Source organism: Pseudarthrobacter sp. Pseusp20 (genome assembly GCF_059492155.1).
This window is the reverse complement of record NZ_CP168521.1, coordinates 2,549,048-2,664,390: the sequence shown is the minus strand read 5'-3', so window position 1 is coordinate 2,664,390 and position 115,343 is coordinate 2,549,048. Positions and strand designations below refer to the sequence as shown.

General features: G+C 65.6%; 101 protein-coding genes and 1 tRNA gene (2 of these 102 running past the window's edge). 51 read left to right on the top strand and 51 right to left on the bottom strand.

The window, feature by feature from the left end; genetic code table 11:
• The 9 genes from carA to ACEN9K_RS12195 form a co-directional block, all read left to right on the top strand.
• Nucleotides 1-568, top strand: the final stretch of a protein-coding gene (carA, locus tag ACEN9K_RS12235) for a glutamine-hydrolyzing carbamoyl-phosphate synthase small subunit (protein WP_488314587.1). 731 nt of this gene lie to the left of the window's left edge; only the last 568 of its 1,299 coding nucleotides appear in the window; its start codon lies beyond the left edge, outside the window; its stop codon occupies nucleotides 566-568.
• A complete protein-coding gene (gene carB / locus ACEN9K_RS12230; RefSeq protein WP_134164710.1) occupies nucleotides 568-3,882 on the top strand; it encodes a carbamoyl-phosphate synthase large subunit in 3,315 nt (1,104 codons plus the stop codon). The genes carA and carB overlap by 1 nt, the downstream gene beginning before the upstream one ends.
• Nucleotides 3,875-4,753 (top strand): orotidine-5'-phosphate decarboxylase, encoded by an 879-nt coding sequence (gene pyrF / locus ACEN9K_RS12225; RefSeq protein ID WP_018769304.1) that lies wholly within the window; start codon nucleotides 3,875-3,877, stop codon nucleotides 4,751-4,753. Before carB ends, pyrF begins: the two co-directional genes overlap by 8 nt.
• Before the next feature lie 110 nt (nucleotides 4,754-4,863).
• Entirely contained in the window at nucleotides 4,864-5,181 is a 318-nt protein-coding gene (gene mihF, locus ACEN9K_RS12220) for an integration host factor, actinobacterial type (protein ID WP_026265771.1), read from the top strand.
• A gap of 45 nt (nucleotides 5,182-5,226) precedes the next feature.
• Nucleotides 5,227-5,820: a guanylate kinase gene (gene gmk / locus ACEN9K_RS12215; RefSeq protein WP_018769302.1), complete on the top strand. Its 594-nt coding sequence runs from the start codon at nucleotides 5,227-5,229 to the stop codon at nucleotides 5,818-5,820.
• 15 nt (nucleotides 5,821-5,835) lie between these two features.
• Nucleotides 5,836-6,096, top strand: a complete 261-nt coding sequence (rpoZ, locus tag ACEN9K_RS12210) for a DNA-directed RNA polymerase subunit omega (protein ID WP_003800778.1) — start codon at nucleotides 5,836-5,838, stop codon at nucleotides 6,094-6,096.
• Nucleotides 6,097-6,134: 38 nt separating this feature from the next.
• A complete protein-coding gene (gene coaBC / locus ACEN9K_RS12205; RefSeq protein WP_056390447.1) occupies nucleotides 6,135-7,370 on the top strand; it encodes a bifunctional phosphopantothenoylcysteine decarboxylase/phosphopantothenate--cysteine ligase CoaBC in 1,236 nt (411 codons plus the stop codon).
• A 110-nt stretch (nucleotides 7,371-7,480) separates the two neighbouring features.
• Entirely contained in the window at nucleotides 7,481-8,716 is a 1,236-nt protein-coding gene (gene metK / locus ACEN9K_RS12200) for a methionine adenosyltransferase (protein WP_018769300.1), read from the top strand.
• 90 nt (nucleotides 8,717-8,806) lie between these two features.
• Complete coding sequence (locus ACEN9K_RS12195; protein WP_018769298.1) at nucleotides 8,807-10,891, top strand: primosomal protein N'; 2,085 nt, start codon at nucleotides 8,807-8,809, stop codon at nucleotides 10,889-10,891.
• A gap of 49 nt (nucleotides 10,892-10,940) precedes the next feature.
• Here the strand turns inward: ACEN9K_RS12195 and ACEN9K_RS12190 are convergent, their stop codons facing one another.
• The 4 genes from ACEN9K_RS12190 to ACEN9K_RS12175 are packed head-to-tail and all read right to left on the bottom strand — an operon-like array spanning nucleotide 10,941 to nucleotide 14,806.
• Nucleotides 10,941-12,017 carry a glycosyltransferase family 4 protein gene (locus tag ACEN9K_RS12190; RefSeq protein WP_018769297.1) on the bottom strand — a complete coding sequence of 359 codons (1,077 nt, stop codon included), beginning with the start codon at nucleotides 12,015-12,017 and terminating at the stop codon, nucleotides 10,941-10,943.
• On the bottom strand, nucleotides 12,014-12,943 hold the full coding sequence (locus ACEN9K_RS12185) for an alpha/beta fold hydrolase (RefSeq protein ID WP_495634470.1): 930 nt from the start codon (nucleotides 12,941-12,943) through the stop codon (nucleotides 12,014-12,016). The genes ACEN9K_RS12190 and ACEN9K_RS12185 overlap by 4 nt, the downstream gene beginning before the upstream one ends.
• 8 nt (nucleotides 12,944-12,951) lie before the next feature.
• A complete protein-coding gene (locus tag ACEN9K_RS12180) occupies nucleotides 12,952-13,821 on the bottom strand; it encodes an aldo/keto reductase (RefSeq protein ID WP_495634469.1) in 870 nt (289 codons plus the stop codon).
• Nucleotides 13,822-13,840: 19 nt separating this feature from the next.
• Nucleotides 13,841-14,806 (bottom strand): sugar-binding transcriptional regulator, encoded by a 966-nt coding sequence (locus ACEN9K_RS12175; protein ID WP_018769294.1) that lies wholly within the window; start codon nucleotides 14,804-14,806, stop codon nucleotides 13,841-13,843.
• A 166-nt stretch (nucleotides 14,807-14,972) separates the two neighbouring features.
• Here ACEN9K_RS12175 and ACEN9K_RS12170 point away from each other — a divergent pair, with 166 nt between their 5' ends.
• The 3 genes from ACEN9K_RS12170 (at nucleotide 14,973) to glpK (ending at nucleotide 19,156) form a co-directional block, all read left to right on the top strand.
• Complete coding sequence (locus tag ACEN9K_RS12170) at nucleotides 14,973-16,757, top strand: glycerol-3-phosphate dehydrogenase/oxidase (protein ID WP_056390442.1); 1,785 nt, start codon at nucleotides 14,973-14,975, stop codon at nucleotides 16,755-16,757.
• 93 nt (nucleotides 16,758-16,850) lie between these two features.
• Nucleotides 16,851-17,600 carry an MIP/aquaporin family protein gene (locus ACEN9K_RS12165; protein ID WP_026265770.1) on the top strand — a complete coding sequence of 250 codons (750 nt, stop codon included), beginning with the start codon at nucleotides 16,851-16,853 and terminating at the stop codon, nucleotides 17,598-17,600.
• 41 nt (nucleotides 17,601-17,641) lie between these two features.
• Complete coding sequence (gene glpK / locus ACEN9K_RS12160) at nucleotides 17,642-19,156, top strand: glycerol kinase GlpK (RefSeq protein WP_018769291.1); 1,515 nt, start codon at nucleotides 17,642-17,644, stop codon at nucleotides 19,154-19,156.
• A 140-nt stretch (nucleotides 19,157-19,296) separates the two neighbouring features.
• On the opposite strand, the gene ACEN9K_RS12155 is transcribed toward glpK, so the two are convergent.
• The 4 genes from ACEN9K_RS12155 to ACEN9K_RS12140 are packed head-to-tail and all read right to left on the bottom strand — an operon-like array spanning nucleotide 19,297 to nucleotide 26,993.
• Nucleotides 19,297-20,196 (bottom strand): hypothetical protein, encoded by a 900-nt coding sequence (locus ACEN9K_RS12155; protein ID WP_056390439.1) that lies wholly within the window; start codon nucleotides 20,194-20,196, stop codon nucleotides 19,297-19,299.
• A 41-nt stretch (nucleotides 20,197-20,237) separates the two neighbouring features.
• Nucleotides 20,238-23,381, bottom strand: a complete 3,144-nt coding sequence (locus ACEN9K_RS12150; protein WP_495634468.1) for an efflux RND transporter permease subunit — start codon at nucleotides 23,379-23,381, stop codon at nucleotides 20,238-20,240.
• A gap of 1 nt (nucleotide 23,382) precedes the next feature.
• Nucleotides 23,383-23,835: an efflux RND transporter periplasmic adaptor subunit gene (locus tag ACEN9K_RS12145; protein ID WP_018769288.1), complete on the bottom strand. Its 453-nt coding sequence runs from the start codon at nucleotides 23,833-23,835 to the stop codon at nucleotides 23,383-23,385.
• A complete protein-coding gene (locus ACEN9K_RS12140) occupies nucleotides 23,835-26,993 on the bottom strand; it encodes an efflux RND transporter permease subunit (RefSeq protein WP_495634467.1) in 3,159 nt (1,052 codons plus the stop codon). The genes ACEN9K_RS12145 and ACEN9K_RS12140 overlap by 1 nt, the downstream gene beginning before the upstream one ends.
• 531 nt (nucleotides 26,994-27,524) lie before the next feature.
• Here ACEN9K_RS12140 and leuS point away from each other — a divergent pair.
• The 5 genes from leuS (at nucleotide 27,525) to holA (ending at nucleotide 35,181) form a co-directional block, all read left to right on the top strand.
• Nucleotides 27,525-30,050, top strand: a complete 2,526-nt coding sequence (gene leuS / locus ACEN9K_RS12135; protein ID WP_056390433.1) for a leucine--tRNA ligase — start codon at nucleotides 27,525-27,527, stop codon at nucleotides 30,048-30,050.
• 87 nt (nucleotides 30,051-30,137) lie between these two features.
• Nucleotides 30,138-31,157, top strand: coding sequence for a DegV family protein (locus tag ACEN9K_RS12130; RefSeq protein WP_478223345.1), 1,020 nt, complete (start codon nucleotides 30,138-30,140; stop codon nucleotides 31,155-31,157).
• A 48-nt stretch (nucleotides 31,158-31,205) separates the two neighbouring features.
• Nucleotides 31,206-32,117, top strand: a complete 912-nt coding sequence (locus tag ACEN9K_RS12125; RefSeq protein ID WP_495634466.1) for a ComEA family DNA-binding protein — start codon at nucleotides 31,206-31,208, stop codon at nucleotides 32,115-32,117.
• Nucleotides 32,118-32,347: 230 nt separating this feature from the next.
• A complete protein-coding gene (locus tag ACEN9K_RS12120; RefSeq protein ID WP_495634465.1) occupies nucleotides 32,348-34,231 on the top strand; it encodes a ComEC/Rec2 family competence protein in 1,884 nt (627 codons plus the stop codon).
• Entirely contained in the window at nucleotides 34,165-35,181 is a 1,017-nt protein-coding gene (holA, locus tag ACEN9K_RS12115) for a DNA polymerase III subunit delta (protein WP_478223348.1), read from the top strand. The genes ACEN9K_RS12120 and holA overlap by 67 nt, the downstream gene beginning before the upstream one ends.
• Nucleotides 35,182-35,256: 75 nt before the next feature.
• On the opposite strand, the gene rpsT is transcribed toward holA, so the two are convergent.
• A complete protein-coding gene (gene rpsT, locus ACEN9K_RS12110; protein ID WP_018769282.1) occupies nucleotides 35,257-35,517 on the bottom strand; it encodes a 30S ribosomal protein S20 in 261 nt (86 codons plus the stop codon).
• Nucleotides 35,518-35,686: 169 nt separating this feature from the next.
• Nucleotides 35,687-36,238, bottom strand: coding sequence for a type II toxin-antitoxin system PemK/MazF family toxin (locus tag ACEN9K_RS12105; RefSeq protein WP_495634464.1), 552 nt, complete (start codon nucleotides 36,236-36,238; stop codon nucleotides 35,687-35,689).
• A 176-nt stretch (nucleotides 36,239-36,414) separates the two neighbouring features.
• Between ACEN9K_RS12105 and lepA the strand changes: the two genes are divergently transcribed.
• Both lepA and hemW read left to right on the top strand, forming a co-directional pair.
• The gene (lepA, locus tag ACEN9K_RS12100) at nucleotides 36,415-38,271 is read left to right on the top strand and encodes a translation elongation factor 4 (RefSeq protein ID WP_026265766.1); all 1,857 of its coding nucleotides are present in this window, start codon (nucleotides 36,415-36,417) and stop codon (nucleotides 38,269-38,271) included.
• A 25-nt stretch (nucleotides 38,272-38,296) separates the two neighbouring features.
• Nucleotides 38,297-39,526, top strand: coding sequence for a radical SAM family heme chaperone HemW (gene hemW / locus ACEN9K_RS12095; RefSeq protein ID WP_495634463.1), 1,230 nt, complete (start codon nucleotides 38,297-38,299; stop codon nucleotides 39,524-39,526).
• Nucleotides 39,527-39,549: 23 nt separating this feature from the next.
• Here hemW and ACEN9K_RS12090 read toward each other — a convergent pair whose 3' ends face one another.
• On the bottom strand, nucleotides 39,550-39,960 hold the full coding sequence (locus tag ACEN9K_RS12090) for a DUF4870 domain-containing protein (RefSeq protein WP_018769278.1): 411 nt from the start codon (nucleotides 39,958-39,960) through the stop codon (nucleotides 39,550-39,552).
• Nucleotides 39,961-40,079: 119 nt separating this feature from the next.
• Nucleotides 40,080-40,931 carry a DUF3097 domain-containing protein gene (locus ACEN9K_RS12085; protein WP_056390420.1) on the bottom strand — a complete coding sequence of 284 codons (852 nt, stop codon included), beginning with the start codon at nucleotides 40,929-40,931 and terminating at the stop codon, nucleotides 40,080-40,082.
• A 171-nt stretch (nucleotides 40,932-41,102) separates the two neighbouring features.
• Between ACEN9K_RS12085 and hrcA the strand changes: the two genes are divergently transcribed.
• From hrcA to ACEN9K_RS12070, 3 genes are all read left to right on the top strand, one after another.
• Nucleotides 41,103-42,116 carry a heat-inducible transcriptional repressor HrcA gene (hrcA, locus tag ACEN9K_RS12080; RefSeq protein WP_018769276.1) on the top strand — a complete coding sequence of 338 codons (1,014 nt, stop codon included), beginning with the start codon at nucleotides 41,103-41,105 and terminating at the stop codon, nucleotides 42,114-42,116.
• 87 nt (nucleotides 42,117-42,203) lie between these two features.
• The gene (gene dnaJ, locus ACEN9K_RS12075; protein WP_018769275.1) at nucleotides 42,204-43,331 is read left to right on the top strand and encodes a molecular chaperone DnaJ; all 1,128 of its coding nucleotides are present in this window, start codon (nucleotides 42,204-42,206) and stop codon (nucleotides 43,329-43,331) included.
• A gap of 2 nt (nucleotides 43,332-43,333) precedes the next feature.
• A complete protein-coding gene (locus ACEN9K_RS12070; RefSeq protein WP_144599756.1) occupies nucleotides 43,334-44,113 on the top strand; it encodes a 16S rRNA (uracil(1498)-N(3))-methyltransferase in 780 nt (259 codons plus the stop codon).
• Here ACEN9K_RS12070 and ACEN9K_RS12065 read toward each other — a convergent pair.
• Nucleotides 44,100-45,017, bottom strand: coding sequence for a GerMN domain-containing protein (locus ACEN9K_RS12065; protein ID WP_018769273.1), 918 nt, complete (start codon nucleotides 45,015-45,017; stop codon nucleotides 44,100-44,102). The two genes, ACEN9K_RS12070 and ACEN9K_RS12065, sit on opposite strands and share 14 nt — an antisense overlap.
• Before the next feature lie 406 nt (nucleotides 45,018-45,423).
• Here ACEN9K_RS12065 and ACEN9K_RS12060 point away from each other — a divergent pair, with 406 nt between their 5' ends.
• The 5 genes from ACEN9K_RS12060 to ACEN9K_RS12040 all read left to right on the top strand — a co-directional run bounded on the left by ACEN9K_RS12060 (nucleotide 45,424) and on the right by ACEN9K_RS12040 (nucleotide 50,937).
• Nucleotides 45,424-46,512 (top strand): PhoH family protein, encoded by a 1,089-nt coding sequence (locus ACEN9K_RS12060; RefSeq protein WP_144599755.1) that lies wholly within the window; start codon nucleotides 45,424-45,426, stop codon nucleotides 46,510-46,512.
• Complete coding sequence (gene ybeY, locus ACEN9K_RS12055; RefSeq protein WP_488314598.1) at nucleotides 46,509-46,982, top strand: rRNA maturation RNase YbeY; 474 nt, start codon at nucleotides 46,509-46,511, stop codon at nucleotides 46,980-46,982. Before ACEN9K_RS12060 ends, ybeY begins: the two co-directional genes overlap by 4 nt.
• Nucleotides 46,979-48,310 carry a hemolysin family protein gene (locus ACEN9K_RS12050; protein WP_495634462.1) on the top strand — a complete coding sequence of 444 codons (1,332 nt, stop codon included), beginning with the start codon at nucleotides 46,979-46,981 and terminating at the stop codon, nucleotides 48,308-48,310. Before ybeY ends, ACEN9K_RS12050 begins: the two co-directional genes overlap by 4 nt.
• Complete coding sequence (gene era / locus ACEN9K_RS12045) at nucleotides 48,294-49,253, top strand: GTPase Era (RefSeq protein ID WP_018769269.1); 960 nt, start codon at nucleotides 48,294-48,296, stop codon at nucleotides 49,251-49,253. The genes ACEN9K_RS12050 and era overlap by 17 nt, the downstream gene beginning before the upstream one ends.
• Nucleotides 49,254-49,350: 97 nt before the next feature.
• Nucleotides 49,351-50,937 carry an LCP family protein gene (locus ACEN9K_RS12040; protein WP_142072833.1) on the top strand — a complete coding sequence of 529 codons (1,587 nt, stop codon included), beginning with the start codon at nucleotides 49,351-49,353 and terminating at the stop codon, nucleotides 50,935-50,937.
• Nucleotides 50,938-51,037: 100 nt separating this feature from the next.
• Here the strand turns inward: ACEN9K_RS12040 and ACEN9K_RS12035 are convergent, their stop codons facing one another.
• Entirely contained in the window at nucleotides 51,038-52,990 is a 1,953-nt protein-coding gene (locus ACEN9K_RS12035; RefSeq protein WP_495634461.1) for a M13 family metallopeptidase, read from the bottom strand.
• A 252-nt stretch (nucleotides 52,991-53,242) separates the two neighbouring features.
• Between ACEN9K_RS12035 and leuA the strand changes: the two genes are divergently transcribed.
• The 3 genes from leuA to ACEN9K_RS12020 all read left to right on the top strand — a co-directional run bounded on the left by leuA (nucleotide 53,243) and on the right by ACEN9K_RS12020 (nucleotide 56,668).
• Nucleotides 53,243-54,982 carry a 2-isopropylmalate synthase gene (leuA, locus tag ACEN9K_RS12030; protein WP_018769266.1) on the top strand — a complete coding sequence of 580 codons (1,740 nt, stop codon included), beginning with the start codon at nucleotides 53,243-53,245 and terminating at the stop codon, nucleotides 54,980-54,982.
• Between the two features lie 85 nt (nucleotides 54,983-55,067).
• A complete protein-coding gene (gene recO / locus ACEN9K_RS12025) occupies nucleotides 55,068-55,820 on the top strand; it encodes a DNA repair protein RecO (RefSeq protein ID WP_018769265.1) in 753 nt (250 codons plus the stop codon).
• A 2-nt stretch (nucleotides 55,821-55,822) separates the two neighbouring features.
• Nucleotides 55,823-56,668, top strand: coding sequence for an isoprenyl transferase (locus ACEN9K_RS12020; protein ID WP_056390408.1), 846 nt, complete (start codon nucleotides 55,823-55,825; stop codon nucleotides 56,666-56,668).
• A gap of 2 nt (nucleotides 56,669-56,670) precedes the next feature.
• Here ACEN9K_RS12020 and ACEN9K_RS12015 read toward each other — a convergent pair whose 3' ends face one another.
• Complete coding sequence (locus ACEN9K_RS12015) at nucleotides 56,671-57,630, bottom strand: alpha/beta hydrolase (protein WP_495634460.1); 960 nt, start codon at nucleotides 57,628-57,630, stop codon at nucleotides 56,671-56,673.
• Between the two features lie 136 nt (nucleotides 57,631-57,766).
• Between ACEN9K_RS12015 and ACEN9K_RS12010 the strand changes: the two genes are divergently transcribed.
• Nucleotides 57,767-58,837: a quinone-dependent dihydroorotate dehydrogenase gene (locus ACEN9K_RS12010; protein ID WP_018769262.1), complete on the top strand. Its 1,071-nt coding sequence runs from the start codon at nucleotides 57,767-57,769 to the stop codon at nucleotides 58,835-58,837.
• A 97-nt stretch (nucleotides 58,838-58,934) separates the two neighbouring features.
• Here the strand turns inward: ACEN9K_RS12010 and ACEN9K_RS12005 are convergent, their stop codons facing one another.
• Complete coding sequence (locus tag ACEN9K_RS12005) at nucleotides 58,935-59,537, bottom strand: DUF3043 domain-containing protein (RefSeq protein ID WP_018771080.1); 603 nt, start codon at nucleotides 59,535-59,537, stop codon at nucleotides 58,935-58,937.
• A gap of 92 nt (nucleotides 59,538-59,629) precedes the next feature.
• Between ACEN9K_RS12005 and ACEN9K_RS12000 the strand changes: the two genes are divergently transcribed.
• From ACEN9K_RS12000 to ACEN9K_RS11980, 5 genes are all read left to right on the top strand, one after another.
• Complete coding sequence (locus tag ACEN9K_RS12000; RefSeq protein WP_134164722.1) at nucleotides 59,630-61,084, top strand: dipeptidase; 1,455 nt, start codon at nucleotides 59,630-59,632, stop codon at nucleotides 61,082-61,084.
• A 185-nt stretch (nucleotides 61,085-61,269) separates the two neighbouring features.
• Complete coding sequence (locus tag ACEN9K_RS11995) at nucleotides 61,270-61,659, top strand: HesB/IscA family protein (RefSeq protein WP_018771082.1); 390 nt, start codon at nucleotides 61,270-61,272, stop codon at nucleotides 61,657-61,659.
• A 185-nt stretch (nucleotides 61,660-61,844) separates the two neighbouring features.
• Entirely contained in the window at nucleotides 61,845-62,717 is an 873-nt protein-coding gene (gene ctaC, locus ACEN9K_RS11990; protein ID WP_026266044.1) for an aa3-type cytochrome oxidase subunit II, read from the top strand.
• Nucleotides 62,718-62,727: 10 nt separating this feature from the next.
• Nucleotides 62,728-64,455: an aa3-type cytochrome oxidase subunit I gene (gene ctaD, locus ACEN9K_RS11985; RefSeq protein ID WP_018771084.1), complete on the top strand. Its 1,728-nt coding sequence runs from the start codon at nucleotides 62,728-62,730 to the stop codon at nucleotides 64,453-64,455.
• Nucleotides 64,452-64,853, top strand: a complete 402-nt coding sequence (locus ACEN9K_RS11980; protein WP_018771085.1) for a cytochrome c oxidase subunit 4 — start codon at nucleotides 64,452-64,454, stop codon at nucleotides 64,851-64,853. Before ctaD ends, ACEN9K_RS11980 begins: the two co-directional genes overlap by 4 nt.
• Nucleotides 64,854-64,928: 75 nt before the next feature.
• Here ACEN9K_RS11980 and ACEN9K_RS11975 read toward each other — a convergent pair whose 3' ends face one another.
• The gene (locus ACEN9K_RS11975) at nucleotides 64,929-65,222 is read right to left on the bottom strand and encodes an HPr family phosphocarrier protein (RefSeq protein WP_082581715.1); all 294 of its coding nucleotides are present in this window, start codon (nucleotides 65,220-65,222) and stop codon (nucleotides 64,929-64,931) included.
• A gap of 160 nt (nucleotides 65,223-65,382) precedes the next feature.
• On the opposite strand from ACEN9K_RS11975, the gene ACEN9K_RS11970 reads away from it, so the two are divergent.
• Nucleotides 65,383-66,153, top strand: coding sequence for a GntR family transcriptional regulator (locus ACEN9K_RS11970; protein ID WP_018771087.1), 771 nt, complete (start codon nucleotides 65,383-65,385; stop codon nucleotides 66,151-66,153).
• A gap of 107 nt (nucleotides 66,154-66,260) precedes the next feature.
• Here ACEN9K_RS11970 and qcrB read toward each other — a convergent pair whose 3' ends face one another.
• The 4 genes from qcrB to ctaE all read right to left on the bottom strand — a co-directional run bounded on the left by qcrB (nucleotide 66,261) and on the right by ctaE (nucleotide 70,594).
• Nucleotides 66,261-67,931 (bottom strand): cytochrome bc1 complex cytochrome b subunit, encoded by a 1,671-nt coding sequence (gene qcrB, locus ACEN9K_RS11965; protein WP_018771091.1) that lies wholly within the window; start codon nucleotides 67,929-67,931, stop codon nucleotides 66,261-66,263.
• On the bottom strand, nucleotides 67,909-68,979 hold the full coding sequence (gene qcrA / locus ACEN9K_RS11960) for a cytochrome bc1 complex Rieske iron-sulfur subunit (RefSeq protein ID WP_026266047.1): 1,071 nt from the start codon (nucleotides 68,977-68,979) through the stop codon (nucleotides 67,909-67,911). Before qcrA ends, qcrB begins: the two co-directional genes overlap by 23 nt.
• Before the next feature lie 101 nt (nucleotides 68,980-69,080).
• Nucleotides 69,081-69,869 carry a cytochrome bc1 complex diheme cytochrome c subunit gene (gene qcrC, locus ACEN9K_RS11955; protein WP_056390383.1) on the bottom strand — a complete coding sequence of 263 codons (789 nt, stop codon included), beginning with the start codon at nucleotides 69,867-69,869 and terminating at the stop codon, nucleotides 69,081-69,083.
• 86 nt (nucleotides 69,870-69,955) lie between these two features.
• Nucleotides 69,956-70,594 (bottom strand): aa3-type cytochrome oxidase subunit III, encoded by a 639-nt coding sequence (gene ctaE / locus ACEN9K_RS11950; protein ID WP_186447714.1) that lies wholly within the window; start codon nucleotides 70,592-70,594, stop codon nucleotides 69,956-69,958.
• A gap of 148 nt (nucleotides 70,595-70,742) precedes the next feature.
• On the opposite strand from ctaE, the gene trpD reads away from it, so the two are divergent.
• Complete coding sequence (gene trpD, locus ACEN9K_RS11945; protein WP_018771095.1) at nucleotides 70,743-71,798, top strand: anthranilate phosphoribosyltransferase; 1,056 nt, start codon at nucleotides 70,743-70,745, stop codon at nucleotides 71,796-71,798.
• 15 nt (nucleotides 71,799-71,813) lie between these two features.
• Here trpD and ACEN9K_RS11940 read toward each other — a convergent pair whose 3' ends face one another.
• Nucleotides 71,814-72,095 carry an Lrp/AsnC family transcriptional regulator gene (locus tag ACEN9K_RS11940; RefSeq protein ID WP_043456257.1) on the bottom strand — a complete coding sequence of 94 codons (282 nt, stop codon included), beginning with the start codon at nucleotides 72,093-72,095 and terminating at the stop codon, nucleotides 71,814-71,816.
• Nucleotides 72,096-72,210: 115 nt separating this feature from the next.
• On the bottom strand, nucleotides 72,211-72,612 hold the full coding sequence (locus ACEN9K_RS11935; RefSeq protein ID WP_043425344.1) for a DUF3054 domain-containing protein: 402 nt from the start codon (nucleotides 72,610-72,612) through the stop codon (nucleotides 72,211-72,213).
• Between the two features lie 517 nt (nucleotides 72,613-73,129).
• Between ACEN9K_RS11935 and ACEN9K_RS11930 the strand changes: the two genes are divergently transcribed.
• Nucleotides 73,130-75,304 carry a S8 family serine peptidase gene (locus ACEN9K_RS11930; protein ID WP_495634459.1) on the top strand — a complete coding sequence of 725 codons (2,175 nt, stop codon included), beginning with the start codon at nucleotides 73,130-73,132 and terminating at the stop codon, nucleotides 75,302-75,304.
• A gap of 471 nt (nucleotides 75,305-75,775) precedes the next feature.
• Here the strand turns inward: ACEN9K_RS11930 and ACEN9K_RS11925 are convergent, their stop codons facing one another.
• The 3 genes from ACEN9K_RS11925 to ACEN9K_RS11915 form a co-directional block, all read right to left on the bottom strand.
• The gene (locus ACEN9K_RS11925; RefSeq protein ID WP_495634458.1) at nucleotides 75,776-77,125 is read right to left on the bottom strand and encodes a site-specific integrase; all 1,350 of its coding nucleotides are present in this window, start codon (nucleotides 77,123-77,125) and stop codon (nucleotides 75,776-75,778) included.
• A gap of 181 nt (nucleotides 77,126-77,306) precedes the next feature.
• Nucleotides 77,307-77,639 carry a helix-turn-helix domain-containing protein gene (locus tag ACEN9K_RS11920; RefSeq protein WP_495634457.1) on the bottom strand — a complete coding sequence of 111 codons (333 nt, stop codon included), beginning with the start codon at nucleotides 77,637-77,639 and terminating at the stop codon, nucleotides 77,307-77,309.
• Between the two features lie 5 nt (nucleotides 77,640-77,644).
• The gene (locus ACEN9K_RS11915) at nucleotides 77,645-78,742 is read right to left on the bottom strand and encodes a tyrosine-type recombinase/integrase (protein ID WP_495634456.1); all 1,098 of its coding nucleotides are present in this window, start codon (nucleotides 78,740-78,742) and stop codon (nucleotides 77,645-77,647) included.
• A 412-nt stretch (nucleotides 78,743-79,154) separates the two neighbouring features.
• Here ACEN9K_RS11915 and ACEN9K_RS11910 point away from each other — a divergent pair, with 412 nt between their 5' ends.
• The 3 genes from ACEN9K_RS11910 to ACEN9K_RS11900 are packed head-to-tail and all read left to right on the top strand — an operon-like array spanning nucleotide 79,155 to nucleotide 82,264.
• Nucleotides 79,155-80,387: a type III polyketide synthase gene (locus ACEN9K_RS11910; RefSeq protein ID WP_495634455.1), complete on the top strand. Its 1,233-nt coding sequence runs from the start codon at nucleotides 79,155-79,157 to the stop codon at nucleotides 80,385-80,387.
• Between the two features lie 14 nt (nucleotides 80,388-80,401).
• Nucleotides 80,402-81,097 carry a class I SAM-dependent methyltransferase gene (locus tag ACEN9K_RS11905; RefSeq protein WP_144599744.1) on the top strand — a complete coding sequence of 232 codons (696 nt, stop codon included), beginning with the start codon at nucleotides 80,402-80,404 and terminating at the stop codon, nucleotides 81,095-81,097.
• 3 nt (nucleotides 81,098-81,100) lie between these two features.
• Complete coding sequence (locus ACEN9K_RS11900) at nucleotides 81,101-82,264, top strand: FAD-dependent oxidoreductase (protein WP_056390373.1); 1,164 nt, start codon at nucleotides 81,101-81,103, stop codon at nucleotides 82,262-82,264.
• A gap of 34 nt (nucleotides 82,265-82,298) precedes the next feature.
• On the opposite strand, the gene ACEN9K_RS11895 is transcribed toward ACEN9K_RS11900, so the two are convergent.
• Nucleotides 82,299-82,712, bottom strand: coding sequence for a nuclear transport factor 2 family protein (locus tag ACEN9K_RS11895; protein WP_495634454.1), 414 nt, complete (start codon nucleotides 82,710-82,712; stop codon nucleotides 82,299-82,301).
• A 53-nt stretch (nucleotides 82,713-82,765) separates the two neighbouring features.
• Between ACEN9K_RS11895 and ACEN9K_RS11890 the strand changes: the two genes are divergently transcribed.
• The 5 genes from ACEN9K_RS11890 to ACEN9K_RS11870 all read left to right on the top strand — a co-directional run bounded on the left by ACEN9K_RS11890 (nucleotide 82,766) and on the right by ACEN9K_RS11870 (nucleotide 86,554).
• Nucleotides 82,766-83,446 carry a peptide deformylase gene (locus tag ACEN9K_RS11890; RefSeq protein WP_142072879.1) on the top strand — a complete coding sequence of 227 codons (681 nt, stop codon included), beginning with the start codon at nucleotides 82,766-82,768 and terminating at the stop codon, nucleotides 83,444-83,446.
• 68 nt (nucleotides 83,447-83,514) lie between these two features.
• The gene (locus ACEN9K_RS11885; protein WP_018771104.1) at nucleotides 83,515-84,396 is read left to right on the top strand and encodes a putative RNA methyltransferase; all 882 of its coding nucleotides are present in this window, start codon (nucleotides 83,515-83,517) and stop codon (nucleotides 84,394-84,396) included.
• A gap of 129 nt (nucleotides 84,397-84,525) precedes the next feature.
• Nucleotides 84,526-84,999, top strand: coding sequence for an NfeD family protein (locus tag ACEN9K_RS11880; RefSeq protein ID WP_018771105.1), 474 nt, complete (start codon nucleotides 84,526-84,528; stop codon nucleotides 84,997-84,999).
• A gap of 22 nt (nucleotides 85,000-85,021) precedes the next feature.
• A complete protein-coding gene (locus ACEN9K_RS11875; protein ID WP_018771106.1) occupies nucleotides 85,022-85,963 on the top strand; it encodes an SPFH domain-containing protein in 942 nt (313 codons plus the stop codon).
• A 243-nt stretch (nucleotides 85,964-86,206) separates the two neighbouring features.
• Nucleotides 86,207-86,554 carry an RNA polymerase-binding protein RbpA gene (locus tag ACEN9K_RS11870; RefSeq protein ID WP_026266052.1) on the top strand — a complete coding sequence of 116 codons (348 nt, stop codon included), beginning with the start codon at nucleotides 86,207-86,209 and terminating at the stop codon, nucleotides 86,552-86,554.
• A 99-nt stretch (nucleotides 86,555-86,653) separates the two neighbouring features.
• Here the strand turns inward: ACEN9K_RS11870 and ACEN9K_RS11865 are convergent, their stop codons facing one another.
• The 18 genes from ACEN9K_RS11865 to ACEN9K_RS11780 all read right to left on the bottom strand — a co-directional run bounded on the left by ACEN9K_RS11865 (nucleotide 86,654) and on the right by ACEN9K_RS11780 (nucleotide 107,172).
• Nucleotides 86,654-87,397: a polyprenol monophosphomannose synthase gene (locus ACEN9K_RS11865; protein ID WP_018771108.1), complete on the bottom strand. Its 744-nt coding sequence runs from the start codon at nucleotides 87,395-87,397 to the stop codon at nucleotides 86,654-86,656.
• 94 nt (nucleotides 87,398-87,491) lie between these two features.
• Entirely contained in the window at nucleotides 87,492-89,159 is a 1,668-nt protein-coding gene (locus tag ACEN9K_RS11860) for an amidohydrolase (RefSeq protein WP_495634453.1), read from the bottom strand.
• Nucleotides 89,160-89,217: 58 nt separating this feature from the next.
• On the bottom strand, nucleotides 89,218-92,142 hold the full coding sequence (locus ACEN9K_RS11855) for a DEAD/DEAH box helicase (protein WP_495634452.1): 2,925 nt from the start codon (nucleotides 92,140-92,142) through the stop codon (nucleotides 89,218-89,220).
• A gap of 20 nt (nucleotides 92,143-92,162) precedes the next feature.
• Nucleotides 92,163-92,957, bottom strand: a complete 795-nt coding sequence (gene tatC / locus ACEN9K_RS11850) for a twin-arginine translocase subunit TatC (RefSeq protein ID WP_495634451.1) — start codon at nucleotides 92,955-92,957, stop codon at nucleotides 92,163-92,165.
• A gap of 48 nt (nucleotides 92,958-93,005) precedes the next feature.
• The gene (gene tatA / locus ACEN9K_RS11845; protein ID WP_018771112.1) at nucleotides 93,006-93,278 is read right to left on the bottom strand and encodes a Sec-independent protein translocase subunit TatA; all 273 of its coding nucleotides are present in this window, start codon (nucleotides 93,276-93,278) and stop codon (nucleotides 93,006-93,008) included.
• 32 nt (nucleotides 93,279-93,310) lie between these two features.
• Nucleotides 93,311-93,658: a hypothetical protein gene (locus ACEN9K_RS11840; RefSeq protein WP_026266053.1), complete on the bottom strand. Its 348-nt coding sequence runs from the start codon at nucleotides 93,656-93,658 to the stop codon at nucleotides 93,311-93,313.
• 10 nt (nucleotides 93,659-93,668) lie between these two features.
• Nucleotides 93,669-95,654: a helix-turn-helix transcriptional regulator gene (locus ACEN9K_RS11835; protein WP_495634450.1), complete on the bottom strand. Its 1,986-nt coding sequence runs from the start codon at nucleotides 95,652-95,654 to the stop codon at nucleotides 93,669-93,671.
• 103 nt (nucleotides 95,655-95,757) lie between these two features.
• Complete coding sequence (locus ACEN9K_RS11830; RefSeq protein WP_018771115.1) at nucleotides 95,758-96,153, bottom strand: FKBP-type peptidyl-prolyl cis-trans isomerase; 396 nt, start codon at nucleotides 96,151-96,153, stop codon at nucleotides 95,758-95,760.
• Between the two features lie 64 nt (nucleotides 96,154-96,217).
• Entirely contained in the window at nucleotides 96,218-97,186 is a 969-nt protein-coding gene (locus tag ACEN9K_RS11825; protein ID WP_134164732.1) for an FKBP-type peptidyl-prolyl cis-trans isomerase, read from the bottom strand.
• A 115-nt stretch (nucleotides 97,187-97,301) separates the two neighbouring features.
• A complete protein-coding gene (gene pafA / locus ACEN9K_RS11820) occupies nucleotides 97,302-98,666 on the bottom strand; it encodes a Pup--protein ligase (RefSeq protein WP_056390354.1) in 1,365 nt (454 codons plus the stop codon).
• A gap of 9 nt (nucleotides 98,667-98,675) precedes the next feature.
• The gene (gene prcA, locus ACEN9K_RS11815) at nucleotides 98,676-99,386 is read right to left on the bottom strand and encodes a proteasome subunit alpha (protein ID WP_018771118.1); all 711 of its coding nucleotides are present in this window, start codon (nucleotides 99,384-99,386) and stop codon (nucleotides 98,676-98,678) included.
• A gap of 1 nt (nucleotide 99,387) precedes the next feature.
• A complete protein-coding gene (gene prcB / locus ACEN9K_RS11810; protein WP_018771119.1) occupies nucleotides 99,388-100,209 on the bottom strand; it encodes a proteasome subunit beta in 822 nt (273 codons plus the stop codon).
• Between the two features lie 80 nt (nucleotides 100,210-100,289).
• The gene (locus ACEN9K_RS11805) at nucleotides 100,290-100,493 is read right to left on the bottom strand and encodes a ubiquitin-like protein Pup (RefSeq protein WP_018761343.1); all 204 of its coding nucleotides are present in this window, start codon (nucleotides 100,491-100,493) and stop codon (nucleotides 100,290-100,292) included.
• Between the two features lie 84 nt (nucleotides 100,494-100,577).
• Nucleotides 100,578-102,251: a depupylase/deamidase Dop gene (gene dop / locus ACEN9K_RS11800; RefSeq protein ID WP_018771120.1), complete on the bottom strand. Its 1,674-nt coding sequence runs from the start codon at nucleotides 102,249-102,251 to the stop codon at nucleotides 100,578-100,580.
• Entirely contained in the window at nucleotides 102,248-103,999 is a 1,752-nt protein-coding gene (arc, locus tag ACEN9K_RS11795; protein ID WP_018771121.1) for a proteasome ATPase, read from the bottom strand. The genes dop and arc overlap by 4 nt, the downstream gene beginning before the upstream one ends.
• A gap of 82 nt (nucleotides 104,000-104,081) precedes the next feature.
• The gene (locus ACEN9K_RS11790; RefSeq protein WP_018771122.1) at nucleotides 104,082-105,146 is read right to left on the bottom strand and encodes a tRNA (adenine-N1)-methyltransferase; all 1,065 of its coding nucleotides are present in this window, start codon (nucleotides 105,144-105,146) and stop codon (nucleotides 104,082-104,084) included.
• Nucleotides 105,147-105,242: 96 nt separating this feature from the next.
• The gene (locus ACEN9K_RS11785; protein WP_018771123.1) at nucleotides 105,243-106,448 is read right to left on the bottom strand and encodes a site-2 protease family protein; all 1,206 of its coding nucleotides are present in this window, start codon (nucleotides 106,446-106,448) and stop codon (nucleotides 105,243-105,245) included.
• Entirely contained in the window at nucleotides 106,441-107,172 is a 732-nt protein-coding gene (locus tag ACEN9K_RS11780) for an HAD family hydrolase (RefSeq protein WP_026266054.1), read from the bottom strand. The genes ACEN9K_RS11785 and ACEN9K_RS11780 overlap by 8 nt, the downstream gene beginning before the upstream one ends.
• A 151-nt stretch (nucleotides 107,173-107,323) precedes the next feature.
• On the opposite strand from ACEN9K_RS11780, the gene ACEN9K_RS11775 reads away from it, so the two are divergent.
• Complete coding sequence (locus ACEN9K_RS11775) at nucleotides 107,324-108,229, top strand: PAC2 family protein (protein ID WP_495634449.1); 906 nt, start codon at nucleotides 107,324-107,326, stop codon at nucleotides 108,227-108,229.
• A gap of 76 nt (nucleotides 108,230-108,305) precedes the next feature.
• On the opposite strand, the gene mshC is transcribed toward ACEN9K_RS11775, so the two are convergent.
• Complete coding sequence (gene mshC / locus ACEN9K_RS11770) at nucleotides 108,306-109,583, bottom strand: cysteine--1-D-myo-inosityl 2-amino-2-deoxy-alpha-D-glucopyranoside ligase (RefSeq protein ID WP_056390347.1); 1,278 nt, start codon at nucleotides 109,581-109,583, stop codon at nucleotides 108,306-108,308.
• A 15-nt stretch (nucleotides 109,584-109,598) separates the two neighbouring features.
• A complete protein-coding gene (locus ACEN9K_RS11765; protein ID WP_018771127.1) occupies nucleotides 109,599-110,432 on the bottom strand; it encodes an undecaprenyl-diphosphate phosphatase in 834 nt (277 codons plus the stop codon).
• Between the two features lie 51 nt (nucleotides 110,433-110,483).
• On the opposite strand from ACEN9K_RS11765, the gene ACEN9K_RS11760 reads away from it, so the two are divergent.
• A complete protein-coding gene (locus ACEN9K_RS11760; RefSeq protein WP_018771128.1) occupies nucleotides 110,484-111,419 on the top strand; it encodes an aldo/keto reductase in 936 nt (311 codons plus the stop codon).
• An 18-nt stretch (nucleotides 111,420-111,437) separates the two neighbouring features.
• On the opposite strand, the gene ACEN9K_RS11755 is transcribed toward ACEN9K_RS11760, so the two are convergent.
• Nucleotides 111,438-111,704 carry a hypothetical protein gene (locus ACEN9K_RS11755; RefSeq protein WP_018771129.1) on the bottom strand — a complete coding sequence of 89 codons (267 nt, stop codon included), beginning with the start codon at nucleotides 111,702-111,704 and terminating at the stop codon, nucleotides 111,438-111,440.
• Between the two features lie 40 nt (nucleotides 111,705-111,744).
• Between ACEN9K_RS11755 and ACEN9K_RS11750 the strand changes: the two genes are divergently transcribed.
• Nucleotides 111,745-111,978, top strand: coding sequence for a DUF5703 family protein (locus ACEN9K_RS11750; protein ID WP_018771130.1), 234 nt, complete (start codon nucleotides 111,745-111,747; stop codon nucleotides 111,976-111,978).
• Between the two features lie 24 nt (nucleotides 111,979-112,002).
• On the opposite strand, the gene ACEN9K_RS11745 is transcribed toward ACEN9K_RS11750, so the two are convergent.
• Both ACEN9K_RS11745 and ACEN9K_RS11740 read right to left on the bottom strand, forming a co-directional pair.
• A complete protein-coding gene (locus tag ACEN9K_RS11745; protein WP_056390344.1) occupies nucleotides 112,003-113,163 on the bottom strand; it encodes an acyl-CoA dehydrogenase family protein in 1,161 nt (386 codons plus the stop codon).
• Between the two features lie 11 nt (nucleotides 113,164-113,174).
• On the bottom strand, nucleotides 113,175-114,479 hold the full coding sequence (locus ACEN9K_RS11740; protein ID WP_377204820.1) for a M20/M25/M40 family metallo-hydrolase: 1,305 nt from the start codon (nucleotides 114,477-114,479) through the stop codon (nucleotides 113,175-113,177).
• 169 nt (nucleotides 114,480-114,648) lie between these two features.
• On the opposite strand from ACEN9K_RS11740, the gene ACEN9K_RS11735 reads away from it, so the two are divergent.
• A tRNA-Leu gene (locus ACEN9K_RS11735) sits at nucleotides 114,649-114,731 on the top strand.
• Between the two features lie 427 nt (nucleotides 114,732-115,158).
• On the opposite strand, the gene ACEN9K_RS11730 is transcribed toward ACEN9K_RS11735, so the two are convergent.
• Nucleotides 115,159-115,343 carry the 3' portion of a GatB/YqeY domain-containing protein gene (locus ACEN9K_RS11730; RefSeq protein WP_056390337.1) on the bottom strand. 277 nt of this gene lie beyond the right edge of the window, so 185 of the gene's 462 nt are visible here — the last part of the coding sequence; its start codon lies off the right edge, out of view; its stop codon occupies nucleotides 115,159-115,161.

Genomic DNA, 115,343 nt, shown 5'->3' with positions numbered 1-115,343 from the left:
CAACCCGGACGGCTTCTTCATGTCCAACGGCCCCGGCGACCCCGCCACCGCCGACGCCCAGGTCAAGCTGCTCCGCTCGGTCCTGGACGAAAAGCTGCCCTACTTCGGCATCTGCTTCGGCAACCAGATCCTGGGCCGCGCCCTGGGCTTTGGCACCTACAAGCTCCGCTACGGCCACCGCGGCATCAACCAGCCCGTGATGGACCGGCGCACCGGCAAGGTGGAGATCACCTCCCAGAACCACGGCTTTGCCGTGGACGCCCCCCTCGACGGCGCCACGCAGGCCCCGGAGGCACGCTACGGGCGGGTGGAAGTGAGCCACATCAGCCTGAACGACGACGTCGTGGAAGGCCTCGCCTGCCTGGACATCCCGGCGTTCTCCGTGCAGTACCACCCGGAAGCCGCGGCAGGACCGCACGATGCCGCCTACCTGTTCGACCGCTTCATCGAGCTCATGGAAGGCACACGGGACGGCCGGAACGCCAACGCGTCCAAGGACCCCGTGGACGCGGCCCACCCCGCAGGCGCTGACCACAAAAACGACAACAAGACTGAGGACAAGAAGTAATGCCGAAACGTACAGATCTCAAGAGCGTCCTCGTCATTGGTTCCGGCCCGATCGTCATCGGCCAGGCCGCCGAATTCGACTACTCCGGCACGCAGGCACTGCGTGTCCTCAAGGAGGAAGGCCTGCGCGTCATCCTCGTGAACTCCAACCCGGCCACCATCATGACCGACCCCGAGTTCGCCGACGCCACCTACGTTGAGCCCATCACCCCCGAGGTGGTGGAGAAGATCATCGCCAAGGAACGTCCGGACGCCGTCCTGCCCACCCTGGGCGGGCAGACCGCGCTGAACACCGCCATCGCCCTGGACAAGAACGGCGTACTGGAGAAGTACAACGTCGAGCTGATCGGCGCCAACATTGCCGCGATCGAGCTGGGCGAGGACCGTGAAAAGTTCAAGGGCGTGGTGGAACGCTGTGGCGCGGAATCCGCCCGCAGCCACATCATCCACAGCATGGATGAGGCCCTCACGGCGGCCGAAGATTTGGGCTACCCCATGGTGGTGCGCCCGTCCTTCACCATGGGCGGGCTGGGTTCCGGCCTGGCCTACAACGAACAGGACCTGCGCCGCATCGTCGGACAGGGCCTGCAGTACAGCCCCACCAGCGAGGTGCTGCTCGAAGAGAGCATCCTGGGCTGGAAGGAATACGAGCTCGAAATGATGCGGGACAAGAACGACAACGTGGTTGTCGTCTGCTCCATCGAGAACTTCGACCCCGTAGGCGTGCACACCGGCGACTCCATCACCGTGGCACCGGCGCTGACCCTCACCGACCGCGAATACCAGAAGCTGCGCGACGTCGCCATCGCCGTCATCCGCGAGGTGGGCGTGGACACCGGCGGCTGCAACATCCAGTTCGCCATCGATCCCAAGACCGGCCGCGTGGTGGTCATCGAGATGAACCCCCGCGTTTCCCGCTCCTCGGCACTGGCATCCAAGGCCACCGGCTTCGCCATTGCCAAGATCGCCACCAAGCTCTCGCTCGGCTACACCCTGGACGAGATCCCCAACGACATCACGCAGAAGACCCCCGCGTCCTTCGAACCCACCCTGGACTACGTGGTGGTCAAGGTCCCGCGGTTCGCCTTCGAAAAGTTCCCGGCAGCGGACAACACCCTCACCACCACCATGAAGTCGGTGGGCGAGGCCATGGCCATGGGCCGGAACTTCACCGAAGCCCTGCAGAAGGCCCTGCGCTCCCTGGAACAGAAGGGCTCGCAGCTGGACTTCAGCTCCGTCCCGGAATGGGAAGTGCCGGAGCTCATCGAAAAGGCCAAGCGCCCCACCACCGAGCGCCTGCACCAGGTCCAGCGCGCCCTCCTGGGCGGCGCCACCGTGGAACAGCTCTTCGAAGCCACCAAGATCGACCCGTGGTTCCTTGACCAGCTGGAGCTGCTCAACGAAATCTCCCGCGAAATCCGCCAGGCCGGCGCCCTGACCGCCGACATGCTCAAGCGCGCCAAGCGCCACGGTTTCTCCGACGAACAGATCGGCGCCCTGACGCACAACCCCGAGGCCGTGGTCCGCGGCGTACGCCAGGCGCTGGGCATCCGTCCCGTCTACAAGACCGTGGACACCTGCGCCGCCGAATTCGCCGCCTACACGCCGTACCACTACTCGGCATATGACGAGGAGGACGAGGTTGCGCTGCACTCCAAGCCGTCCATCCTGATCCTCGGCTCAGGGCCCAACCGCATCGGCCAGGGCATCGAGTTCGACTACTCCTGCGTCCACGCCTCCATGGCGCTGCGCAAGGCCGGCTACGAGACCGTCATGGTCAACTGCAACCCGGAAACCGTCTCCACCGACTACGACGTCTCCACTCGCCTGTACTTCGAGCCGCTGACGCTCGAGGACGTGCTGGAGGTCATCGCGGCCGAGGAACGCACCGGCGGCGTCATGGGCGTGTTCGTCCAGCTCGGGGGCCAGACCCCGCTGAAGCTGGCCCAGCAGCTGGCCGACGCAGGTGTCCCCATCCTGGGAACGTCCCCGGAGGCCATCGACCTCGCCGAGCACCGCGGCGCCTTCTCCCGGGTGCTGGACAAGGCCGGCCTGGTATCGCCCAAGAACGGCACCGCCGTCTCCTTCGAGGACGCCAAGAAGATCGCGGACGAGATCGGCTACCCCGTCCTGGTCCGTCCGTCCTACGTGCTGGGCGGCCGCGGCATGGAAATCGTCTATGACGAGCCCAACCTCTCCCGCTACATCGCCAACGCCACCGAAATCACCCCGGACCACCCCGTGCTGATTGACCGGTTCCTTGAGGACGCCGTCGAAATCGACGTCGACGCCCTCTACGACGGCACCGACATGTACCTGGGCGGCATCATGGAACACATCGAGGAAGCCGGCATCCACTCCGGCGACTCCGCCTGCGTCCTGCCGCCGATCACCCTGGGGAGCAACGTCGTCGAACGCGTCCGCACCGCCACCCGCGCCATCGCTGAAGGCGTGGGCGTCCGCGGCCTGATCAACATCCAGTTCGCGCTGGCCTCGGACGTCCTGTACGTCCTGGAAGCCAACCCCCGCGCGTCCCGGACCGTGCCGTTCGTGTCCAAGGCCACCGGCGTCCAGATGGCCAAGGCCGCGGCCCTCATCGGCACCGGCGTGACCATCAACCAGCTCCGCAGCGCCTACAAGATGCTGCCCGAAACCGGTGACGGCTCCACCCTGCCACTGGACGCCCCCGTCGCCGTCAAGGAAGCCGTCCTGCCGTTCAGCCGGTTCCGGACCCTTGAAGGCAAGGTGGTGGACTCCCTGCTCGGTCCCGAGATGCGTTCCACCGGCGAGGTCATGGGAATCGACAAGCATTTCGACACCGCCTTCGCCAAGAGCCAGGCGGCCGCCAACAACGCGCTGCCCACCGAGGGCAAGGTGTTTGTCTCCGTAGCCAACCGGGACAAGCGCTCGGTGATCATGGGCGTCAAGCGGCTCTCGGACCTCGGCTTCGAGATCGTCTCTACCGGCGGCACCGCCGACGTGCTGCGCCGCAACGGCATCCAGGCCACCCCGGTCCGCAAGGTCGCCGAGGGCAGCAGCGCCGAGGGTGAAGGCACCATCGCGGACCTCATTGTGGCCGGCGAGATCGACATGGTCTTCAACACCCCCTCCGGCGGCGAAGCCCGCAGCGACGGCTACGAACTGCGCGCAGCGGCGACGTCCATCGGCATTCCGTGCATCACCACGGTGGCCGAGTTCAACGCCGCGGTCCAGGCCATCGAAGCCCTGCGCACCTACGAGTGGTCCGTCACCAGCCTGCAGGAGCACGCCGCCGCGCTTGCGGAATCACAGAAGGCTGCGCTGCAGCATGCCTGAGCAGGTACCAGGCAGCAGGCCGGTATCCGCCGCCGGCCGGGAGTCCTTCGGCTCCCGGCTCGGCGCGGCCATGGCCGCCCGCGGCCCGCTCTGCGTGGGCATCGACCCGCATCCGGCACTGCTGAAGAGCTGGGGACTGGACGACGACGCCGCCGGGCTGAGGCGTTTTTCCCTCACCGTCCTGGAGGCGGTGGCTTCGCTCGCTGCCGCGGTAAAGCCCCAGGTGGCGCTCTACGAACGGCACGGATCGGCCGGTATGGCGGTCCTGGAGGAAGTCCTGGCCACCGCCCGGGACGAGTCCGTCCTGAGCATCGCCGACGCCAAGCGCGGCGACATCGGGTCCACCATGGCCGCCTATGCCGACGCCTGGCTCCGGGACGGGTCCCCGCTGGCGGCGGACTCCGTCACGCTGAGCCCCTACCTCGGCTTCGAGTCGCTGCGCCCCGCGCTGGACCTCGCGGCCGAAACCGGGCGCGGTGTCTTCGTGCTGGCGCTGACGTCCAACCCTGAAGGCGCTTCCGTCCAGCATGTTGGCGGTAAGGACTCGGTGGCCCGCAGGATCACGGCCGCCGCAGCGGCCGAAAATGCCCGGTACGGGGGCAGCCTGGGTTCCGTGGGCCTGGTGGTTGGCGCCACCGTTGGCAGTGCCCTGAAAGACCTTGAACTCGACCTCGCTGCCGTCCGCGGGCCCATCCTCGCCCCCGGCCTGGGGGCGCAGGGGGCAACGCCGGCCGACCTCCGCTCCACCTTCGGCGACGCCTACCCGCTGGTCCTGGGAACCTCCAGCCGCGACATCCTTTCGGCAGGCCCGCACCTGGGTGGCCTGCGGGAGGCGGCCCTGCGGACGCTGGACGGGCTGCGGGGACAATAGGCTGCAATTGCCCGGATGCATTGATTCGGGCTGCACCAAAGGGTAGTTTCAGGACAGGTCCAAGGGCGGCCGCCCTTGGATGAAATCCGCCGAATCCGGGGGTGTCCGTGATGGTCCTGCGACCTTTATCCGCATCTGAACGGGCCGACGCCCTGGGCAAGGCAGCGGCAGCCAGGGCCACCCGTGCGGCCGCCAAGGAAAGCCTTCGGAACGGCGACAGGTCCGCGGCGGACATTATCAGCTCCGCCCTGGAAGACGACGCACTGGCCAGGATGAAGGTCTCGGAACTGCTTGAGGCCCTTCCCGGCATCGGGAAGGTGCGGGCCGCCGCCATCATGCAGCAGCTGGGCATCGCGGCGTCCCGCAGGGTCCGGGGCCTGGGCGTCCACCAGCGCCGGGCGCTGGTAGATTTTATTGACGAGCATTGAGGCAGGCGGCGCCTGTCTTTCCCCCAACTGCGGCAAAAGGAATACGTGAGCAAGAAACCTGGACTGACAGTCCTCGCAGGTCCGACGGCTGTTGGCAAAGGCACCGTGTCCACCTACATCCGTGACAACTACCCCGAAGTGTGGCTTTCCGTTTCAGCCACCACCCGGGCGCCCCGGCCCGGGGAAGTTGACGGCGTCCACTACTTCTTCAAGACCAAGGATGAGTTCGAGCGGCTCATCGCCGAAGGTGAACTCCTGGAATGGGCCGTCGTCCATGGACAAAACACCTACGGCACCCTGAAGAGCACTGTGAACCAGGCCATCGCGGAGGGCCGCTCCGTGCTGCTGGAGATCGACCTGCAGGGTGCGCGCCAGGTCAAGGCAGCCGTCCCGGACGCCCAGTTCGTCTTCCTGGCCCCGCCCACCTGGGACGAGATGGTCCGCCGGCTGGTGGGCCGGGGCACCGAAACACCGGAAGAACAGCAGCGACGCCTGGAAACCGCTAAACTGGAACTTGCTGCTGAACCGGAGTTCGACCACACCGTCATCAACGACGACGTCCGCCGGGCAGCGGACGAGCTAGTTTCACTCATGGGGCTGACACCGCATCCACACCTGCCGGAACCGTCAGCCCGCTAGGAATTTGGAGAATTCGTGTCCACGAACCTTGAAGGCATCATCAACCCGCCGATCGACTCGCTGCTTGAGGCAGCCGACTCCAAGTACGGCCTGGTGATCTTCGGTGCCAAGCGTGCTCGTCAGATCAACGCCTACTACGCCCAGCTGCACGAGGGCCTCTTCGAGTATGTCGGACCCCTGGTCGACACCAAGCTGAACGAAAAGTCGCTGTCGATCGCACTGCGCGAAATCAACGAAGGCAAGCTGGTTTCCACGCCGATCGAAGCCGCAGAGTAATCCTGCCGCTGAACTGACTTGCTGTTGACGGAGGTCACGTGCGCATAGTCCTCGGAGTCGGGGGAGGGATCGCCGCCTACAAGGTGGTATCGCTCCTCCGGCTTTTTACTGAAGCCGGCCATGACGTCACGGTGATTCCCACGGAGGCGTCCACCCGCTTCATCGGTACCGCCACCTGGGAGGCGCTGTCCGGAAACCCGGTCAGCAACAGTGTCTTTGATGACGTGCACCTGGTGAACCACGTCCGCCTTGGCCATGAGGCGGACCTCGTGGTGGTGGCACCTGCCACAGCGGACCTCCTGGCGAAGGCTGCCACCGGCCAGGCCGGGGACCTGCTCACCAACACCCTGCTGATGGCCCACGGCCCGGTGCTGTTCGCCCCCGCGATGCACACGGAAATGTGGCAGCATCCGGCCACCCGGGCCAACGTTGAGACGCTCCGCGGCCGGGGCGCAGCCGTCCTGGAACCCGCCTCCGGCAGGTTGACCGGGGCAGACTCAGGTCCCGGCAGGCTTCCGGAACCCCAGGTGATCTTCGACGCAGCCATGGCCCTGGTCCAGGGACGCAGTGATTACCAGTTGCCCCTTGCCGGCCGCACCGTCACCATCAGCGCCGGCGGCACCCGCGAACCGCTGGACCCCGTTCGCTTCCTTGGCAACCGGTCATCCGGCAAGCAGGGAGTGGCCCTTGCGGTCGCAGCGCGGAACGCCGGGGCTACCGTGCGCCTGCTGGCAGCCCACATGGACGTTCCGCCGCCCGCCGGCGTGGAGGTGGTCCGCGTGGAGACCGCCCTGCAACTTCGGGAAGCCGCACTGGAAGCCGCCGCCGTGTCCGACGTCGTCATCATGTCCGCGGCCGTGGCCGATTTCCGCCCGGCGGAAGTCTCGGACACCAAGATCAAGAAACGGGACGACACCGCCGATCCCGTCATCACCCTGGTCCGCAACCCGGACATCCTGCAGGAGCTCGTGGAGCAGCGCAACGCGGGTGCCGGCGAGGCCGGGCAGCTCATCGTCGGATTCGCCGCCGAAACCGGGGACAGCCAGGGCGACGTCCTGGCATATGCGGAAGCAAAGCTCCAGCGGAAAGGCTGCGACCTGCTGGTGGTGAACCACGTAGGAGCGGACAAGGTCTTTGGCCACGACTCCAACTCGGTGGTCATCCTGTCGCGCTCCGGCTCCGAACCACAGGAAGCTTCGGGAACCAAGACAGAGGTTTCGGAAGCCATCGTCCGCCGCATCAGCTTTGAACTGAACCGTGTTTCGTCCACTTGAACCTGTTTCGCCCCTCGCCTGAAGTGTTTCCGGCCACCTTTGCTTAGCACGGGGACATCTACCGACTTCTCCCTGACGGGAGTGCCACCACCAACCAGTAAGGTAGTTGAGTGACTTTACCGCTGCACCTTCCCCACACCCATGGGGCCACGCCCTCCGCGCTCCGGCTTTTCACGTCCGAATCGGTCACCGAAGGCCATCCGGACAAGATCTGCGACCAGATCAGTGACGCCATCCTGGACGCGCTGCTGGCCGCGGACCCCGAATCCCGCGTGGCTGTGGAAACGATGGCCACCACGGGCCTGGTGCACGTGGCAGGCGAAGTCACCACCGACGCGTACGTCGAAATCCCGCAGATCGTCCGGGAGACCATCCTGGGCATCGGCTACGACTCCTCAGCCAACGGCTTCGACGGCGCCCGCTGCGGCGTGTCCGTCTCCATCGGCCAGCAGTCCAACGACATCGCCGGCGGCGTGTTCAACTCCCTTGAGGCACGCGAAGGCCGCCAGGAGGACGACTATGACCTCCAGGGTGCCGGCGACCAGGGCCTGATGTTCGGCTACGCCAGCGATGAAACCCCTTCCTACATGCCCACGCCCATCTGGCTGGCCCACCGGCTGTCCGAGCGGCTCACCGAAGTCCGCAAGACCGGCCAGCTGCCGTATCTTCGCCCCGACGGCAAGACCCAGGTGACGGTCGGCTACGACAAAGACGTGCCCGTTTCCGTGGAAACCGTAGTGATTTCGAGCCAGCACGCGGAGGGGGCAAGCCTGGAGCAGTTGCGCGCCGACCTTGCCGCCGTCGTCATTGAACCCGTCCTCGCGGGCGCCAACCTGGACATCTCACGGACGGCGAATATCCTCAATCCTGCCGGCGAGTTCGTCATCGGCGGCCCGGTGGGCGACGCCGGCCTCACCGGCCGCAAGATCATTGTGGACACCTACGGCGGTATGGCCCGCCACGGCGGCGGCGCCTTCTCGGGGAAGGACCCGTCCAAGGTGGACCGCTCCGCCGCGTACGCCATGCGCTGGGTTGCCAAGAACGTGGTGGCCGCTGGACTGGCCAAGCGCGCGGAGATCCAGATCGCGTACGCCATCGGCCAGGCCCGGCCGGTGGGAACCTACGTGGAGACGTTCGGCACCGAGACGGTGGATCCGGCCCGGATCAGCGCAGCAATCGCGGAAATCTTCGACCTCCGTCCGCGCGCCATCATCGATGCCCTGGATCTGAAGCGCCCCATCTACGCCAAGACCGCCGCCCACGGGCACTTCGGCCGGGATGAGCCCGACTTCACCTGGGAGCGCCTGGACCGGGTGGACGACCTGAAGGCATTCTTCAACGCCTAGCCGGCTTCGGCCGGCTGCCGGACGTCCAATGTCAGTGCCCGGTGCTTGGCTGATCCTGTCCAACCCGTCAGCTGAACGGAGGTGACCGCCATGGTTGCTGGCAGTTCCGTCCAGCCGTCCCTGCTCCAGGGCTTCCCTGCACGTCCCGTGCAAGGCGGCGTCACCGTGGCGGAGCAGCTTCCGGTGGCGCGGGTGCTCATTGAGTCCTCGCTGCCTCACCTGGACCGCCCATTCGACTATGCCGTCCCGGCCGCGCTTGACCAGGCAGCCCAGCCTGGGGTCCGGGTCAAGGTCAAGTTCAACGGCCAGGACCTCAGTGGATTCGTCCTGGAACGCGTGGCACAGTCCGACGCCGGACACACCCTTGTACCCCTGGCAAAAGTTGTGTCCCCGGTCCAGGTCCTTACGCCGGCCGTCCGGGACCTCGCCACGGCGGTCGCTGCACGGTATGCGGGGACGGTCAGCGATGTCCTGCGCCTAGCCGTTCCACCCCGGGTTGCCAGGCTGGAAAAGGACTTTCCGGACTCGTTGGACATCCCCGACGCCGAAGCCGTGCAGGACGTCCAGGGCAGCCCCGGATCTTCAGCCTGGGGCACACTCCGCACAGGTGCCGCTTTCCTGCGGCACCTGGCCGCCGGTGGATCTCCGCGGGCCGCCGTCAATCCGCTGCAGGGCTACGGGACTGCCGGCTGGCCGGCCATGCTTGCCCAGGCCGCCGCTGCAGCGCATTCCTCCGGAAGGGGCGCCCTGCTGGTGGTGCCTGACTACCGGGACCTGGACCGCCTGGAGCAGGCACTCAAGGACCTGGTGCCGGACGCTGCCGTAGCCAGGCTGACCGCCGACGACGGGCCCACGCCCCGGTACCGGAACTTCCTGCGCCTGCTCGCGGGCAAGGCCACCATCGCCATCGGGACACGCTCGGCCGCCTTCGCCCCGGTGCAGGACCTGGGGCTCGTGGCGTGCTGGGACGACGGCGACGACCTCCATATCGAGCAGCGCGCACCGTACGCCCACGCACGGGAGGTCATGCTCCTTCGCGCCGAGCAGGAGGGCACGGCCTGCCTCCTTGCCGGGCACGCGCGCAGCACCGAGGTCCAGCGTCTGGTGGAAGCCGGCTGGGCCGTCCCGGTTCACACCGAGCGTGCCACCGTCCGCAGGACGGTTCCCCGCGTGGTCAGCACGGCAGACAGCTTCGAGCAGGGGCGGGACCCACTGGCCACCATCGCGCGCCTGCCGCACGCTGCCTGGCAGGCCGCCAAGGAAGGTCTTGAGCGTGGCCCTGTCCTGGTCCAGGTTGCCAGGGCAGGGTACGCGCCGTCACTGGTGTGTGAAACCTGCCGGGAGCCGGCCCGCTGCGGGAACTGCCAGGGGCCCCTTGCGCTGGCCGGCACCTCCGCGCTTCCCCAATGCCGCTGGTGTTCCACGCCGGCGCCGGACTGGAAGTGCTCTCACTGCGGCGCCCGGCGGCTGCGGAAAGGTTCCACCGGAGTCCTCCGTACAGCCGAGGAGCTTGGCCGGGCCTTTCCCGGCACAACGGTCATCACATCGTCCGGCGACCAAGTGAAAGCCACGGTGGGGGCGGGAAAGTCGCTGGTGGTGGCGACCGTGGGGGCCGAACCGGTGGCGGAGGCCGGGTATGCTGCCGCCCTGCTGCTGGACGGCGATTCCCTGCTGCGCCGGGAGACTCTCCGGGCGGGCGAAGACACGGTACGCCGCTGGTTCAACGCCGCTGCCCTCGTCCGTCCCGCCCCGGACGGCGGGCTGGTGGTGGTCACCGCCACGGACACAGCAGCCACCGGCGCGCTGCTGCGCTGGGACCCGGCCGGCTATGCCCAGCGGGAACTGTCCCTGCGCGTGGAACTGCAGCTTCCCCCAGCGGTGCGCATCGCCTCGGTCACCGGGCCGCGCGCCGCCGTCGAACACTACACAGGTGCCGTGGCAGCGGACCTCGCCGGCGCGGGGATAACTATCCGCACCGCCGGTCCGGCGCCGCTGGTGCTCACCGCACCGCCTTCCGGCCGGCGCTCGGCCGAGGACGTCCGGACCCTGCTGTTCTTCCCCTATGGCCAGGCCGCCGCCGTCGTCCGTGTCCTGCGGGTGACCCGCGCAGCCGTGGCCGCCAAACGGGCCACGGACCCTGTGCAGCTGCGCCTGGACGGTGTTGACGTCCTCTAGGCTGGGGACGTTCTGTGACGGCCAGGGCAATGGTGCCTTGGGGACGTCCTCAGCGGCGCCTTTTCGCCACGACCTCGTGTGCCGCTTCCACCAGTTGGCGGGCCGATTCATCCCAGCTGAACTCCCGCGCCCGGGCCAGGGAGCGGCGCGACATGTCCTGCCAGTGCGCGTCGTCCTGCAGCTGCGCAACCGCGTCCGCGAACTGCCCGGGTGACTCCGGGTCCACGTAGGTGGCGGCGTCCGCGCCGACTTCCCGGAAGATGGGAATGTCGCTGGCGATCACCGGGGTACCCACGGCCATGGCCTCGACCAGGGGAAGGCCGTATCCCTCGGCCCGGGACAGGCTCACCAGCGCCGTCGCCCGGCGCAGCAGGCCGTCATACTCTGCGTCCGTCACGCCGTTGTGGAACACCACGGAGGCGCCCGGCGGGATGAGGCTTTCCAGCTCCGCCCGCCGCTCCGGCGTGATCCGGCTCAGCAGGTGCAGCGTGTATTTGGGCAGTCCGGCCATGCCGGCCACCATGGTTTCCACGTTCTTGTAGGGCATGAACGAACCCATGTAAATGATGGTCTTGTCCGCGCCGTCGCCAGGCTGGCGGGGTTCCTGCGCCGGTTGGGGAGCGTTGGCGATGATGCGGACGGGCCGGCGCGTCAGCCGGTACTTGGCCATCAGCGCCTCCGTGGTCCTGCTGATGGTGGCCACGGTGTCGGCCCGGTTGAGGAGCAGCCGCTGCGGCCAGAACGCTTTGTGGTAGAGGCGCCAGAGCAGCCGGACGGGGGCCGGCAGGAAGCCCGGGGGAGCGGGGTGCTCATAGTAGATGAGGTCGTGCAGCGTGAGGATCAGCCCGTACTTCCGGCCCCAGGTACCCATGGTCTGCATGGGGCACACCACCACGTCAGCCCCGGTGGCATTGACCTTCCGGGCAACGAACAGCTCCAGCGGCGACAGCGGACTGCTGATGAGCGTGTACGGCACGTCCGGCAGGAGGGCCAGCTGCCGGACGTCGGAAACCAGCATGGAGACATCCGCGATTTTTGCCGTGGCAGCGATCAGGCTGGCTCCGTAGCGGCTGATGCCGTCGTGATGGTCGGTACGGGTGAAACGTGCATCAATGACGATCTTCACGCGGGGTGGTCCTTCAGGAAGCTGCGGATGTGTCGGGCGGCCGGCTCCGGCGTTTCGTAGTGGATCAGGTGTCCGACGCCGGGAATCACCTTCAGTTCCCCGTCCGGAAGCAGTGACAGGAGGCGGTGCTGGCTGGGAAGGGTGGCGATTTCATCCTTTTCGCCCGCGATGAGCAGCACGGGGAGTTCGAGTTGTCCGGCCACCTCCGCCACGTGGTTGCTGACGGAGGCCGTGAACGACTCCAGCAGGCTGTCCCGGTCCGCGAAGGAACTGAAGTAGGCGTGGTGCTGGCCGTGGATGAAAGCCCTCAGCTCCCGGTCGCGGGTCTTGGCCATGGCCTCGCTCATGACCCGCACAATCAGCCGGTTGCGCAGCAGGGCCAGGCCCGGCCCGCGGGGGAGCCGTGCCGCCAGCCGGTAATACAGGACTGCCAGCCGCGTCATCACGCCCTTGGGTCCTTCCAGCGCCGGATCAGCGATGGGGTTGATGAGGATCAGGGGACGCACGGCCTCCGGGTTGTTGGCCACGAAGTACGCAGCAAGGATGGAGCCGAATGAATGTCCCAGCAGCGCGGTTTCCGGCCCCAGTCCCTGGGACGCCATGAAGTCACTGATGAACTGCCCGTAGCGCTCCACCGAGTGCGGGTCCCGGGCAAAGGCATCGGAGCTGCCGAAGCCGGGCAGGTCCGGCATGATGATGCGCATCTCCGGCAGTTTGTCCGCGACGCGCAGGAGCCCGTGGTGGTCGCCGCGGAACCCATGGACCACCAGGATGGTGCGGGTCTCCGGCGTTTCCTGCAGGGGCGCATAGGTCCAGAAGGCCACCGTGCCGCCGTCGATGGTCACGGTGGAGGCTGAGGTGCGGGCGGAAAGCCCCGCGCTCAGGTACGCAGGCGCAGGGGAGGTCCCCGGATTTACGGTGTCCATGCGCGGGCCTAGTTGACTTTGTCCGGGTGCGAGCCCGTCCGATGCCCGCGGTCCAGCGCGTTGATGGCCGCCAGGTCGCGTTCGGAGAGTTCGAAATTGAAGACGTTAAGGTTCTCCCGGATCCGCGCTTCGGAACTGGCCTTGGGAATGGCGATGTTCCCCAGCTGCATGTGCCAGCGAAGGATCACCTGCGCAGGCGTCCGGCCGTGCTCGGCGGCGCAGGCCTGGATCACCGGATCGGCCAGGACCTGGCCGCGGCCCAGCGGGCTCCACGCTTCTGTCCGGATGCCCAGGCCGGCGTGCTTGCTGCGCAGTTCCTCCTGCTGCAGCCACGGGTGCAGTTCGATCTGGTTGACGGCGGGAACCACCTCGGCACTTTGGAGCAGGCGGTCAAGGTGTGCCGGCTGGAAGTTGCTGACGCCAATGGCACGGACCCTGCCTTCGCGGTACAGCGTTTCCAGGGCCCGGTAGGTTTCCGGGAACAGGCCACGGCGTGGGCAGGGCCAATGGATGAGGTACATGTCCACGTAGTCCAGTCCCAGGTTGACCATGGAGTCGTCGAAAGCCCGCAGCGTGGCGTCGTAGCCGTGGTGGTCGTTCCACACTTTCGTGGTGATGAAGACGTCCTCCCGGCTCAGGGACGGCGACAGTTCCCCGGAGCCGCCGCTGCCTGTCCCGTCGCCCAACTGGGAACTGATGCCGCGGGCCACGCCGGTTTCGTTCCCGTACATGGCGGCGGTATCGAAGTGGCGGTAGCCGGCGGCGAGCGCGGTGGCCACGAGCCCTTCCGCCTCTGCTGGCGGCACCTTGTACAGCCCAAAGCCGAGCTGGTCTATCAGCACGCCGTTGTTCAGGCTGAGCCGGGGTGAGGTTCTCATGGCAACGACTCTACCCACTTCAGCTGGTCAGTCCCTCGTAATCGACTAGGCGGCGTGCGGTGGCTTCGTCCAGGATCAGGTCGGTGGCCAGCCTCGCTGCCAGGGCGCCGCGCAGGCCGTTGATCTTGGAAACCCCCGACACCACGCAGATCCTGCGGCGCACCTGCCGCAGCTGGGCAAGCGCCGGACCGGTGGACCTTTCGTTCAGGACGATCCCGTCGGAGGACCCGTCGGCGCGGAAGAAGACCGTGGCGACGTCACCCACCACGTCCGAGTTGGCAAGGGCGTTCAGGTCGTCCTCATCGAGGTACCCGCCCGCGTAGACGTGGCTGGGATAGTCGGCGTGCACGGAACCCACACCGAAGATGGCGATGCTCATCTTTGCCTGCAGCTCCAGCACGCGCTGCACGCTGCGTTCATTCCACATTGCCGTCTTGGTGGCGGCGTGGTCGAAGAAGGCCGGAACCGGGAACTGCTCCACCCGGGCTCCGTACGCGCTGCCGAACCTGCGCATGATGTCGCTGGCATAGGTAATGCCCGTGGTGTGCATGTTTCCGGCGCCGTTGAGCTGGACTATCACGCTGTCATGCGTGATTTTCCTGGTGAGGTGCCGGCTGACTGCACTGAGCGTTGATCCCCAGGCCACGCCGATAATGGCGTTGGAATCCACCAGGGGCCCGATGGTGCGCGCCGCCTGCATGGCCACGCGGTCGAGGGTTTCGGCTTCGTTGAGCGTGCCAAGGATGGGAACCACGTGGACATCAAGGTTGTACCGGCGGCGGATGATCCCTTCCAGTTCGGGTCCGGTGTCCAAAGGGTTGCGGATTTGGATCTGCACCAGGCCCGAATCCCGTGCGGACGACAAAAGGCGGGAAACCGTGGACCGTGACGTGCGCAGTTCACGCGCAATCGCGTCCATGGTGAGGTCCTGCAAGTAGTACATTTGTGCAGCTCGGAGGGCATCTGCGTCCCGTGAAAGTGCCATCTCACTTCCATTCTGCACGTTCGTGCATAGTCCTTGACTCCATTTTCCATTTCTCCGAACAATAGAGCAGAACGGCGGCGCTATCCAGTGCGTCCGCATCACACAAAGCCCCAAGGGAGTCGTTTTGGGACCCAAGGATTCAACTGTTCAACCCTCCTCTGTTTCAGTGCCCCGGCCGGGGGCCGGGCGCGCGTCCGTCCACAGCCTGCGGCAACGTCCGCACGCGAAGGTGCTGGTTGTTGGCGGTGGCATCAACGGAGTGGGCACCTTCCGTGATCTGGCACTCCAGGGCGTCGATGTCGCGCTCGTGGAACGCGGAGATTACTGCCAGGGCGCCAGCGGTGCGTCCTCGCACATGATCCATGGCGGAATCCGCTACCTCGAGAACGGCGAGTTCCGCCTGGTCCGGGAGTCCGTGGTGGAACGCAACCGCCTGCTCAGGATTGCGCCGCACTATGTCAAGCCGCTGCAGACAACCATCCCCATCTTCAGCACCTTCTCCGGCATCCTCTCGGCACCGCTGCGCTTCCTGACCCACAAGCAGCAGGGAAAGCCCAAGGAGCGTGGAGCGTTCCTCATCAAGGTGGGGCTTAGTCTCTACGATTCGTTCTCCAGGAACGGCGGGACGGTACCGCGGCACCAGTTCAGGACCCACAAGGCAGCCCTCGGGGAACTGCCCGCCCTGCGGCCCGACGTCAAATACACGGCCACCTACTTCGACGCGTCCGTCCACAACCCGGAGCGGCTGACCCTGGACGTCCTGCAGGACGGCGAAAAGGCCGGACGCGCCGGTAACGCGAGGGGCACCAGCGCACAGAGTGATACGGCCCGCGCCAGCAATTACCTGTCACTCCAATCCATGTCTGCAACCCCCAATCCGGGAACCGGCAGGGGAAGCACTGTCCGCCTTCGCGACGAACTGACCGGTGAGGAATTCGACTTCACGGCGGACATCATCGTCAACACCACCGGGGCCTGGGTGGACCACACCAACCAGGCAATGGGTGCGGCATCCTCGTTCATGGGAGGCACCAAGGGGTCCCACATCGTGCTGGACCACCCGGGCCTCCTCGCCGCCTGCCGCGGCCGGGAAATCTTCTTCGAGCACACCGACGGCCGGATCGTCCTCATCTACCCCATGGGCGACCGGGTTCTCGTGGGCACCACGGACGTTGACGCGGACATGTCGGAGGACGCCGTCTGCACCGACGAGGAGATCCAGTACTTCTTTGAACTGATCAACCACGTCTTCCCCTCGGTCGACGTCACACCAGAGGACATCGTGTACACGTTCTCGGGTGTCCGCCCCCTGCCCAGCCATGACGCCACCCAGCCCGGCTTCGTCTCACGTGATTACCGCATCGAACGCCGCGCGTCCGCACCTGAGGGGAGCGGCGCCGTCGTGCTGAGCCTGGTGGGCGGCAAATGGACCACCTTCCGTGCCCTTGCCGAGCACCTGACCAACGAGGTCCTCAGTGAACTCGGCGTGCAGCGCAAGGTGTCCACGGCGCAGCTCCCCATCGGCGGCGGCGCCGGTTTCCCTGCCGACGAAGCTGGCGTGCAGAAATGGATCAAGGCCCACATGGCCGGCGGCCGGGATGCAGACCGCACGGCCGGACTGCTGACCCGCTACGGGACCCGGGCCGAAGAGGTCATCGCCTACCTCGATGCCGAGCCCGACCACGCGCTGCGGTCCACCCGTGAACTGAGCGTCCGTGAACTGGAATTCATGGCGGCCAATGAGCAGGTGGGGCACCTGGTGGACGTCCTCATCCGGCGTACCTCCCTGGCCTTCCGCGGACTGGTTACCGGTGAACTCCTCAACGAAGTGGCGGAAGTCCTGTCCGTCCCGCTCCAGTGGGACGCGGCGGCGCGCGCCGCCGAGATCAAGCACGCACAGGACGTGCTGCAGCGTTTCCACCGCGTGGAAACGCACAGCCTGGTCGCCTAAGGCCAGGTTTCCGGCCGGGGCGTTACAGCGTCCCGGCCACACGGTCCTTCACCAGCGGAGGACCGACAACTAAACAAAGAAATGGAGTCAAAGATGTCTCTAGGAATAGTCTTCCTCTCCGAAGTCTTTGGCACGGGCATGCTGACCCTGTTGGGTTGCGGCGTCGTTGCCAACGTGGCTTTGCGGGGGACAAAAGGCAACAGTGGCGGCTTCCTGATGGTCACTTGGGGATGGGGCATTGCCGTCTTCTGTGGTGTCTTCGTCGCCGCCAAGTCGGGCGCGCACCTGAACCCTGCCGTCACGCTCGGCCTGCTGCTCAATGGCAAGGCTGAATATGCGCCGGGAGTCACCGTAGACTTCGCTTCCACCCTCACCTACTTCGGTGGCGAGATGGTGGGTGCATTCCTTGGTGCCGTGGTCTGCTGGCTGGCCTACAAGCAGCACTTCGACGACGAACCCGAGCCTGCCAGCAAGCTTGGGACCTTTTCCACCGGCCCTGCCATCCGGTCCACCCCATGGAACCTGATCACCGAAATCATCGGCACTTTTGTGCTGGTCTTCGTCATCCTCACCCTCGGCGGTACCCCCTCAGGGCTCGGCCCGCTGGCAGTAGCGCTGCTCGTGGTCGGTATCGGTGTTTCCCTCGGCGGCCCCACCGGCTACGCCATCAACCCTGCCCGTGACCTGGGACCGCGCATCGCCCACGCTGTGCTTCCCATCAAGGGCAAGGGCTCCAGCGACTGGAGCTATTCGTGGATTCCTGTGGTCGGCCCGCTTGTGGGCGGCGCCCTGGGTGGACTCGTCGCCCGGATTGTCCCGATCATCATCACGGCCGCTTCCTGACCCGTACTCATCACAGCCATTAACAAGACAAGGACGTCATCATGAACCAGTACGTAATCGCCATTGACCAGGGCACCACCAGCACCCGCGCCATCATCTTCGACCACAGCGGCGCCATAGTCTCCTCCGGCCAGATGGAACATGAGCAGATCTTCCCGCAGGCAGGATGGGTGGAACACGACGCCGCGGAAATCTGGAACAACACCCGTGAGGTCATCGGCTCGGCCCTCTCCAAGGCGAACCTGACGCGGCACGACATTGCCGCCGTCGGCATCACCAACCAGCGTGAAACAGCCGTCGTGTGGGACAAGACCACAGGCAAGCCGGTGTACAACGCCATCGTGTGGCAGGACACCCGCACCCAGGACATCGTCGACGAACTGGGCAGGGACGGCGGCGCGGACCGTTTCAAACAAAAGGTGGGCCTGCCGCTGGCCACCTACTTCTCCGGCACCAAGATCAAATGGATCCTGGACAACGTTGACGGCGCCCGTGAAAAGGCAGAGGCCGGGGACCTGGTGTTCGGCAACACCGACGCCTGGGTCCTCTGGAACCTCACGGGCGGCGTGGACGGCGGTGTCCACGTCACCGATGTCACCAACGCCTCCCGGACCCTGTTCATGGACCTCGAAACCCTGCAGTGGGACGACGAAATCCTCGGGATCTTTGGCGTGCCGCGAAGCATGATGCCGGAGATCAAGTCCTCCTCAGAGGTTTACGGCACCGTCCACAGCTCGCAGCTGCTGCGGGAAACGCCGGTGGCGGGCATCCTGGGCGACCAGCAGGCCGCCACATTCGGCCAGGCCGCCTTTGAAGCAGGAGAAGCCAAGAACACCTACGGCACCGGCTGCTTCCTGATCTTCAACACGGGCGAGGAGATTGTCCACTCGAAGAACGGGCTGCTGACCACCGTGGGCTACAAACTGGGCGATGCCAAGCCGCACTACGCCCTGGAAGGTTCAATCGCCGTCACCGGCTCGCTGATCCAGTGGCTGCGCGACAACCTGGGCATGATCAGCAGCGCCCCCGAGGTGGAAACCCTGGCCGCATCCGTCAAGGACAACGGCGGCGTCTACATCGTCCCCGCGTTCTCCGGCCTCTTCGCCCCTTACTGGCGCTCCGACGCGCGGGGGGCCATCGTGGGCCTGACCCGGTTCGTTAACAAGAACCACATCGCCCGGGCAGCCCTGGAGGCCACCGCCTTCCAGACCCGCGAGGTGCTGGACGCCGTCAACGCGGACTCCGGCGTTCCGCTGACCGAACTGAAGGTCGACGGCGGCATGGTCGCCAACGACGCATTGATGCAGTTCCAGGCGGACATCCTCGGCGTCCCGGTGATCAGGCCCAAGGTCATCGAGACCACGGCGCTGGGGGCAGCCTACGCGGCTGGCCTGGCTGTTGGCTTCTGGAAGGACCTGGGCGAGTGCTCGGCCAACTGGTCCGAGGACAAGCGCTGGGAACCGCAGATGGACAAGGCCGAACAGGACCGCCAGATGCGGCTCTGGAAGAAGGCTGTCACCAAGTCCATGGACTGGGTCGACGAGGACGTGCGCTAGGCAGCACTCTCTGCGGCCCGGGCAGCAGTGAACAATCCGGGCAGCAGTGAACAGTCCGGACAGCAGTGAAAAGGGAGGGCGGCATTGGTGCCGCCCTCCCTGTTCACGGGCTCCGGTCAGGAGATGTCCGGTTCCGAGGCTCAATCGCAGAGTTGGGCCCGCGGTGTCTTCGCGTAAACGCTCCTGCTGACCTCGTAGCCCCTCGCGTCCTGCTCCAGGGCCTCCTCATTGACGCGGGCGAAGTGCCGGGCATCCAGCTGCCGCACTTTCACCAGATCCATGAATTCCTGGTCGGAACCGCCCACTGCAGTGACCTTCACCAGTCCGGTTCCGGCTGAATAGAACTTTCGCTGATGCCCGGCGTCAGGTGGTTCCAGAGGGTTGAATTCATCGATCACCAGCACGTCGTTGTAGCAGCCCGTAGGAACACAAACGTGCTGGTCCTGCTTGAAGACTTGCCCGCAGTCAAGGAAATCCACCTTCGGTGCGTACGCCTGCACATACGGAGGAGTATCTGTCCGGGGCGTGGCCTTCATTGCGATACCGGCCTGCGCCTTCGCGATGCCGCTTATGAAGGTGCTTGGTGCGCCGGCCAACTTGCCGTTTTCGTATTCCTCGGGGTATTCGCCGAACAGCCAGACGGCGCCGCTGGTGCTCTGCGCGAAGAACGCCAGCTCGGATTCGACCAGTTCGCCGTTGTCATAATCGCGGTCCCACACCACCTGCGTGGTGATGCCGTCAATCACTTTCGTCAGCCCTGTCACGGTGCTGACCACGCTGTGCGCGTGGACGCCGTCCGAAGAGGACACCTCCCCAGTGGTTGTGAATTGCATGCCCGGCTTGAGCGGGAACCATTTGTTGTCGATATGCGGTTTTGTCTGGAAATCAGAAGGGTCGAAGTTGATCGCAGAGCCGGGACCGCAGAGCTCCGGTGGTTGTTGTGCCGCGGCCGCGGTGGCGGCGGACGTCACGGTGAGCGTCGCCAGGACAAGCATGAGCGTGGAGCCGTATGCGGTGAATCGCTTTTGTCGATGGAACATGGCCGGCCTTTCGTTGTGAGTGGGTTTTGTGCACCCGGCCGCTATCCAGCGGAGGCTGGTTCCGGGTTGGGGCGGCGAGTGCCGCGGGCCGGGCGCCGCTTGGCGAAGCGGAGGTACAGCGACGGCACAATGAAGAGGTTCAGCAGGGTGGACGTGACGAGGCCGCCCAGGATGACCACTGCCATGGGGTGTTCGATTTCGTGGCCCGGGACATTCCCCATGACCACCAGGGGCACCAGGGCCAACCCGGTTGCCAGGGTGGTCATGAGGATCGGGGACAGCCGCTCCGCTGCCCCGCGCAGCACCAGGTCACGGCCAAAGGTCTCACCCTCGTCCCTTTCCAGATGCTGGCAGTGGCTGATGAGCAAAATGCCGTTGCGCGCAGCGATACCCATCACCGTCAGGAAGCCCACAACCGAGCCCAGGGAAAGGATCCCGCCGGACATGAAGGCGGCGAAAACCCCGCCCACCAAGGCGATCGGCAGGGTCAGAAGGGACAGTACGGCGAGCCGCCAGCTCCGGAATGATGTTTGGAGGAGCAGGAGGATCAGGACGAGGGCAGCGGCGGCGAAAATCATCAGGCGGTTCGTGGCCGCCTCACGTTCGGTGTATTCGCCAAGCAGCTGCACGCTGTAACCGGCCGGCAGGTCCAGGGTGTCAAGGCGTTGCTGCAGCTCGCGGGCGACGTTGCCGAGGTCTGCGCCCGATGCCAGGAACGATCCAACTTCAACGCGGCGCGATCCGTTCGTACGGTCAATCTGGTTCGGCACCGGCTGAAGGGCCACGGTGGCCAGGTCAGCGAGGCGGACCCGCTGGCCGGTGGGCGTGTCGATCGGCAGGTCTTCGATGCTGGTAACGCTGGACCGGGTGGCGGGAGTGCTCCAGACGTGGACGTCGTAGGCACGTCCGTCGCGGAAGACGTCGCCTACCTCCTCGCCAGCCACGAGCGTGGCTGCCGCACGTCTCACATCGCCAGGTTTCAGTCCGTATTTCTGTGCCTGGGCCAGGTTGACCGTGACAGAGATCTGCGGGACCTCAACCTCAAGGGAGACATGGGCGTCCTGGGTGCCGTGGATGCCGTCCAGGATGTCTTTGACCCGTTGGGCCTGTTCACGCAGCACGTTGAGGTCATCCCCGTAAACGCGGACGAGGATCGGCTCACTGGCTCCCGTGAGGACCTCTTCGATCCGTTCCTTCAGGTAGGTCTGGACGTCCCGGTGCAGGCCGGGATACCCGTTGACAACGTCCTGCACGGCGGCGAGCGTCTCGTCGTAGTTGGCGTGACGGTCAATGCTGATCCAGTGCTCGCCCGCGTTGACGCCAACAATCTCGTCGGCGGTGAAGGCCTGACCAATGTGTGTACCGCAATTCAGGACGCCGGGCACTTTGAGGAACTCCTCGCAGCCGCGCTGCGAGATCCGATATTCCTCCGCGGCTGACGTTCCCGGCTGTGAGACCCAGTGCATCAGGAAGTCCCGTTCCTTGAAAGTGGGGAACAGGGATGAGCCCAGGAGGGGTGCTATCGCCAAACCTGCCAGGGCGACGACTCCGAATCCCGCGTAGCCGTAGCGGGGCCGCTTCATCATGCCTGACAGGACCGCGTGGTAGCCGCGCTTGAGCACGCGGACGAGGGGAGCGTCACGCTCCTCCAGTTTGGCGTTACCGAGGAGGATCAGTGCCAGGGCCGGAGTGACCGTCAGCGCCACCAGCATTGAGGCGAGTACTGCCAGCGTGTAGGTGATTGCCAGCGGCCGGAAGAAGACGCCCGTCAGTCCATCCAGGAAGAAGATGGGTACTGCCGCCACCACAATGATCAGGGTGGCATAGACGATGGGGCTCCGCATCTCGAGCGAGGCTTTCAACACCACCGAGGACGTGGATTCGCCGCTGCCCCGGGCGCGGTGCTGCCGCAGCCGCCGCATGATGTTTTCGACGTCGATGATGGCGTCATCGACCACGACACCGACCGCAATAACCAGCCCCGCAAGGACCATCGTGTTGATCGAACTCGCGGTGAAATACAGGACCAGGGCAGCTGTGAGCAAGGACAGCGGAATCGCGATGAGGCTGATGAGGGCTGTCCGCCATTGGAAGAGGAAAGCGCCCAGGATCAGGACGACGAGCAGGCAGCCGAGCAGCAGGGCCAGGCTGAGGTTGGAGATGGATTCCTCCACAAAGCTTGCCGGGCGGAAGATAGTGGTGTCGAAGCTGATTCCACTCAAGCCGGGCTGCAACTCATGCAGGGCCTCCTCAACGCCCTTGGTCACGTCCAGGGTGTTGCCCCAGGGCAGTTTCTCGACAATGAGCATGAGCCCATGGCCGCTATTGATGACGGCGTCACCGATGAGTGGCTGGTGGTCTTCCACTACTTGGGCTACGTCGCCAAGGTGGAGGGGCACGCCGTCCTTTTCACGGATCGTCACCTGGGCCAGGTCGGCGGGAGTCTTTATCGGCTGGACGTGCCGAACCCCCATTCTCTGGTTGGGGCTGTCAATAAAGCCCCCGGTGCCGATGAACCTTCCGGGCGAGTACCTGAGCAGGCCTGCGTCGAGGGCGCCGGCGGTGACTTCCATGACCTGGTTGAGGGAAACGTCCTGGGCTTTGAGCTTGTCGGGTTCCACCTGCACCTGCAGCATCTGGAGCCGTTCCCCCCAAATTGCCACGTTGGCCACACCGGGAACCCGCAGGAGGCGGGCCCGGATGGTCCAGTAGGACAGCATGGACATCTCAATGAGCGAGTGCTCGGATGACGTCATTCCTATCTTCATCACGCGGCTCGTGGCGGACAGCGGCTGCAGCATGACCGGCGGGGCCGCCCAGGTCGGCAGCGCCGCTGTCACGGACGCCATGCGTTCCGAGACCTGCTGGCGGGCGTTGAGCAGGTCGGTGCCCGGATGGAAGAGCAACACGATCGAAGACAGCTGCGCAACGGATTTGGACCGCAGCTCGTCCAGTCCCGGCATGCCGCCTACCGCTGCCTCGATGGGAACGCTGACCAGCTCTTCGACTTCCTGGGCAGTCAGGCCAAGGCACGCGGTCTGGATTTCGACCCGGGGTGGGGCGAATTCGGGAAAGACGTCCACGGACGCGGCACCCAGCTGCAGGGATCCGAGCAGCATGACCGCACACGCGATGGCGACGACGATCGTCCTAAACCTGAGGCTGACCCCGATTATCCAGCGCATGTCACTGGGCCGTGTCGAATTCCGCGCCAAAAAGCTCCTCAGCGCCCGTGGTCACCACCGTTGTGCCGGGAGGCGGCCCGTCGCCCAACTGCGCAACATCGGCGTTGATGCGTTCGACGGTGATTGGCGCGCGGACGTAAACCAGGGGCTCGGGGTTGGTGTAGACCCACGTCTTGCCGGTGCTGTCATACAGGATGGCCGCATAGGAGACGGTGAGCTTCCCGGTCTGGGGGTCCGTCGCCACCTGGACAGTGGTAAGCCCAAGGCGTTGGACAGCGTGATCGGTGAGCGTGATGCGGTGAAGGTCCGTTCCCGGCACCGTGGCAATGGCCGCCGGGTCGTTGGCTGACGCCGCTTCGGAAACTTGGGCGCACCCTGCAACCAGGAGTGACAGGAACGCCGCGATAATGAGGGCTGCGTGCTTCCTGGCGGGCCCTGCTGGAATGGATTTCATCACACAACCTGGTTTTCAGTAGGTTCATAGGTGGCGTGGCCGTCGCTGTGTGCTGGTGCCTTCGGCGCGAAGGCGAGCAGTACGGCGGGTACCACGAACAGGGTGGACAGGGTGGAGGTCAGCAGGCCGCCCCAGATGATCACGGCAAGCGGTTGAATGATTTCCGTTCCTGCCACGCCGCCGAACAGGACGAGGGGCACAAGTGCAAGTGCCGTCATCCCGGCCGACATCAACGTCGGACCCAGCCTGTCCCTCGCCGCATGGACCACCAGGCCAGGCATCGGCACGTCGCCGCCCCGGGCCTGTAGTGTCCGGACGCGTTCCGCCATCAGCAGGGTGCCCCGGGCCGCGATCCCCAGCACGACGGCGAACGCCACCAGTGCGACCAGGGAATTTACCGCCCCGGTAACCAGGGCGGCAAGCACGCCTCCGGAGAGCGAAAGGACCAGGCACAGGGCGAGCGGGACGGCGAGCCGCCAGCTTCCGGCAGCAGTCTGCAGAAGCACCAGGATGCCGGCCGCGGCAATGGCTCCGAGCAACCAGAGCCACTGGATGTTGCTTTGCTGCTGGGCATACTGCGTGAGGATTTCGGCGTGGTACGACATCGGGAACTGCATCTTTTGGAGGCCCGCATTAATGTCGTTTTGGATGTCGCTCAGGGGCCGGCCCTGGATATCGGCTTTCACGTCAAGGCGGCGATAGGTGTCATCGTGAAGAATGACGGACTCGTTTCCGACCATATTGACCTGGGCGACGTCGCCCAGGCGGGCATGCCCGCCGCTGGGGGTGTCGATGATCAGGTCACGAACGCTGTCCAGGCTGTTCCGCGTGGACGGGACCCCCTTGACGATGACCGAGAAGACCTTCTGCTGTTCGTAGAGGTTGCCCACTTCGATACCTTGCACCAAGGCGGCCGCAGCGCGTCGAACATCCCCGGGGGCGACGCCGGCCTTCTGCGCCTTGGCAAGGTCAACCGTGACCTCGGCAATGGGCTGCTCGGGGGGAACGTCAACATGGGCGTTCGCAATGCCGGCGGTGTGTTCCAGAATCTGCTGCACCTCCGACGCCTTCTGCCGCAGGATCGCGGGGTCCAGGCCGTAGACCCGGACGGCGAATCCGCTGTCCGCAGCGTCCCGGATCGCGTCGAGGCGCTCCTGGGGATAGGTCGATACCTTGCTGGTCAGCCCGGGGTAGCCGGCAATGACCTGCTTGACGGCGGCAGCAGTATCCCTGAAGGATGCATCGTGTGCCACGCTGACCCAAAGTTCACCCGAACTTACGTCACCGACCTGGTCGGAGGTGATGGCCCGGCCAACGTGGCCTCCCACATTGGCCACGCCGGGCACGCCGCGCAGCTCGCCCGCCGCCGCCTCCGTGATCCGGCTCATTTCCTGGTCCGAGGTACCAGCGATCGCGCTCCAGTGCACCACCAGGGTCTTGTCCGCCATTACCGGCACCACGGGGTGGCCGGCTGCCAGCTGGGGCATCAAGGCCAGCCCCGCCAGCGCCACAACGGCGGAAGCAGCGAACATCCATTTAGCCCCTCCCCTCAGGCGGACCAGGAGCCGCCCGTAGCCCACCTCGAGCCGCTTCAGCGACCGGCGTTCCCGCGGCGCGTTCAACGCTCCGGGGAGGACGAACACCAGCGCGGCTGTGACGGCCAGCGCCACGATCATCGAGACTGCCAGGGCAAGCAGGTAGGCCAGGACAAGTGGACCGAAAAGGGCTCCATTCTCACCTGTGAAGAAGAATGCCGGCATCGTGGCCAGCGCCATGATCAACAGCGAGTAGAGAATCGGAGTACGAACCGAGCGAAGGGCCTCCGGAATCAGGCCCGAGCCCCGCTGGGTATCGTGCAGCGCGTCCCCGCGTTTCCTGGCGGAAAGGTTCGCCGCCACCACCCCACTGAGGTCCTCGGCGACGTCGCCTACGATAACCGCGAGGGCGAGCACCATGCCCGCGAACACCATGGAGTTCATCCCGACCCCGCGCCAGTACAGGACAAGGGCCGCCGCGGTGAGTGCCGCCGGGATGGTGACCAGGCTGATGACAGCGGCACGCCATGACCGGAAGAACGCCCAGAACATCGCGACGATGACCAGCAATGTGATGAGCAGGCCGACGCCGATTACGCCGACTTCCTCCTCGATGAAGGACGCCTGTCGGTAAACGGTGGTGTCCACCTGTACCCCGGGCAGGCCCGGCTGGAGTGCGCGCAGTGCCTCGTCCACGCCCCGCGTCACGTCCATGGTGTTGGTCTCGGGGAATTTCTCGATCACCAGGAGGAGTTCGGTTTCCTTGCTCAGGAGGGCATCGCCGATCAGTGGCTGGTGGTCCGTTTGAACCGTGGCGACGTCCTTCAGGAGGAGGTTCCCCGCCGGACTGTCCAATGGAACCTGACCCAGGTCCTGGGGAGTGGTGATTGGCAGGACGTGCTGGACGCCGATCCGCTGGTGTCCGGTCTCGAAGAAGCCGCCCGTTCCCGGGGTGGAGGCCTCCAGGTAGCTCAGCGGTGATACCCATACTGAGTTGCCGGTGGTCTTGATGACATCGTCCAGCGTGACGCCTTTGGCTGCAAGCTGACCCGGATCCACCAGGACCTGCAGTTGCTGATCCCGTTGGCCCCAGATGGCCACGTTGGCGACACCAGGCACCGCCAGGAGGCCTGGCTTCATCGTCCAGCGGGCCAGGACAGACATGTCGATGGCCGACATGTCCTTTGACGTGAGCTTGATCATCATCACCCGGCTGGTGGATGAGAGCGGCTGCATGAGGACCGGCGCTGCTGACACGTTCGGCAGTGCGCGGGCCTGGGTAAGGCGCTCAGAGACCAGCTGGCGTGCCCGGAAAAGGTCAGTCCCCGGCTTGAAGACCATCTGGATCGAGGACAGCCCGGGGAGGGACTTGGATCGGATCGCCTCCACCCAGGCAACGCCGTTCAGCAGGTCGGCCTCCATCGGGGAGGTGACGAGCTGTTCCACCTCGGCGGCCGAGAGCCCCAGGGCCTCCGTCTGGATCTCCACCTGCGGCGGGGCGAATTCCGGATAGGCATCAACGGACATGCCCGGCAAACTTGATAACCCAAAAGCGAGAATTCCCGCAGCCAATGCCAGGACCAACAACCGGAACTGGACAGCCCAGCGAATTATGGCGGTCATGACCAGTACCACGGTGATTGCCTGGCCCACAACCCGGGAGCTTCGGTGCGGACCTTTACTTTTGCGGGGGCGAAGCTGCTGTCCGCCAGTTGTCGTGCGGGAAATCTACGCCAAGAACACATTTCGGGCTCCTCGACCTGAGACCGTTCAGTACCCCGCAGACTTGCCATCACTGTGGACCGCATAGCATAACTTGGCAAGAGTACTTAGCCCCTCAACTTTGCGGCTCCGGCAGTAGGGGGAGCACCCAATTCGGGGTGGTGGCTTTAGGGGGATGCGGGCTCCGGCGCGTGCCCTCATCGGCTGGGCGGTAATCCGGCACTTCTTTACACTGGCGGTGCGCTAAAGTAGAGCCATGCGTGCGATCCTTCTGCTTAGTTAGCCGCCGGCTCCGGATATCGGATAGCTGAGCGGCAGCCCCTCCCTTGGCGAGGGGCTTTTGTGTGTCCGGGGTATGGCGCCGGGCCGGCAGCAGGAGGATCAGGCCGTTATGGCAGCACCGATGCCGTAACAGAACAGAAGAGGGCAGCAGTGGGCGTTCAGCCGGAGACAGAGACCGGAACAGCAACAACAGTATCGGCGGAGCCTGAGGAGGGCACCTACAGTTTCACCGCCATGGAGGCCAAATGGCCCCAGGTGTGGGAGGACCTCAAGGTCTTCACCCCGGTGGATGACGGGTCCCGGGAGCGCCGCTACGTGCTTGACATGTTCCCGTACCCGTCCGGTGACCTGCACATGGGCCACGCCGAAGCGTTCGCCATGGGTGACGTCGTGGCCCGCTACCTGCGCCAGAAGGGGTACGACGTCCTGCACCCCATCGGCTGGGACTCCTTTGGCCTGCCCGCGGAGAACGCTGCCATCAAGCGCAACGCCCACCCCAGCGAGTGGACCTACGCCAACATCGACACCCAGGCAGCGTCCTTCAAGCGGTACGCCATCTCCGCCGACTGGTCGCGCCGCCTCCACACCTCCGACCCCGAGTACTACCGCTGGACCCAGTGGCTGTTCAAGCGCTTCTACGAGCGCGGGCTGGCCTACCGGAAGAACTCCCCGGTCAACTGGTGCCCCAAGGACCAGACCGTCCTGGCCAACGAGCAGGTGGTCAACGGCGCCTGCGAGCGCTGCGGCACCACCGTGACCAAGAAGTCGCTCAACCAGTGGTACTTCAAGATCACCGACTACGCGGACCGCCTGCTGGATGACATGGACGAGCTGCGCGGCCACTGGCCCGAGCGCGTCCTGGCCATGCAGAAGAACTGGATTGGCCGGTCCGAGGGTGCCCACGTCAACTTCGTGATCGAGGCCGACGGCGGCAAGCCCGCCAAGGAGGTCACGGTCTTCACCACCCGCCCGGACACCCTGTACGGGGCAACCTTCTTCGTGGTGGCTGCCGACGCGCCGCTCGCCGTCGAACTTGTCACGGACGACCACGCAGCTGCCCTGGACGAATACCGTGAACGGGTCAAGGCGCTCTCCGAGATCGAACGCCAGTCCACCGAGCGCGAAAAGACCGGTGTCTTCACCGGCCGCTACGCCATCAACCCGCTGAACGGCGAAAAACTGCCGGTCTGGGCTGCCGACTACGTCCTGGCCGACTACGGCACGGGCGCTATCATGGCCGTGCCCGCGCATGACCAGCGGGACCTCGACTTCGCCCGCGCGTTCAACCTGCCGGTCCGCGCCGTCCTGGACACCGGCGAAGAGGATCCCGCCGTCTCGGGCACCGCCACCTCGGGGGAGGGCACCCTGATCAACTCCGGCGAGCTCGACGGACTGCCCAAGGCCGAGGCCATCCCGGCGGCCATCACCATCCTGGAGCGGCAGGGCACCGGCGAGAAGTTCGTGAACTTCCGGCTCCGCGACTGGCTCCTGAGCCGGCAGCGGTTCTGGGGCACCCCCATCCCCATCATCCACTGCCCGTCCTGCGGCGAAGTCCCCGTTCCCGATGAGCAGCTGCCCGTGACCCTTCCCTCGGACCTCCGCGGCGAGGACCTGGCCCCGAAGGGCACCTCGCCGCTGGCCGCGGCCGAGTCCTGGGTCAACGTCGAATGCCCCACCTGCCACGGCCCTGCCAAGCGGGACACCGACACCATGGACACGTTCGTCGACTCCTCCTGGTACTTCCTGCGCTTCGTCTCCCCGCACTACACCGGGGGCCCCTTCGATCCGGAGAAGATCAACGACTGGATGCCCGTGGGCCAGTACGTCGGCGGTGTGGAGCACGCCATCCTCCACTTGCTGTACGCCCGCTTCTTCACCAAGGTCATCCACGACCTGGGCATGATCGACGCCGACGAACCCTTCAGCGCCCTGCTGAACCAGGGCCAGGTACTCAACGGCGGCAAAGCCATGAGCAAGTCGCTGGGCAACGGCGTGGACCTCGGCGAGCAGCTCGACAAGTACGGCGTGGACGCGGTCCGGCTGACCATGATCTTCGCCTCCCCGCCGGAGGACGACGTCGACTGGGCCGATGTTTCGCCGTCGGGCTCCGCGAAATTCCTGGCCCGCGCCTGGCGCCTGGCGCAGGACGTGGCCAGCGGGCCCGGCGTGGACGCCACCACCGGCGACCGCGCGCTGCGGTCGGTAACGCACCGCACCATCGCGGACGCCGCTGAACTGCTGGACGCCAACAAGTTCAACGTGGTGGTGGCCAAGCTGATGGAGCTGGTCAACGCCACCCGCAAGGCCATTGACTCCGGCGCAGGGGCGGCGGATCCGGCGGTCCGCGAGGCCGCTGAAGCCGTCGCCGTGATCCTCAGCCTGTTCGCGCCATACACCGCCGAGGACATGTGGAACCTGCTGGGCCACCCGGCGTCGGTGGCCAACGCAGGCTGGCCCGCCCACGATCCCGCGCTCCTGGTCCAGGACACGGTCACCGCCGTTGTCCAGGTGCAGGGCAAGGTCCGTGACCGGCTTGAGGTGTCCCCGGACGTCTCCGAGGATCAGCTCCGCGAGCTGGCCCTGGCGTCCGACAACGTCCAGCGCGCCCTTGACGGCCGCGGCATCAGGACAGTCATCGTCCGTGCGCCTAAGCTGGTCAACATCGTCCCGGCATAAGCGCTGCACCCTGCAGCACGCACCGGCCGCCGGAAGTTTTACGGCGGCCGGTGCTGACTGATCCGGACACCGTCTCCAGGAGGCCCCTTGCCCGACAGTAATGCCGCCGCCTGGCCATGGGTCCGTGCACGGCTGTCAGGCCTCCGTCCCGGGGCGCGGCCGGGGACGCGGCGGGCGGCCGGGAGCGCTGAGGTGCGCACCGCCGTCGTCACTGATTCCGCTGCCGCCCTGCCTGCGGACTATGCAGGCAGGCTGCCGCGGGACGGCATCCTGACCGTGACACCCATGCCCGTCATGGTGGGCCGGGAAATCTACGGCGAGGGTGAAGACGACATCCTCGAGACCATCGCCGTGGCGCTGGCCTCCGGAACGCAGGTCAAAACATCCAGGCCGTCACCGGGCCAATTTGAGCAGGCGTACCGCGCGGCCGAACTCCGGGGATTCCAGGCGGTCGTTTCCGTCCATATCTCCGGGGAACTTTCCGGCACTGCCGACGCGGCCCGGCTTGCTGCGGCAAAGGTGGGGATCCCCGTGGAGGTGGTGGATACCCGAACCGTGGGCATGGCACAGGGGATGGCCGTGCAGGCTGCCGTGGAGGCAGCCGCCGCCGGCGCCGACCATGCGGGGGTTGCTGCCGCGGCAGCGGCCCAGGCAGCCCGCACCAAGGTCTTCTTCTACGTCCCCAGCCTGGAACAGCTGCGGCGGGGCGGACGGATCGGCGCCGCGGCCTCGCTGCTGGGCACCATGTTTGCCATCAAACCTATCCTTGCGGTCGACGGCGGCAGGATCGTCCCGCTGGAGAAGGTGCGGTCAGGTGCCAGGGCCGTGGCGCGCCTTGAGGAAATCGTGGTGGCCGAAGCGGCGGCGCGTCCGGGAGAGGCCGTGCGCCTGGCCGTCCATCATTTCGGGAACCCCGAAGAGGCGGAGAGCCTGGCCGCGCGGCTGGAAGCGGCACTTCCCGAATGCCCGCCCGCCCAGATCAGTTCCCTCCCGGCGGTCCTCGCTGCCCATGCGGGCCTCGGCGTCCTTGCGGTCATCGTGGGCAGGACGGCCGCCGATGGCGGGACGGACGGCGGACCGGGCGCTGAAGCGCACCTTTCCACATAGCCTCTTTGCCGGCTGCCGGGCGGCGGACCGTGTTCCTAGGGTGGAGCTATGTCACGCCGGGATGCTGGAGCAGCAGGTCAGCAGGCGCGCCATGTGAGGGCGAGGCTCCATGCCACCCTGGGGGAGGGACCTTCCGGGCTCCTGCAGGACGGGGCCGGCCCCGACGGTTTTGAGTACCGGGGTTCAGGTGACGCGGGCGGAGACAAACCCGGCAGTGGCTCCGGAGCTGGTTCCGGTGTGGCGCCTTCGCTCCGGTGGCGGGTGGGGCTGCGCGTCGCCGTGCTGCTGGCTGTTCTGGCCGTGGCCGCGGGAGCCTGGTTTTGGTGGCAGGCCGGGGCGGCCGCGCCCCAGGTCCTGCCGTTGGGCGGCACCGGTTCCGGCGGCGCATCAGCAGCGGCCGGTGACCGTGGTTCCGTCCAGGGCGGGACCCCAGCCCCACCGGATTCCGGCAGCGGGCAGGGCGGCCCCGCGTCAGCGGGGACGGTGGTGGTGCACGTTGTTGGCGCCGTGGCCAGACCTGGTGTTATCCGGCTGCCGCACGGCAGCCGCGTTGACGACGCCATCGCTGCGGTGGGCGGTGCGACTCCGGACGCCGACGTCAACCGGCTCAACCTTGCCCTCGTGGTGGAGGACGGCCAGAAAATCCACGTTCCGCGGCAAGGGGAACCCCAGGCCTCCGCGGCCGGTGCCGCAGGTCCGGACGGCACTGGGTCAATGGGTGCTGGTTCAGGCACTGCGCAGCAGGGGACGGTACCCGGCCAGACCGGCGGAAAGGTCAACCTCAACACCGCGGACGCTGCCACGCTGGACACGCTGCCAAAAGTCGGGCCGGTCCTGGCCCAGCGGATCGTGGACTGGCGGAAGGAACACGGCCCCTTCAAGAGCGCGGAAGAACTGGACGCCGTCGACGGCGTGGGACCAAAAATGCTTGAGGCCTTGCTCCCGCTGGTGACGGTCTAGGGACGGCCGTGGGAGCGAATTCAGGAAGGGGAGGCCGGGACAAGGGTCAGGGAAGGAATGCGCCCGATCCCGGCGGCGGAAAGCAACGGCGCAGTCCCTGGCACCGCTTCATCGAATCCGCGGTGAATGGCCCCGGCCTGGAACCACAGGTTCCGACGCCTCCAGGCGCAACGGAAGCCTCCGGGACCACTTCTCCGCCATCGACACCGGCCCACCCACGGACCCCCTGCTTGCCGGCCACCGGGCACCGGCCGCTGCAGGGGCACTGGACGCGCGCCGTGCACCACGTGCGCCAGCGGGTGGCCGATGGCGGCAAGGCCCAGGAAAACGCTGATACCAGTCCCGCGGAACCACGACGCCGCACGGACCTCCGCCTTGCCCTTCCGGCATTGTTGGTATGGACCGCCTCAGTGGCCGGGCTCTGGCTGCCGCCTGCGGAGCTTGCAGCACTGTGCTCCGCACTGGCGGCACTTGGCGGCCTCCTCCTGGCCCGCGCGGCCAGGCATCGCACGGCACGAACTGCGCGTCCCGCCGTCGGCCACCAGGAACGGGCCGGGCCGCCCCGCGCCACCGGACGCAGCTTTCCCGCCGCCCTGGGCGTCTCCCTGATGCTGGCCGCTGCCGCCGCAGCCCACGCTGCAACGTCGTCAAGCCAACGGTTCGAGGGTCCCCTCGCCGACGCGGTCACTGCCGGCAAGTCCGTCGTCGCCATTGTGGAGGTGGCCGGAAACCCAAGTGCCATGGCAGGACCGGGCGGGTCGGCGGGACGCTGGGCAGTTCCGGTGTGGACGCAGGAAGTGACCACCGGCGGCATGCTGGTGCGGACACGGGCGCGGCTCACCATCATGGGCGGGCAAGGCTGGGGCGGGGTGGTGCCGGGGCAGACCCTGCGCGCAGCAGGAAAGCTGCGGCCGGCGGAGCCGGGGGACCAGGACGCGGGAACCCTGGCCGCCTCCACCGCCCCCGGCAAGGCCATGGGAGGCTCGCTGCTGGAGGGGGCAGCGAAGGAGCTTCGCGCGCGCTTCGTTTCCGCCGCGGTTTTCCTGTCACCTGATGCCCGCGGACTCCTTCCGGGAATGGTCACCGGAGACACCAGCGCACTGGACGAGGGACTGGACAACGCCATGAAGGCTGTGGGCATGACCCACCTAACGGCGGTCAGCGGGGCAAACTGCAGCCTGGTGCTGGGGGCCTTGCTGCTCCTGTGCCGCCGGTGCCGGCTGCCGCGTGCTCCCGCTGCGGCTGGAGCACTTTGCGGCCTGGCCCTCTTCATAGTCCTGGTGGGACCGGACGCCAGCGTCCTGCGGGCCGCTCTCATGGGTGCCATCGGGGTGGCCGCCCTCGCGGGCGGACGCCCAGGGCGCGGACTGAGCTTCCTGTGCCTCGCCGTCATCGGCCTTCTACTGGCCGAGCCTGCCCTTGGCACCAGTTTCGGATTCCTGCTGTCCGTCCTTGCCACGCTGGGGATCATTCTCCTGGGGCGGCGGATCGTCGCCTGGATTCCCGCAGCGGTGCCCCGGTGGATCGCCGCCGCCGTTGCGGTTCCGCTGTCCGCACAGCTGTTGTGCGGGCCCGTCATCGTCCTCCTGCAGCCCCGGTTCGCCACCTATTCGCTGCTGGCCAATGTCGTGGTGTCACCCCTGGTGGCGCCGGCGACCCTGCTGGGAACGGCAGCGGTGCCGCTGGTGGTCCTGCTTCCGTGGGCCGCCACGTTTCTGATCGCTGTGGCTGGAACGTTCAGCGCCGGCGTCGCCGCCACCGCCAGGTTCACGGCGCAGCTGCCCGGCTCCGCCCTGCCCTGGCCTGAGGGAGTGCCCGGGCTGCTGTCGATGGTGCTGTTGTCCACCGTTACCCTGGCGGCCGTGTGGGCAGTTGTCCGGCCCCTGCGGTTCGCCTGCCAGGTCCGGAAAGCGCACGCCGTCACGGTGGCACTGATCGGGCTGATGGAGCTGCGGCTGCAGCACATCCGCCGCAAGGGCAGCTTGGACCGCGGGCGCAGACGTGGCAGGCTGGGATCCTGCAATAAAACCTCCGGAAGGGACCTTGGATGGCCGTCGCGCAAAAGCGGGCAACACGCTCCCCGGCGTCGAACACAGCCTCCTGGCGGGACGTAGCCCCGGCCTCGATCGTGCTGATAAGCGGCCCGGAAGAGTACCTGGGCATCAGGGCCATGGACAGGATCCGATCCCAGGTCAGGGCGGCCGCGCCGGACGTCGAATTGAGCCGCATCAACGCCGCCGGCTATGACGCCGGCACCCTGACCATGCAGGTGAGCCCTTCACTGTTCGGTGAGAGCAAGCTCATTGAAGTGGAGGCCGTGGAAGGGATGAACGACGCCTTCCTGGCGGATGCCCTTGCCTACCTGCAGCACCCGGAACAGGACGCCGTCGTCGTGCTCCGGCACGCCGGCGGAGCACGCGGCAAAAAGCTCCTCGACGCCGTTAAGAAGGGTGGCTGGCCGGTCGTCGACTGCCAGCCACTGAAGAAGGATGCGGACAAGGTCTCGTTCGTCATGGCGGAGTTCAAGGCGGCCGGGCGGCGGATCAACCAGGACGCCGTCCAGGCGCTGGTGAATGCCGTGGGGGCCGACCTTTCGGAACTCGCCGCGGCGTGCTCGCAACTGATTGCCGACGCAGGGAGCACCGTCACTACTGAGACCGTGGACAAGTACTACGGCGGACGGATCGAGGCCACCGCGTTCAAGGTCGCCGACGCCGCGATGGCAGGAAACGCCCCCGTGGCGCTGTCGACGCTGCGCCACGCCCTTGCCACCGGTGCTGACCCGGTTCCGCTGGTGGCAGCCCTCGCCTCGAAGCTGAGGACTGTCGCACGGGTGGCCGGCGCCTCCGGATCGCCCGCGCAGATCGCGGCGGAACTCGGGATGCAGCCCTGGCTCGTGGAGCAGGCACAGCGGGACGTCCGGCGCTGGACCCCGGAAGGCCTGGTCCGGTCCATCCAGGCCACGGCGGAGGCTGATGCGCAGGTCAAGGGCTTGTCCCGGGACCCCGTCTACGCCGTCGAACACGCCGTGACGGTGATTGCCATGTCCGTCCAGGGCAGGTAGGCCGCAACGATTAAAAGCGTGTGGCCGGTACCTTGCGGTACCGGCCACACCATCAGTTCGTGGGAACTGGAAACCTTAGAGTGCGTTGACCTTCTTGGAGATCGCCGACTTGCGGTTCGCTGCGTTGTTCTTGTGCAGAACACCCTTGCTGACAGCCTTGTCCAGCTTACGGCTGGCAGTAACGAGCGCAGTAGTAGCAGCTTCCTTGTCAGAGGACTCAACGGCGGTGTTGACGGCGCGGATGGCCGTCTTCAGCTCAGACTTGACTGCGTTGTTGCGCAGGCGTGCCTTCTCGTTGGTCAGGATGCGCTTCTTCTGGGACTTGATATTCGCCACGTGTGAACTCTCTTTGTAATGCGGAAATGGTCTAGAGGGCTTTCAGGCTGGCCTTGACTGAGCGGCGTGGGGATACCTATGGCGGCCAGCCATCAGTGACCGTCGACCTGCACGGACACACAGCAATAAAGAATAGCAGGTCAGCGGCGGCACTGGCCATTTGGGTTGGTCAGCTCCAGCCGTGTCGCCGGCGCAGCCCGGCCGCAACTTTCTCAAACCGCGCCGCGTCCAGCACGGCGCCCTCCCGCCGGATGCTGTCAGGGCGGATCTGCAGGATACGGTCCAGGCGCACTTCACTGGGCCTGCCCTGCTTGTCCCAGTCCCCGGAACCGAGGTCCACGTAGTCGCCGGACGTTGAACCGGCAGGCACCCTGTCCCTGCTGGTCAGCATCAGTCCCAGGAGGAACGGGCCGTTATGCCCCACCAGCAGCACCGGCCGGTCCTTCCCCTTGCCGTGGTCCTCCTCGTAAGGGACCCAGGCCCACACCACCTCGCCCGGATCCGGGTCGCCGTCCGGCTGCGGTGCATACCGGACGGCGGAACGCCCGCTGTAATCACCGGGATACCCGGACCCGGCAGGACCTCCGCCGGGAGCCTGAGGCATGGCCCCCGCCCGGCGGTCCCGGTCGGGGCCCGGGGCCGGCGGGGCGGGCCGCCGTTTCTGCAGCATGCGCAGGCCGCGGCGGACAGCGTTTCCCAGGGAGCGGAGATCAATGACCATGCGAAAAGCCTATCGGCGGTGGTTCGGCATGGAACTGCCCGGCGGCGCCCTGCCCGGATGCGGTCCGCGCGTCCCGGACGTGGGACACTGGATGTTCAAGACGTGCAGCTGTTCCGCAGACGCCTATGGCGTTGCCCGGCGGGTGGCTGCTGAAAAGCCAACAGTAAGGACCCTGCGTGTCTCCCATGGCCCGCACCGCACCGGTGCCCGCCGCGACAGATCCGGCAATCATTCGGAACTTTTGCATCATCGCGCATATCGACCACGGCAAGTCCACGCTGGCTGACCGCATGCTGCAGTCCACCGGTGTGGTCCAGGCGCGTGACATGAAGGCCCAGTACCTGGACCGGATGGACATCGAGCGGGAACGTGGCATCACCATCAAGTCCCAGGCCGTCCGCATGCCCTGGGAGGTGGACGGCGTCAGCTACGCGCTGAACATGATCGACACGCCCGGCCACGTGGACTTCACCTACGAGGTATCCCGGTCACTCGCGGCCTGCGAAGGCGCCATCCTGCTGGTGGACGCGGCGCAGGGCATTGAGGCCCAGACGCTGGCCAACCTGTACCTGGCCATGGAGAACAACCTCACCATCATCCCGGTGCTGAACAAGATCGACCTTCCGGCGGCGCAGCCTGAAAAGTACGCCGCCGAGCTGGCCAGCCTCATCGGCGGCGATCCCGAGGACGTCCTGCGCGTATCCGGCAAGACCGGCGTCGGCGTCGAGGCCCTCCTGGACAAGATCGTCCGCGACCTGCCGGCGCCGAAGGGCAACCCCGATGCCCCGGCCCGTGCCATGATCTTCGACTCGGTCTACGACACCTACCGCGGCGTGGTCACCTACGTGCGTGTGATGGATGGCATGCTCCATCCGCGTGAGCGCATCCAGATGATGTCCACCAGGGCCTCGCACGAGCTCCTGGAAATCGGTGTCAGCTCCCCGGAACCCACACCGTCCAAGGGGCTCGGCGTCGGTGAAGTGGGCTACCTGATCACCGGCGTGAAGGACGTCCGGCAGTCCAAGGTGGGCGATACCGTCACCAACCTGGCCAAGCCGGCGGCAGAGTCCCTCCCCGGCTACGCCGATGCCAAGCCCATGGTGTTCTCCGGCCTGTATCCGCTGGACGGCGCCGACTATCCGGTACTCCGCGACGCCCTCGAAAAGCTCATGCTCAACGACGCCGCGCTGGTGTACGAACCGGAAACCTCGGCTGCCCTCGGCTTCGGGTTCCGCGTGGGCTTCCTGGGTCTCCTGCACCTCGAGATCACCCGCGAACGCCTGGAGCGCGAATACAACCTCGACCTCATCTCCACCGCACCGAACGTGGAATACGAGGTGACCCTGGAGGACAAGAAGGTGGTCCGGGTGACCAACCCCAGCGAGTACCCCACCGGGAAGATCGCCGAGGTACGCGAGCCCATGGTTTCCGCCACCATCCTGGCCCCCAACGAATTTGTCGGCGCCATCATGGAACTGTGCCAGTCCCGCCGCGGCGTCATGGGCGGCATGGACTACCTTTCCGAGGACCGGGTGGAAATCCGCTACCGCCTGCCGTTGGCGGAAATCGTCTTCGACTTCTTCGACATCCTGAAGTCCAAGACCCGGGGCTACGGCTCGCTGGACTGGAAGGCCGACGGCGAGCAGGCCGCCGACCTGGTGAAGGTGGACATCATGCTCCAGGGCGAACAGGTGGACGCGTTCAGCGCCATCACGCACCGGGACAAGGCGTACGCCTACGGCGTGATGATGACCGGCAAGCTGCGCGAACTGATTCCCCGCCAGCAGTTCGAAGTGCCCATCCAGGCCGCGATCGGTTCCAGGATCATCGCCCGCGAAAGCATCCGCGCCATCCGCAAGGACGTGCTGGCCAAGTGCTACGGAGGTGACATCTCGCGGAAGCGCAAGCTGCTGGAGAAGCAAAAAGAAGGCAAGAAGCGCATGAAGATGGTGGGCACAGTGGAGGTGCCGCAGGAAGCGTTCATCGCCGCCCTGACCACCGACGAATCGAAGGACAAGGCCAAGAAGAAGTGACCACCGCACAGCGGGGGACCCGCTGATGCCCAGCGTTCTTCCCCTCGGCGACCCGGCGCCGTCGGACGGTCTGCTGCCTGCCCAGGCAGCGGACGGTGCGGCGGCCCGGGCTTTCGGGTTGTACGTCCACATCCCGTTCTGCGCTGTGCGCTGCGGCTACTGCGACTTCAACACCTACACCGCCACGGAACTTGGCGGCGGAGCGTCCCAGGACGCATACGCCCAGACCGCCGTGTCCGAGGTGTCGCTGGCGGCTGCTGTGCTGTCACGTTCAGGGCTGCCGGACCGGAAGCTCAGCACCGTCTTCTTTGGCGGCGGCACGCCCACGCTGCTGCCCGCCGATGACCTCGCCCTGATCCTCCGGGCCGCCGTCGACCAATGGGGCATTGACGACGGCGCCGAGGTCACCACCGAAGCCAACCCCGATTCCGTCACGCCGGAGTCCCTTGCCGTCCTCAAGGACGCCGGGTTCACCAGGGTGTCCTTTGGGATGCAGTCCGCTGTTCCGCACGTGCTCAAGGTGCTGGACCGGACCCATACGCCCAGCCGGGTGCCGCAGGTGGTGCAGTGGGCGCGCGAGGCAGGGCTGGCTGTCAGCCTGGACCTGATTTACGGGACTCCGGGGGAGTCGCTGGCCGACTGGCGGCACTCCCTCGAAACGGCGCTTTCCTACGGGCCGGACCACATCAGCGCCTACGCGCTGATCGTTGAGGAGGGCACCAAGCTGGCCGCGCAGATGCGCCGCGGCGAAGTCCCGGGAATCGACGACGACGACCACGCCGACAAGTACGAGCTCGCCGACCAGCTGATCACCGAAGCCGGACTTGGCTGGTACGAGGTCAGCAACTGGGCGCGGACTCCGGAGCAGGCCTGCCGCCACAACCTCGCCTACTGGCGGGGTGACGACTGGTGGGGCATCGGCCCGGGCGCGCACTCACACATGGGCGGGGTCCGCTGGTGGAACGTCAAGCACCCGTCCGCTTACGCGAACCGGCTGTCGCAGGGGCTTTCGCCCGCCGCCGGCAGGGAAACCCTGGACGCGGAAACAAGGAACCTGGAGCGGGTCATGCTGGAGGCCCGCCTCCAGTCGGGACTGGATGTCTCAACGCTGAGTGCCGGGGGACGCCACGAGGTGGCCGGACTGATCGCAGCCGGCCTGGTTGATCCTGCTGCCGCATTCCGCGGACGCCTGGTCCTGACCCTCAAGGGCAGGCTCCTGGCAGACGCAGTGGTCCGCCGCATCCTGCCGGACTAGAGCCGGCCCGCGGGCAGTTGCCCTTACTTGATCCAGCGCAGGTTGTACTGGTAGCGGTGCGGCTGGCCCCGGTTGACATGGATCCCTGCCGCGACGGAGAAGCACGTGAGCGCCACCCAGATCAGCGTGGCAATGACCGCGAAGATGTTCCCGACGTAGGGGACGAACACCAGGATGTTGGCCAGCACCGCGGCGATGGTGGGCGGCAGGCTGAAGTTCAGCGCTTCCTTGGATTCCTGGGCGGTAAATGGCCCGCGGTCACGGAAGATCAAGTAGATCAGCAGCGAGGGGACGCACCCCAGGATCCCGCCGAAGTGCGCCAGCGTCGCCCACTGGCGGTCTTCGCTGGCCGTAAGCGGCAGGGCGTTGGCGGGGACGCCATGGTACTCGGAACGGCCCTGGCCGTCCCTGTGATCACGTGCGTTTTCTGCCACAGTCTGTTCCTTCGAAGGTGCAAGTGGTGCTGACTACAATTCCGGCGCGGTGCGCAGTGCCTCAGGAAACAAGGAACCGCACTACCAAGAATACTGGTTCCCGGGACGCCGTCCGCCCTTCACGGCACGGTCAGGAAATCGATGACTTCCTCGACCCTGCCCAGCAGCGACGCTTCGAGGTCCGCGTACGTGCGCACGGCGCCCAGCAGCTTCTGCCATCCCAGGCCGACATCTTCCTTGGTGGCGTGGGGCCAGCCGAAGGCTTTCAGGATCCCCGTCTTCCAGTCCTGCCCGCGGGGCACGGCAGGCCATTTGTCGATGCCAAGGACAGCGGGCCGGATCGCCTGCCAGACGTCCACGTAGGGGTGACCGACGATCAGGACGTTGCCTGCGGCGCCCGGGGAGGCCATGACGGCATCCGCGATGCGGGACTCCTTGGAGTCAGGAACCAGGTGGTCCACCAGGACGCCAAGACGGCGGCCGGGCCCCGGCCTGAAGTCCGCGACGGCTGCGGCAAGGTCGTCAATGCCGTGCAGGGGCTCGACGACGATGCCCTCCACCCGGAGGTCGTCTCCCCAGACCTTTTCCACCAGTTCGGCGTCGTGCTTGCCTTCCACCCAGATCCGGCTGGCCTTGGCCACCTGGGCGCGTTGTCCGGCGACCCGAACGGACCCCGAGGCCGTCCTGCCCGCCGCGGGACCGGCAGCGGCCGGCCGGGGGGCGGGTGGCATCAGCCGGATCGGCCGGCCCTCCAGGAGGAAGCCGAACCCAAGGCGGAAGGAACGCGATTTTCCCCTGCGGTCCTCCAGCGCCACCACATGCATGCCGCCGGATTTCTCCACCCGGGTCACGGCACCCACCCAGCCTGACTGCACTTCCTCGAGCACCATGCCGCGCTCCACGGGGACCTCAGGCAGTTCCGTCCGTGCGGGAGCGGATATGCCGCGTGGGCCCCAGTTCCGGTAATCCATGGATTTGATCCGCCTAGCGCTAGTGTTCAACTCCGCAATTTCGCCCGGAGCGGTACCAATGCTAACAACGGGCCGAGGCATAATAGACTGTTAGCACTTAGGCATGTCGAGTGCTAACCCTGGGTTGCATCGGGAGGGGCATGCGCCCCGAACCATGGATGGAGGTGGAGAGTGAGCGAGCCACGCAAGCTGGAAGTACTGCGGGCCATCGTGGAGGACTACGTCCACTCCCGCGAGCCGGTTGGGTCCAAGGCCCTGGTGGAGCGGCATCATCTTGGTGTTTCCAGCGCCACCATCCGCAATGACATGGCCGCACTGGAGGACGAGGGGCTGATCACCGCCCCGCACACCAGTGCCGGCCGGATTCCCACGGACAAGGGCTACCGGCTCTTTGTGGATCAAATCTCGGCTGTCAAGCCGCTCTCGGCCGCCGAACGCCGCGCCATCCAGTCCCTGCTCGAAGGCGCGGACGACCTCGACGACGTGCTGGAGAGGACCGTCCGGCTGCTGTCGCAGCTGACCAACCAGGTTGCCGTGGTGCAGTATCCGCACCTGAGCAGGGCACTGGTCCGGCACATCGAATTCGTCCTGCTCGCCCCGCGCAAGGTCCTCGTCGTCCTGATCGCCAACAGCGGCAAGGTGGAGCAGCGGGTGATCGACGTCGGGCAGGACCTTGGCGACGACGCACTGGCTGAACTGCGCACCCGGTTCCTCGGTGCACTGGGCGGAACACCGCTGCGCCAACTGGCCCAGGCGCTGCCCGCCGTCGTCGCCGCCACCCCGCACCCGCAGCGGCAGGCGGCACACGCATTGGCGCTCGGGCTGGAGGGCCTGGCGCAAAACAGCCGGGAGGACCGGATGGTCATGGCCGGCACCGCCAACCTGGCCAGGTCCAACGTCGACTTCCCCCTCAGCATCGGCCCGGTGCTCGAGGCGCTGGAGGAACAGGTGGTGATGCTGCGGCTGCTGAGCGAAATGGCCCAGGACCACCGCGGCGTCGCTGTCAGCATCGGACGGGAGAACCCGTACGACGGCCTTGCCGAGGCCTCCGTGGTGGCCACTGCCTACGGTCCGGACAGCTCGGCGAAAGTAGGCATCCTCGGGCCCACCCGGATGGATTACCCCACCACCATGGCCGCCGTCAGGGCAGTGGCGCGCTACCTTTCCAGGATTTTGGGGCCCTGACTCTTGGCCGCCGGAGCGCGCTTCGGCCGGAAAGCAAGAGCTGGGCCGCCCAACTGAACGCAGTACAACAAGGAAGAGATACGAACTTTGAGCAGCCACTATGACGTCCTTGGAGTCTCACCCGAAGCGACGGGTGAAGAAATCAAAAAGGCCTACCGCAAGCTGGCCCGCACCCTACACCCGGACGTAAACCCCGGTGCGGACGCATCGGAACGGTTCAAGGCAGTAACTCACGCCTACGAGGTGCTTTCGGACCCCCAGAAGCGCCGGATCTACGACACCACCGGCAATGAGAACGGCACCGACAACGGTTTCGGCGGCGCAGGCTACGCGGGCCAGGGCTTCGCGTTCCAGGACATTTTCGACACCTTCTTCGGCGCCGGCGGCACGTCCGGTCCCGCTTCCCGTATCCGCCGCGGCCAGGATGCCCTGATCAGCGTACGGATCGACCTCCGCGACGCCGTATTCGGCGTGAACAAGAAACTCGAAGTGGACACCGCCGTGGTCTGCCCCACCTGTGACGGATCCTGTTGCCGCCCCGGCACCCATCCGGAACGCTGCGACATCTGCGGCGGCAGCGGACAGGTCCAGCGGGCCGTCCGCTCCATCCTCGGCCAGGTCATGACGGCCGCCCCCTGCGGCACCTGCGAAGGTTTCGGCACCGTCATCAAGGATCCCTGCAACGAGTGCAGCGGCCAGGGCCGTATCCGCAGCCGCCGGTCGCTGACCATCAAGGTCCCTGCCGGTGTGGCCACCGGAACCCGGATCCAGCTCTCCGGCCAGGGCGAGGCTGGCCCCGCGGGCGGTCCGGCCGGCGACCTGTACGTGGAGATCCGCGTCAACAATGACGCTACCTACGTGCGGGAGGGCGACGACCTGCACGCCACCCTGCACATCCCCATGACGGCAGCCGCCCTGGGCACGGATGTCAGCCTGGAAACCTTCGACGGCACGCAGGAGATCGACGTCAAGCCCGGTACCCAGTCGGGGGAGATCATCACCCTGCGCGGCCTCGGCGTCACCCACCTGAGGGGCTACGGCCGCGGCGACCTGAAGGTCCACCTCCAGGTGGACACCCCGGCCAAGCTCGACCCCGCGCAGGAGGACCTCCTGCGCCAACTGGCCAAGCTCCGTGGTGAACAGATCACCGAGGGCAAGCTCGCTGCCAGCGGCGGCATGTTCGCCAAGCTCCGGGACCGGCTCGGTAACCTGTAGCGGTGAGCAACCCCGTCTTCTTCACGCCCCCCGGTTCGCTGGCCGGGATGGCGGCCGGCCAACTCTTTGTCCTCGACGGGGCGGAGGCGCGGCATGCCGTCACCGTCAAACGGCTGTCTCCCGGCGAAGCGGTGGACATCGTCGACGGCGCCGGCACCCGGATGACCGGGAAGGTGGTGTCCGCCGCTCCCTCCGCACTCGAAGTGGAATGCGGGACGCTGACCGTTGAAGACAGGCCGGACGTCCGGCTGGTGCTGGTACAGGCCCTAGCCAAGGGGGACCGCGATGAGCTGGCCATCGAGACGGCCACGGAACTGGGCATCGACGCCGTCATACCCTGGCAGTCCGAACGGTCAATCGTCCGCTGGAAGGGCGACCGCGCAGCCCGGGCCCATGCCAAATGGGAATCCTCAGTGGCCGCGGCCGCCAAGCAGGCACGGCGCGCCTGGATCCCCGAAGTGCGGTCCGCCGTCGACACTGCCGGGCTTTCCGCTGCCGTGGAAGCTGCCGACCTCGCTGTCATCCTGCATGAGGACGCAGTTCGGCCGCTGCGCACCGTCCTTGAAGCATGGCAAGGGAAAGCAGGCTCCGGACCCCGGGAAATCCTGCTCATCGTCGGTCCGGAGGGCGGCATCAGCCAGCGGGAGGTAACGAAACTCTGCGATAAGGGCGCCGTGACCGCCCTCCTGGGGCACCATGTCCTGCGGTCCTCCACGGCCGGCCCGGCCGCCGTCGTGCTTGCCAGCGACGTCCTTGGCCGGTGGACGGCTACCGGACCTTAAAGGACCTCGTGTCCTCGTTCCGGTCCGGTTCCCCGCCGGAGCCGGCCTGGGCCACCCGCAGCATGTAATCGCCCGGCGGAAGATTCAGGGCCAGGGTGAAGACGCCGGCCTGCCCCTGTTCGGACGCAGCCGTGGTTTCACCCGCCAGGAACGGTGCTTTGCTGCCGCCGTCCGTAGACTGCAGGATCTGCCAGCGGAGCTTCGCCCCGGGCGATGTGCTGCGGCCGGTAATCTTCACGCTCCCGCCGGGCACTTCGGCGTTCTCCTGGGGATCAATGATCCAGACGGGCGCCACCAGGCCCGCGGCGCGGGTCATCAGGGCCCCGAGCTGCACTTTGCCGAAGGCCACGTAGTCCGTGTGGCCGTCCACGAGGATCCGGACCCGGATCTGCTGGCCGGTGTCGATCAGGCCCGAACTGGCGGCGGCAGCGGTTGCCGTGTAGATCAGCTGCTGGATGGCCCGGGCAGCCATGTCGGCATCGAGGTTGCTGTTGAAAGCGTCCGAGGAGACGTCGACGGTGATGACGTCCTTGCCGGAGATTGAGGTGGCAAGTTTGTCCGGGTTCTGCCAGGGCGTGAAGAAGTCAGGGTCCAGCGGCTTCTCGGACATCATGGCCCGCAGGGCGCGGGTGACCGGGTTCTCCTGTTCAGGGACGTCGCGGAATTCCCGGTAAAGAAAGATGTTCCCGCCGCTGCGGCCGATCCAGTAGACCGGCGCCTTGTTGGAGGACTGTGCGGTTTCCAGCGGGGCGCTGGTGGACAGCGTGTCCGGCATGGTGCCGCCCGTTGCCGGCACCGAGGCGATGGTGCCGGTGGGTGAGGGGCCGCCCTCGGCCGTGCAGCCCGCAAGGACCGGAACCAGGACCAGGATTCCTGCAAGGACGGCGGGGCGCAGACGGCCCATCGGTCGTCCTGCCCTTTCGGGCGCAGAGGTTTCCGGCACTGTCCTGCCCTTGTCCTTTCCTGGCGTGGCGGGCCGATCCCCCCTGGCGGCCTGGTGTTCCAGCAGATGCTGGATTTCCAGCATTGCACAGCGGCGCGGCCGCCCCGCCGCTCTTCGCCTCCGCGGGCACAACTGCAACGGGAACGATATGAGGCCGATATGAAGTTGATACCTAAGGACGTCCCGGCACCCTCCGGACGGGTTGCAGCCGCTGCTCCATGGCGGCCTGGTATCCGGCCCGGCCCCGCGCTGGCGTAAGATAAAGGGATCGCTGGGGCCAGGAGCACCGTCCAACGGGCGCCGGCATCAGCGAACGCAAACATAGATGTCGATCTTCGAGGGGACCACGGGCCTGCGGGCCAGCACCATGACTGAATCAGCAAATGGTAAGCGCCGGCTCAATACGGGCGAAGGCAGTCCGGGTGAATTCCCGCACTCCCTGCCCGGCACCCGGACTGAAGTAGTCCTCTTTGAGAACTCCGACCAGATGGTTCAATCACTCGGCAGCCATGACGAGGCGTTGCGGTTCATCGAAGAGCAGTTCCCGGCCGTCAACTTCCATGCCCGGGGTAATGAACTGTCCATCAACGGCCCCGCCGGTGATGTTCCCCGGATAATGCGGCTCCTGCAGGAAGTCCGTGGCCTGGTGGCCCGCGGCACGGTCATCACTCCTGCTGTGCTGCAGCAGCTGGTGTCCCTCCTGCGCACGCAGTCACTGCAGAATCCCGTGGATGTGCTCACCCACGACATCCTCTCCAGCCGCGGCAGGACCATCCGGCCCAAGACGCTGAACCAGAAGAACTATGTTGACGCCATCGACGCCAACACCGTGATCTTCGGCATTGGTCCGGCCGGCACCGGCAAGACGTACCTGGCCATGGCAAAAGCCGTCCAGGCGCTGCAGCAAAAAGAGGTCAGCCGGATCATCCTGACCCGCCCCGCGGTGGAAGCGGGGGAGCGGCTTGGTTTCCTCCCCGGCACGCTCAGCGACAAGATCGACCCCTACCTCCGGCCGCTCTACGACGCCCTGCACGACATGATGGACCCCGAATCCATTCCGCGCCTGATGGCGGCCGGCACCATTGAAGTGGCACCCCTGGCCTACATGCGCGGCCGGACGCTTAACGACGCCTTCATCATCCTTGACGAGGCGCAGAACACCACGCCGGAACAGATGAAGATGTTCCTCACCCGGCTCGGTTTCGGATCCAAGATGGTGGTCACCGGAGACGTCACCCAGGTGGACCTGCCGTTTGGGACGCGTTCCGGGCTGCGGATCGTTGAGGAAATCCTGCAGGGAATCGACGGCGTGAGCTTCTCGGTCCTGGATGCCGCCGACGTGGTGCGGCACCGGCTGGTCGGGGACATCGTCAACGCGTACAGCATCTGGGATGAAGCCCAGCGGAGCCGGCTCAAGCATTCAGCCGGCCGGGAAAAACGGGGGGAACACGCGTGAGCATCGAGGTGAACAACGAGTCCGGCGTCCAGGTGGAGGAGTCGGAGCTCGTGGCACTGGCGCGGTACATTTTTGAGCAGCTCTACATTCATCCGCAGGCCGAACTTTCCATCCTCCTCGTGGATGAGCCGGCCATGGAGAAGCTGCACATTGAACTGATGGACGAACCGGGTGCCACCGACGTGCTCTCGGTTCCCATGGACGAATTGACCCCGGGGACGCCCGACCGGCCCACCCCGCAGGGCATGCTGGGTGACATTGCCATCTGCCCGCAGGTTGCAAAGGTGCAGGCCCGGAACGCCGGCCACTCGCTGCAGGACGAGATGCTGCTGCTGGCCACACACGGCATCCTTCACCTGCTGGGCTATGACCATGCCGAACCGGAGGAGAAGGCAGAGATGTTCGGGCTCCAGCGAGAACTCCTGTCCGGCTTCACGGGCAAAGAAGCACCTGCAGAGACGACCCAGTGACGCAACTGCTCCTGGTCGCGGTGGCATTGGTTTTCCTTGCCGTCGCGGCCCTGCTGACAGCGGCCGAGGCCGCCTTCAGTTTCCTTCCCCGGCACGACGCCGAAGATGCTCTGCACAGGAGCCGCGGCACCGCCATGCGGCGCATCCTTGCCGAGCCCGTGGCCCACACCCGGGCGCTGCGCTTCTGGCGGGTGTGGTTCGAGATGGCCTCCGCGGTGGCCGTCGCCGTCCTGATCTCCAGCCTGCTGGCCAACGTGTGGCTTGCCGGCCTGGTGGCCACCGGCATCATGGCCCTTCTTGGGTTCGTGATCGTGGGCGTTTCGCCCCGCCAGCTGGGCAGGCTGCACTCCACTGCCGTTGTCCGCTTCACTGCCCCGATGGTCCGGTTCCTCACCAGCGTGCTGGGACCGATTCCCGGCTGGCTGGTGGCGTTGGGAAGTTCGGCGGCCCCCGGGGCGCCGGGCGGCGACGATGCGTTCTTCAGCGAACAGGAGTTCCGGGAACTGGTGGACCGTGCCAGCGAGTCCGACATGATCGAGGACACCGAAGCGGAGATGATCCAGTCGGTCTTCGACTTCGGCGACACCCTGGTGCGCGCCGTCATGGTTCCCAGGACGGACATCGTCAGCATTGACGCCGGGTCCAGCCTGCACCAGGCGATGTCCCTGTTCCTGCGGTCCGGATACTCGCGGATCCCGGTCATCAACGAGAACACTGACCACATCCTTGGCATCGTGTACCTCAAGGACGTTGCTGCAGTGATCCACCAGCTCCGTGCGGACCAGGAGCCGCCGCTGGTCGAGTCGCTGGCCCGCGAGGTGCGCTACGTGCCGGAGTCCAAGCCTGTGAGCGACCTCCTGCGTGAACTGCAGAAGGAGTCCACGCACGTTGCGATCGTGATCGACGAATACGGCGGCACCGCCGGACTGGTAACCCTCGAGGACCTGATCGAGGAGATCGTCGGCGAGATCGTCGACGAATATGACACCGAGAGCGCGGAAGCCGTCGCGCTGGGGGACGGTTCCTACCGGGTCAGTGCCCGGATGGGCATCGACGATCTCGGCGAGCTCTTCGACCTGGAAATCGACGACGACGAGGTGGACACCGTGGGCGGCCTCCTCGCCAAGGCACTTGGCCGCGTCCCGATCGTGGGCAGCAGCGTGGAAGTGCAGGGCGTATCGCTGCGTGCGGACCGGCTTGAAGGCCGGCGGAACCGGGTCAGCCACATCATTGCGGCGCCGGTACCAAGAGTAGAGACTGACCTTGAAGGCCTCCTGGAAGAGGCCGAAGCAACCCAGCAGGGAGTTCCACGTGAGCAAGAAAAATAAGGCTGCGGCCACGGACGACTTCGGCGGATTCCGCGCCGGATTTTCGGTGCTCGTCGGCAGGCCCAATGCGGGCAAGTCCACCCTGACCAACGCGCTGGTGGGCAAGAAGGTGGCCATCACGTCCGCCAAACCGCAGACCACGCGGCACACCATCCGGGGCATCGTGCACCGCGAGGACGCCCAGCTGATCCTGGTGGATACTCCGGGCCTGCACCGTCCCCGCACCCTGCTCGGCAAGCGCCTGAACGACCTCGTCGCGGATACCCTCGCCGAGGTGGACGCCATCGGATTCTGCCTGCCGGCCAACGAGAAAATCGGCCCCGGCGACAGGTTCATCGCCGCCCAGCTTGCCGCCGTCGGCCGCAAACCGGTGATCGCCATCGTCACCAAAACTGACCTCGTGGACAAGCAGGCGCTCACCGAACAGCTCCTTGCGGTGGCGGCCCTGGGCCGCGAAGTAATGGGGGAGGACGGCTGGAAGGACATCGTTCCGGTATCCGCCACTGACGGCTTCCAGGTGGAAACAGTCGCCGACGTGCTGATCAGCCACATGCCGCCGTCGCCCCCGTTGTACCCGGACGGCGAACTGACGGATGAGCCCGAGGCAGTCATGGTGGCGGAACTGATCCGCGAAGCTGCCCTTGAGGGTGTCCGGGACGAGCTTCCCCATTCCCTGGCCGTGGTGGTGGAGGAAATCGTTCCCCGGGAGGACCGGCCTGACGACAGCCCCCTGCTTGATGTGCGCGTCAACCTCTATGTCGAGCGGCCGTCCCAGAAGGCCATCATCATCGGCAAGGGCGGCAGCCGGTTGCGTGAAGTCGGGACCAACGCCCGCAAAGGCATCGAAGCCCTCCTGGGCACGCGCATCTACCTGGACCTCCACGTCAAGGTGGCCAAGGACTGGCAGCGCGACCCGAAACAGCTGGTCAAGCTGGGTTTCTGATCCACGAAAAGAACGTTCGCAGGAGTGCGGCAGGCAAGTTTTCCAGGCTGGACCACTAAAATGGACCGGATTCTGTATTTAGAGGAAGGTTCACGACGTGGGTCGAGGCCGCGACAAACGCGACAACGAGGCTGACCTGTCAGCCGGACCGGGACCGGTATCCCGCCACGCGAACGGCGGCGCCGTAGGTGCCGCCCGGCACCTCGGTACGCTGCGCGGGATGCCCATCTGGCTCAAAGCCGTCACGGGTGTCATGGCGCTGGTCCTCGTGGCCGGGATCGCCTTTGCCGGTTTTTGGTTCCTCCGGCTGCAGAACAACATCTCCAAGGCGCCGCTGAATGCCGGCGGCGAAAGCACCGAATCCCCCGGGAACGATGCCACGGGCCGGCTGCAGATCCTGATCCTCGGCTCGGACACCCGCGACGGAAAAAACTCGCAATATGGCACAGCCGACGATTCCACGGGCTATGGCAAGTCGGACGTGATGATGCTGATGGACATCTCCGAGGACAACAAGCGCGTCAACGTCATCAGCTTTCCGCGCGACCTGCTGGTGGACATTCCTGACTGCAAGGACAAGAAGACCGGCAAGGACTATCCTGCCCGCACCGGCGTCATGATCAATGAGGCCATGAGCGAGGCCGGCATCGGCTGCGCCGTGGATACCGTCAACAAGCTCACCGGCATGCAGGTGGACCACTTCATGATGGCCGACTTCAACGCCGTGAAGGAACTTTCCAACGCCGTGGGTGGTGTGGAAGTCTGCATCAGCGACGCCGTCTACGATCCTGATTCCCGGCTGCGGCTGCCGGCCGGAACCTCGACCGTGCAGGGCGAGATGGCGCTTGCCTTCCTCCGCACCCGCCACGCCTTTGCCGACGGCGGCGACCTTGGCCGCATCAAGGCGCAACAGGGCTTCCTCTCGGCGCTGACCCGCAAGATCAAGGACGATGGAACCCTGTCCGATCCCGCGAAGATGCTGAAGATCGCGGACGTCGTAACCCAGAACCTGACAGTGGATGACGGCCTTGCCTCTGTCCCCACCCTGCTGACGATCGGCAACCGGCTCAAGAACATCGACATCGGCAAGGTCGCGTTTGTCGCGGTGCCCACCACGCCGGCACCCATCGATCCCAACCGGCTGGTCATCGCCGAACCAGCGGGCGCACAGCTCTTCTCGGCAATGCGGAAGAACGTGGACCTCACCGACCCCACCGCGCCCACCACGCCGTCACCCACTGAATCGGCAACCCCGTCCGCGGCCCCTACTGAGACAGCCCCGCCGGTGCCGCCCTACAACAAGGCCATCCAGCCCGTAACCGTCGCCAACGGAAGCGGCGTCGCAGGCCGCGCCCAGGAAATCGTCCAGGCATTGGTGTCCGGCGGCTTCGCCCAGACAGGCCAGTTCCTGGCCCAGCCCGTGGCCAAGACGGCAGTGTATTACGGCAACGGCTTCGATGACGTGGCAGCAGATGTCGCTGCCATGCTGGGGATTCCTGCCACCCTGATGATTCCGGCTCCCGGCGTGACCGGCGTACAGGTTTACCTCGGCAGCGACTTCACCACCGGCACCGCCTATGAGGCCGGCAGTCCTGCCGCAGCATTGCCCCAGGACATCGTCAACCAGACCGCCGGGGACAAGGTCTGCCAGCAGGCGAATCCCGAACTGATCGTGCGCCGGTAGCGACGTTGCCTGCCGGTGGTACAGCTGCAGGCAGCAGTACCTCCGGCAGGCAACAAAATGGGCCCCGCCGGCAACGGCGGGGCCCATTTCTGTTATGCGGCTACCAGATGCTGACCCGCTCGGCGGGCGGCATCCACATGCCGTCCTCCTCGGTGACGTCGAACGCTTCGTGGAACGGATCCAGGTTCCTGGCGATCGCGTTGGTCCGGAACTCGTTGGGGGAGTGGGGATCGGTGGCAAGGCGTCGGATGGCCTCCTCCTGCCGGATGACCTGGCGCCAGCCTGCTGCCCAGGAAGCGAAGAAGCGCTGTTCACCGGTCAGCCCGTCCAGGACCTCCGGTTCCTTACCGTCCAGGCTGATCTGGTAGGCCTTGTAGGCAATGGTCAGGCCTGCCAGGTCACCAATATTTTCGCCCAATGTCAGGCGTCCGTTGACGTGGTGTCCGGGCGCTGCAGCGGGGGAGAGCGCATTGAACTGGGCCACAAGCCGCGCCGTCAGCGCCTCAAAAGCCTGGCGGTCCTGGTCCGTCCACCAGTTGCGGAGCGCTCCGCCGCCGTCGAACTGTGAGCCCTGGTCATCAAAGCCATGCCCGATCTCGTGGCCGATGACGGCGCCAATGCCGCCGTAGTTCACGGCGTCGTCCGCGTCGGCGGTGAAGAAGGGCGGCTGCAGGATCGCTGCCGGGAACACGATTTCGTTCATCATCGGGTGGTAGTAGGCGTTAACCGTCTGCGGCGTCATCAGCCACTTGTTCCGGTCCACCGGCTTGCCCACCTCATCCAGGTGCCTGTCGACGTCGGCATTGTGGGCGCGTTCGACGTTCCCCAGGAGGTCCTCGGGGTCGATCTCCACGGCTGAGTAGTCAATCCACTCGTCCGGGTAGCCGATCTTGGCCCGGAAGGCCTCCAGCTTCCGGAGGGCCTCGGCCTTGGTGTCCCCGCCCATCCATGCAACGTCATTAATGCTGCGGCGGTAGGCCTCGATAAGGTTGGCCACCAGGGTCTGCATCCGTGCCTTGTGCGATTCGGGGAAATGGCGGGCCACGTAGATCTGGCCCACAGCTTCACCAAGGGCGGCTTCGACGACGCCAACGCCGCGCTTCCACCGGTCCTTGTTGCGGGGCGTGCCGCTGATCGTGGTGCCGTAAAACGCGAAATTGGCGTCCACAAAGGCTGCCGACAGATAAGGTGCAGCGGCGCTGATGACGCGCATGGCCAGCCACTCCTGCCACGTTGCCACCGGAACTTCGTCCAGGAGGCCGGCGGCACCGGTGAAGAAGTCAGGGGTGCTCACCACGATTTCCGTACGCTTGTCTGCGTCGATTCCCGCGGCGTCGAACCACGTGGCCAGGAGGGGGAACAGCGCATTGGCTTCCTCCGCCGTCTTCAGGTTGTAGGTCTTTTGCGGATCCCGGAGGGTGACATTGTCCCAGTGGTGGGACGCGAGCTTCGTCTCCAGTTCGACAACCCGCCCGGCCGCACCATGGGGATCGGCCACCCCGGCCAGTTCAAACATTTTCTGCACGTGCGCGGTGTAGGCCGCCACGATGGGTGCGAACTTCTCTTCCCGGTAGTACGACTCGTCGGGAAGGCCCAGGCCACCCTGCCCGGTGTACAACAGGACCCGGTCAGGGTTCCCCGCATCGGGGGCCGGGTAGATGTAGAAAAGCCCGCCCACGTCCGCACGGAACAACCGGCCCGCCAGTGCGATGAGGTCAGCTACCGAGCCCGTGGCGAACACGTCGCCGAGCCGCCCGCGGATCGGCTCCATGCCCTTGCCTTCCACCGTCGCTTCGTCCATGAAGCTGTTGTAGAGGCCGCCGATCTTCCGTTCGATCCCGCTGGCGTCCGCGCCCTTGGCCGCCGCCTCCTCGATGATGTCCCGGACAGCGATTTCGGACCCGTCGCGAAGAGCGGTGAAGGTTCCCTCCAGGGGCCGGTCGTCCGGAATTTCGGTGGCTTTCAACCAGGCGCCGTTGACATGTTGGTAAAGGTCGTCCTGAGGCCGGACTGTGTGATCAATGGTGGACAGATCGATCCCCGAAATGGGCACTGCAACTCCTTTGCTGGAACGCCTGCGTCCGGCTGACCACCGGAGGCGTCTGCATGCTGGACTTTACGGACGGTAGTGCCCTTTCATCTTACGCACCCGTGTTACGCTCAAAGAGTGCGTGCAGAGCTCCTTCTCCTTAGCTGCCGCGGCGAGGCCACAGACGCTATCTAGCGCACGGCCCACCCTCGCTGCGGAGTTTGTGTTGCCCGGCCACCCTTTCACTGAAGATCGATAGAAAAGGCCACGAACATCATGCGTAACGCACAAAAGCCCTCCGGAATGCCCGCCCACCGGTACACGCCCTTCCAGGACCTGATCAAGGTTGAACTGCCGGACCGCACCTGGCCGGACAAGATCATCACCAAGGCCCCGCGGTGGTGCGCGGTGGACCTGCGCGACGGAAACCAGGCCCTGATCGATCCCATGAGCCCGGCGCGCAAGATGAAGATGTTCGACCTGCTGGTCCGCATGGGCTACAAGGAAATCGAGGTCGGTTTCCCGTCCGCTTCCCAGACGGACTTCGACTTTGTCCGCCAGCTCATCGAGGGCAACCACATCCCGGACGACGTCACCATCCAGGTCCTGACGCAGGCGCGGGAACACCTCATCGAACGGACCTACGAGTCCCTGGTGGGTGCCAAGCAGGCCATCGTCCACCTCTACAACTCCACGTCCGTGCTGCAGCGGCGCGTGGTCTTCAACCAGGACGAGGACGGCATCCTGGACATCGCACTGCAGGGTGCCCGCCTGTGCAAGAAGTACGAGGAAACACTCGTGGACACGCACGTGACCTACGAGTACTCCCCGGAGTCCTTCACGGGTACGGAGCTCGAGTACGCCGTCCGGGTGTGCAACGCCGTCGCCGATGTCTTTGAAGCGTCCGCCGACCGGCAGGTGATCATCAACCTGCCCGCCACGGTGGAAATGGCCACGCCCAACGTCTACGCCGATTCCATCGAGTGGATGAGCCGGCACCTGCACCCTCGGGACGGCATCATCCTGTCCCTGCACCCGCACAACGACCGCGGAACCGGCGTCGCCGCCGCCGAGCTGGGCTACATGGCAGGCGCCGACCGCATCGAGGGCTGCCTCTTCGGGAACGGCGAACGCACAGGAAACGTGGACCTGGTGACGCTGGGCCTGAACCTGTTCGTCCAGGGCATCGACCCCATGATCGACTTCTCCAACATCGACGACGTCCGGCGCACCGTGGAGTACTGCAACCAGCTGCCCGTCCCGGAACGTTCGCCGTACGGCGGCGACCTGGTGTTCACCGCCTTCTCCGGCTCCCACCAGGACGCCATCAAGAAGGGCTTCGAAGCGCTGGAGCGCGATGCTGCAGCAGCCGGCAAGCCCGTGGACGACTTCACCTGGCAGGTTCCGTACCTCCCCGTGGATCCCAAGGACCTGGGCCGCAGCTACGAGGCCGTCATCCGGGTGAACTCCCAGTCCGGCAAGGGCGGCGTGGCCTACCTGCTGAAGAACGAGCACAGCCTGGACCTGCCGCGCCGCGCGCAGATCGAATTCTCCGGCGTCATCCAGCGCCGCACCGACACCGTGGGCGGGGAAGTCAGCGGCGCGCAGCTGTGGCAGATCTTCCAGGACGAATACCTGCCGTCCGGCCGGGCCGACGGGCAGTGGGGCCGCTACTCGCTGGGGGCCGTCAAGACGGAAACAGACGCCGACGGCGGCATGACGCTGCACGCGTCGCTCACCATCGATGGTGCCCAGGTCAGCCGCACCGGCACCGGCAACGGCCCCATTGCGGCCCTGCTGAACATCCTGCATGAGGACGGCGTGGATGTCCGCGTGCTGGACTACAGCGAACACGCGTTGTCCGAAGGCGGCAACGCCATGGCCGCGGCCTACGTCGAATGCGCGGTGGGGGAGCGGGTGCTGTGGGGTGTAGGCATCGATGCCAACACCAGCATGTCCTCCCTCAAGGCCGTGATCTCCGCGGTCAACCGCGCCATCCGGGACGCCCAGGCCTGATACCCGCCGGTGGTGCCGCCGGTTTCCACCGGAGGCACCACCGTGGCCTTGCAGCGAGCTGCCGGGCAGGATGGGAAGATAGAGCGTGGTCCAACACTCTTTTGCCTCCCGGGCGTACCGGGACGACGCCGTAGTGCTCCGTACCCACAAGCTGGGCGAGGCGGACCGGATCATCACACTCCTGACGAAGCACCACGGGCAGGTCCGTGCCGTCGCCAAGGGAGTGCGCCGCACCAGCAGCCGTTTCGGTGCCCGGCTTGAGCCCTTCATGGTGGCCGATCTCCAGTTGGTGTCAGGGCGGACGCTGGACATCGTCACGCAGGCCGTGGCAAAGGGTGCATACGGCGGAAGCATCGCCGCGGACTACGGCAGGTATACGGTGGCCGCCGCCATGACGGAGACGGCTGAGAAACTGACGGACGTCGACGGCGAGGCCGGTACCGCACAATACAACCTGCTGGTGGGCGCCCTCGCTGCGCTGAGCCGCAACGAACATGCGGCTGGCCTCATCCTGGACTCCTACCTTCTGCGCGCCCTTGCCACCGGCGGGTGGGCGCCCAGTTTCACGGACTGCTCCCGCTGCGGCATGCCGGGCCCGCACACGGCCTTCTCCGCGCCCCTTGGCGGCATGGTTTGTGCACAGTGCCGGCCGCCCGGTTCCCCCGCACCCGCTGCAGAGACCGTGACGCTGCTGGCAGCGCTGCTGACCGGGGACTGGACGACGGCGGATGCTTCCCTGCCGCAGCATCGCAAGGAAGCAGCGGGCCTGGTGGCCGCGTACCTGCAGTGGCATCTGGAACGAGTACTGAAATCTCTCAAACATGTGGAGCGTAGCTGACAGTGGCCCTGGGAAAAAAGAACAACGCACCGCGCCGGCGCACGCATCCCGTGGTGGCGCCGTACCCGCACCCGTCCGGCGCGGTGGCACCCACTATTCCGGCTGAATTCATTCCCCGGCACGTGGCCATCGTCATGGACGGCAACGGCCGCTGGGCCAACCAGCGGGGATTGCCGCGGATCGAGGGGCACAAGGCAGGGGAGCCGGCGCTGCTCGATGTCATGGCAGGGGCCATCGAACTGGGCATCGAGTACGTCAGCGTGTACGCGTTCTCCACGGAAAACTGGCGCAGGTCGCCTGAGGAAGTCCGCTTCCTGATGGGATTTAACAAGGATGTGCTGCGAAGGCAGCGGAACCAGTTGGACGACTGGGGCGTGCGGGTCCGCTGGGCGGGGCGCCGGCCGCGGCTGTGGGGTTCGGTCATCCGTGAGTTGGAGGAAGCCGAAGAGTTCACGGCGGCCAACACCACCTGTAACTTGACCATGTGTGTTAATTACGGCGGCAGGGCAGAGATCACTGACGCGGTCTCAGCGATTGCCGCCGATGTGGCGGCAGGCAAGTTGAAGCCTGGCGCCATTACCGAGCGGACCATCCAGAAGTACCTGGACGAGCCCGACCTGCCTGACGTGGACCTGTTCCTGCGCAGCTCGGGGGAGCAGCGGCTGTCCAACTTCATGCTCTGGCAGTCGGCCTACGCGGAGTTCGTGTTCATGGACACGCTGTGGCCGGATGTGGACAGGCGCACGCTCTGGGCCGCCGTCGAGGAGTATGCCAGGCGGGACCGCCGGTACGGTGGCGCCGTGGACGCCGCCGCTGCTCCCTCGGCGCCCGCTGCCCCGGCGGAATAGCTTCATCCATACGCCCGCAACCAGCGGGCCAGCCGCCTGTAGGCATCGGCCCGGACCGGTTCGGGTGACAGGAAGACGTCGTGCAGCGCGCCGTCGATCCGCTCCACGGTTACGGTGCGGCCCAGGGTGAGGGCCCTGGCGCTGATGGTGTTGACGTCCAGGACCGCGTCGGTGCGGCGCATTTCCTCGGACCAGAGGAGCCCGTTCGCGCTGCCCTTGGAAAGCAGTACCAGGATCGGCGCCTGGATCCCCAGGCCGCGGGCCACCTTCGCCTGCCCGGCGAGCACCGCCCTAAGCCAGCCGGCGCGCACCGGAAAGGCCATGCGGGGGCGGTACCGCTCGTCAAGCGGCCACTCGCCCTCGGCAGAGCTGCTGATGGTCCGCCAGTAGTGGCCGCGTTCCGGCAGCCGGAGGACCATCTCAGGGCGGAAGCGGGCCAAGGGGCGCACCATGCTGGATGCAGCGCGCCGCACCAGCGGACTGCCGTGCATTTCCAGCCATGGACTGTTGAGGATCAGCAGCGAAACAGCTTCCGGATGGCGGGTGGTCCACAGGGCTGCCACCAGGCCGCCCGTGGAGTGGCCCATCAGGGCCAGGGGACCCGGTGCGCCTGCATCCCGGATGATGCGGATTGCCTCTTCGATTTCAGCGTCGTAGGCGGCGAGGTCGGCCACGTACCCGCCCGGTGCTTCCGGACGAAGGCTTCGTCCGTGGTTGTGCATGTCCAGGGCATAGAAGTCGTAGCCGGCCGCAGCCCAGAACCGTGCCAGGTCCACGTTGAAGAAATAATCGCTCCAACCGTGCAGGAAGAGCACGGCCCGGCGGCTGCCGCCGGCAGGGTCCCTGTCGGGAGATGGCCGGACGCGCACCAGCGTTGCCCTCCGTTCAACCCCGTCACGTCCGGTGGCCGCGAAGGAGTGTGACTCGAAGTCACCGCCCAGGATGTCCTGCTGCCACTGCATGCCCATCATGCTAAACCGGCACACCGGACCGCGCTGTCCGAACTGCGGCGCCCGAAATGCGCTTTCCGAACTGTGCTGTCCGAACTGCGGCGTCTCCGTTTTGGTGCGGCGCCCCCGGAGACGGGAAACTGGAGGCATGCGCGTTTATCCCACTTTCTTCAGGCTGGCCTTTTCATGGATGGACGCCGAGCGCGCCCACAAGATCGGATTCAAGGGGATACGGCTCGCACATTCTTCCGGTGCGGGGAGAGTCCTGCGGAAACTGACTGCTCCGGCGCCGTCGCTCCAGACCACAGCCTTTGGCGTCACCTTTCCGTCACCGTTCGGGCTGGCTGCCGGCTTCGACAAGGAAGGGCACGGCATCGAGGCCCTCACGGAGCTTGGATTCGGACACATTGAAGTGGGCACCATCACCGGCCAGGCGCAGCCCGGCAACGAAAAGCCGCGCTTGTTCCGCCTGGTCCAGGACCGGGCCGTCATCAACCGGATGGGATTCAACAACGACGGCGCCTCCGCCGTTGCACCCCGGCTCAGGGCAGCACGCGCCGCGCTCCAGCGGCGGTACCCGGAGGTTCGTCCGGTCATCGGCGTCAATATCGGCAAAACCAAGGTGGTGGAACTGGCCGATGCCGTGGACGACTACCTGGTGAGCGCCCGCAGCCTGGCGCCTGCCGCCGACTATTTGGTGGTAAACGTCAGTTCCCCCAACACCCCGGGCCTGCGGTTGCTCCAGGACGTGGAGACGCTCCGGCCGCTCCTGACAGCCGTGGGGCAGGAAGCGGACCGGGCCGCGGGCCGGCATGTGCCCCTGCTGGTCAAGATTGCCCCGGACCTCAGCGATGAGGACATCGACGACGTCGCGCGCCTTGCCCTCGACCTGAAGCTGGACGGCATCATCGCCACCAACACCACCATTGGTCGTTCAGGACTGTCCTCGCCGGCAGAAGAGGTGGCGAAGTGCGGAGCCGGCGGCCTCTCCGGTGCACCATTGAAGCAGCGTTCGCTGGAGGTGCTGAAGCGGCTCAGGAACGCTACGGGCGACGCCCTGACCTTGGTGTCCGTTGGCGGCGTGGAGTCGGCCCGGGACGTCCAGGAAAGGCTGGACGCCGGTGCAACCCTGGTGCAGGGCTACACCGCGTTCCTTTACGAAGGACCGTTCTGGGCGGCACGGATCAACAAGCAGTTGGCAAAGAACCGCCGCTCCTAGGCGCTGCAGGCAGGTTGCTGCGGGAAAGCGGATCCCGATAAAAACGAAAAGCCCGGCGGAACACCGCCGGGCTTTTCGTTCTTAAGTGGATGCAGGGTCAGGCAGGGTACTGTCCGCGCTGGACCTGGGGCTTGGGCAGCCGCAGTTTCCGGAACTGCAGGGACCGCATGGAGCCGTACCAGACAGTACCGCGCTCCACCTCGCCGAACTTTTCCGCCAGCCGCTTGCGGAGCTTGCGCGACAGAATGAAGACGTCCACGAAGACTGCCAGGAACATGACCCAGAAAGCGCCCAGGACGTAAATCATCATGTCGCTGGAGGCCGGGACCACCAGGGAAACCAGCACAAAGACCAGGGCGCCGAACATCAGGTATTCGCCAAGGTTGAACCGCGCATCCACAAAGTCGCGGGCAAACCGTTTCTGCGGACCCTTGTCGCGCAGCGGCAGGAACTTCTCGTCGCCGGTGTCCATGGCCCGCCGCATCTTGAGGCGCTGGTCCTGGATGGCCTGGCGTTCGGCAGCCTTGGACGCCTTGCGGTCCTCAGGCACGAGCGGGCGCTTGCGGGCAGCTTCCTGGGCCTTCCGGGTGGGGGTAGGGGCACCCTTGCCCGCGGCACTGTTCTGCCGCGCCGCCGTCTCCGCTGCCTGCTGGTCTATGGTTTCCTGCGCCGAGGGCGCTTCTTTTCTACGTCCGAACACCAGAACAGAATACCTTGCAGCAGCCCGCCCGCTGCCTGCCCCCGCGTCTGCGGCGGCAGGCCGCGGAATGTGACGGGGGTAATGTTTTGGCCATGACTTCATCACCCGCGGCCACCCCGCACAGCACCACCGGAACATCAGGACCAGGCCCTGAGGCCATCGGCAGGACGGAAGATCTCCGTGCTGCGGTGGACCGTTCCTTCGATCAAACTTTGGCACGTCTCAAGGACCTCGTGGCCATCCCGGGCATCGCCTGGCCAAGCTTCGACCGCATGCCACTGGAGCGCAGCGCGGAGGCCGTCGCCGAACTCCTCCGGGGTGTGGGGATCGGCGGGGTCCAGGTCCTGTCCGTCAACAAGGCCGACGGCACGCCAGGCGGGCCGGCCGTCGTCGCCCGCCGGCCTGCCGCAAAAGGAAAACCGACCATCCTGCTTTACGCCCACCATGACGTCCAGCCGGTGGGGGACGAGTCCCTGTGGGAAACAACGCCGTTTACCGCCGTCGAGAAGGACGGCCGCCTCTACGGCCGCGGCGCCGCTGACGACAAAGCCGGCATCATGGCACACATTGCTGCTTACGCAGCCGTTTCGGAAGTCCTCGCCGATTCCCTGGGGCTGGGCGTCACCTTCTTCATCGAGGGGGAGGAGGAAGCAGGATCGCCCACGTTCCGGACATTCCTGGAGGCGAACCGCGAGCTGCTCCGCGCAGACGTCATTGTGGTGGCCGACTCCAGCAACTGGAAGGTCGGCGCACCTGCCCTGACCACCAGCCTGCGTGGGCTCGTGGATGGCACGATTGAGGTGCAGGTCCTTGACCATGCGGTGCATTCCGGCATGTACGGCGGCCCGGTGCTGGATGCCCCCACCCTGCTGTCCCGCCTGATCGCCACCCTTCACGACACGGATGGGAACGTGGCCATTGAGGGCCTGGTGTCCAGCGACACGGCCGGGGTCGACATGCCGGAGGCGGATTACCGCGCCGATGCCTCCGTGCTCGACGGCGTCCGGCTGGCTGGAACGGGAAGCATCGCCTCGCGGCTGTGGTCCAAGCCGGCATTGTCAATCATCGGCTTCGACGCACCCGCCGTGGACGTTGCCTCCAACACCCTCCTTCCGCGCGCACGGGCAAAGTTCAGCCTGCGGCTGGCGCCGGGCCAGGTTCCCGCGGAGGCCATGGAGGCGGTCCGCCGCCACGTGGAGGCCAACGCCCCATTTGGTGCGAAGGTCGTCTTCACTCCGGGGGAGGCAGGCAATCCGTTCCGGACGGACACTTCCTCTGCTGCGGCAACGGTTGCGATGTGGGCCCTGGGCGAGGCCTGGGGAGTTCCCGCCGTCGAAACCGGAATCGGCGGTTCCATCCCGTTCATTGCCGACCTGACGGACCTGTACCCCGAAGCGCAAATCCTGGTGACGGGCGTGGAAGACCCGGATTCACGGGCACACAGTGCCAACGAGTCCCTGCACATCGGTGACTTCCGCAACGCCATCCTGGCCGAGGCCCTCATGCTCGCGCGGCTGAACAGTGAAGGCCTTTCAGCCGGCAAGTGATGGGCCTTCCGTCGTGAACGCCGGGCAGGCGGCTGTCAGGGAACAACCGGCGTGCTTTGACGGTTACGCCAGGAGTTAGAGCTACAGGACTGCCGCGCGTAGCATGTAGCTATAGCCCATACCGTATTTGTAGGGGCAGGCGCCGTTACGGCGACGCCGCCAGACCGTCCTAAGAAGGTAGGCCAATGAGCACCGCAACCAACGAAAACAGCACCGCCGCCACAAGCGTGGCCAGCGACGAACTGCCCGTTCACGAGGTCAACCTGACCGATGTCGCTGCAGGCAAGGTCCGCAGCCTCCTGGAACAGGAAGGCCGCACCGACCTGCGCCTGCGCGTGGCCGTGCAGCCTGGCGGATGCTCGGGGCTGATCTACCAGCTCTACTTCGACGAACGGCTCCTTGATGGTGATGCCGTGCGCGACTTCGACGGCGTCGAAGTCGTCGTGGACAAGATGAGCGTGCCGTACCTGAGCGGCGCCAGCATCGACTTCGAAGACACCATCTCCAAGCAGGGCTTCACCATCGACAATCCGAACGCCGGCGGCTCCTGCGCCTGCGGCGATTCATTCCACTAAGCCGGTTATTTCGCCTGATGTCCGCGCCGGGTTTCCTGCCGTCCAAAACGGCATGGGGGCTCGGCGCCGACATGTGGGCGAAACGCCCGGCGGAGCGGTAAGCTCTACACCGAGTAGTAAAACTTTTTTGTGCCCGGAGCGCCGATGGCTGCCCGGACAACAGCAACAAGTAGGAAGGGCCGTCTGTGAGTTCGCAGAACCGAACCGGCAGCCGACGCAAAACGATCACCACGATCTCAAGCTTGGCAATTGCCGGCGCGTTGGTTTTGACCGGATGTTCGCCAGAGGTAGAGAAAGGGTGGATGCCCACTGAACGTGGCACCACCAGCAACACCGACCGCATCATGGACCTCTGGGTCAACTCATGGATTGCTGCGCTCGTGGTGGGCACCATTACGTGGGGCCTGATCATCTGGTGCCTGGTCGCTTACCGGCGCCGCAAGGGAACCGTGGGCTTCCCGCGGCAGACCAGCTTCAACCTTCCGCTGGAAGTTTTCTACCTGACCATCCCCATCTTCATGGTCCTGGTGTTCTTCTACTTCACGGACCGCGACCAGCAGGCGATCGATGACCGTTCACAGCCGGCCGACGTCGTAGTGGACGTCCGCGGCAAGCAGTGGGCCTGGGACTTCAACTACAAGTCCGGCGACGTCATCCAGGAAGACCTGCACGAAGCCGGTGTCCAGGCCCACCTCACCGGCAACACCATCGACAAGGAACAGCTCCCCACCCTGTACCTGCCGGTGAACAAGTCTGTTGACCTCGAACTCAACGCCCGCGATGTCATCCACTCCTTCTGGGTTCCCGCCTTCCTGCAGAAGCGCGACATGATCCCCGGCAAGACCAACTACATCCGGTTCACCCCCACTAAAGAGGGCACTTACGACGGCAAATGTGCCGAACTCTGCGGCGAGTACCACTCCGAAATGCTGTTCCGCGTCAAGGTGGTGTCGGAATCCGAATTCCAGGCCCACATGGACCAGCTCAAGGCCGAAGGCAACACCGGCCTGCTCGGTGCCGAGTACGACCGCAACCCGAACCTGAACGAAACCAAGTAAGGGGAGCGACGTGGCTACGTACACCCAATCCGCACCTGCGGGAGTCCTGTCGGCTCCCGTGGTACCTAAATCCAAGGGGCGCATCGTCGTCAACTGGATCACCTCCACCGACCACAAGACCATCGGGTACATGTACCTGATTGCGTCCTTCGTGTTCTTCTGCCTGGGCGGTGTCATGGCGCTGCTCATCCGCGCCGAGCTGTTCGAGCCCGGCATGCAGATCCTGCAGACCAAGGAACAGTACAACCAGCTGTTCACCATGCACGGCACGGTGATGCTGCTGATGTTCGCCACCCCGCTGTTTGCCGGGTTCGCCAACGTGATCATGCCGCTGCAGATCGGCGCTCCTGACGTGGCGTTCCCGCGCCTGAACGCGTTGGCCTTCTGGTTCTTCCTGTTCGGTTCCACCATCGCGGTGTCCGGCTTCATCACCCCGCAGGGCGCAGCGTCCTTTGGCTGGTTCGCCTATGCGCCGCTGTCGAACACGACGTTCACCCCGGGCATCGGCGGTGACCTGTGGGTCTTCGGCCTGGCGCTGTCCGGCTTCGGCACCATCCTTGGTGCGGTCAACTTCATCACCACCATCATCTGCATGCGCGCCCCGGGCATGACCATGTGGCGGATGCCCATCTTCACCTGGAACACCCTGATCACCGCCATCCTGGTGCTCATGGCATTCCCGCCGCTGGCCGCCGCCCTGTTCGCGCTCGGCGCGGACCGCAAGTTCGGCGCCCACATCTTCGATCCCGAGAACGGCGGCGCTGTTCTTTGGCAGCACCTGTTCTGGTTCTTCGGCCACCCGGAGGTGTACATCATTGCGCTGCCGTTCTTCGGCATCGTGTCGGAGATCTTCCCGGTCTTCAGCCGCAAGCCGATCTTTGGCTACAAGGGCCTGGTCTACGCCACTATCGCCATTGCAGCCCTGTCCGTCACGGTGTGGGCCCACCACATGTACGTCACCGGCGCCGTCCTGCTGCCGTTCTTCTCCTTCATGACCATGCTCATCGCGGTGCCCACCGGCGTAAAGTTCTTCAACTGGATCGGCACCATGTGGCGCGGCTCGTTGACCTTCGAAACGCCGATGCTCTGGAGCATCGGCTTCATGATCACCTTCCTCTTCGGCGGCCTCACCGGCATCATCCTGGCCTCCCCGCCGCTGGACTTCCACGTTTCGGACTCCTACTTCGTGGTGGCGCACTTCCACTACGTGGTGTTCGGCACCGTGGTGTTCGCCATGTTCGCCGGGTTCTATTTCTGGTGGCCCAAGTGGACCGGCAAGATGCTCAACGAGCGCCTGGGCAAGATCCACTTCTGGCTGCTGTTCCTGGGCTTCCACGGCACCTTCCTGATCCAGCACTGGCTCGGCGTCGAGGGCATGCCCCGCCGCTACGCCGACTACCTCGTGGAGGACAACTTCACCTGGATGAACCAGTTCTCCACCGTGGCATCGTTCGTGCTGGGTGCGTCACTGATCCCGTTCTTCTGGAACGTCTACATCACCTGGCGCAGCGCCGAAAAGGTCCAGGTTGATGATCCGTGGGGCTTCGGTGCTTCGCTGGAGTGGGCCACGTCCTGCCCGCCGCCGCGCCACAACTTCACGTCCCTGCCCCGGATCCGTTCGGAGCGTCCCGCCCTGGACCTGCACCACCCGGAACTTCGTCAGGTCCACACCGTTGAGTCGCCGGCACCCGCAGCAGCGGTCCTCGGCAACGCCGACCAGAAGGACACCGCACAGTGAAAATCGAATCCTGGATCTTTGGTTCTGGAGTCTTCTTCTTCGTTCCCGTCGCTCTGGTCTACGGATTCCTGACCAACTGGGGTGAGTGGGTCGGCATCCTGGGCATCCTGCTTGTGGGTGGCCTCGCCGGCATGATCGGGGCCTACCTCGGCTTCACCGGAAGGCGCGTCGGTCTTCGTCCCGAGGACCGCAGCGACGCTGAAATCCACGAAGGCGCCGGCGAGCAGGGGCACTTCAGCCCCTGGAGCTGGTGGCCTCTGGTCCTGGGCATCGCCTGCGCCACCGGCTTCCTGGGCCTGGCCGTAGGCGCCTGGGTCATCTTCATCGCAGGTGGCCTCGCCATCGTGGCCCTCGTGGGCTGGGTGTACGAGTACAGCCGCGGTGACCACGCGCACTAAGCAAGCAAACGAATAACGACGTCGGGCCCCACCTTCCGGTGGGGCCCGACGTCGTTATTGCGCTTTTGGAAGCCCCTAGATGGCTCCCTGCGACTCTAAAAGTCCTCGAAGCTCCCGCAGCGCGTTCTCGGCCTGCTCGCGCCCCAGGCCGCCTTCCAGCGCACTGTCGCTAATGGACAGCTCCACCTCACAGCCTTGTGGGAAGTCAGCCGTCATCACCTGAAGCAGGGAACGGGCATCGGCCTTGTCTGCGCCTGCCTTGCTGATGGTCACCGGCAGGCCCGTGTCGGTGACGGCTCGGACAAACACCGCGGCGGAACGTGCATGCAGGCCCGCGGGCGCTGCCACCACGGCCTTTTCTGTTGGCAAAGGGACTCCTTCTGTGAAAGACGGCCCCCTCCGTCTCGTGGCAAAATTTCCAGACCAAATATAGCTGCCTGCACGGATGCGGCGCGAAAGATTGCCGCGGTCCGTGGCTGGTCTAGACCGTTCTAAAATTGAGGGGACACCCAACGGCAGGAGAACGATCATGGCAGCTGGCGCCGCCGCAATCACGGGGGAAATAGACCGCAGCAGCGGAACGGCCATCTACGTCCAACTCCGGGAAATCCTTCGCGCGTACATCGCGGAGTCATGCCCGCCGGGTTCAGCCCTGCCCTCGGAACGGGACCTCGCCGAACGGTTTGGGCTTGCAAGGATGACGGTGCGGCAGGCCATCGATGCACTGGTGGGGGAGGAGGTCATCGAGCGGGTGGTGGGCCTGGGAACCTTCGTCCGGCGGCCGAAAGTCGACCTGCAGGTGAAGCTCACGTCCTACAGCGAAGAAATGCAGCGGCGCGGCATGGTGCCTGCCGCCAAAGTGCTCAGCTTCGAACAGATCGGTGCCAGTGCGTTCCTGGCCCGTGAATTGCAGCTGGACGAGGGCACCCCGCTGGTCCGCTTCCGCCGGCTGCTTCTTGCGGATGGGGAGCCCATGAGCGTGGACGAAAACTTCATACCGGCTCATCGGGTCCCGGGACTGCTGGACGGCGAGCCGCCCACGTCGCTCTACAACGTCCTCAGCGAGCAGTACGGGCTTGTTATGGAATGGGGGGAGGACATGATCGAGGCGACGGCGGCGTCTCCGTCCACGGCGCGCCTCCTCAACGTCGAGGTGGGGGCACCATTGCTGAAGATCCAGCGGCATGCCTTTGTGGCCCGGGCAATGGTTGACTACTCGGTCTCCTACTACCGTGCGGACCGGTACAAGCTGTGGGTGCCCCTGCAGCGGCCCGGAGCCAGGAGGGCCCGCAACCACTAGCCGCCCCAACCATCCGTTCCCCTGCGGGGGGGCGTGGGCAGCACACCCCAGGAAAACAGGAAAGGCCCGATCCGGATGGATCGGGCCTTTCCTGTTGGAACAGAAGCCTAGTGGGTCAGGCTCTTGCTTCCTTCTGCCGCCTCAACAGCCTCGTGTCCGTGGCCGTGTGCGGCCTCCAGCTCAGCGGGCGTGGCCGGGGCTACGCGGTCCTCGAAGAACCAGCGGGAGAGGAATGCGCGGCGCTTTTCCTTGCGGGTGACCACGCCGTGCTCGTTGGGGACCGCAGGAAGGACCTGAGGTGACTCAAAGCCCACCAGCTTGTACCGCTTGTACTCATCCAGGGGCGCGTGCACCTCGATGAACTCACCGTGGGGAAGACGGACGATGCGTCCGGTTTCACGGCCGTGGAGGGCGATCTCCCGGTCCTTGCGCTGAAGCGCCAGGGCAACGCGCTTGGTAACCACGAATGCGATCACCGGACCGATGAAGAACAGGGCCCGCAGCCAGTACGTGACGTCGTTCAGGGAAACGTGGAAGTGCGTGGCGATGAGGTCCGAACCAGCAGCGGCCCACATGACGCAGTACCAGACGAAACCTGCCATGCCGATGGCGGTACGGGTGGGCGCGTTCCTGGGGCGGTCCAGGACGTGGTGTTCACGGTCGTCCTTGGTCACCCAGCGCTCGATCCACGGGTACGTGAACATCACGGTGAACAGGATGCCGGCCGGCACGAGGGCCGGCAGCAGGACGTTGAATGTGAAGACGTGTCCGAAGAAGATTTGCTCCACGTGCCAGTTGCCGAAGGTGCCCGGCATCAACCGGAGTGCGCCGTCGACGAAACCGATGTACCAGTCAGGCTGCGTACCGGCCGACACAGGGGAGGGGTCGTACGGGCCGTAGTTCCAGATCGGGTTGATGGTGAAGAACGCGGCCATCAGGGCAATGACGCCGAAGACGATGAAGAAGAATCCACCGGCCTTCGCTGCGTACACCGGACCGAGGGGGTAGCCGACGACGTTGTTGTCGTTGCGTCCCGGACCCGGGTACTGCGTGTGCTTGTGCACCACCACCATGAACAGGTGGGCCACGATCATCAGCAGGATCAAGGCCGGTACCAGCAGGATGTGCAGCATGTACAGGCGGCTGATGATGGCCGTTCCCGGGAATTCCCCGCCAAACAGGAAGAACGAGATGTACGTTCCGATGACCGGAATGGACTTGATGACACCGTCGATGATGCGCAGGCCGTTGCCGGACAGCAGGTCATCGGGGAGCGAGTAGCCGGTAAAGCCTGCAGCCATCGCCAGGATGAGCAGGACACAGCCCACAACCCAGTTCATTTCACGCGGCCGGCGGAACGCACCGGTGAAGAAGACCCTCAGCATGTGTACTGCCACCGACGCAACGAACAGCAGTGCTGCCCAGTGGTGCACCTGGCGCATGAACAGGCCGCCACGGACATCGAAGGAGATGTTCAGCGATGAGCTGTATGCCACCGACATCTCCACGCCCTTCAGCGGAACGTAGCCGCCGTCGTAGTGCGTCTCCGCCATTGACGGGTCGAAGAAGAACGTCAGGAAGGTACCCGACAGCAGCAGGATGACGAATGAGTACAGCGCCACTTCACCAAACATGAACGACCAGTGGTCCGGGAAGACTTTGCGGCCGAACTCGCGGAGGATCCCCGAACCGCCGACTCGTGAGTCGACGAAGTCGGTGATCCGACCTGTCTTGGTTTTGGCGACGAAAGCCGGCTCAGCTGTTGATGCTGCGCTCATGCGAATCACGCTCCCAGTAACTTGGTCCTACGGGTTCATGGAAGTCGCTGGTAGCGACCAGGTAGCCCTCGTCATCAACTGCGATGGGCAGCTGGGGGAGAGGACGGCTGGCGGGGCCGAAGATCACCTTGCACTCCTGCGTGAGGTCAAAGGTGGACTGGTGGCACGGGCACAGCAGGTGGTGCGTCTGCTGCTCGTACAGAGCAACGGGGCAGCCAACGTGGGTGCAGATCTTCGAGTAGGCAACGATGCCGTTGTAGCCCCACTCTTCGCGGCCCTTGGACGGGTTGAGCGATGCGGGATCAAGGCGCATGAGCAGCACAACGGACTTTGCCTTCTCGTTGAGCTTGCCTTCCTCGAGTTCGTTCAGGCCTTCCGGGATGACGTGGAAGGCCGAGCCGATGGTGACATCCGAAGCCTTGATGGGAGTTCCGTCAGGGTCACGGGTCAGGCGCTTGCGCTTTCCGTCCTGGGGGGCCCACATGGTGTGTGCGAGCTTGTCGTCCGGACGGGGTCCGAGGTCACCGAAGATGGCGACGGCGGGAAGCGGGGCGAGCGCCACAGCACCGAGCAGGGTGTTGCGGATCAGCGGACGGCGCTTGATGCCGGTCTCTTCCACGATGTCGTCGACGATGCGGACAGCCGCCTGGCGGTCCTCCTCGTAGCGGATGGCGTGGCGTTCTTCGGAGACTTCGTGGTCGGGCATCAGGGCCTTGGCCCAGTGCACGATGCCGGTACCGATACCCAGCATGGCGAAGGCAGTACCTACACCGAGCAGGGCGTTCTGGAGCCGGATGGTGGCGATGCTGGAGTCATCACCCAAATCAATGGCGAAGTACGCCACCAGGAAGATCAGGGTTCCAACAACAGAGATGCCAAATAGTAAGGCGACCTGCCGTTCTGCCCGCTTTGCGGCCTTCGGGTCCGTGTCAGCCAGGCGCAAACGATGCGGGGGAATTCCAGGATCCTGGAACTTCTCCACCTCATTCTGACCAGCCGTAGCTACGGTGCCCGAGTGGTTCGGACTGCCGTCACTATGGTTGCCCATAATTCGCCTCATCCTTCTCTCGTCCCGGCGGTTGTGCCGGGTTAGTTTCTAATTTCAAGCTGCTGACTGGGCAGCAGAAGTTGTGTGCTTCCCGCGGAAAGTCAGGACGTCCTGGAAGTCAGCCAGATGGTGAAGGCGATAATGACGCCCAAGCCGGCAACCCATACGAACAGGCCTTCAGCGACGGGGCCAAGCGAACCCAGGTCGGCACCGCCCGGCGAACCGGTGGTCTCGATCTGCTTCAGGAAGGTGATGATGTCCTTCTTGCCTTCGGGGGTGATGTTGGCATCGTTGAAGACGGGCATGTTCTGCGGGCCCGTGGCCATGGCCTCGTAGATGTGCTTGCCGCTGACGTCGGCCAGGGCGGGCGCGAACTTGCCCTGGGTCAGCGCGCCGCCGGCTGCGGCGGCGTTGTGGCACATGGCGCAGTTGGTGCGGAAGAGCTCCCCGCCGGCTGCGGCGTCGCCGCCGCCGTTTGTCAGGTCTTCTGCAGGAATTGCCGGGCCGGCTCCCAGCGAAGCGACGTACGCTGCAAGCTGTGAGGTCTGCTGTTCGTTGAACTGGACCGGCTTTTTCATTGCCTGGGGACCGTTCATCTGCATCGGCATGCGCCCGGTGCCCACCTGGAAGTCAACAGCGGCAGCGCCGACGCCAACCAGGGAGGGGCCATCCTTGGAACCACTGGCGCCCATGCCGTGGCAGGTGGCGCAGTTGGCGGCAAACAGCTTGCCGCCCTCTTCGACGTCGCTTGCGCTTGCGGTGGTGGTGCTCGCCTTGGCCTCATTCATGGAGGTTGCCACGGCGTACAGCCCACCCGTGATGAGGAGCCCCATCAGAAGCAGCGCTATTGCTGCCAGTGGGTGACGCCGCTTTTGTGAGAGTGCCTTCACGTGGTGGTTCCTTTATTCGATCCTGCGCCGGCTCCGGGAGCCGCTACCTGAAATTCTGCCTCTTGTAGAAAAAGAATCAAAGCTGGCTACTTGAGTACGTAGATGACCAGGAAGAGGCCGATCCACACGACGTCAACGAAGTGCCAGTAGTACGAGGTGACGATCGCGGACGTAGCTTCAAAGTGTCCGAACTTCTTCGCGGCAAAGGACCGGCCCATGATGAGCAGGAAGGCGATAAGCCCGCCGATGACGTGCAGGCCGTGGAAGCCGGTGGTCATGTAGAAGGCAGAGCCGTAGGCGTTGGAGGAAAGCGAGACGTGCTCGGAAACCAGCATCGCGTATTCGGTGGTCTGGCCGGCAACGAAGAACGCACCCATGAGGAACGTCAGGGTGAACCATTCGTTCATTCCCCAACGGGCGAACTGAAGGGCACCTCCGGTACGCCGGGGCTGCAGCCGCTCTGCGGCGAAGACGCCCATCTGGCAAGTAAAGGAACTGGCCACAAGGACAATCGTGTTGACGAGCGCAAAGGGGAAGTTGAGCTTGGCTGTCTCTTCAGCCCACATTTCACCGCTCGTGGAGCGGAGCGTGAAGTACATGGCGAAAAGACCGGCGAAGAACATCAACTCGCTGGACAGCCACACAACGGTTCCGACAGAAACCATGTTGGGGCGGTTCAGCGTTGGGTGCGCCGGGGTACTGGGGGCATGGGTCGCAGATGTCACATAGACATTATGTCTGTAAAAGTCCGTGCTGCCCAACGCAAACCGCCTTTTGGGAGGACTTTTTCTACAAAGACGCGAAATTGCCCGGAAAAGTTCCCGGCACCGTTCACATTGGTCAGTGCCTGCCATCGCTCGATAGCATCAGCAGGTGACTTCACAGGCATCTGCAGCGTCCGGCAACACCTGGCCCCGGCTGATCTCGGCACTGATCAAGGGCAATGACCTTACGGCGGAGAACACGTCCTGGGCCATGGACACCATCATGTCCGGCGAAGCCACGCCGGCCCAGATCGCCGGATTCCTGGTGGCCCTCAGCGCCAAGGGCGAAACCGTGGATGAGCTTTCCGGCCTGGTTGAGGCGATGCTGGCGCATGCCAACCCGGTGGAAATTTCCGGCGAGAAGCTGGATATCGTCGGCACCGGTGGTGACCAACTTAACACCGTCAACATCTCCACCATGGCCGCGCTTGTGGCCGCCGGGGCCGGCGCAAAGGTGGTGAAGCACGGCAACCGGGCCGCGTCGTCGTCGTCGGGATCCGCTGACGTGCTCGAAGCGCTCGGCGTCCGGCTCGACCTGTCCATTGCGCAGGTGGCCCGGAACGCCGAAGAGGCGGGTATCACATTCTGTTTCGCGCAGGTGTTCCACCCGTCATTCCGCCATACCGCGGTACCCCGGCGCGAATTGGCAATACCTACCGCATTCAACTTCCTGGGACCGCTGACCAACCCTGCCAAGGTGCAGGCGTCGGCCGTCGGCGTGGCCAATGCGCGGATGGCGCCGCTCGTTGCAGGCGTCCTGGCCCGGCGGGGGAGCAGGGGGCTGGTGTTCCGGGGCAACGACGGCCTGGACGAACTCACCACCACCGGCCCGTCCACCGTGTGGGAGATCCGCGGCGGGGGCGTCACTGAACTGTTCTTCTCCCCGGAGGACCTTGGCATCAGCCTGGCCACCGTTGAGCAGCTTCGCGGCGGTGATGCAGTGGCAAACGCAGGAGTTGTCCGTGACGTGCTTGCCGGCAAGGAGGGTCCTGCCCGGGACGCGGTCCTGGTGAATGCGGCGGCAGGCCTGGTTGCCTTCGACCGTGAAGCGGAAGGCCCGTTCCTGGCGAGGATGCAGAAGGCCTACGCGCGGGCTGCGCAATCGATAGATTCCGGCGCCGCTGCAGCCGTCCTGGACCGTTGGGTGTCCCTGTCCCGCGCCTGAGGACGGCTTGGCGGGTTACTGCTCGAAGCCCAGGGAAAAGGCAGCGTCGAGATCGTGCTGTGAGTACGCCCGGAATGCGATGTGCGTGGTGGTGTGGACCACTGCAGGAACCTTGGAGAGCCGGTCGGCGATAACATCAGCCAGGTCCTCGTGCCGGTGGACGCGCGCCACCGCAATCAGATCCCATTCTCCAGTGACGGAGTACACCTCACTGATGCCTTCGATGGCTGAGATTTCCTCCGCAGTCTCGGGAATGCGGGCGGCGTCAGTCTTGATCAGAACAAATGCGGTGACCACGTTTGTACCCCTTCGATCAGTTCCGCCGCAGCAAGTCACGGCAGGTTTCTCTCTACTGCCAGCCTATTACACGGGCGTCCTTTTCCCGGCAGCCCGCCCTTCGGGCGGAGAGCCCCTATCGGCGGCGGAGACGCGCGGCACCGGCAGCCAGGAGCCGGTAGCCCACGAGGAACGTTGCGAGGGCCAGCGTGGCAACGATGACGAAGGGGAGGACAACCGTCTGTGCGGTCAGCGCGCGCAAAAGCATGCCGCCGATGAGGCTGCCGAGCCAGACCGGAACACCCGCCCGGAGGGCAGACAAAGGGCTGCGCCAGGCGCGGGAAACGACCCATCCCGCTGCCGCGCCGGCAAGGAAGGGCCATGCAGTCAGCAGCACACCCAGGATGGGCTCCTCGCGGTGGTGCGCGTCGCGGCCGATGGCGGCGAACGCAAGGATCAGCACGACATCGGCAGCCGCCGCTGCCAGCACCGTTTTTCCGGACGTTGTAGCTGCCGCCTTCGTTTTCAAGGAACTCATGGTTTCGAGCTTAGCCGTCACGCCTCCTCGAGCTTGACCCAGGACCTCACATGAAGCGGGGGAGCGGAGGCGGAATCGGCATGCAGTATGGTCTCAGCAGGAGCAGAGGTCAGTCCCGCTGTACTGGAGACATGTGTGAATAAAGCTTTGTGGATTTGCAGCCTGGTTGGTGCCGCCGTCGGGATCAGTGTGGGTTTGGCGGTGTTCCATACTCCTTTTTGGGGCTGTGCGCTTGGGTTGGGAATCGGCGCGGTCGTTGGGGCCTCAATGCAGCGCCGCCGTTAGCATGCCGGCAAGGCAGGACCTTGCGGTTGCCTTGACCCCGTCCGGATCACCGGCAGCTGTCCCGGCGTCAGCAGCCCACCGGTCAGCCTCCCCTGGGGCTGGATGATGGTGGGGTCCCTGAGTTCACCAAGCCTTAGTAAGCTCACCGTGGAACCGTAGGCCAAGGGGAGTGAATCTGAGCATGAAGACTGGTGTGACGAAGGGATACACGTACTTACGGACTATGGGGGTGGTGTTGGTAGCCACGATCGCCGGCGTAGCCACCGCACCAGCCGCAAACGCCGCAGACAAACCCGTCTTGCCCGGGCCTTCAGCCGCAGAGAAATTGCCCGATGCCCCAGCTCCCACCGACCAGTTCATCGTAAAGTTCAAACCCTCAGCGGCCGGCAGCGCCGCGGAGCGGGACGAGACCTATTCCAGGGCTGCCGGGCATGCCTCCATCGGCGTGCGGGAGATCAAGACCACGGCCAGCGACGCCAAGGTGGTCAAGACAAGCCACAGGCTCAATGCCGGGGAGTCCAGGCGCGTGCTGGAGAGCATCGCTGCGGACGACAAAGTCGAATCCGTGGAGCCTGACATTCTCATGCATCCGTCGTACACCCCGAACGACACCTACTACTCCTTGCAGTGGGCTCTGTCTGACCCTGGCGTCGGCATCAGGGTTCCGTCTGTCTGGGACAAAACCACGGGCACGGGCCAGATCGTCGCGGTGATCGACACCGGCATAACCGCCCACAGCGATCTCAACGCGAACGTCATGGCAGGCTACGACATGATCGCCGACCCAACCGTTTCAAGTGACGGCGACGGCAGGGATCCGGACGCCTCCGACCCGGGGGACTACCGGACCTCCGGAACTTGCGGTTCCACCTCATCCGCCCATTCTTCCTGGCACGGAACCCATGTCGCCGGGATTATCGCCGCTGTCGCCAATAACAGTGAAGGAGTCAGCGGCGCCGCTCCGGGCGTGAAGATCGAGCCGGTCCGCGCGCTTGGTGACTGCGGCAGCGGCTACCTCTCGGACGTGTCGGACAGCATTACGTGGGCTTCCGGAGGAGCAGTCTCCGGCGTGCCCGCCAATGCTAACCCGGCGAAAACCATCAATCTGAGCGTCGGGGGAGCGGCTGCCTGCCCTCCCACCCTGCAGGCCGCCATTGACGGGGCGGTCAGCCGCGGCTCATCCGTATTCGTGGCTGCCGGCAACGAAAGCCAGCTCGCCGAAAACAATGCGCCGGCAAACTGCAACAACGTCATTACGGTCGGTGCCACCAACCAGTCCGGATCCAAAGCCTCGTACTCGAACTTCGGTGCCGCCGTCGACGTCATGGCCCCGGGAGGCGACACAGGTGCCGGCATCCTGTCCACCTTCAACGCCGGATCAACCACTCCAGGCGCAGAAGCGTACGGCTACCTGATGGGAACGTCGATGGCGACGCCGATGGCGGCCTCCGTCGGCGCACTGATGAAAGCCGCTGATCCCTCCCTGACGCCAGCCCGGATCGAGGCGAAGCTGAAGGCAACGGCCAGGCCCCTTCCGGGAACCTGCCCAGGAGGCTGCGGCGCCGGCTTGATCGATGCCTTGGCCGCCGTCGCGTTTCCGGCCCCGCAGACTCCGATTGCCGTAAAGGCAGCGTCCCTGAACGGGGCCTTCGGAGCTGCCACTACGGGAGAGATCTATGGGCTCAGGGATAACGGCGGGTACCAGTGTTTCCAGCACGGTTGCATCCTTTATTCGCCGGCGTCCGGGGCTCACGTCTCCACCGGCGCGATTCGAGGCCTGTGGGCGGAGACAGGATTTGAGGCTGGTGGCCTCGGCTACCCGGTGACCGATGAAGTTGGCGGGCTCCGGGATGGAGGTGCCTATCAGAACTACCAGGGCGGCGCCATCGTCTGGTCACCGGCGACGGGGGCCCACATTTCCGTGGGGGCGATCCGCGGCCTGTGGGCGGAGACAGGATTTGAGAATGGTGGCCTCGGCTACCCGGTGACCGATGAAGTTGGCGGGCTGCGCGACGGGGGTGCCTACCAGAACTACCAGGGCGGTGCCATCGTCTGGTCCCCAGCCACCGGAGCGCATATCTCTGTTGGCGCCATCCGTGGCGAATGGGCGGTGTCGGGATTTGAGGGCGGCAAGCTCGGCTACCCGGTATCAAACGAAGTGGGCGGGCTGCGCGACGGGGGTGTCTACCAGAACTACCAGGGCGGTGCCATCGTCTGGTCCCCAGCCACCGGAGCGCATATGTCCGTAGGCGGCATTCGCTCCATCTGGGCCTCAACAGGGTACGAATCAGGGCGCCTCGGCTACCCGACAAGTGACGAGTACTCCACGGGCAACGACGGTGGCGTCGCGCAAAACTACCAGGGCGGCGTCATCCATTGGAGCCCAGGCGGTTCCTACATCTCCTGACCCAGCCGGCCGCATGCTGTACTTTCCCGGCGAAGGCGGCCTTTGTCCGTTGCGAAGGCATCGGCGAGCAGGGCAGCGCTCCCAAAGAGCTACTGGCAACGATGATTATTCGGTTTGCAACTATTCCGGAGTGCCACTCGACGGGAAACGGTCCGGGTGCTTAGGATCCCGTCCTTTTTCCCGCCAGTACTCGTCCCGCTGCCATAGGGAGAATCTGGTGACTTGGACGCAGAACACGACGACGGCAATGCCGAAGAGAATGGACCGAGTCCAGAACCATGGCTCTGAGTCGACACCAACCAGGCTTAGGACGGTGGAGAGCAGCATGATGATCATTACTGGAAGGAACCAACGGAAGATGCGTTGAAGCCTCCGCTGCAGTTCTTCCTTTGTTGCCACCTTTGCCTCCATTAGTCGCGCTGCCTTCGGAGAGGCCCGCCCCGTTCCAGATCGAAGGTCTCTAGGGAGCGGCTATCGATCCATACCGATGGTGTCAGCCATTATCCGCGTCGCCTCGATTCTTGGATAGCGGGACCACGGCTCGGCGGCCGCGGTTGCGTGCTTCTGGGTCACTTGATAGCTGTAGCCGAGCATTTCGGCAACGAGCGGGGCGGGCACCTCCTTCACGAGCGCGCGGAGGGATGCGTTGCGTGCGCCCAGGAGATCGATGCCGACTTCTCTCAGACGAATCATGAGAGTGTTGGGGTGGATGTGCTGCCCGGGCCGGTAGCCGGGGAAGAGCCACTGGCTGCCGGAACCGCTGCCGGTGCGCATGTTGGGGCGTGAGGCCACGTGTTCTATGAGCAGTGAGGCGAAAGGTTCCGGCACTGGCGCTGGATCTCCGTCGCCGAGTGACAGACGCAGACCATCTGGCGTGAGGATCACGTCGGTGCTTTTCATCGCGGCGATCTTCACGACTGGCTGGGCGTAGAGCAGCAGGAGAGTGGCGGCGACCCGGTAGGGCAGGGTGTCGACGTCCTCGGTGAGGCAGGCTTTGAGCATGGCGAGCCGCTGACCCTGGGTGAGAACTGGCACGGTCTTGGCCTGCCGGAATCCGATGGCGATGTTGGTGCAGGTCCGGTTCTTAACCGCCCAGACGAAGAAGGTTCTGATGGCGTGCCTGGTGGTGGGGCCGTCGGCCAGCCAGGCGTCGACGTCGGCCTGGACGCAGGAGGCAACGGTCCGTCCGTGGGTGGTTTTGAGCCAGGTGAGGAACTTGATGGTTTCGGTGATTTCCTGCTTCGCGCTGTGCACGGGGCCGCGGGTGGGTTTCCCGTCTGTGGACAGGCTCCTGATGCGTCGCAGGTGATGCCAGCGGCCGAAGGATTCAACGGGCCGCCTAATGTCGGGGTCGTCGACGTCGTCGAGCTTACTGGTGAGCCAGCGTTGAAAGAGTGCGAGGTAGTGGTCTCTGTTCGGGAGTAGCTTGTGGTGGGTTAGCAGGCTGCGCATATGTTCGACGCGCAGGCTGTTCGGCTCCATATCGAGCGCTTCGTGGCTGAGCGGGATCTCGCCGGTGGCAAGTCGTTGGAGCAGGTCGCGGACACCGGGTTTGCGGAGCCAGGTGTGGATGCTTTCGGGGCGCTGGGCTCCGCAGAGTGCCGCGAGCAGTTTCATCGCCGTCGTTTCCGACCCCTGTGATGCCTCGTTGACGTGCAGCAGGACGATGAGGTCGTCCCGCAGCGAGCAGCGGGCGCAAATATTCTGGCGGTAGTGCTCGGTTTCCGTGCCGCAGCGTGAGCAGTGGTAGTCCTGGGTGATGCCTGCACAGTCGACACAGACTGGTTGGTCGCCGTGGGAAGGAGACCTCCCGGGAAGCATGCGCTGTGTTCGGCAGCCTGGGCAGGTCCCGTGCGTACGCATGGCGACGGTGAAGCAGGTCCCGCAGATCCTGCCTTCGGGCCAGCTGGCGCGGTGTCTGCCGGCTGCCCGTGAGCATCTGTCGCAGGTGAAGTCTCCTGTGGTGCGGGGTCGGCCGCGGACGGCAAGCCGCGGTGTGATCTCAGCCGTCATCGCGGATCACGCGGGCGCGTTTGGGGCGGATGGTCTTGTTCAGGTCCACGACGTTGGCGTCGGAGGCGACCTTGCGGACTTTGGCGTCTGTTGCCGTGACGGTGACCAGGTCCTCGGGTCCGCAGGAGAAGATGTCGCAGAGGGCGGCGACCATCATCAGGGACACGCGTTCTGGTCGTTGGGTGACCAGCCGGTATACCTGGGAGGCCGAGAGTTCGATGCCGCGTTCTTTTAGCAGTGGGCCAAGGTCGGTGCTGTTGTGCATTCCGCGGGCTGCCATAAGTTCGGCGAGCCGCCACCGGTAGTCGATCTGTCGTTTCATGGGGTTCAGCCTTCCATTCCGGCAAGGGCGTCCCGGACGGTGGAGTCCAGGGCACGGCGCAGCGTTTTGACCCGGTAGTCGCTGGATACGGAGGTATAGAGGGCAGTGGTCGAGGCGTGCTCGTGCCCAGCCTGGTGCTGGACGAACAGGGGGTCCATGCCGGCTTCGATCAGGTGGGTGACGTAGGAGCGGCGCAGCGAGTGGATGTCCAGGCCGGGGGAGAGGCCCAAGTCTTCGCAGTAGCGGTTGAACCTGCGGTTCAGTGCCGTCTCGGAAACGAGGGTGCCGCGTTCGGACGGGAACAGGTCCAGCCCGTCGGTCATGTGCGGGTGGCCGCGTTCCAGCCAGTCGGCGATGATCTCCGCCGACCAGTCAAACACCGTCAGGACGCTGCGGCGTTTGGGTGGTGATCCCTTCATGGCTTTTCCGTAGCGGACCTGAAGTACTCCGTATTTGCCGAACTCCCGGGCGTGCGGGTTTCTGGAGAAATCCACTGTCTGCACGTGCCGGACCTCGTTACGACGCAGGCCCCAGCAGTAGGCCACTTTGAACAGGACAGCATCGCGGTAGGCCGGCAGCCAGCCCTTGCGTCCCAGGGTCGCGATCCGGTCCACCTCGTCATCGGCGCGGTCAAAGAAGGCCTGCAACTCCTGCCTGGTGAACGGGCGCCGGACAGGAGTTGACTCTGTCGCCTGTGCATGGACGGCGGTGTTCCAGTCAAAGCAGACCTGCGAAGGGTGCGTTCCGAAGTACCGTTCGCAGACCCGGTCCCAGCCATACTCAGGCGAGGCCGCATAGGCGCAGAACGCCCTCAGAGCTGCCTGGTAGCTCCGGATGGTGGACTGGGCGGCGTGCTTCACGCTGCGCAGATCCCCGAAGAACTCGTCCACGTGGGCCGGCGTCCACTGCCACGGATACTCGTTCGCGGACTCCTGGAACCGTGTCACCAGCCGTTCCCGGCCCTCGATGGTGCCAAACGACAGGTTCCTGCTCAACTGCTGGTTGCGCCATCCCGTGAGCATCTGGGTGAACACGTGGTCCTCCGGGTGCAGGAAACGCACAGCGCCGAAGTCCAGCACCCGTCCCGCTGAATCGACCGCCACGAACCCTCCTAATACATTGCATTGGATGCAAGAATCATGCAATTAATGCAGGACGCGCGCAAATCCGCGGATCCGAGGGTCATTCCAGCCTGATGCACTCCGGCTTTTGAGGGCCTGCGCGATGGACTTATGAGTAGCCCTGCCGACCATCCGCACAGCGTTTCCGCAGGTCACGGGTGCTTTCCTGCTTCAAGCGACAGGATACCGGGTGGGAACGGGCGGAGGAGGGGTGATCGTGCATCAGATGCAATAATCACGATTCTAGTTGACATAATGTAGATTATCGGCGCTTTGGGACTGCTCCGGAGCGGGGCGCACCAAGCCAACCAGCCAGCACGAACACCTGCGTGAAAGCGCTGGTCAAACCGGCGGTCCCATTGTCTTTATTCCGGCGCCCGTCAAGAATGAACCAATGACGGTCTACGTACGTTCACTTGAAACTGCAGTTCCGGAGACAAAGCTCATCCAGTCCGAGGCCCGTGACGTATTTGCCGCGCAGCCTGGCCTGTCGCGCTTAGGCTCGCGACTGGTGAACACCTGTTTTGACGGTGCTGCCATCGAGACGAGGTTTACCGCCGTCCAGGAACTCACCAACACGTCCCGCGCCGAAGAACCGCAGTTCTACGACCAGGAAACCGGGCTCCTGCTGAACCCCAGCACCAAAGTCCGCAACGATATCTTCGCCCGCGAGGCCACCAAACTGTTTGTGGCGGCCTCGCGTGCTGCCCTGCGGGCCGCCCCGGAAGTCGATTTACTTGACATAACTCATCTCGTGACGGTCTCCTGCACCGGCTTCTTCAATCCGGGCCCGGACTACAAGGTGGTCCGTGAACTCGGCCTTAATCCCGCAGTCCAGCGTTACCACCTCGGCTTCATGGGCTGCTACGCCGCCTTTCCTGCCCTGCGTGCCGCGAAACTGTTTTGCGAGGCGGACCCGAATGCGGTGGTCCTGGTTGTCTGCGCTGAACTGTGCTCGCTCCACGTACGCACCTCCAACGACCCGGACACCATCATGGGCTCGGCCCTGTTCGCCGATGGTGCCGCCGCCGCCGTCGTAACCGCGCGCCCAGGCGTGGCGGACACCGCACTGATGAAGCTGGACCACTTCGAGACGGTCCTGACACCGGTGGGTGAGGATTCCATGGCCTGGAACATCGGTGACAACGGCTTTGAAATGGTCCTGGGCAACTACGTGCCCCACATCATCGATGACCACATAGTCGGCGCGCTGCAGCCCCTTCTGGCCAGGGAGCCGGAACTGGTGCCACTCCCCTACACGGCAATCCCCCACTGGGCCATCCACCCCGGCGGCCGGAGCATCCTGGACAAGGTGCAGTCCAGGCTCGGCCTCAGCGACACCCAGCTGATCCCCGCACGGGAAACCTTGCGCAACTACGGCAACATGAGCAGCGCCACGGTGCTCTTCGTCCTCAAGCACATCCTTGAACAACCACTCCGGGAAGGGCCCGCCGCCGAAGAGCGGATCTGTTCCATGGCGTTTGGCCCGGGTCTGACCGTGGAAACCGGCCTGTTCACCAAGATTCGGCAGGCAACAGGCGGCGCTCCGGGGTGGGAGGGCAGCGCGGCAGAGGATGCCCTGGGCCAGCTCCAAAGCCGGACGCCGGCCGAAGCGCCCGTGGCCTGAGAGCGGTCCGCGGAATGGGGATCCTCCTGCGCCGACGAGCCACCACGGACGTGGAGCAGATGGACAGGCCGGACTGCGATGCCCGTCTCCTGGACAACACGTACCGGCAGTTCGCCGTCATCAACCGGGTGCTGTCCGGCTGGCGGAAACTGTATGCCAGGGAACTCAGGACCATGGCCCCTCCCGACCAGCGCCCGCTGACGGTGCTGGACATCGGCTCCGGCGGCGGCGACCTGGCCGTGATGCTGGCCCGCTGGGCGGCCAAAGACGGCAAAGCGGTGCATATCACGGGCATCGATCCTGATCCCCGTGCGGCCCGGTTCGCCCAGCAACGCCCGTCCATGGCCGGCGTGGAATTCCGCAAGGCGCACAGCGGCGAGCTGGTCCGCGAGGGTGCCCGGTTCGACGTCGTCATCTCCAACCACGTCCTGCACCATCTTGGCCCGGAGGAACTCCGGCAACTGCTGGCGGATTCGGAGATCCTGACCGCGGGAAAGGCGTTGCACAACGACCTGATCCGCAGTCCTGCCGCCTTTGCCCTTTTCAGTGTGGCCGCCCTGCCGTTCCGGCAGTCCTTCATCCGGGAAGACGGCCTCACCTCCATCCGCCGGAGCTATAGGCCGGTCGAGTTGGCGGCCTCCGCTCCCCCGGGCTGGTCCGTGGAGCGCTCATCAGCCTTCCACCAGCTCCTCGCCTACCGGCGGGGCTGACAATTGGACGCCGATGTCCTGATCGCCGGCGGCGGTCCTGTTGGCCTGTACCTGGCTGCCGCGTTGCTGCAGGAAGGCGTATCGGTAAGGGTTTTTGAGCAGCGGCAGTCACGCAACCGGCATACCCGCGCCATCGGCATCCACCCTCCGGCCCTGGAGGCACTCGCCGGAATCCACGTTGCGTCCAGCATGGTCCAGGACGGCATCCGGATCAGGGCCGGCATGGCGGTCAGCGGCGGGAAGACAGTGGGAACCATGGCGTTCGGCGCCGTCTCGGAAAACTACCCCTTCGTCCTGGCACTGCCACAGTTCAGGACAGAGGAACTCCTGGAGGACCGCGTACGCACCCTGGACCCCGCGGCGCTGGTCCGGGGTGCCAACGTCACCGAAGCCAGGAACGACGGCGGCAAGGTCACCATCGCGGTCCAGTCCAGCCCGGATGCCGCGAACCGGCGCGGCAACCACAACGGCAGCGCCACCGCCGCCTTGCTGGTCGCGGCAGACGGGGCCCGGTCCCGGATCAGGGGCGCGCTGGGCGTCCCTGTGGACCGGAAGTCCTATCCCGACCACTACCTCATGGGGGATTTCGACGACGGCAGCAGGTACGGGGAGAAAGCCGTCCTGTTCCTCGAGCCGGAAGGAATCGTCGAGTCCTTTCCGCTGCCCGGCCGGGTGCGCCGCTGGGTGGTGCGGCTTGGACGACCCGCCGAACCGGGCACGGGACCGGATGAGCTGGCGGAACTTGTGCAACGCCGGACCGGGTTCCGTCCTGAGCCGGACACCAACTCCATGCTGAGCGCGTTCAGCGTCCAATCCACGATTGCCCGGCGCATGGTGGCCGGCCGCTCCGTCCTGGTGGGGGATGCCGCCCACCAGATCAGCCCCATCGGCGGGCAGGGCATGAACCTGGGCTGGCTGGATGCCAGGGCGCTGGTGCCCGTGATCTGCGCCGCACTGGGTGGCGAACCAACGGGAAGGCGGCTTCGCGAATTTGAGGCAAGCCGGCGCCGGGCTGCGGCCGTGGCCCGGCGGCAAGCCGAAATCAACATGATGCTTGGAAGGCCGCTGCCCGGGCCGCTCCTTCGTGTCCGCACTGCCGCCATTGGCGCGGCCGCCGCCGTGCCTGCCGTGAACCAGTGGGCCGCCCGGCGCTTCACCATGCAGTAACCAGGTGAACCGGCAGGAACCAGCGGCTGCAGGGCTACCGGAAATAGCAGTCGTAACTGTCCTGGCTGACGATGACGCCGTTGCGCACCTCAAACACCGACGATGTCCTGGCCCGGATCGTCTCGCCACGGTCCCAGTAGGGCAGATCCATCAGCACGGTGGCCGACCAGTCGGCTTCCACCACCACCCGGCTTCCCTCACAGGTGGTCCGCCGGACCGTGAACTGCTGGTCCTTCACCACATCGCGGCTTTGGTCCGCACCGGCAAGCACTCCCGCCAGCGGGCGGGTGGACCCTTCCGGGGCCAAAAGGTGCGGAGCCTCCGTCAACAGGAATGATTCCGACAGGAACGGCCGGATGTCCGCCGCACCGCCGCCGGCTTCAAGGACCCGGATGAATTCCAGGACGTGCTCCAGCGGGGATGCCTGCGGGAAAGAATCATCAGCCATGCAGTAGACCCTAGTCCAAGGGTCCTGCGACGCTCCGCCAGTAGGCTGTCCCCATGACCCAGACTGTTCCCCCAACAACCGCCGGCGCCGACGACATCCGTGAGATTGTTGAGCGGATCCTGTCCGCCGGGTCCCTCCCGCCCATCGTCCAGGCCGGCCACCCCGCCCTGCGCCAGCGTGCCGCCGCCTTCGACGGTCAGCTGTCCGCCGGCCAGTTGGCCCGCCTTATCGGGGTCATGCGCGAGGTCATGCACGAGGCCCCGGGGGTGGGCCTCGCTGCCCCTCAGCTGGGCATCCCCCTGCAGCTCGCCGTCCTGGAGGACCAGTTCGACGTCGATCCCGACGCCGCGGCACTGCGGAACCGGAGCCCGCTGGAGTTCCTGGCCATCCTCAACCCCCGGTACACGGCGGCGGGGACGGGACTGGCGTCGTTCTATGAGGGGTGCCTTTCCCTCAACGGGCTCCAGGCGGTGGTGGCGCGGCCCGACACCGTGGTCCTGGAGTACCAGACGCCCGACGGCGCGGCGGAGCGGCGGACATTTTCCGGGTGGCAGGCGCGCATCGTCCAGCATGAGACGGACCACCTCAACGGCATCCTGTACATAGACCGTGCCCAACTCCGGTCCCTGAGCAGCAACGCCGAGTATGCGGCGCACTGGGCTGAACCCGGCATCAGCAAAGCGCGGGAAGGGCTGGGTTTCGACGACGGGCCGGCAGGCATATCGCTCGGCTGACCTTCGCCGTCACCCGGGGCAGTGACGAACGGCAGGGGCGCAGGGCGGCCCGTCCTAAGATGGTTCCCATGCCTGCCGCGGATCTCCACCTCCTGTGCCCCGTCTGCTCACATCCGCTGGAACACCTGGAGGCAACGGCCGCGCGCCAGCCCCGCCTGGTGTGCCCGAACGGCCACAGCTTCGACGCCGCCCGGCAGGGCTACTTCAACCTCCTGGTGGGCAAGGGCACGCCCTTCGAACCGGACAGTGCCGCCATGGTGGCGTCGCGCTTCAACTTCCTGGGGAACGGCCACTACCTGCCGCTGGCTCGGGCGGTGGCCTCCGCCGTCGTGCCCAACCTGCCGCAGGAAGGTGCCGTGGTTCTGGACTCGGGGACAGGGACCGGGCACTATCTGCGGGAGATCCTCGACACGGCGGCGGCCGGCGGGCGGCACGCGTCCGCCGTCGGCCTGGACATTTCCAAATTTGCCCTTCGCCGCGCTGCCCGGCTCAATCCCGAGGCCGTGAACCTGGTCTGGGACATCTGGCAGCCGCTGCCGGTAGCAGCAAACTCGGTGGATGCGGTCACCGTGGTCTTCGCTCCGCGGAACCCGGCTGAGTTTGCCCGGGTCCTTCGACCCACCGGCGTGCTGGTGGTGGTGACGCCACGGAGCGGGCACCTTGGGGACATCGCCGCCCTCACCGGGATGCTTGGCATTGAGGAGGGCAAGGATGAGCGCCTGGCCGGGGCGATGGCGGGGCATTTCGAGCCGGCCAGCAGCGTCGACGTCGACATCCCGCTGGCGCTGGGCCGGGCCGCCGCCGCGGACCTGGCGTTCATGGGCCCGGCCGGCCACCACCTGGACCTGGGGCAGATCGCTGTGCGGCTTGAACACTCCCCGGAGCCGGTGACAGCCGACGCAAAGTTCAGGCTCCTGGTGTTCAGGCCCAGGACCCACGGCGCCCCGTAACGACTTGGCCACTATCCCCCTGCGGCCGGTATGAACCGGCCCACACGGTAAGTCCGCGGACTACGATGAAAAGACAGTTACTGGCGGGTCCGCGCGTGCGGCTCCCCCGTGGCGAAGGGGGAAACAGGGATGTTCGAGTGGCTTGGCGAAAACTGGTGGGCATTGTGGCTCACGGCTTTCCTGGCGTTTGCGGTGATCGAGATGATCACCCTTGACCTGTTTTTCATCATGCTCGGCGGCGGATCCCTTGCCGCACTGGTTGCCGATTTCGCCGGTGCAGAGCCCTGGCTCCAGGTGGTGGTCTTCTGCGTGGTGTCCCTGCTCATGGTTGCCTTCGTCCGGCCGGTAGCCCTTTCGCATCTCAAGAAGGGGCCGGCCGAACAGCGGACCAACGTGGACCGGCTGATCGGTGAACCGGCCGTCGTGATGGAGGCCGTGACCGCCGACGGCGGACTGGTGAAAATCGGCGGCGATATTTGGAGTGCGCGCTCCGCGGCGGGAATCCTTCCCGCTGGCCAGAAAGTGGTGGTGGCGGCCATCGACGGCGCCACAGCAGTAGTTTCGGCACCGCCGCCGGCGGCTGCCGGTCCGGATACAGCCTGACAATTGGGGAACAAGGAGTTGTATGGAAAACGCAGGCGGAACCGCACTGGCCATTGTGCTGGTGGTTCTGATCGTCTTTGTCATCATAGTTTTGGTCCGGTCCGTCCGGATTATTCCGCAGGCCCGTGCCGGCGTCGTGGAACGGCTCGGGAAGTACCAGCGCACGCTTAACCCCGGGCTGACGATCCTCATCCCGTTCGTGGACCGGCTGCTGCCGCTGCTGGACCTGCGGGAACAGGTGGTGTCCTTTCCGCCGCAGCCGGTCATCACCGAAGACAACCTGGTGGTCTCCATCGATACGGTGGTCTACTTCCAGGTCACCGATCCCCGCGCAGCCACGTATGAAATCGCCAACTACATCCAGGCCGTGGAGCAGCTCACCACCACCACCCTCCGCAATGTGGTGGGTGGACTGAACCTGGAGGAGGCCCTGACCTCCCGCGACCAGATCAACGGACAGCTTCGGGGAGTCCTCGATGAGGCCACGGGCCGCTGGGGAATCCGCGTCTCGCGGGTGGAACTGAAGGCCATCGATCCGCCCCACTCCATCCAGGACTCCATGGAGAAGCAGATGCGGGCCGAACGCGACCGGCGCGCTGCCATCCTCACCGCGGAGGGGACCAAGCAGTCAGCCATCCTCACCGCGGAGGGCCAGCGGCAGGCGTCCATCCTCGCCGCGGAAGGCGAAGCCAAGGCCGCCATCCTCCGTGCGGACGGGGAGGCGCAGGCCATCCAGAAGGTCTTCGACGCCATCCACAAGGGAAACCCGGACCAGAAACTGCTGGCCTACCAGTACCTCCAGACGCTGCCCAAGTTGGCTGAGGGCTCGGCCAACAAGCTCTGGATCATCCCGAGTGAAGTTGGGGAAGCCCTGAAGGGAATCGGCAACGCCCTTGGCGGCACCAGCGCGGAGCCTGCCGGCGGACTTTTCGACGAGGCGCCCATCGAGCGCACGCAGCCCTAGGCTCTTGACCAAGACAGGGAGGGTTCAGTGGCTAGCCGCCGAACCCTCCCTGTTTTGGTGCAGACGTGTTAAAGCCCGTATAATTGGGTATTTGTCCGGCAGGAGAAGACCAGCTGGAACAACCAAGCTTCGCAATGCGTTGAATCTTATGATGCAGCACAGTGCACACACTAGTCCGGCGGCGCAACGTCGCCACCGGCTAACGCGGAGATTTCATCCGCGAACCGATCAGAGGGAGAAATCATGAGCGATCGCAGCCTGCGGGGCATGCGCCTTGGTGCGCAGAGCATGGAGACCGAGTCCGGAGTTGAGCCGGCTCCGCGCCAGCGGGTCGAATACCGTTGCGCAGATGGCGAGCAGGTTTTCGTCACGTTCTCCTCCGAGGCGGAAATTCCTCCGGTGTGGGTCTCCAAGACCGGCAAGGAAGCGCTCCTGGTTGACGGCGAAAAGCCGGACACCAGCAATGACAAGGCAGTCCGCACGCACTGGGACATGCTGCTGGAACGCCGCTCGCTTCCTGAACTTGAACAGATCCTCGAGGACCGCCTGACCATCCTGCGGGAGCGCCGCGGAGAGCGCCGCTCGGCATAAGGCCAGCCGAAAAAAAGGGGGCGGCCCCGCACTTTGGTGCGGGGCCGCCCCCTTTTTCCTGTGTCCGCAGAAGGCCGCGGAGGGCGCCCCAGGGAAAAACTACGGCTGCTTGTTCTTCAGCCTGCCGGTCAAGGTGTTCCAGCGGGCGGCCAGTCCCCACCGGGTGACGTTGACCATCGCTTCGACGACGATGTTGCCGCTCATCTTGGAGGCGCCCAGTTCGCGCTCAACGAAGGTGATGGGGCGCTCCTCGATGCGCAGGCCCAGTTTGGCCACGCGCCACGCCAGGTCCACCTGGAAGCCGTAGCCCACGGAATCCACCTGGTCCAGGTTGAGCTTTTCCAGGGTGGTCCTGCGGAAGGCGCGGTAGCCGCCGGTGACGTCCTTGATCCGCAGGCCCAGCATCAGCCGGGCGTAGGTGCTGCCCACCCGGGAGATCGCCTGGCGGTACAGCGGCCAGTTGACCACGCTGCCGCCGGGAACCCAGCGCGAGCCCATGGCCAGGTCCGCGCCCTGGTCCACGGCTTCCAACAGCTGGGGAAGCTGTTCGGGCTGATGTGAGCCGTCGGCGTCCATTTCCACCAGGACGTCGTATCCGGCGTCCAGGCCCCACCGAAAACCGGCGATGTAGGCGGCGCCCAGGCCTTCCTTGCCCTTGCGGTGCAGGACGTGGACCTGGGAGTCCTCGGCGGCGAAGCCGTCGGCAAGCTGGCCGGTGCCGTCAGGGCTGTTGTCATCAACCACCAGCACGTCCGACGCCGGAACGGCCTTCCGAAGGCGCTGGAGCGTCTTGGGCAGCGATTCCAGTTCGTTGTAGGTGGGAATGATCGTAAGGACGCGCACGAAGGGCCTTTCCTGGTGGAGGTGGTCGGAGCACCTGATGCCGGGCTGGCCGGCGGCGGGCGCAACTCCCCATTATAGGGCGGAGGATTATGGGTCAGGAACGCAGGGCCGGGCTGGCGTAGAGTTCGGCACCGTCTTTCACGGTCTGCAGGCATACCGGGTCGGAGCCTGTGTCCAGTGCGGGCAGCAGTGGGGTCCTGGCCCGCGGATCGGTGCTCCATGACTGCACCCTGCCGTCAGCCACCTGGACCATCAGCTCCTCCACCTCCCAGACGGCGAAACTGGCCGGTGCGCCGGGAACCAGTTGCCCGGCCATGGGGTTGGCGTGCCGTGCGGCCCTCCAGCCCGCACGGGTGTGTCCCAGGAACGCTGCGCGCGCGGAAATGCGCTGGTCCTCGTTGTGGTGTTCCACACAGGCACGCACGCTGGACCAGGGCCGGAGGGGCGTGACCGGGCTGTCGCTGCCGAAACAGACAGGAACCCCGGCTGAATAGAAGGCAGCGAAAGGGTTCATCGACCGGCTCCGCTCCCCCAGCCTCTGCTCATAGAGGCCCCCGGCTCCGCCCCACGCTGCGTCGAAGGACGGTTGGGCGCTGACGGTCACCGAGTAGTGCGCCAGCCTTGCCACGGCCGCGGCATCAGCCATCTCCACGTGCTCGAAGCGGTGGCCCGCCGCCCGCACCCGCTGCTCCCCGACTTCCTTGGCCGCCACGTCCAGCGCCTCCAGCGCGGCGTCCAGCCCGGCGTCGCCAATCACATGGAAACCGCCCTGGATCCCGGCAAGGGAGCAGGCGGCAAGGTGGGCAGCCGCCTGGTCGACGCTGAGGTACAGGCTGCCGCGTTCCTGCCCGGCATCGCTGTAGCCGGCGCGCAAGGCGGCGGTCCTGGAACCCAGCGACCCGTCGATGTTCAAATCCCCCGCCAGTCCGCGGACGCCGGCACCAAGCTGCTCCACAAGGGTCCGGGCCTGCGCCTCGGACGAAACCAGCTCCCCCCAGTACGGCAGCACCTCCGGAAAGCGCGCCGCGTCCTTGGCGGCGTCGTTCCATCCTGCGGCCAGCCTCAGGTCCTCAGCCCCCCCGATGTGCTGTGCGCCCATTTCGGCCAGCGCAACGTACCCGTTCGCCGCAGCCTCCGCCAGGGCACGGGCCTGGTGCCGCTTCAGCACGTCCTGGGGCAGCTGCCGGGTTGCCAGCCGCGCTGCGTCGTGGGCTGCCCGCGTGACCCGGGCGCCGCCGTCGTACCCGTCCTTGCCGCGAAGGTCCGCGGAGTGTACAAGGGACGTCGAAACCAGGGCCGAGTGCACGTCAACCCGGGAAAGGTAGACCGGGCGGCCCCCTGACGCCCGCTCCAGTTCCTCGGCACTGGGCAGGGCGGAGTCCGCCCACCTGGTTTCGTCCCAGCCGTGGCCGAGCACCGGCCCTTTCCCTCCAGCCGCGGCGACGGCGTCCAGCAGCGCGCGTGCCGACGTGGCCGTGCCCAGTTGCAGCGATTCCAGGGCGATCCCGGTTTCCGTCAGGTGGATGTGCGAGTCGACGAAGCCGGGTGCAACCAGGGCGCCACGGAGGTCGATGATCTCCATGGAACTGTCTGCGATGGAGGATGCGGCCTGCTCAGATCCAACCCAGGCAACGGTGCCGCCGTCCACCAGCATGGCCGTTGCGAATGGATCCGCCGCGGTGTAAACGGACCCATTGCGGTACAGGACCGGGGCGGGCCGGGAGACGGCATCAGACTGGGAAGTGGCATCGGGGCGCGGCATGGGGGCAGACTCCTGGGGTGTGGGCGTGCCGGCGTGGGCCGGCGGGGTGTCATCGGGGCTAAAGGACGGAAGAATATGCCACGACGCCGCGGCGGATGAGGTTGATCGCTTCGGCGCAGAGCCGTGCCAGCCGCGGGTCCAGTCCGGGGATCTTGGCAAGCTGGTCCAGAAGGTCCACCACCTGCTTCACCCAGCGGACAAAGTCGCCCGCGGCAAGATCGGTGCCGCTGAGGACATCCTGCAGATGGCGGCCACGGGCCCATTTATACAGCGGCCAGACAAGTCCCAGTTCAGGCTCACCGGTCAGGGGGAGCTTGTGTTCCTCTTCCACATCCTCAAGGACGGACCATTCCTTCACCACTGTGTCGACGGCGGTCTCAAGGGAGACGCTGGGCATGCGCGGCCTCAGGCCCCGGTCCTCGCGTTTGGCCTGGTAGACCAGTACGCTGGCCAGCGCGGCAACTTCGGCGGCGTCGAGGTCATTGAATGCGCCCAGCCGCAAAGACTGCGAGATCAACAGGTCCTTCTCGCCGTATATCCTGCGCAGCCGCTGGCCGTCCGCGCTGATATTCAGCCGGCCGTCTCCCGCGTCTTCCAGGTAACCGTAGACGGACAGGACGTCGCAGACCCGGTCGAAGGTTTTGGCAATGGTGTTGGTGCGGCCCTGGATCTGGCGGACCAGGCCGTCCGTTTCGCGCCTTAGCTTCCACCAGCGCTCCGACCACCGGGCATGGTCTTCGCGTTCGCTGCACCCATGGCACGGGTGTGCCTTCAGGGCCCGGCGAAGATCCGCAATGCGCCTTTCCTGGTTGGGCAAGGCAGCGGCCCGGCCGAAGTCATGGTTGCGGTTCTGCCCCGGGGCGGGCGGACGGTTCTCACGCAGCGCGTTCCGGACAGAGGACGCCAGGTCCCTGCGGGACTTGGGCACCTTCGCGTTGAAGGACTTGGGGATGCGGACCCGGGTAACCGGCGCGATGGGACCCTCGAGGTCGTCAGCGCCAATCCTGCGCAGCTGGTTGTCCAGCGTCAGCACGGCCGGCCGCGGCTCGCGGCTGGCGTGGTCCGAACTAAGGACGACGGCGGGCCCGGGGGCACGGCCACCGGGAACGTTCACCACGTCCCCAGGCAGGAGCCGCGCCAGTGAATCGTCGCAAAGGGACTTCCGGACGCGGGACTTGGTCCGGGACGTGGCGTTCTCGGCGTCGGAAAGTTCCCTGCGCAGCCGCGCATACTCGGTGAAGTCACCCAGGTGGCAGGTCATCGATTTTGCGTAGCCGGCCAGGGATTCCTCGCGGCTGCGCACCTGGCGGGCCAGGCCCACCACGGAGCGGTCCGCCTGGAACTGGGCGAAGGAAGACTCGAGGATCTCGCGGGCCCTGGCCCGGCCAAACTGCGCCAGCAGGTTGATGCTCATGTTGTAGGTGGGCCGGAAACTGGAATTCAGCGGGTAGGTGCGCCGCGATGCCAGTCCCGCGACCGCCGTCGGGTCTGTACCGGGCTGCCACAGCACCACGGCGTGGCCCTCAACATCGATGCCTCGCCGGCCCGCACGGCCGGTGAGCTGGGTGTACTCCCCTGCGGTGATGTCCACATGCGCTTCGCCGTTGAACTTGTCCAGCTTTTCCAGCACCACGGACCGGGCAGGCATGTTGACGCCCAGCGCAAGGGTTTCCGTGGCGAAGACAGCTTTGACCAGGCCATCGGCAAAGAGTTTCTCGACTACCTCCTTGAAGGTCGGCAGCATTCCGGCATGGTGGGCCGCGAACCCCCGGAGCAATCCGTCGCGCCAGGTCCAAAAGCCCAGGACGTCAAGGTCGTCGGCCGGGATGTCCTGCCCCGCCTCGTCAACACGCTGGGCGATGATCCGCTGCTCTGTTTCGGTGGTGAGCCAGAGGCCGGACGAGACACACTGGGCCACGGCAGCCTCACAGCCCGCGCGGGAAAAGATGAAGGTGATGGCAGGCAGCAGGTCCATCCGGTCCAGGCTGGCGATGACCTGGGGGCGGCTGGCGGGGCGCACTCCCGTGTTCTCGCCGCCCCGGGCGGGGCGGTCGTTTCCGCGCCGGCCGCGCTGGCCCCTTCCGCCGGGGCCGGGCCTGCTGCGGAAGCTCTGCCGCATCTCGCTCTGGGCCACTGCCAGCAGGTCCGGGTTGACGTCGAAACCACGTCCCTTGCCGGCGTCGTGGGATGTGCCGGACGCGGCCGGCTGCAGGTCGTCTTCCTCCACGGGCGGAGCGATCTCGTCGAAGGTGGTTTCTCCGGCAAACAGGTCCATGATCCGTCGGCCCACCATGACGTGCTGCCACAGCGGCACCGGGCGGTGCTCGGAGACGATGATGTCTGTGTCGCCGCGGACGGTGTCCAGCCAGGCCCCGAATTCCTCGGCATTTGAAACGGTTGCACTCAGTGAGGCGACCTGGACCTCGCTGGGCAGGTGGATGATGACTTCCTCCCAGACAGCCCCGCGGAACCGGTCGGCGAGGTAGTGCACCTCATCCATGACCACGTAGCCGAGGTCGCCCAGAGTGGCCGAATCAGCGTAGAGCATGTTCCGCAGGACTTCGGTGGTCATGACCACCACCTGGGCATCCCCGTTGATGCTGGTGTCGCCGGTCAGGAGGCCCACATTGTCCGCACCATATTTAGCGGTGAGTTCACTGAACTTCTGGTTGCTGAGCGCCTTGATGGGTGTGGTGTAGAAGGCTTTCAGTCCCCGCTGCAGCGCGAGGTAGATGGCGAACTCCCCCACGATGGTCTTCCCGGCACCGGTAGGGGCAGCCACCAGGACTCCCTTGCCTTGCTGCAGGGAAAGACAGGCCTGCCGTTGAAAGTCGTCAAGCTCGAAGTCCAGGGTCCGGATAAACGCCCCGAGGTAGGTGGCGGCCTCGGCCCGGCGTTCGGCGCTGGCACGGTACCTCTCGGCCGGCGACATTTCTTCAGGATCGATGGGCCCGGCGGAGAAGGGTCCGGTGGTGGAGGACATACCCCAAGCCTAACGGCAGGCTAGAGCTTCTTCAGTTCACTGCTGGGGGTTGCGACGTCCGCTGTGGCCTCGGTTTCCTCGACCTGCCGGGCCTGGCGGCGGTCGCGGCGCTTGTCGTTCATGATGCAGATGCCGATTGCCGCGAAGAACAGCACCAGCAGCGGTCCGGCAAGCATGAACATCGAAATCGCATCCGCGCCCGGCGCGGCAATGGCGGCCAGGACGAAGACCAGGAAGACTGTAATGCGCCAGGCCTTGAGGATGGTGTGGCCGGATACGAGCCCGGCCATGTTGACGCCCACCAGCACTACGGGCACCAGGAAGGCCAGGCCCAGCATGAGCACCATCCGGGTGACGAACTCGATGTAGGTCCGCGCATCGATGACGCTGGAGGAGCCTGCCGGGGTGAACTGGGTCAGCGCGTGGACCACCTGCGGCACCACGAGCCACCCCACCCAGATTCCGGCCAGGAAGAGCGGGATGGCAGCAGCCATGTAGCCCAGCGTGTAGCGCCGTTCCTTCGACGTCAGCCCGGGCGTGATGAAGGCCCAGAGCTGGTAGATCCAGATGGGGCTGGAGATGACGGCGCCAATGAGGAGCGACATCTGGAGCTTGAAGTCGAACGGTGATGCGATGGTCCCGAAGTTGATGGCGGCAAGGCCGCCGGTCTCATCGGAAATGCGGTTAACCGGTTCGGCCAAGGCCTTCAGCAGCGGATCGTAAAGTATCCAGCCCCCAATGCCGCCAATGACGACGCCGATGGCCGACTTGATCAGCCGGTTCTTCAGCTCCTTGAGGTGCTCCCAAAGTGACATCCGCCCCTCGGGATTGGCTTTACGGGCCCGCGACAGTGCCACGGGAGGTCAGGCGCGGGTCGACGGCGGAACGTCAGTGCCGTCTGTCGGCTCACCGGGCTTCGCCTTGGGGTGGTTCACGATGGTGCCTTCCACCGGACCGTTTGCGTCGGTGGTGTCGGCCTTGCCGTCGTTCTTCATTTCCTTCACCTCGGACTTGATGATCCGCATGGACTGTCCCAGGCTGCGGGCCATGGCCGGAAGCTTGGGTGCGGCGAAGAGAAGCAAAGCTACAACGATAATGATTACGATCGGCCAGGGGCCGTCAAAGAGTCTTCCCACGGGAAATCCTTTCCTCTAAGTACATCCTACTTCTATGTGAAGTCGAGATCTCCGAGCGCCTGCGGCTGGCCCCGGTCCTTTTTACGCTGCACTCGCCGACGGCGGCGTTCCTCGCGCCGGGCCCATTTGGATGCCTCGTAATCATGTCGCATGACGGCGGGCGAGGCAAAAACGGCAGAACCCGGCAGGGGCCCGGACGGATCCGCGGGTTCACCCGCTACCTCGACCGGGCTCAGGTGTCCCAGCTTTTCGCCCGCTGCAGCGAGGTCCTTCACCGTGGCCATGAACTGTCGGAAGAGACGGATGCCCAGCAGGACATAGAACAGCAGGGCAACGGCGACAAGCGCCACCCATATGAGAATCCAGGACCACCAAGGCATGGTGAGAAGTCTATCGGTCGTAGCTGGCCAGCGAGGCCGCAAGCCAGTCCCGCGCGGCGGAAGCCAGCTCCGCAGGGGCCAGAATCCGGGCTGAACCGCCATGCTGGGCCACGAACATCGGCAGCCACGCCGTGTTGCCGAACCGGATCTCTGCCACCAGGCCGCCGTCGGGCAACTCCGCGGTACGCTCCGCGTAGTAGTCCTCCGCCAGCCCCCTCCCCTGCCGGGTGAGCTGGACGGTGACGGTGGTGTCGTCGTCGTTCGCGGTGAAAAGCTTGGCCGGGACCCCGCCCTCCGGTATCCCGTGCGGGGCGGCAGGTGCTCCGTTGGGGTGAACGTCCTGTACCCGGTCCAGGCGGAAGTTCCGCAGCCCGTCCACCAGGTGGCACCAGGCTTCGAAGTACCAGGTGTTGTCCAGGGAATACAGCCGCAGCGGGTCAACGTCGCGCTCGGTGACGGCGTCACGCTGGGGTGAAAGGTAGGTCAGGTGGAGCTGGGAGCGGGTCTCGATGGCCTGGCGGACCGTGGCATGGGTTGCGGCGTCGGCAGGTGCAACCTCCGGCCCGGCAATGGAGGCAGCTTGCAGCCCTTCCTCGCCTGCGGCCGCCAGGAGCTTCAAGGTAACCGACTCCAGCGCGCCGCCGCCGGGAAGGTCCGGCAGGCCGTTGAGCGTTTCAAGACCTGTCAGCAAAGCGCATGCCTCCGCCACGGTAAACCGGACAGGTTTCTTCAGGTCAAGGTCCTGGGTAATGAAGACGTGGTCGTCTTCCCATTGGATATCGAGCAGGTCGTCCGGATAACCCTCCGGCAGCCCGGAGCAGATGAGGATCCGGAGGTCTGCCTCGAGCTCTTCACGGGTGACGCCGAAGTGCTTTGCGACGTCCTGGATGTGCAGCCCCTGGTTGTGGACCAGGAAGGGGACCAACTGCAGCATGCGCTTGAGCTGGTCCTCAGACGTTCCCTTCCGGGCGGTCCGGGCACGGGCATCGGCGAACGTGTAGTCGGGGACAGGTGCGTCGCTGAACGCGGCCGCTGCCTGGAGCCTGCGCCTCACGGCGGCAGCAAGTTCAGCCGGTTCCACTGCCAGGGCATCGGGTCCGTAGGAGGCCAGCTCTTCGGCAAGCACCTCCGGGTCCCGGTACTCGATGAAGAGCCTGTCGTAGCCCGCACCTGGCCGGCCTGTGGCCTGGTCCTGGGTGGCTTGAACAGCACGACGGCGGAGGGCCAGCAGGTGCCCCTCCTTGACGTCCACGACGGCGGTGCGCAGCGGCAGTTCCGGCAACAGGTCCAGCTCTGCGCGGATACTGAAGTCCACCGGCGGCGTGTACTGCTCCTTCGCCAATGTGGTCACGGCACTGGTGAAGCGCGACAGGCGGAAATGCCGGGGTGCCTCGCGTGCCCGGTCGTAGCCCATGAGGTACCACTGGCCGAAGCGGCTGCCCAGGCCCCAGGGCTCGACGGTGCGTTCCTCCTCTTTGCCGGTGGTGCCGGCGAGATACGTGAAAGTGACCGGATGCCGGGCGTGCATGGCGGCCACGATGTCATCAAAGGCCTGGCCGGCGGGTTTGATCCGGGGCTGGACCCCGGCCGGCAGTTCCACGTCCGCCATCCTGCCGGCGGCCTGGAGTTTGCGGAGCGCGCTTTGGGCGGCGGTGCCCAGTGCCGCGCGCTCCCATAATTGGGAGGCCAGCAGCAGGACGGTCCACTCGTCGGGCCCCAGCTGGACGTCCGGGAGCCGGTTGGACTCCTTGCCGATCCGGTACCTGGTGGTGGCGGGGTCGTCCTCGCTCCAGCCCACGTCCGTCAGTGTCTCCACGTCGAAGCCCATTGCCCGCAGGTCATTCTTGTCCCGCTCGAACATCCGTCCGAACGCAACGTCATTGCCGGAGGTGTCGTGGTAGACCTTTTCGCGCAGTTCGCTGCGGTGCAGCCCGTGGCGGGTGTTGAGCAGCGCAATCAGCAGGTTGAGGAGTCGTTCGGTGCGGGATAGGGACACGCTCGTTACGTTACTAAACTCCCCCGATGAAAGCAGAAAGCGCGGCAGTACCGGAGGAACTTCCTCCAGTACTGCAGCGCTCCCGGCTGTGTTGGCGCCTGGGTCAGCGCACTGCCACGAGGTCCACGACGAAGATAAGTGCCTCGTTGGGAGCAATCGCGCCACCGGCACCGCGCGAGCCATAGGCCAGCTCGGAGGGGATCTCCAGGCGGCGACGGCCACCGACCTTCATGCCCAGCAGGCCCTGGTCCCAGCCCTGGATGACCTGGCCGACGCCGACGCGGAAGTCCAGCGGTGCACCGCGGCCCCAGGAGGCGTCGAATTCCTCGCCTGTGGACCAGGCAACGCCGACGTAGTGGGTGGAGACGGTGTCCCCTGCCTTGGCTTCCCGGCCGTCACCCTCGATCAGGTCTGTGATGACGAGTTCCGTGGGGACGTCGCCCTCCGGAAAATCGATTTCGGGCTTCTGGCGGTCAAATTCCCGCTGTCCAAAAGACATGCTTGCTCCTATCCGTAAGTGCTGATGGGGTGCCGCGAGGGACGCGGCGTCCATGTAAGTCTTGCTACTTGACCCCGAGGATGTCCACTACGAAGACCAGGTCGCCCTTTGCCTGCCCCTGGCCGGCGTCGCCGTAGGCCAGGTCCTTGGGGATGACCAGCAGGACGCGGGACCCAACGGTCTTGCCGGCGAGGCCCTGGGTCCAGCCCTTGATGACCCCGGTCAGCGGGAAGGTGGCCGGCTGGCCGCGGTCGAAGCTGGAATCGAACTTGGTGCCGTCTGCCAGGTTGACGCCGACGTAGTTCACGGTCAGCGTGTCGGACTCCTTGACGGTGGCGCCGGAGCCCTTGATCAGGTCCTGGGACACGAGGGATGTGGGGGCAGCCGCACCGGCAACGTTGATTTCGGGAACGCCGTCTTTTTCAGTAATGGTCGGCAGCCCGGCCGGCGGCGTCACGGTTTCGCCCTGGGGCTTGTCCAGGACCGGGGTGGGATCGGATGCGGAGAGCACCTTGATGATCAGCAGCTGGGTGGGCCCGGCTTCCGGACTCGGGCTGGGGCTGGCGCCGTCGGAAGGGCTGGGGCTGGCCGATGCCGCGCTCTGCTGGCCGGGAACGGCCAGTGCAAGGCTGGATCCAACCTTGGCGCCCACGAAAGCGTTGTAGATGACTGCGCTGCTGGTCTTGAGCTCGTCATTCAGCTCCAGGCTTTCCGGCTCGTTGGGGAACGTATCCTCGAGCTGGGAGCCGTCCGTGCCGTTCAGGGCGAGGATGGAAATCTTGGCAACCTGGTTGGCCTTTACGGCGTCGCCCTTGCCCTCGGAAACCACTTTGATGGTTGGCTGGGTCACGGCCAGTGGCTTGTCAAAGTCCACGCCAGGGGCCTTCTTGTCCCCGTTGTCGGTCAGCTTGAGGGAGTCGAACTTTGCAGTCTCCCCGGCGGACTGGCTGCTGGGCTCTGGCTGGGAGGCGGTGCCTCCGCAGGCGGTCAGGAGCAGCAGGCCGGGAAGGAGGATTGCTAGTAGTCGGCGCACGTAGGAAAACTTTCGTCGGGGCAGGGTGAATACGACACTCCGCATGGCGGCGGAGCATGCCGTGAAGAGGTCCCGTTAAAAGGACCTTATCCAGAATAGACCCTGAAGCTGGACGTCAGCCCATAGAGTCCAGAAGCGCATCGACGCGCTCATCGACGCTGCGGAACGGATCCTTGCACAAGATCGTCTGGTGGGCGCGGTCGTTCAGTTTCAGGTGCACCCAGTCCACCGTGTAGTCGCGTCCCAACTCCTGCGCGCGGCGGACAAAGTCGCCGCGCAGCTTGGCCCTGGTGGTTTGCGGCGGCGCGTCCACCGCCCCCTTGATGACAGTGTCGTCCACGATGCGGCGGACCGCTCCACGGGATTGCAGCAGGTAGTAAAGTCCCCGGCTGCGGGAAATGTCGTGGTACGTCAGATCAAGCTGGGCAATGCGGGGCGCGTCCAGGCCAAGGCCGTGGCGTTCGCGGTAGTTATCCATCAGCTTCTTCTTGATGGCCCAGTCGATTTCGGTGTCAATGCCCTTGGTGTCACCGGATTCAATGGCATGCAGCGTCCGCTCCCACAGATCCAGGATCAGCGGTACATGCGGGTTGTGGGCGCCGTGTTCATTGACGAAGGCCGTCACCTTGGTGAGGTATTCCTGCTGGATTTCAAGGGCGGTGAGCTGGCGTCCATTGGCCAGGCGGACCAATGCCCGGCCACTGAGGTCGTGGGAGATCTCGCGGATGCTGCGGATGGGGTTTTCCATCCGCATGTCGCGCATGATCACGCCCGCTTCGATCATCCGAAGGACCAGGTCAACGGTTCCGACTTTCATCAGGGCGGTCGCCTCTGACATGTTCGAGTCGCCCACAATGACGTGCAGCCGCCGATAAAACTCCGCGTCCGCGTGCGGCTCGTCACGGGTGTTGATGATGGGCCGCGACCGTGTGGTGGCTGAGGACACTCCCTCCCAGATGTGGTCGGCCCGCTGGGAGAACGCATAGGTGGCGCCATGCGGCGTCTTCAGGATCTTTCCGGCGCCGGCGATGAGCTGGCGGGTGACCAGGAACGGGATCAGGATTTCGGCCAGGCGGGAGAATTCCCCACGGCGGGGAATGAGGTAGTTCTCGTGGCTGCCGTACGAGTTGCCCGCGGAGTCGGTGTTGTTCTTGAAAAGGTATACGGTGCCGTTGAAGCCCTCGGCCGCCAGCCGGGCCTGGGCCTCATCAACCAGGTCATCCAGGATGAGCTCACCCGCACGGTCATGGGCGATCAGCTGGGCGAGGTCGTCGCATTCGGCGGTGGCGTATTCCGGGTGGGATCCTACGTCGAGGTACAGCCGCGAACCGTTGGTGAGGAACACGTTGGACGAGCGCCCCCAGCTGACCACCTTTCGGAAGAGGTACCGGGCCACCTCTTCCGGGGCCAGCGGCCTCGAGTCGGGGCTCGAGTAAGAGATCCCGAACTCGGTTTCGATGCCGAAGATTCTCTTGTCCATGTCGTCCTCCTAGGCCAGCAGTGCTGTGATGTCCGCGTCGTTCAGCCTGCGGAAAGCACGCCGGGAGCCGCGGGAGCTTTCGGAAAGCCTGTCCAGAACTGCCACCTCGAGGGCGCCGGGCGGCAGAGGTGCTGCCGGCTGGTCACCCTCCTGGGCAGGCGTGAGACCCTTCAAAGCCAGCCGGACAGCGTCGGCGAAGCCCAGGGACGCCTGCCATCCTGCCTCGATGGTTGACGACACCTTGTCTGCCTGGCCGCCCATGACCACAAAGCTGTGCTCATCGGCGATGGAACCGTCGAAGGTCAGCCGGTACAGGTGGTCTTCGGCCTGCGTGGAGCCCACTTCGGCTACTGCCAGTTCCACTTCAAACGGCTTTTGCTCTGCGGTGAAGACGGCACCCAGGCTTTGGGCGTATACGCTCGCCAGGCCGCGGGCGGTGACGTCCTCGCGGTCATACGAGTACCCGCGGACGTCGGCATAGCGGACGCCGGCCTGGCGCAGGCTTTCGAATTCGTTGTACTTGCCCACGGCGGCGAACGCGATCTTGTCGTAGATTTCGCCGATCTTGTGCAGGGACGGCGATGGGTTCTCGGCGACGAGTGCGATGCCGTCGGCGCAGCTGATGACAACCACCGACCGGCCGCGGGCGATGCCCTTCCGCGCGAAATCCGCGCGGTCCTTCATCAGCTGTTCGGGCGAGACATAAAACTGCTGGGTCATCTCAGGCCTCCCGTCCGGCGATGGTGCGCGCTTCGATCACGCTGCGCGAAGCAGCCGCGAGTTCGGCCTCGGGCACCCGGCGGGCTCCCGTCCTGTCCACTGTATAAACCACGGGCCACAACTGCCGGACGGTATCCGGGCCGCCCGTGGCGGAATCGTCGTCGGCGGCGTCGTACAGGGACTCCACGGCGACGGACAGCGCCTCAGCCGGGGTGAGGTTGGGCCGCCAGAGTTTCTTCAGGGCTCCGCGGGCGAAGACGGAACCGGAACCCACGGTATGGTGTTCGTGTTCCTCGTACCTGCCCCCGGTGACGTCATAGGAAAACAGCCGTCCGACACCGGCGCTGGTGTCGAACCCTGCAAACAGGGGCACCACGGCAAGGCCCTGCAGGGCCATGGGAAGGTTGCCCCGGATCATGGCCCCCAACCGGTTCGCCTTGCCTTCGAGGCTGAGCTGGGTTCCTTCAATCTTTTCGTAGTGCTCAAGTTCAACCTGGAAGAGCCGCGTCAGGTCGATCGCTATTCCGGCTGTGCCGGCTATGCCAAGGACAGAGAAGTGGTCTGCCGGGAAGACCTTCTCGATGTGCCTGCTGGCAATGATGTTTCCCATGGTGGCGCGCCGGTCGCCCGCCATCAGGACACCGCCGCCGTAACTCATGGCCACGATCGTGGTGGCGTGCGGAACCTGCAACGGCGCAGCCCCGGACACGCCGCCCTGGAGGGACCGGCTAAAGGGCAGTAGCTCGGGCCGGTCCCGTTGCAGGTGCTCCGTAAAGGACGAGGTGGCGTTGGCGGCTACCTGGTTGGCGGTTGATTCCTGCACTCATCACTCCTTGAACGTGGTACTTCAACGTCGGTACAGATTCCGGCCGTCCGCGGCTTCCGCCACCTTCCGGGTCCGGGTTACTGGCCGCCCTTTTGCACGAATGCCCGGACGAACTCTTCGGCGTTGGATTCCAGGACGCCGTCGATTTCGTCGAGCAGGTCGTCCACGCCTTCGGTCGACGCCGAAGCCTGCGCCTCGGGCGGTGCCGGGGGTGCCTCGGGGATGTCGTCTTCGACCTGGCTGTCGCGTGACTGCGGCTGCTGCTGCTCCTGGCCTGCCATTGGATTCCCTCCTTTTTCCTCCGGTGGATCCGGCGGATCCTCCGATATGCCCATCCTGCCACGGGACGGGCGTTCCGGCGCGGTTTACGCCGCAGGCGGAGTACTGTTGTGTCCCAGCAGTTCGCCGAGGAACGGTCCCGCTTCCCGGTAGCGCTCAAACAACGCTCCGGTCAGGGCTTTGGTTCCCCTCAGTGGTTCCCTGGTAGGCACCCGCTGAAGCCGTCCGTAACCGGGCACGTCGAAGATGACCGAGTCCCAGCTTGCCCCCACCACATCCTTGCCGAAGCTGCTGATGCACTTTCCGCGGAAGAAGGCCCGGGTGTCGGCGGGGGGCTCGGCCACGGCAGCGGAGATGGCAGCATCGTCCACCACGCGCTGCATCCGGTTCCTGGACAACAGGCGGTAGTAGAGGCCTTTCTCCGGCCTGATATCGGACCACTGGAGATCCACCAGGCCAAGCCGGGCATCGCTCCACTCCAGTCCATCACGCTGGCGATACCCATCAAGCAGGGTAAGTTTCGCCAGCCACTCCACGGAACTGGCAGCCGCGGCCCTGTCACTGTCCAGTTGGGTGAGAACGGCAGCCCACCGTTCCAGGACCTCGTGTGTGTGCCCGTCACCGTCCACGGCGTCACCGACGCCGGTGTCCTGGGCGAGTTTGGCTGCGGCTTCGTGGTACATCCACTGAAGGTCCAGCGCCGTGACCCGCCGTCCGTCCAACAGGCGCAGCTTTGCTGTCAGCGAGGTATCGTGACTCACCGTTTTGAGCGCTGCCACCGGCTCGTAGACTTCGATTTTGGGGGCGAGCCCTGCCTCAATGAGGCTCAGGACCATGGCCGTGGTGCCGAACTTCAGGTAGTTGGACACCTGGCTGAGATTGGCGTCACCGATGATGACGTGCAGGCGCCGGTACTTGTCGGCGGTGGAATGGGGCTCGTCGCGGGTGTTGATGATGGGCCGGCGGATGGTGGTTTCCAGGCCGACCTCGGCTTCGAAGAAGTCGGCCCGCTGGCTGACCTGGAAGCCCGGGGTTGAACTGTCCTGTCCTATCCCGAGCCGCCCGGCCCCGCAGACCACCTGCCGGCTGATGAAGAATGGCGTGAGCCCGCGGACAATGTCGCCAAAAGGGACCGAACGGGGCATGAGGTAGTTCTCGTGCGAACCGTAGGACACGGACTTGTTGTCCGTGTTGTTCTTGTAAAGGTTGACCGGCGGGAGCGCCGGGTCCGCCGCCAGCCGGCGCACGGCCGCCAGCCCCACAAGGTCGCCGGCAGCGTCCCAGGCCACAGCGTCCCGTGGGTTGGTGACCTCGGGGCTTGAATACTCCGGATGGGCGTGGTCAACGTACAGCCGGGCCCCATTGCCCAGGACCATGTTCATGAGCAGCGTCCCCGACTCGTCCTGGCCGTCCAGTTCGAGTTCCTCGCGCCCGTAGGCCAGGGCCACCGCCTCCGCGTCAAGCACTGGTGGCTGGTCGGTCAGCTGGGTGGGGTGTGCAGCTCCCCGGTCCACGGTCCAACCCCGGGCATCGTGCAGCGGCTCTTCGTCGGTATAGTCCCAGCGGGTCTCGGCCCCGCCGGCCGCCCGCTGCCTGGTGACCTGGGCATAGGCCTGCACCACCCGCGCGCTCATCATGGTGGCGTTGGCCGAGGGTGCGGAGGGGGCGTGGATGCCGTATTCGGTTTCCGCCCCCATGACCCGCATGGCCCCGCCGACGGGGAGCGCTTCCCCGGCAGCGGGTCCCTTTGCACCCGTCATAGATACTGTCCCGTGGTCGGCATCGTCTCGATGGACTTGCCCGGTTCCTGGCCGGCCTTGCCCTGGACGATGGTGCGGATGTAGGTGATCCGTTCGCCCTTTTTGCCGGAGATGCGTGCCCAGTCGTCGGGGTTGGTGGTGTTGGGCATGTCCTCGTGTTCGCGGAACTCGTCCACCACAGCGCGCAGCAGGTGCTCGATCCGGAGGCCCTTCTGGTGCGTGGTCAGCAGGTCCTTGATGGCGTACTTCTTGGCCCGGTCCACCACGTTCTGCACCACGGCGCCCGAGTTGAAATCCTTGAAGTAGAGCATCTCGGTGTCACCGTTGGCATAGGTGACCTCCAGGAACTCGTTGGACTTATCGGTGGAGTACATGGCTTCGACCGTGCGCTGGACCATGGCGTCAACCGTGGCCTGGACGTCGCCGTTGTGCTCTGCGAGGTCCGATTCGTGGAACGGCAGGTCCGGCGTGATGTATTTGTTGAAGATGTCCGCGGCGGCTTCGGCATCGGGACGCTGGATCTTGACTTTGACGTCCAGCCGGCCGGGCCGGAGGATGGCGGGGTCGATCATGTCCTCACGGTTGGATGCGCCGATGACGATGACGTTGTCGAGGCGTTCCACGCCGTCGATCTCACTGAGGAGCTGGGGCACGATGGTGGTTTCGACGTCGGACGAGATTCCGGTGCCGCGGGTGCGGAACAAGGAATCCATTTCGTCGAAGAAGACCACTACGGGGCTGCCGTCCGATGCCTTTTCCCGGGCGCGGGAGAAGATCAGCCGGATGTGCCGCTCCGTTTCGCCCACGTACTTGTCGAGGAGTTCAGGGCCCTTGATGTTCAGGAAGTAGCTCTTCAGGTCCACGTTCCCGGACCGCTCGGCGGCGCGGGCAGCGAGGGAGTTGGCGACAGCCTTGGCGATGAGGGTCTTGCCGCAGCCCGGAGGCCCGTACAGCAGGATGCCCTTGGGCGCCTTCAGGCCGTGCTCCCGGTAGAGGTCGGGGTGCAGGAACGGCAGTTCCACCGCGTCCCTGATCTGCTCGATCTGGGGGCCAAGGCCGCCGATGTCCTCGTAGGTGATGTCCGGAACTTCTTCCAGGACCAGGTTCTCCACCTCGGAGCGCGGCACCTTCTCGAGTGCGTAGCCGGTCCGCGAATCCACGGAGAGGGCGTCGCCCACCCTGAGCTTCTCGGCCTGCAGCGCGCCGGAGAGCCGGACCACGCGTTCTTCATCGGCCCGGCCCACCACCAGGGCCCGGTCCCGTCCCAGCATCTCCTTCAGGGTGGCCAGCTCGCCGGCGCGCTCATAGCCGAGCCCTGCAACGATCAGGAGGGCTTCGTTGAGCAGCACCTCCTGGCCTACCGCCAGCTGGTTGATGTTTACCAGGGGGCTGATGCCCACCCGCATCTTCCGGCCGGCGTTGAAGATGTCCACCGATTCCTCCGTGGCAGCCTGTCCGCTGTTGCCGGGGGAAGGCTGCCGCTTTGGGTTGATCTGGAGGATGGTGCCGAAGCTGTACGGCGGCTGTCCTTCCTGGTCAAGGGCGTTTTTCAGCCGGAGAATCTCCGCCTTGGCCGTCTCAAGCATGCTGACCAGCTTGGTGTTGTTCTGCGTTGCCGCTGCCAACTGGCGGTCGATGTGCCTGAGCTTGTCCCGAAGTATGTTGACCTGGCGGTCAGCAACCGAGAGGTCGTTGGCGGCAGACTGCTCTGCCGGTGTACGTCCGGAGTCCTGGTTTGGTGTCTCCATGATGTATCAGCCCCTTCCTGCGCTTCTCTTAAGACATTAGTCCCAAGATGCCGGGTAGGGATGGAGACTCCCGAAATGTGGACTAGTTCGTAACCTCGGGCGTGTCCACCACATTCGTTCCGGCGATGGCGTCCCGGGCTGCCCGCCGCAGCTTCTTGTCTGACACCGCCCGCTCCCCTACAGCACCGGGAGTCCAGGCATTGACATCCTCTTCGTTGAATTCGGTCTTGGACGGCCGCCGCTTGACCGAGATGCCCGTCACACCGTCGGCGAGCCGGCGGGTGACCAGCAGGAACCCGGTGTGGGCCACCATCCGGTGGTCCGGCCGGACCGCGAGACCCTCAAGGTGCCAGCCGCGGACCAGCGATTCCCAGGCGTCAGGTTCAGTGAAGCGGCCGTCGGCGCGGATCGCCTCGGCCGTACGGGAGAGCTGGGTGACCGTGGCTACGTAGTTGATCCAGACGCCGCCGGGCGCAAGCACGGTGGCGACGGCGTCGAGGCATTCCCAGGGCGCCAGCATGTCCAGGACCACGCGGTCCACGGAGCCGGGCTCTTCAGCCTTGACCACTTCCTCCTGGAAGTCGCCGAGCGAGATCTGCCATGCAGGATGCGGGCCGCCGAAGATGGTCTCCACGTTTCCCCGGGCGATGTCCGCAAACTCTTCACGCCGCTCGAAGGAGTGCAGGTAGCCGTTGTCCCCCACGGCGCGGAGCAGGGAGATGGACAAGGCACCGGAGCCGACGCCGGCCTCCACCACGCGGGCCCCGGGGAAGATATCCGCCATGGTCACGATCTGGCCGGCGTCCTTGGGATAGACCACGGCGGCGCCGCGCGGCATGGACAGCACGAAGTCGGACAGCAGCGGGCGCAGGGTCTGGTACTGCTGGCCGACGTTGTTCACCACAACGGAGCCGTCCACCTTGCCGATGATCTCATCGTGGTTCAGGAAGCCCCGGTGCGTATGGAAGGCGCCACCGCGTTCAAGCGTGATGGTATTCATGCGGCCACGTTCGTCGGTGAGCTGGACACGCTCGCCTTCCCTGAAGGGGCCGCGGCGACGGGCGGCTCCCACCGGCTGCGAGCCGCTGGCGGCAGCACCGGCTTGCGCTGCTCCGGTGGCGTCGTTGACGGCAGTTTCGCTGCTCATGATGTTCCTCGCTCCTGTAAACCTTTTGTGCCGCGGCCAAAGTGCCCACGGATATTGTGGCCCCTGGCGGCGGCAATGCACGACCGGCAGGTAACTCTACCGGTTCTGGCCCTGCGGGTGCCTATCGGTGCGCTGGCGCCTCCCTGTGATGGCCGCGAGGACAACGTCCTGGGTGAGCAGCCCGGTGACTTTGCCATTGTGGTCCACCACTGCGTAGTGCCGTCCCTCAACCTGCGAAAGAAACTGGATCAGCTCCTGCCCCTTGGACCACTCGGGAACATAGGCTCCCGCAGCCAAGGGAAACGAAATGGCGGTGACTGGCGTCGAATCGGCTGCGGCGTCGGGCACCGAGGCCAATGCGCCGGGGTCCACCACACCCTGCGGCCGGCCGTCCGGTCCGCACACCACCACGGACTTCGTTCCTTCTGCCGCCAGGCGGAGGGCGTCACGGACAGTGCCCGAGGCAGGCACCCCAACGGCCGGCGTCGACAATCCCGCTGCGCTGACCAGCGGCAGCCGTGCCCGCAGCGTGCCCTGCTGGATGGAAGCCGAGGCACCCATCCACAGGAAGCCGCCCACCAGGATGGTGATCATCAGGAGGCTGAAGTCCGGCTGGTCGCCGGCGAGGTAGGGGCGAAGGAGGAACCAGTAAGCGATCGCCAGGACGATGATGCGCCCACCCCAGCCGGCTGCCACGGTTCCTTTCGCCTGGCTCCCGGTGGCCTTCCACACGATGGATTCGACAATGCGCCCACCGTCCAGCGGCAAGCCCGGCAGGACATTGAAGACGGCGATGAGGAAGTTGGCCCACATGAAGATGTTCGTCAGGATCTCGGCGACACTTCCCAGGCTGTTGGTGCCCAGGACCAGCCAGGCTCCGCCGGCGAGGACAAAATTGGCCGCCGGTCCGGCCAACGCCACCAGGACGGACCGGCCGGGGGAAGACGTGAAGCTCTCGAACTGGGTGTGCCCGCCCCAGAGGTTGAGGACGATCTTCTGGGTGGGCCATCCGTAGATTTTCGCCGTGAGGGCGTGCGCGAGTTCATGGACCAGCACCGAGAGCAGGAGCAGGACGGCGTAGGCGAAGGCCACGAGATAGGCGCTCATGCCCAGCATGGGGTTGTTCCGCGCCAACACGGGCCCGTACGCGATGACGGTGAAGGCCGCGATCACAAACCAGGAGTAAGCAAGCACGACAGGAACGCCGGCAATGCGTCCCAGCGGGATGCCGTCACGGCGTCGTCCCGTGGTGCCCGGCGGGGTGCCCGGTTCGGTGTCCCGCTGAGTGCCTGGATCAGCCACGGGAGTCACCAGCGGCGGTGGCGGCCGGCACCGTTGCCTGCGCCCCGGGGAGCAGGGCTTCAAGCTCCACCAGGCCGCGGCCGGCCAGGGAGTCCCAGAGTGCGTAGCTGCCGTCGTCGGGCAGTGGAACGATGTGCGGGACAGCCACCGTGGCGACGCCGGAGGCTACGGCCGCGGCCACGCCCGGTACGGAATCCTCGAGGGCAACGCAGTGGTGGATTCCGAGATCAGGATCGCTTTCCTGGAGCAGTTCGACGGCGGTCAGGTAGGCCTCGGGGTGCGGTTTGCCCTGGGTCACGGTGTCACCCGTGACCAGGACTTCAAAGTAGGGGCGGGGAAGGCTGGCCACCACTTGGCGGGCCAGCGGCCCCTCGGACATGGTGACCAGGGCGCAGCGCACGCCTGCCAGGTGCAGTTCTTCGAGGAGTTCCCGGGCGCCTGGGCGCCATGGCACCTGCTGCTGGACGCTGCTGATGACCTGGGCGGTCAGGGCGTCGATGATCTCGCGGATTTCCAGCTCGACGCCTGCCTGCTGGAGCAGGCCGGCGGAGAACGTCAGTGATTGGCCCACCAGTTGCATGGCCTGGTCGTGGCTCCAGGTGCCGCCATGGGCCTCCACCAGGGCACGCTCCGCGGCAATCCAGTATGGCTCGGTGTCCACGATGGTTCCGTCCATGTCCCATAGGACAGCTTTGAGCGGGGAACCGGTGGCAGGAAATCGCATGACGCCAGTCTACGGGGCGTGGCTGGGCGGAGGCTGTGGGCTACGCCCTTGGCGAATATGACGCAGGCGGGGTGCCCTTTGCGCCGGTTAGCGGCGATTCGCGGCGCTTCATTCCATGCACGAGTGCGCACCTTGGACGTAGGGTGAAGAAATGAATAGCTTCGAGGGAGACACCGCCGAACAAGGTGCCGGACCCGAGCGGGAACGGTTCCTGCAGCCGGTGGCTGACGGACAGCGCGTAACCGTAATGCTTGCCGCCTTTGAAGGGTGGAACGACGCCGGAGAGGCGGCCAGCGATTCGCTGCGGTACCTGAACAAGTTGTGGGGTGGCAAGAAAGTCGCATCCATTGATGCGGACGAGTACTACGACTTCCAGTTCACGCGCCCCACGGTCCGCAGGAACTCTGCCGGTGAACGCAAGATCAAATGGCCTTCCACCAGGATCTACAAAGCCTCGGCGCCCAACTCCAACGTGGACGTCATCTTTGTGCAGGGAACCGAGCCGTCCTATAAATGGCGCGCTTACACCGCGGAGTTGCTGGTCCATGCAGAGGCTTTGAAAGTGGACTACGTGGTGCTGGTGGGTGCACTGCTGGCGGATGTTCCGCACAGCCGCCCCATTCCGGTCAGCACGTCGTCCGATGACGCCCAGCTCCGGGAACGCATGAACCTGGAAGCCTCGCAGTACGAAGGCCCGGTGGGGATCGTGGGGGTCCTGTCCGAGGTGGCACTGCTGGCCGGGCTCCCCACCGTATCGTTGTGGGCCGCGGTGCCGCACTACGTGGCACAGGCCCCCTCCCCCAAAGCCCAGCTTGCCCTGCTGCACCGCATCGAGGAACTGCTGCAGGTGCCGCTGGACACCCACGAGCTGGTGGAGGAGGCGGACGCATGGGAGCGCGGCGTCGACGAGCTGGCCACCGAGGACCCGGAAATTGCTGCCTACGTCCGGCAGCTGGAGGAAGCCAAGGACACCGCCGACCTTCCTGAGGCCAGCGGCGAGTCCATTGCCCGCGAATTTGAGCGGTACCTGAAGCGGCGGGGCCAGGACCGGCCCTGACATTAAAAGGGACAGGGGCCGGGCCGGGAGGAATCCCGGCCCGGCCCCTGTCTGTTTGCTGACGTGGAGCCGAAGCCTAGAGCCGGATGCCAAGAAGGGCGTCCACCGCGTCCCTGACCAGGCTGCTGTCGGCGGGGCTGGCGGCAGCACCGCCGTCGTTCGCTGAACGTGCCCAGCGCGAGACTGCGGCGACTGCGGCGGGCGCGTTGAGGTCCGCTGCCAGCGCCGCCCGCATGTCGGCCAGCAGTTCGCGGCCCGAACCTTCCGGGGCGTGGTCGAGGGCCTTCCGCCACGCTGCAAGGTCTGCCTTGGCAGCGGTGAAGCCTTCATTCGTCCAGGACCAGTCGGAACGGTAGTGGTGGGCCAGGATGGCAAGGCGGATTGCTGCCGGGTCTTCACCGGCGGCGCGAAGCCTGGAGACCAGCACCAGGTTGCCCTTGGACTTGCTCATCTTCTCCCCGTCGAGCCCCACCATGCCGGCGTGTGCGTAGTGCCGGGCAAGCGGTACCCCGGCCAACGAGTATGCATGGCCGGCACCCATCTCATGGTGCGGGAAGATGAGGTCCGAACCGCCTCCCTGCACCGTGAAGGGCGAGGGCAGGTATTTTTGGGCGATCACTGTACATTCGATGTGCCAGCCGGGCCTGCCCGCGCCCAGGCTTCCACCGGGCCAGCTTGGCTCGCCGGGCCGTTCCACCCGCCACAGCAGCGGATCAAGGGCCTGCCGCTTCCCGGCGCGGCCCGGGTCTCCGCCGCGTTCGGCAAAAAGCTCCAGCATGGTGCTTTCGCCAAGGTGGGAGATGCATCCCAGGGACCAGGCATCAGGTGCCGTTGACTGCTTGCCGGCCGCTTCGACGTCGTAATAGACATCCCCGTCGGGTTCCCCGTTGCTGCCGGGAACCTGGTAGGCCAGCCCCAGGCTGACCAGCCGCTCCACCTCGGGGACGATGAGGCCAATCGACTCCACGGCGCCAACGTAATGGTCCGGCGCCAGGACATTCAGCGCCTCCATGTCCGTCTGGAAAAGTTCAACCTGCTCCGCCGCGAGGTCCTGCCAGTCGACTCCGGTGGCAGTGGCGCGTTCCAGCAGGGGATCATCCACGTCCGTGACGTTCTGCACATAGGAGACCTCGCTGCCGGCGTCCCGCCACGCGCGGTTCAGCAGGTCAAAGGCCACATAACTGGCGGCGTGGCCCATGTGGGTTGCGTCGTAGGGAGTGATGCCGCAGACGTACATGGACGGCCGTGCTTCCGGTTCCAGCGCCACTTCGCGGCCTGCCGCGGTATCGAACAGCCGGATGACGGGCATGTTTCCGGGCAGGGCAGGAACGGGGCGGGAAGTCCAGGATTTCACAAGCCAAGCCTAGTCCTAGGCGCTGATGACGCCGAAACCGAGCAGGAGGTACAGGGCCAGCCCCAGGAAGATCCGGTACCAGACAAAGAGCCGGTAGCTGCGCGTGGATACGAACTTCAGGAACCAGCCGATGATGACATAGCCCACCACCAGGGCGATCACGGTGGCAAGGGCAGTTTCCGGCAGGCCGAACGGGCCGGAGATGCCTTCCTTGGTCACCACCTTGTAGAGCTGGTACAACCCGCTGCCGAAGACCGCGGGGATGGCGAGCAGGAAGGAGTACCGTGCGGCGGCTTCGCGCGTGTAGCCCATCAGCAGGCCCGCGGTAATGGTGCCTCCGGAGCGGGAGACGCCGGGAATCAGTGCCAGGGCCTGGGCCAGCCCATAGAGGATGCCGTGCTTGTAGGTCAGGTGCGCCAGGTCCCGTTTCTGGGCCCCCACGGCGTCGGCCACGGCGAGGAAGAGCCCGAAGACGATCAGCATGGTGGCCACGATCCACATGCTGCGCAGTACCGATTCGATCTGGTCCTGGAAGAGCAGGCCCAGCACGATGATGGGCAGGCTGCCCAGGATCACCAGCCAGCCCATGCGGACGTCGGGATCCTGCCGCGGCACCTTGCCGGTGAGGGAGCCGGCCCAGGCTTTGACGATCCGGACGATGTCGCGCCAGAAGAAGATCAGCACGGCGGTCTCCGTGCCGAGCTGGGTGATGGCCGTAAAGGCCGCCCCCGGGTCCTCCGCGTTGGGAAGGAACTCCCCCACGATCCGCAGGTGTGCGCTCGATGAAATAGGTAGAAATTCGGTCAGTCCCTGCACAAGGCCCAGCAGGGCCGCTTCAAACCAGTTCACGCTAAGACCCTACGGCATGGCGGTGGTGCATCTGCCCGTAAGCTTGCTGCTATGCAGCAGCGTTACGTCGGCAACAGTGGATTGCGAGTTTCCGCCCTCTCCCTGGGCACCCGGTCCTGGGGTGGGGAAACTGACGAACAGGACGCGTCCGAGTTGCTGCGTACCTTCCTTGATGCGGGCGGCCGGCACGTGGACACATCGGCGTCGTATGCGGGCGGGGGCTCGGAGGCCATCCTTGGCTCACTCCTGGGTGATGTGGTGTCCCGCACCGAAATTTCCATCTCCACCAAGGCAGGGATGACGACGCCGGACGGGCGGCGCGCGGTGGACACGTCACGCAATGCGATGCTCACCGGACTTGATGCGAGCCTGGCCAGGTTGGGCACGGAATATGTGGACCTCTGGTTTGCTGAGGCCTGGGACGGCAACGTTCCCCTCGATGAAACGCTGGCTGCGCTGGAATTTGCGGTACGCACCGGCCGGGCGCGGTACGCCGGAATTTCGAACTTCAGGGGCTGGCAGGCTGCGAAGGCCGCAGCCACCAGCAGTGTGCCCCTGGTTGCCGTCCAGGCGGAATATTCATTCCTTCAGCGGACGGCGGAGGCGGAACTGATCCCTGCCGCGGAGGATGCCGGGCTTGGGCTGATGGCGTGGGCTCCGCTGGGCCGCGGCGTCCTCACCGGGAAGTATCGCGGCGGCATCCCCGCCGGGTCACGCGGGGCGTCGGCCAGCGAATCGGCCTACGTGGAGCCTTACCTGGAGGAGAAGCCGTCGCGCATCGTGGATGCGGTATGCATGGCGGCCAACGGCCTGGGCCGGACTCCCCAGGACGTCTCACTGTCATGGCTGCTGTCACAGCAGGGAGTTGCCACCGCCATTGTCGGCGCCCGCACGCCGGTGCAGTTGAAGGAACTCCTGGACGTCCAGCCCGCACCGCTGCCACCGCAGATTGCGCGGGCTTTGGAGGATGTCTCCGCCGCCTTCTGAGTTCCTGCCCCGGCGCGGCTATTCCTCGACGATTTCCAGGTCCTCGTCCTCGTCCACGTCGGCTTCCTCGTCCTCTTCGTCCTCGTCGTCAAAGACCTGCAACGGGGTGACCTCGTTGTAGGCCTCGTACAGCGCGTCCTCGTAAACTTCGAAGGCATCGGCCACTGCGAAAAAAGCTGCCTCAACGGAGGGGTCACCGTCCCCGCGGCGGTTCGATGCTGCTATAAGGTGTTCTTCCAAAGCGGTGGTCAGGGACGAAAGCGCGACACGCGGATCGATGCTCATGACTTCACGTTAGCCGGAAAAGGACGAAAATGGAGAGCAAATGAAGGAACAATTTCTCACCAGCTCGGTCCAGCGGGAACGGGATTATTTGCGGCAGTACGAGTACCTCGTGCTAACCGTCAGCCCTGATGATTCCCTGCCGGAGGCACGCCGCCGCCTGGTGGAACACTCCGAATACGGCAAGTGGGAACTGGAACGCAGCAAGCTGTACGTGGGCGGCGGCAGGCGCTTTTGGCTGCGGCGCCGGGTGATGCAGGTCCAGCGGACCGTTTAGGAGTCGTGTGATCCAGCGGACCGTTTAGTCCTCCAGCGGGCCCAGCCAGGCGTTGGCCACCGTGTTGTGGGCAGACTCGTCGTCGGAGGGGTGGAACATGCCGGCAAGCACGTCGCGGTAGAGCCGTTCCAGTTCCGAACCCCTGAAGTAGCTCGATCCCCCGCTGACGCGGATGGCCAGGTCCACAACGCGCCGCGCCGTTTCGGTGGCATTCACTTTCAGACCCACCAGTTTGGGGAACCACTGGTTCCCGTGGTCGGCCAGGGCATCGACGTCGGCGGTGACAGCCCTGAGCTGTGGGTAGAGGTTGTCCATGGCCATGGCTGCCTCAGCAACTTTCCAGCGGATGTCAGGGTCCTGCGCGTAGCTGCGTCCGCCGTTCTTGAAAGACGTGCGGCGCTTTACAGTTTCTACACCCACGTGCAGCGCCCGTTCGCCCAATCCGGTGTAGACGGCGGCCAGGAGGCTTTCGAAGCACGCGAAAATCGCGAACACCAGCGGGTCGGCGTTGGGACCCACGGGCAGCTTGCGGAAGATCCGGTCCGGCGGAACGGTCGCACCATCAAGGACAGTGGTGGCGGACTGGCTTGCGCGCATGCCCAGGGTGTCCCAGTCGTCCATGATCCGGTAGCCGGCCGCTTCACGGTTGATGAACCCGTGGACGAGTTCCCCGGAACCGTCCCGGGCTGCGGCGTCCTTTCCGAAAATCCCCAGCCGGGTCCACGCCGGCGAGAGGCTGGTGAAGATCTTGGTCCCGGTGAACGAGTAGCTTCCGTCCGGATAAGGTGTGGCCGCGGTCCGTGAGTCGAAGAGGACTGAGTCGTTGCCGGCCTCCGAATTGCCGAACGCGAAGACCTCGCCCTGCGCCGCCTCCTCGAGCACGAAGGCCAGGGAGTGGTCGCCGCGGGCTGCGAGGACGTGCGCGACGCCGGTCCACACCAGGTGCATATTGACGGCAAGCGCGGTGGCAGGGGCCGCCGTTGCCAGCCTGCGCTGGCACTGCGCTGCCGCCTCGAGCCCAAGCCCCGCGCCGCCGTCGGGCACTGGAATGAAAAGCTTCAGGTACCCTGCAGCCGCAAGCTCCTGCAGGTCCTCGTGGAAGAAGGCGTTGTCCCGGTCGTATCCTGCGGCGCGGCCGCGGATGCGTTCCAGGAGCCCGTCCGGCAGCAGGTCCTCTGGAGTCACGGCAGGTCCCCTCAGTAGTTGGTGAGCAGGGTGTTCAGCACCCGGGCACCGAACTTGAGGGAGTCCGCCGGCACACGTTCGTCCACGCCATGGAACATGCCGGTGAAGTCCAGCTCCTCGGGGAGCATCAGGGGCGCGAAGCCGTAGCCGGTGATGCCCAGGCGGCTGAGCGACTTGTTGTCCGTGCCGCCGGACAGTGTGTAGGGCAGCACTTTTGCACCGGGGTCCTCCTTGTGGAGGGCATCAATCATCGAGTCCACCAGGTTGCCGGCGAACGGGACCTCCAGCGAGACGTCGTTGTGGACGTAGCTGACGTCCACTCCACTGCCGGCAAGCTCGCGCACGATCTCAAGGACCTGCTGCTCCTGGCCCGGCAGCGTACGGCAGTCAACCAGGGCCTCGGCAGACTCGGGGATGACGTTGTGCTTGTAACCACCCTTGAGGAGCGTGGGGTTGGTGGTGTTCTGCAAGGTGGCGCCGACGAACCGGGCCACGGTGCCAAGCTGGTTGAGCAAGAGCTCCGGGTTGTCGGCGTCGAACTCCACGCCGGTGAGTTCGGTCACTCCATCAAGGAACTGGCGGGTGGTGGGCGTGAGTTCAATGGGCCACTTGTATTCGCCGATGCGGGTTACGGCGGCGGCGAGGCGCGTGACAGCGTTGTCCGTGTTGATCTGCGAGCCGTGGCCGGCCCGGCCGTGGGCCACCAGCCGCAGCCACGAGATGCCCTTCTCCGCCGTCTGCAGCAAGTAGGTCCGCTGGCCGCCGATTGTTGCCGAGAAGCCACCCACCTCCGAAATGGCCTCCGTGGCGCCCTCGAAAAGTTCCGGGCGGTTGTCCACGGCATAACGTGCGCCATAGACGCCGCCGGCTTCCTCGTCAGCGAAGAACGCGAAGATGATGTCCCGTTTGGGTTTCCTGCCCTCCCGGGCAAAACCCCGCAGCACAGAAAGAATCATGGCGTCCATGTCCTTCATGTCGACGGCGCCGCGGCCCCAGATCAGGCCATCCTTCAGTTCCGCGCCGAACGGGTCCACAGACCACTGGTCACGCAGGGCGGGGACCACGTCCAGGTGGCCGTGGACCACCAGGGCGCTGGCGGAAGGGTCCTCCCCTGCCATCCTGGTCACGACGTTGGCGCGGCCAGGGGCGGATTCGAAGATCTCCGCCTCCAGGCCCACTTCCTCGATAAGGCCTGCCGCATACTCTGCTGCCGCCCGCTCCCCAAGTCCTGACCCGTCGCCGTAGTTGGAGGTGTCGATCCGGATGAGTTCCTGGCAGATCCGGACAACTTCATCCTCGGGCAGGACGTCAGGCATTGGTGGCTCCTTGGTAGGGAATGACTGGTTGGCACGAGCTGAATCGCTGCCCTCAGCCTACCTACTTGGCTCGATTCGTTGTTCCCGGAAAGTCATGTTAGAGTTTTTCTCGCTGCTTCGGAGAGGCGCGAAACGCTGAAAAGCGCACACGCTTCCCGGAATACCACCTGCGCGGGTGGCGGAATGGCAGACGCGCTAGCTTGAGGTGCTAGTCCTCGAAAGGGGGTGGGGGTTCAAGTCCCCCTCCGCGCACAAGAGTGGTGAGTAGAGTCACCACCGTAAACACCCTGGTCTTCGGACCGGGGTGTTTTTCTTTGTGCTGATTCCGGGCCGGAGCTTCGGGCCGAAGGCGTTTGCCGCACTGAGCGCGCAGGGGCGTTCCGGAAGTTATAACCGCGGCGGCTACTGCGTGCCAGTCTTGAGCGAAACTTGCGGCCAACGTGGGCTGTCATTTAGGAACGGGTTTTACCGTTAAGGACAAGATCCTGCCGCTGGGGCAGGGTCTTATACATGGGGACAGGGCCGGCGGCCATGGCATCTCTGAGACCGGATGCCGCCCCCCAACCGCCGCCGGCCCATACCCCCTGCAGGACGTCAGGCGCGCGCTGTAACCCAACGCGGCGCCCGATGACTTTCCAGGGACGGCAGGCCGTTCGGGGAAACGCCCAGGGGAATGCCATCACGCCAAACGGGCCTTCACGATCTCGCTGATGGCCTTGCCGTCGAAGCGGCCGCCGATTTTGGGGGTTACTGATTTCATCACTGTGCCCATGGAACGCATCGTCAGTTCGGTTCCGTCCGCCTTCAGGCCGGCGATAACCTCGTCCACTATGGCTTCGGCTTCCTGGCGGGTCAGCGCTTTGG

Bases quoted from the DNA above. Each gene is read 5' to 3' on its own strand.
- carB (WP_134164710.1), top strand. From the start codon at position 568: ATGCCGAAACGTACAGATCTCAAGAGCGTCCTCGTCATTGGTTCCGGC.
- pyrF (WP_018769304.1), top strand. From the start codon at position 3,875: ATGCCTGAGCAGGTACCAGGCAGCAGGCCGGTATCCGCCGCCGGCCGG.
- mihF (WP_026265771.1), top strand. From the start codon at position 4,864: ATGGTCCTGCGACCTTTATCCGCATCTGAACGGGCCGACGCCCTGGGC.
- ACEN9K_RS12195 (WP_018769298.1), top strand. From the start codon at position 8,807: ATGGTTGCTGGCAGTTCCGTCCAGCCGTCCCTGCTCCAGGGCTTCCCT.
- ACEN9K_RS12185 (WP_495634470.1), bottom strand. From the start codon at position 12,943: ATGGACACCGTAAATCCGGGGACCTCCCCTGCGCCTGCGTACCTGAGC.
- ACEN9K_RS12180 (WP_495634469.1), bottom strand. From the start codon at position 13,821: ATGAGAACCTCACCCCGGCTCAGCCTGAACAACGGCGTGCTGATAGAC.
- ACEN9K_RS12175 (WP_018769294.1), bottom strand. From the start codon at position 14,806: ATGGCACTTTCACGGGACGCAGATGCCCTCCGAGCTGCACAAATGTAC.
- ACEN9K_RS12165 (WP_026265770.1), top strand. From the start codon at position 16,851: ATGTCTCTAGGAATAGTCTTCCTCTCCGAAGTCTTTGGCACGGGCATG.
- glpK (WP_018769291.1), top strand. From the start codon at position 17,642: ATGAACCAGTACGTAATCGCCATTGACCAGGGCACCACCAGCACCCGC.
- ACEN9K_RS12155 (WP_056390439.1), bottom strand. From the start codon at position 20,196: ATGTTCCATCGACAAAAGCGATTCACCGCATACGGCTCCACGCTCATG.
- ACEN9K_RS12150 (WP_495634468.1), bottom strand. From the start codon at position 23,381: ATGCGCTGGATAATCGGGGTCAGCCTCAGGTTTAGGACGATCGTCGTC.
- ACEN9K_RS12145 (WP_018769288.1), bottom strand. From the start codon at position 23,835: ATGAAATCCATTCCAGCAGGGCCCGCCAGGAAGCACGCAGCCCTCATT.
- ACEN9K_RS12140 (WP_495634467.1), bottom strand. From the start codon at position 26,993: ATGACCGCCATAATTCGCTGGGCTGTCCAGTTCCGGTTGTTGGTCCTG.
- ACEN9K_RS12125 (WP_495634466.1), top strand. From the start codon at position 31,206: ATGTCACGCCGGGATGCTGGAGCAGCAGGTCAGCAGGCGCGCCATGTG.
- holA (WP_478223348.1), top strand. From the start codon at position 34,165: ATGGCCGTCGCGCAAAAGCGGGCAACACGCTCCCCGGCGTCGAACACA.
- ACEN9K_RS12105 (WP_495634464.1), bottom strand. From the start codon at position 36,238: ATGGTCATTGATCTCCGCTCCCTGGGAAACGCTGTCCGCCGCGGCCTG.
- hemW (WP_495634463.1), top strand. From the start codon at position 38,297: ATGCCCAGCGTTCTTCCCCTCGGCGACCCGGCGCCGTCGGACGGTCTG.
- ACEN9K_RS12085 (WP_056390420.1), bottom strand. From the start codon at position 40,931: ATGGATTACCGGAACTGGGGCCCACGCGGCATATCCGCTCCCGCACGG.
- ACEN9K_RS12065 (WP_018769273.1), bottom strand. From the start codon at position 45,017: ATGGGCCGTCTGCGCCCCGCCGTCCTTGCAGGAATCCTGGTCCTGGTT.
- ACEN9K_RS12060 (WP_144599755.1), top strand. From the start codon at position 45,424: ATGACTGAATCAGCAAATGGTAAGCGCCGGCTCAATACGGGCGAAGGC.
- leuA (WP_018769266.1), top strand. From the start codon at position 53,243: ATGCGTAACGCACAAAAGCCCTCCGGAATGCCCGCCCACCGGTACACG.
- ACEN9K_RS12015 (WP_495634460.1), bottom strand. From the start codon at position 57,630: ATGCAGTGGCAGCAGGACATCCTGGGCGGTGACTTCGAGTCACACTCC.
- ACEN9K_RS12010 (WP_018769262.1), top strand. From the start codon at position 57,767: ATGCGCGTTTATCCCACTTTCTTCAGGCTGGCCTTTTCATGGATGGAC.
- ACEN9K_RS12000 (WP_134164722.1), top strand. From the start codon at position 59,630: ATGACTTCATCACCCGCGGCCACCCCGCACAGCACCACCGGAACATCA.
- ACEN9K_RS11995 (WP_018771082.1), top strand. From the start codon at position 61,270: ATGAGCACCGCAACCAACGAAAACAGCACCGCCGCCACAAGCGTGGCC.
- ACEN9K_RS11970 (WP_018771087.1), top strand. From the start codon at position 65,383: ATGGCAGCTGGCGCCGCCGCAATCACGGGGGAAATAGACCGCAGCAGC.
- qcrB (WP_018771091.1), bottom strand. From the start codon at position 67,931: ATGAGCGCAGCATCAACAGCTGAGCCGGCTTTCGTCGCCAAAACCAAG.
- qcrA (WP_026266047.1), bottom strand. From the start codon at position 68,979: ATGGGCAACCATAGTGACGGCAGTCCGAACCACTCGGGCACCGTAGCT.
- ACEN9K_RS11935 (WP_043425344.1), bottom strand. From the start codon at position 72,612: ATGAGTTCCTTGAAAACGAAGGCGGCAGCTACAACGTCCGGAAAAACG.
- ACEN9K_RS11925 (WP_495634458.1), bottom strand. From the start codon at position 77,125: ATGCTTCCCGGGAGGTCTCCTTCCCACGGCGACCAACCAGTCTGTGTC.
- ACEN9K_RS11920 (WP_495634457.1), bottom strand. From the start codon at position 77,639: ATGAAACGACAGATCGACTACCGGTGGCGGCTCGCCGAACTTATGGCA.
- ACEN9K_RS11910 (WP_495634455.1), top strand. From the start codon at position 79,155: ATGACGGTCTACGTACGTTCACTTGAAACTGCAGTTCCGGAGACAAAG.
- ACEN9K_RS11905 (WP_144599744.1), top strand. From the start codon at position 80,402: ATGGGGATCCTCCTGCGCCGACGAGCCACCACGGACGTGGAGCAGATG.
- ACEN9K_RS11895 (WP_495634454.1), bottom strand. From the start codon at position 82,712: ATGGCTGATGATTCTTTCCCGCAGGCATCCCCGCTGGAGCACGTCCTG.
- ACEN9K_RS11890 (WP_142072879.1), top strand. From the start codon at position 82,766: ATGACCCAGACTGTTCCCCCAACAACCGCCGGCGCCGACGACATCCGT.
- ACEN9K_RS11885 (WP_018771104.1), top strand. From the start codon at position 83,515: ATGCCTGCCGCGGATCTCCACCTCCTGTGCCCCGTCTGCTCACATCCG.
- ACEN9K_RS11880 (WP_018771105.1), top strand. From the start codon at position 84,526: ATGTTCGAGTGGCTTGGCGAAAACTGGTGGGCATTGTGGCTCACGGCT.
- ACEN9K_RS11875 (WP_018771106.1), top strand. From the start codon at position 85,022: ATGGAAAACGCAGGCGGAACCGCACTGGCCATTGTGCTGGTGGTTCTG.
- ACEN9K_RS11870 (WP_026266052.1), top strand. From the start codon at position 86,207: ATGAGCGATCGCAGCCTGCGGGGCATGCGCCTTGGTGCGCAGAGCATG.
- ACEN9K_RS11860 (WP_495634453.1), bottom strand. From the start codon at position 89,159: ATGCCGCGCCCCGATGCCACTTCCCAGTCTGATGCCGTCTCCCGGCCC.
- ACEN9K_RS11855 (WP_495634452.1), bottom strand. From the start codon at position 92,142: ATGTCCTCCACCACCGGACCCTTCTCCGCCGGGCCCATCGATCCTGAA.
- tatC (WP_495634451.1), bottom strand. From the start codon at position 92,957: ATGTCACTTTGGGAGCACCTCAAGGAGCTGAAGAACCGGCTGATCAAG.
- ACEN9K_RS11840 (WP_026266053.1), bottom strand. From the start codon at position 93,658: ATGCCTTGGTGGTCCTGGATTCTCATATGGGTGGCGCTTGTCGCCGTT.
- ACEN9K_RS11830 (WP_018771115.1), bottom strand. From the start codon at position 96,153: ATGTCTTTTGGACAGCGGGAATTTGACCGCCAGAAGCCCGAAATCGAT.
- pafA (WP_056390354.1), bottom strand. From the start codon at position 98,666: ATGGACAAGAGAATCTTCGGCATCGAAACCGAGTTCGGGATCTCTTAC.
- prcA (WP_018771118.1), bottom strand. From the start codon at position 99,386: ATGACCCAGCAGTTTTATGTCTCGCCCGAACAGCTGATGAAGGACCGC.
- ACEN9K_RS11805 (WP_018761343.1), bottom strand. From the start codon at position 100,493: ATGGCAGGCCAGGAGCAGCAGCAGCCGCAGTCACGCGACAGCCAGGTC.
- dop (WP_018771120.1), bottom strand. From the start codon at position 102,251: ATGACGGGTGCAAAGGGACCCGCTGCCGGGGAAGCGCTCCCCGTCGGC.
- arc (WP_018771121.1), bottom strand. From the start codon at position 103,999: ATGGAGACACCAAACCAGGACTCCGGACGTACACCGGCAGAGCAGTCT.
- ACEN9K_RS11790 (WP_018771122.1), bottom strand. From the start codon at position 105,146: ATGAGCAGCGAAACTGCCGTCAACGACGCCACCGGAGCAGCGCAAGCC.
- ACEN9K_RS11780 (WP_026266054.1), bottom strand. From the start codon at position 107,172: ATGCGATTTCCTGCCACCGGTTCCCCGCTCAAAGCTGTCCTATGGGAC.
- ACEN9K_RS11775 (WP_495634449.1), top strand. From the start codon at position 107,324: ATGAATAGCTTCGAGGGAGACACCGCCGAACAAGGTGCCGGACCCGAG.
- ACEN9K_RS11760 (WP_018771128.1), top strand. From the start codon at position 110,484: ATGCAGCAGCGTTACGTCGGCAACAGTGGATTGCGAGTTTCCGCCCTC.
- ACEN9K_RS11755 (WP_018771129.1), bottom strand. From the start codon at position 111,704: ATGAGCATCGATCCGCGTGTCGCGCTTTCGTCCCTGACCACCGCTTTG.
- ACEN9K_RS11750 (WP_018771130.1), top strand. From the start codon at position 111,745: ATGAAGGAACAATTTCTCACCAGCTCGGTCCAGCGGGAACGGGATTAT.
- ACEN9K_RS11740 (WP_377204820.1), bottom strand. From the start codon at position 114,479: ATGCCTGACGTCCTGCCCGAGGATGAAGTTGTCCGGATCTGCCAGGAA.